The organism is Flavobacterium cupriresistens, assembly GCF_020911925.1.
GTDB lineage: Bacteria > Bacteroidota > Bacteroidia > Flavobacteriales > Flavobacteriaceae > Flavobacterium > Flavobacterium cupriresistens.
Genome location: NZ_CP087134.1, coordinates 460,219 through 575,561, shown reverse-complemented (window position 1 = coordinate 575,561; position 115,343 = coordinate 460,219). Strand labels below are relative to the sequence as shown.

At 35.0% G+C, this 115,343-nt stretch carries 101 protein-coding genes, 4 tRNA genes and 3 rRNA genes (2 of these 108 only partly in view); 67 read left to right on the top strand and 41 right to left on the bottom strand.

The window, feature by feature from the left end:
- The 3 genes in view from LNP23_RS02760 to LNP23_RS02750 are tightly spaced (at most 16 nt apart) and all read left to right on the top strand, a layout consistent with a single transcriptional unit that may run on beyond the window.
- Positions 1–75 carry the end of a deoxycytidylate deaminase gene (locus LNP23_RS02760; RefSeq protein WP_047778989.1) on the top strand. Its footprint begins 357 nt before the window's first position, so 75 of the gene's 432 nt are visible here — the last part of the coding sequence; its start codon lies off the left edge, out of view; its stop codon occupies positions 73–75.
- Entirely contained in the window at positions 76–1,653 is a 1,578-nt protein-coding gene (locus tag LNP23_RS02755) for a S41 family peptidase (RefSeq protein WP_230003605.1), read from the top strand.
- Between the two features lie 16 nt (positions 1,654–1,669).
- Positions 1,670–2,035 (top strand): nuclear transport factor 2 family protein, encoded by a 366-nt coding sequence (locus tag LNP23_RS02750; RefSeq protein WP_230003603.1) that lies wholly within the window; start codon positions 1,670–1,672, stop codon positions 2,033–2,035.
- Positions 2,036–2,291: 256 nt separating this feature from the next.
- Here LNP23_RS02750 and LNP23_RS02745 read toward each other — a convergent pair whose 3' ends face one another.
- The 3 genes from LNP23_RS02745 to LNP23_RS02735 all read right to left on the bottom strand — a co-directional run bounded on the left by LNP23_RS02745 (position 2,292) and on the right by LNP23_RS02735 (position 3,785).
- A complete protein-coding gene (locus LNP23_RS02745) occupies positions 2,292–2,897 on the bottom strand; it encodes an FAD-dependent oxidoreductase (RefSeq protein WP_230005129.1) in 606 nt (201 codons plus the stop codon).
- A 4-nt stretch (positions 2,898–2,901) separates the two neighbouring features.
- Positions 2,902–3,102, bottom strand: a complete 201-nt coding sequence (locus LNP23_RS02740; protein ID WP_047778985.1) for a hypothetical protein — start codon at positions 3,100–3,102, stop codon at positions 2,902–2,904.
- Positions 3,103–3,206: 104 nt separating this feature from the next.
- Positions 3,207–3,785 carry a MarC family protein gene (locus tag LNP23_RS02735; protein WP_047778984.1) on the bottom strand — a complete coding sequence of 193 codons (579 nt, stop codon included), beginning with the start codon at positions 3,783–3,785 and terminating at the stop codon, positions 3,207–3,209.
- Positions 3,786–4,043: 258 nt separating this feature from the next.
- On the opposite strand from LNP23_RS02735, the gene LNP23_RS02730 reads away from it, so the two are divergent.
- The 22 genes from LNP23_RS02730 (at position 4,044) to LNP23_RS02625 (ending at position 34,265) form a co-directional block, all read left to right on the top strand.
- Positions 4,044–4,613, top strand: coding sequence for a DUF3109 family protein (locus LNP23_RS02730; RefSeq protein ID WP_047778983.1), 570 nt, complete (start codon positions 4,044–4,046; stop codon positions 4,611–4,613).
- A gap of 336 nt (positions 4,614–4,949) precedes the next feature.
- Entirely contained in the window at positions 4,950–5,939 is a 990-nt protein-coding gene (locus tag LNP23_RS02725; RefSeq protein WP_047778999.1) for a ribonucleotide-diphosphate reductase subunit beta, read from the top strand.
- 263 nt (positions 5,940–6,202) lie between these two features.
- The gene (locus LNP23_RS02720) at positions 6,203–8,623 is read left to right on the top strand and encodes a ribonucleoside-diphosphate reductase subunit alpha (protein WP_047778982.1); all 2,421 of its coding nucleotides are present in this window, start codon (positions 6,203–6,205) and stop codon (positions 8,621–8,623) included.
- Between the two features lie 105 nt (positions 8,624–8,728).
- Positions 8,729–8,956: a hypothetical protein gene (locus tag LNP23_RS02715; RefSeq protein ID WP_230003601.1), complete on the top strand. Its 228-nt coding sequence runs from the start codon at positions 8,729–8,731 to the stop codon at positions 8,954–8,956.
- Between the two features lie 7 nt (positions 8,957–8,963).
- Positions 8,964–9,233, top strand: coding sequence for a hypothetical protein (locus tag LNP23_RS02710; RefSeq protein ID WP_230003599.1), 270 nt, complete (start codon positions 8,964–8,966; stop codon positions 9,231–9,233).
- 168 nt (positions 9,234–9,401) lie between these two features.
- On the top strand, positions 9,402–10,799 hold the full coding sequence (locus LNP23_RS02705; protein WP_230003597.1) for a DUF1800 domain-containing protein: 1,398 nt from the start codon (positions 9,402–9,404) through the stop codon (positions 10,797–10,799).
- Between the two features lie 11 nt (positions 10,800–10,810).
- A complete protein-coding gene (locus LNP23_RS02700; RefSeq protein WP_230003595.1) occupies positions 10,811–11,977 on the top strand; it encodes a DUF1501 domain-containing protein in 1,167 nt (388 codons plus the stop codon).
- 574 nt (positions 11,978–12,551) lie between these two features.
- Positions 12,552–13,379, top strand: a complete 828-nt coding sequence (locus LNP23_RS02695; protein ID WP_230003593.1) for a prephenate dehydratase — start codon at positions 12,552–12,554, stop codon at positions 13,377–13,379.
- Between the two features lie 95 nt (positions 13,380–13,474).
- Positions 13,475–14,620, top strand: coding sequence for a pyridoxal phosphate-dependent aminotransferase (locus LNP23_RS02690; RefSeq protein ID WP_047778978.1), 1,146 nt, complete (start codon positions 13,475–13,477; stop codon positions 14,618–14,620).
- A 287-nt stretch (positions 14,621–14,907) separates the two neighbouring features.
- Complete coding sequence (locus LNP23_RS02685; RefSeq protein WP_230003591.1) at positions 14,908–15,765, top strand: prephenate dehydrogenase; 858 nt, start codon at positions 14,908–14,910, stop codon at positions 15,763–15,765.
- Between the two features lie 13 nt (positions 15,766–15,778).
- The gene (locus LNP23_RS02680) at positions 15,779–16,861 is read left to right on the top strand and encodes a bifunctional 3-deoxy-7-phosphoheptulonate synthase/chorismate mutase type II (RefSeq protein ID WP_047778976.1); all 1,083 of its coding nucleotides are present in this window, start codon (positions 15,779–15,781) and stop codon (positions 16,859–16,861) included.
- A 661-nt stretch (positions 16,862–17,522) separates the two neighbouring features.
- Entirely contained in the window at positions 17,523–20,840 is a 3,318-nt protein-coding gene (locus tag LNP23_RS02675) for a DUF2135 domain-containing protein (RefSeq protein ID WP_230003589.1), read from the top strand.
- A 139-nt stretch (positions 20,841–20,979) separates the two neighbouring features.
- The gene (gene rsgA / locus LNP23_RS02670) at positions 20,980–21,957 is read left to right on the top strand and encodes a ribosome small subunit-dependent GTPase A (protein ID WP_230003587.1); all 978 of its coding nucleotides are present in this window, start codon (positions 20,980–20,982) and stop codon (positions 21,955–21,957) included.
- A 175-nt stretch (positions 21,958–22,132) separates the two neighbouring features.
- The gene (dtd, locus tag LNP23_RS02665) at positions 22,133–22,585 is read left to right on the top strand and encodes a D-aminoacyl-tRNA deacylase (RefSeq protein ID WP_230005128.1); all 453 of its coding nucleotides are present in this window, start codon (positions 22,133–22,135) and stop codon (positions 22,583–22,585) included.
- A 64-nt stretch (positions 22,586–22,649) separates the two neighbouring features.
- Positions 22,650–24,557, top strand: coding sequence for a DUF3858 domain-containing protein (locus LNP23_RS02660; RefSeq protein WP_230003585.1), 1,908 nt, complete (start codon positions 22,650–22,652; stop codon positions 24,555–24,557).
- A 5-nt stretch (positions 24,558–24,562) separates the two neighbouring features.
- A complete protein-coding gene (locus LNP23_RS02655; protein WP_047778972.1) occupies positions 24,563–26,563 on the top strand; it encodes a DUF3858 domain-containing protein in 2,001 nt (666 codons plus the stop codon).
- A 1-nt stretch (position 26,564) separates the two neighbouring features.
- Positions 26,565–28,556, top strand: coding sequence for a DUF3857 domain-containing protein (locus LNP23_RS02650; RefSeq protein ID WP_230003583.1), 1,992 nt, complete (start codon positions 26,565–26,567; stop codon positions 28,554–28,556).
- Between the two features lie 2 nt (positions 28,557–28,558).
- On the top strand, positions 28,559–28,885 hold the full coding sequence (locus LNP23_RS02645) for a nucleotide pyrophosphohydrolase (RefSeq protein WP_012022600.1): 327 nt from the start codon (positions 28,559–28,561) through the stop codon (positions 28,883–28,885).
- Between the two features lie 80 nt (positions 28,886–28,965).
- A complete protein-coding gene (gene aroA, locus LNP23_RS02640) occupies positions 28,966–30,189 on the top strand; it encodes a 3-phosphoshikimate 1-carboxyvinyltransferase (RefSeq protein WP_230003581.1) in 1,224 nt (407 codons plus the stop codon).
- Positions 30,190–31,182: 993 nt separating this feature from the next.
- On the top strand, positions 31,183–32,232 hold the full coding sequence (gene queA / locus LNP23_RS02635; protein ID WP_047778968.1) for a tRNA preQ1(34) S-adenosylmethionine ribosyltransferase-isomerase QueA: 1,050 nt from the start codon (positions 31,183–31,185) through the stop codon (positions 32,230–32,232).
- A gap of 219 nt (positions 32,233–32,451) precedes the next feature.
- On the top strand, positions 32,452–33,732 hold the full coding sequence (gene kynU / locus LNP23_RS02630; RefSeq protein ID WP_230003579.1) for a kynureninase: 1,281 nt from the start codon (positions 32,452–32,454) through the stop codon (positions 33,730–33,732).
- A gap of 98 nt (positions 33,733–33,830) precedes the next feature.
- Positions 33,831–34,265: a glycine zipper family protein gene (locus LNP23_RS02625; RefSeq protein WP_230003578.1), complete on the top strand. Its 435-nt coding sequence runs from the start codon at positions 33,831–33,833 to the stop codon at positions 34,263–34,265.
- Positions 34,266–34,314: 49 nt separating this feature from the next.
- Here the strand turns inward: LNP23_RS02625 and LNP23_RS02620 are convergent, their stop codons facing one another.
- Both LNP23_RS02620 and LNP23_RS02615 read right to left on the bottom strand, forming a co-directional pair.
- Entirely contained in the window at positions 34,315–36,120 is a 1,806-nt protein-coding gene (locus tag LNP23_RS02620; RefSeq protein WP_230003576.1) for a hypothetical protein, read from the bottom strand.
- A 220-nt stretch (positions 36,121–36,340) separates the two neighbouring features.
- Positions 36,341–37,897 carry a hypothetical protein gene (locus LNP23_RS02615; RefSeq protein ID WP_230003574.1) on the bottom strand — a complete coding sequence of 519 codons (1,557 nt, stop codon included), beginning with the start codon at positions 37,895–37,897 and terminating at the stop codon, positions 36,341–36,343.
- Between the two features lie 118 nt (positions 37,898–38,015).
- Between LNP23_RS02615 and LNP23_RS02610 the strand changes: the two genes are divergently transcribed.
- Entirely contained in the window at positions 38,016–40,400 is a 2,385-nt protein-coding gene (locus LNP23_RS02610; RefSeq protein WP_230003572.1) for a penicillin acylase family protein, read from the top strand.
- A gap of 127 nt (positions 40,401–40,527) precedes the next feature.
- Here the strand turns inward: LNP23_RS02610 and LNP23_RS02605 are convergent, their stop codons facing one another.
- The 9 genes from LNP23_RS02605 to LNP23_RS02565 all read right to left on the bottom strand — a co-directional run bounded on the left by LNP23_RS02605 (position 40,528) and on the right by LNP23_RS02565 (position 48,874).
- Positions 40,528–40,980, bottom strand: a complete 453-nt coding sequence (locus LNP23_RS02605) for a hypothetical protein (protein ID WP_047778962.1) — start codon at positions 40,978–40,980, stop codon at positions 40,528–40,530.
- Between the two features lie 221 nt (positions 40,981–41,201).
- Complete coding sequence (locus LNP23_RS02600) at positions 41,202–41,618, bottom strand: DUF6157 family protein (protein WP_230003570.1); 417 nt, start codon at positions 41,616–41,618, stop codon at positions 41,202–41,204.
- A 116-nt stretch (positions 41,619–41,734) separates the two neighbouring features.
- Positions 41,735–43,201 carry a serine hydrolase gene (locus LNP23_RS02595; RefSeq protein ID WP_319624897.1) on the bottom strand — a complete coding sequence of 489 codons (1,467 nt, stop codon included), beginning with the start codon at positions 43,199–43,201 and terminating at the stop codon, positions 41,735–41,737.
- 99 nt (positions 43,202–43,300) lie between these two features.
- The gene (locus LNP23_RS02590) at positions 43,301–43,816 is read right to left on the bottom strand and encodes a nuclear transport factor 2 family protein (protein WP_230003567.1); all 516 of its coding nucleotides are present in this window, start codon (positions 43,814–43,816) and stop codon (positions 43,301–43,303) included.
- 22 nt (positions 43,817–43,838) lie between these two features.
- Complete coding sequence (locus tag LNP23_RS02585) at positions 43,839–45,353, bottom strand: serine hydrolase domain-containing protein (RefSeq protein WP_230003565.1); 1,515 nt, start codon at positions 45,351–45,353, stop codon at positions 43,839–43,841.
- A gap of 72 nt (positions 45,354–45,425) precedes the next feature.
- Entirely contained in the window at positions 45,426–46,232 is an 807-nt protein-coding gene (locus LNP23_RS02580; protein WP_230003563.1) for a helix-turn-helix domain-containing protein, read from the bottom strand.
- A 551-nt stretch (positions 46,233–46,783) separates the two neighbouring features.
- Positions 46,784–47,254, bottom strand: a complete 471-nt coding sequence (locus LNP23_RS02575) for a nuclear transport factor 2 family protein (protein WP_230003562.1) — start codon at positions 47,252–47,254, stop codon at positions 46,784–46,786.
- Between the two features lie 44 nt (positions 47,255–47,298).
- Positions 47,299–48,129 (bottom strand): alpha/beta fold hydrolase, encoded by an 831-nt coding sequence (locus LNP23_RS02570; RefSeq protein ID WP_230003560.1) that lies wholly within the window; start codon positions 48,127–48,129, stop codon positions 47,299–47,301.
- 55 nt (positions 48,130–48,184) lie between these two features.
- The gene (locus LNP23_RS02565) at positions 48,185–48,874 is read right to left on the bottom strand and encodes a DUF6058 family natural product biosynthesis protein (protein WP_230003558.1); all 690 of its coding nucleotides are present in this window, start codon (positions 48,872–48,874) and stop codon (positions 48,185–48,187) included.
- Positions 48,875–49,178: 304 nt separating this feature from the next.
- Between LNP23_RS02565 and LNP23_RS02560 the strand changes: the two genes are divergently transcribed.
- Complete coding sequence (locus LNP23_RS02560) at positions 49,179–50,519, top strand: FAD-dependent oxidoreductase (RefSeq protein WP_230003556.1); 1,341 nt, start codon at positions 49,179–49,181, stop codon at positions 50,517–50,519.
- A 43-nt stretch (positions 50,520–50,562) separates the two neighbouring features.
- Here the strand turns inward: LNP23_RS02560 and LNP23_RS02555 are convergent, their stop codons facing one another.
- Complete coding sequence (locus LNP23_RS02555) at positions 50,563–52,083, bottom strand: helicase HerA-like domain-containing protein (RefSeq protein WP_230003554.1); 1,521 nt, start codon at positions 52,081–52,083, stop codon at positions 50,563–50,565.
- A 379-nt stretch (positions 52,084–52,462) separates the two neighbouring features.
- Here LNP23_RS02555 and LNP23_RS02550 point away from each other — a divergent pair, with 379 nt between their 5' ends.
- The 8 genes from LNP23_RS02550 (at position 52,463) to LNP23_RS02515 (ending at position 58,963) form a co-directional block, all read left to right on the top strand.
- Positions 52,463–53,287: a MotA/TolQ/ExbB proton channel family protein gene (locus LNP23_RS02550; protein WP_047778952.1), complete on the top strand. Its 825-nt coding sequence runs from the start codon at positions 52,463–52,465 to the stop codon at positions 53,285–53,287.
- 55 nt (positions 53,288–53,342) lie between these two features.
- Positions 53,343–53,969 (top strand): ExbD/TolR family protein, encoded by a 627-nt coding sequence (locus LNP23_RS02545; protein WP_230003552.1) that lies wholly within the window; start codon positions 53,343–53,345, stop codon positions 53,967–53,969.
- A 19-nt stretch (positions 53,970–53,988) separates the two neighbouring features.
- Complete coding sequence (locus LNP23_RS02540; protein ID WP_230003550.1) at positions 53,989–54,552, top strand: ExbD/TolR family protein; 564 nt, start codon at positions 53,989–53,991, stop codon at positions 54,550–54,552.
- 31 nt (positions 54,553–54,583) lie between these two features.
- Positions 54,584–55,384, top strand: a complete 801-nt coding sequence (locus LNP23_RS02535) for an energy transducer TonB (RefSeq protein WP_230003548.1) — start codon at positions 54,584–54,586, stop codon at positions 55,382–55,384.
- Positions 55,384–55,614, top strand: a complete 231-nt coding sequence (locus LNP23_RS02530; RefSeq protein WP_026983456.1) for a hypothetical protein — start codon at positions 55,384–55,386, stop codon at positions 55,612–55,614. Before LNP23_RS02535 ends, LNP23_RS02530 begins: the two co-directional genes overlap by 1 nt.
- Positions 55,615–55,617: 3 nt before the next feature.
- The gene (locus LNP23_RS02525) at positions 55,618–56,541 is read left to right on the top strand and encodes a PstS family phosphate ABC transporter substrate-binding protein (protein WP_230003545.1); all 924 of its coding nucleotides are present in this window, start codon (positions 55,618–55,620) and stop codon (positions 56,539–56,541) included.
- A 16-nt stretch (positions 56,542–56,557) separates the two neighbouring features.
- On the top strand, positions 56,558–58,228 hold the full coding sequence (locus tag LNP23_RS02520; RefSeq protein WP_230003543.1) for a tetratricopeptide repeat protein: 1,671 nt from the start codon (positions 56,558–56,560) through the stop codon (positions 58,226–58,228).
- Between the two features lie 102 nt (positions 58,229–58,330).
- Complete coding sequence (locus tag LNP23_RS02515) at positions 58,331–58,963, top strand: 7-carboxy-7-deazaguanine synthase QueE (RefSeq protein ID WP_230003541.1); 633 nt, start codon at positions 58,331–58,333, stop codon at positions 58,961–58,963.
- Between the two features lie 87 nt (positions 58,964–59,050).
- Here the strand turns inward: LNP23_RS02515 and LNP23_RS02510 are convergent, their stop codons facing one another.
- Entirely contained in the window at positions 59,051–59,596 is a 546-nt protein-coding gene (locus LNP23_RS02510; RefSeq protein WP_230003539.1) for a YfiT family bacillithiol transferase, read from the bottom strand.
- 17 nt (positions 59,597–59,613) lie between these two features.
- On the bottom strand, positions 59,614–60,321 hold the full coding sequence (locus LNP23_RS02505) for a class I SAM-dependent methyltransferase (protein ID WP_230003537.1): 708 nt from the start codon (positions 60,319–60,321) through the stop codon (positions 59,614–59,616).
- 75 nt (positions 60,322–60,396) lie between these two features.
- On the opposite strand from LNP23_RS02505, the gene LNP23_RS02500 reads away from it, so the two are divergent.
- From LNP23_RS02500 to LNP23_RS02455, 10 genes are all read left to right on the top strand, one after another.
- Complete coding sequence (locus LNP23_RS02500; protein ID WP_230003535.1) at positions 60,397–60,891, top strand: YkgJ family cysteine cluster protein; 495 nt, start codon at positions 60,397–60,399, stop codon at positions 60,889–60,891.
- Positions 60,892–61,010: 119 nt separating this feature from the next.
- Complete coding sequence (locus LNP23_RS02495) at positions 61,011–62,246, top strand: ABC transporter permease (RefSeq protein ID WP_230003534.1); 1,236 nt, start codon at positions 61,011–61,013, stop codon at positions 62,244–62,246.
- 681 nt (positions 62,247–62,927) lie between these two features.
- A 16S ribosomal RNA gene (locus tag LNP23_RS02490) occupies positions 62,928–64,441 on the top strand.
- 124 nt (positions 64,442–64,565) lie between these two features.
- A tRNA-Ile gene (locus LNP23_RS02485) sits at positions 64,566–64,639 on the top strand.
- Positions 64,640–64,805: 166 nt separating this feature from the next.
- A tRNA-Ala gene (locus LNP23_RS02480) sits at positions 64,806–64,879 on the top strand.
- 147 nt (positions 64,880–65,026) lie between these two features.
- A 23S ribosomal RNA gene (locus LNP23_RS02475) occupies positions 65,027–67,905 on the top strand.
- Positions 67,906–68,072: 167 nt separating this feature from the next.
- Positions 68,073–68,182, top strand: a 5S ribosomal RNA gene (rrf, locus tag LNP23_RS02470).
- Together the 16S, 23S and 5S rRNA genes with 2 tRNA genes alongside form the textbook arrangement of a ribosomal RNA operon.
- A 179-nt stretch (positions 68,183–68,361) precedes the next feature.
- A complete protein-coding gene (locus LNP23_RS02465; protein ID WP_230003532.1) occupies positions 68,362–68,727 on the top strand; it encodes an ISAon1 family transposase N-terminal region protein in 366 nt (121 codons plus the stop codon).
- A 94-nt stretch (positions 68,728–68,821) separates the two neighbouring features.
- Positions 68,822–69,430: an ISAon1 family transposase gene (locus tag LNP23_RS02460; RefSeq protein ID WP_319624886.1), complete on the top strand. Its 609-nt coding sequence runs from the start codon at positions 68,822–68,824 to the stop codon at positions 69,428–69,430.
- A 352-nt stretch (positions 69,431–69,782) separates the two neighbouring features.
- Positions 69,783–71,120, top strand: coding sequence for a hypothetical protein (locus tag LNP23_RS02455; protein ID WP_230003530.1), 1,338 nt, complete (start codon positions 69,783–69,785; stop codon positions 71,118–71,120).
- 22 nt (positions 71,121–71,142) lie between these two features.
- Here LNP23_RS02455 and LNP23_RS02450 read toward each other — a convergent pair whose 3' ends face one another.
- The 4 genes from LNP23_RS02450 to LNP23_RS02435 form a co-directional block, all read right to left on the bottom strand.
- The gene (locus LNP23_RS02450) at positions 71,143–71,541 is read right to left on the bottom strand and encodes a VOC family protein (RefSeq protein ID WP_230003527.1); all 399 of its coding nucleotides are present in this window, start codon (positions 71,539–71,541) and stop codon (positions 71,143–71,145) included.
- 129 nt (positions 71,542–71,670) lie between these two features.
- The gene (locus tag LNP23_RS02445) at positions 71,671–72,261 is read right to left on the bottom strand and encodes a Zn-dependent protease (RefSeq protein ID WP_230003525.1); all 591 of its coding nucleotides are present in this window, start codon (positions 72,259–72,261) and stop codon (positions 71,671–71,673) included.
- Positions 72,262–72,403: 142 nt separating this feature from the next.
- Positions 72,404–73,111 (bottom strand): LytR/AlgR family response regulator transcription factor, encoded by a 708-nt coding sequence (locus LNP23_RS02440; protein WP_230003523.1) that lies wholly within the window; start codon positions 73,109–73,111, stop codon positions 72,404–72,406.
- On the bottom strand, positions 73,108–74,232 hold the full coding sequence (locus LNP23_RS02435) for a sensor histidine kinase (RefSeq protein WP_230003521.1): 1,125 nt from the start codon (positions 74,230–74,232) through the stop codon (positions 73,108–73,110). The genes LNP23_RS02440 and LNP23_RS02435 overlap by 4 nt, the downstream gene beginning before the upstream one ends.
- 214 nt (positions 74,233–74,446) lie before the next feature.
- Between LNP23_RS02435 and LNP23_RS02430 the strand changes: the two genes are divergently transcribed.
- Complete coding sequence (locus tag LNP23_RS02430) at positions 74,447–75,703, top strand: S41 family peptidase (RefSeq protein ID WP_230003520.1); 1,257 nt, start codon at positions 74,447–74,449, stop codon at positions 75,701–75,703.
- 656 nt (positions 75,704–76,359) lie between these two features.
- Here the strand turns inward: LNP23_RS02430 and LNP23_RS02425 are convergent.
- The 3 genes from LNP23_RS02425 to LNP23_RS02415 form a co-directional block, all read right to left on the bottom strand.
- Entirely contained in the window at positions 76,360–77,511 is a 1,152-nt protein-coding gene (locus LNP23_RS02425; protein WP_230003518.1) for a serine hydrolase domain-containing protein, read from the bottom strand.
- Positions 77,512–77,683: 172 nt separating this feature from the next.
- Entirely contained in the window at positions 77,684–78,706 is a 1,023-nt protein-coding gene (locus LNP23_RS02420; protein ID WP_230003516.1) for an alpha/beta hydrolase family protein, read from the bottom strand.
- Between the two features lie 40 nt (positions 78,707–78,746).
- Positions 78,747–79,364 carry a hypothetical protein gene (locus LNP23_RS02415; RefSeq protein ID WP_230003514.1) on the bottom strand — a complete coding sequence of 206 codons (618 nt, stop codon included), beginning with the start codon at positions 79,362–79,364 and terminating at the stop codon, positions 78,747–78,749.
- A gap of 461 nt (positions 79,365–79,825) precedes the next feature.
- Here LNP23_RS02415 and LNP23_RS02410 point away from each other — a divergent pair, with 461 nt between their 5' ends.
- Positions 79,826–80,974 (top strand): serine hydrolase domain-containing protein, encoded by a 1,149-nt coding sequence (locus tag LNP23_RS02410; RefSeq protein WP_230003512.1) that lies wholly within the window; start codon positions 79,826–79,828, stop codon positions 80,972–80,974.
- 399 nt (positions 80,975–81,373) lie between these two features.
- Entirely contained in the window at positions 81,374–83,032 is a 1,659-nt protein-coding gene (locus LNP23_RS02405; RefSeq protein WP_230003510.1) for a S41 family peptidase, read from the top strand.
- Between the two features lie 105 nt (positions 83,033–83,137).
- Here the strand turns inward: LNP23_RS02405 and LNP23_RS02400 are convergent, their stop codons facing one another.
- Positions 83,138–83,293, bottom strand: a complete 156-nt coding sequence (locus LNP23_RS02400; RefSeq protein ID WP_230003508.1) for a hypothetical protein — start codon at positions 83,291–83,293, stop codon at positions 83,138–83,140.
- An 85-nt stretch (positions 83,294–83,378) separates the two neighbouring features.
- Between LNP23_RS02400 and LNP23_RS22920 the strand changes: the two genes are divergently transcribed.
- The 3 genes from LNP23_RS22920 (at position 83,379) to LNP23_RS02390 (ending at position 84,875) form a co-directional block, all read left to right on the top strand.
- Positions 83,379–83,498 (top strand): LytTR family transcriptional regulator DNA-binding domain-containing protein, encoded by a 120-nt coding sequence (locus LNP23_RS22920; RefSeq protein ID WP_395436233.1) that lies wholly within the window; start codon positions 83,379–83,381, stop codon positions 83,496–83,498.
- A gap of 286 nt (positions 83,499–83,784) precedes the next feature.
- Entirely contained in the window at positions 83,785–84,273 is a 489-nt protein-coding gene (locus LNP23_RS02395; RefSeq protein ID WP_230003506.1) for a hypothetical protein, read from the top strand.
- 80 nt (positions 84,274–84,353) lie between these two features.
- Positions 84,354–84,875 (top strand): GNAT family N-acetyltransferase, encoded by a 522-nt coding sequence (locus LNP23_RS02390; protein WP_230003505.1) that lies wholly within the window; start codon positions 84,354–84,356, stop codon positions 84,873–84,875.
- Between the two features lie 344 nt (positions 84,876–85,219).
- Here LNP23_RS02390 and LNP23_RS02385 read toward each other — a convergent pair whose 3' ends face one another.
- The 3 genes from LNP23_RS02385 to LNP23_RS02375 all read right to left on the bottom strand — a co-directional run bounded on the left by LNP23_RS02385 (position 85,220) and on the right by LNP23_RS02375 (position 88,580).
- A complete protein-coding gene (locus tag LNP23_RS02385; RefSeq protein ID WP_230003503.1) occupies positions 85,220–86,272 on the bottom strand; it encodes a hypothetical protein in 1,053 nt (350 codons plus the stop codon).
- Between the two features lie 379 nt (positions 86,273–86,651).
- The gene (locus LNP23_RS02380; protein WP_230003501.1) at positions 86,652–87,542 is read right to left on the bottom strand and encodes an alpha/beta hydrolase family protein; all 891 of its coding nucleotides are present in this window, start codon (positions 87,540–87,542) and stop codon (positions 86,652–86,654) included.
- A gap of 162 nt (positions 87,543–87,704) precedes the next feature.
- Positions 87,705–88,580, bottom strand: coding sequence for an aldo/keto reductase (locus tag LNP23_RS02375; RefSeq protein WP_230003500.1), 876 nt, complete (start codon positions 88,578–88,580; stop codon positions 87,705–87,707).
- Positions 88,581–88,793: 213 nt separating this feature from the next.
- Between LNP23_RS02375 and LNP23_RS02370 the strand changes: the two genes are divergently transcribed.
- Positions 88,794–89,711 carry a helix-turn-helix domain-containing protein gene (locus tag LNP23_RS02370; RefSeq protein WP_230003498.1) on the top strand — a complete coding sequence of 306 codons (918 nt, stop codon included), beginning with the start codon at positions 88,794–88,796 and terminating at the stop codon, positions 89,709–89,711.
- A 198-nt stretch (positions 89,712–89,909) separates the two neighbouring features.
- Here LNP23_RS02370 and LNP23_RS02365 read toward each other — a convergent pair.
- The 3 genes from LNP23_RS02365 to LNP23_RS02355 all read right to left on the bottom strand — a co-directional run bounded on the left by LNP23_RS02365 (position 89,910) and on the right by LNP23_RS02355 (position 91,525).
- Positions 89,910–89,984 (bottom strand) — tRNA-Val (locus tag LNP23_RS02365).
- Between the two features lie 61 nt (positions 89,985–90,045).
- Positions 90,046–90,120: transfer RNA gene (locus tag LNP23_RS02360), tRNA-Val, on the bottom strand.
- A gap of 178 nt (positions 90,121–90,298) precedes the next feature.
- Positions 90,299–91,525: a bifunctional folylpolyglutamate synthase/dihydrofolate synthase gene (locus LNP23_RS02355; RefSeq protein WP_230003496.1), complete on the bottom strand. Its 1,227-nt coding sequence runs from the start codon at positions 91,523–91,525 to the stop codon at positions 90,299–90,301.
- 131 nt (positions 91,526–91,656) lie between these two features.
- On the opposite strand from LNP23_RS02355, the gene LNP23_RS02350 reads away from it, so the two are divergent.
- Both LNP23_RS02350 and LNP23_RS02345 read left to right on the top strand, forming a co-directional pair.
- A complete protein-coding gene (locus LNP23_RS02350) occupies positions 91,657–92,352 on the top strand; it encodes a MotA/TolQ/ExbB proton channel family protein (protein WP_230003495.1) in 696 nt (231 codons plus the stop codon).
- Between the two features lie 3 nt (positions 92,353–92,355).
- On the top strand, positions 92,356–92,751 hold the full coding sequence (locus LNP23_RS02345) for an ExbD/TolR family protein (RefSeq protein WP_047774417.1): 396 nt from the start codon (positions 92,356–92,358) through the stop codon (positions 92,749–92,751).
- 63 nt (positions 92,752–92,814) lie between these two features.
- Here the strand turns inward: LNP23_RS02345 and LNP23_RS02340 are convergent, their stop codons facing one another.
- The 3 genes from LNP23_RS02340 to LNP23_RS02330 form a co-directional block, all read right to left on the bottom strand.
- Positions 92,815–93,714, bottom strand: coding sequence for an energy transducer TonB (locus LNP23_RS02340; RefSeq protein ID WP_230003493.1), 900 nt, complete (start codon positions 93,712–93,714; stop codon positions 92,815–92,817).
- 791 nt (positions 93,715–94,505) lie between these two features.
- Positions 94,506–95,732: a Glu/Leu/Phe/Val dehydrogenase dimerization domain-containing protein gene (locus tag LNP23_RS02335; protein ID WP_047774415.1), complete on the bottom strand. Its 1,227-nt coding sequence runs from the start codon at positions 95,730–95,732 to the stop codon at positions 94,506–94,508.
- 146 nt (positions 95,733–95,878) lie between these two features.
- Positions 95,879–96,454 carry a chalcone isomerase family protein gene (locus LNP23_RS02330; RefSeq protein WP_047774413.1) on the bottom strand — a complete coding sequence of 192 codons (576 nt, stop codon included), beginning with the start codon at positions 96,452–96,454 and terminating at the stop codon, positions 95,879–95,881.
- Between the two features lie 492 nt (positions 96,455–96,946).
- Here LNP23_RS02330 and LNP23_RS02325 point away from each other — a divergent pair, with 492 nt between their 5' ends.
- The 12 genes from LNP23_RS02325 to LNP23_RS02270 all read left to right on the top strand — a co-directional run bounded on the left by LNP23_RS02325 (position 96,947) and on the right by LNP23_RS02270 (position 105,700).
- The gene (locus LNP23_RS02325) at positions 96,947–98,089 is read left to right on the top strand and encodes an acyl-CoA dehydrogenase (protein ID WP_047774411.1); all 1,143 of its coding nucleotides are present in this window, start codon (positions 96,947–96,949) and stop codon (positions 98,087–98,089) included.
- A 111-nt stretch (positions 98,090–98,200) separates the two neighbouring features.
- On the top strand, positions 98,201–98,878 hold the full coding sequence (locus tag LNP23_RS02320) for a Crp/Fnr family transcriptional regulator (RefSeq protein ID WP_047774409.1): 678 nt from the start codon (positions 98,201–98,203) through the stop codon (positions 98,876–98,878).
- A gap of 94 nt (positions 98,879–98,972) precedes the next feature.
- Positions 98,973–99,569 carry a peroxiredoxin-like family protein gene (locus LNP23_RS02315; RefSeq protein WP_230003491.1) on the top strand — a complete coding sequence of 199 codons (597 nt, stop codon included), beginning with the start codon at positions 98,973–98,975 and terminating at the stop codon, positions 99,567–99,569.
- 6 nt (positions 99,570–99,575) lie between these two features.
- Complete coding sequence (locus tag LNP23_RS02310; RefSeq protein WP_230003489.1) at positions 99,576–100,034, top strand: YHS domain-containing (seleno)protein; 459 nt, start codon at positions 99,576–99,578, stop codon at positions 100,032–100,034.
- A gap of 7 nt (positions 100,035–100,041) precedes the next feature.
- Positions 100,042–100,428 carry a DoxX family protein gene (locus tag LNP23_RS02305; RefSeq protein ID WP_230003487.1) on the top strand — a complete coding sequence of 129 codons (387 nt, stop codon included), beginning with the start codon at positions 100,042–100,044 and terminating at the stop codon, positions 100,426–100,428.
- Positions 100,429–100,430: 2 nt separating this feature from the next.
- Positions 100,431–100,919: a hypothetical protein gene (locus tag LNP23_RS02300; RefSeq protein WP_047774404.1), complete on the top strand. Its 489-nt coding sequence runs from the start codon at positions 100,431–100,433 to the stop codon at positions 100,917–100,919.
- Positions 100,907–101,617 (top strand): NRDE family protein, encoded by a 711-nt coding sequence (locus LNP23_RS02295; RefSeq protein WP_230003480.1) that lies wholly within the window; start codon positions 100,907–100,909, stop codon positions 101,615–101,617. Before LNP23_RS02300 ends, LNP23_RS02295 begins: the two co-directional genes overlap by 13 nt.
- An 11-nt stretch (positions 101,618–101,628) precedes the next feature.
- Positions 101,629–102,663 (top strand): ATP-grasp domain-containing protein, encoded by a 1,035-nt coding sequence (locus LNP23_RS02290; protein ID WP_047774511.1) that lies wholly within the window; start codon positions 101,629–101,631, stop codon positions 102,661–102,663.
- Between the two features lie 2 nt (positions 102,664–102,665).
- On the top strand, positions 102,666–103,325 hold the full coding sequence (locus LNP23_RS02285) for a hypothetical protein (protein WP_230003478.1): 660 nt from the start codon (positions 102,666–102,668) through the stop codon (positions 103,323–103,325).
- A 23-nt stretch (positions 103,326–103,348) separates the two neighbouring features.
- Complete coding sequence (locus tag LNP23_RS02280; protein WP_230003477.1) at positions 103,349–104,317, top strand: M20/M25/M40 family metallo-hydrolase; 969 nt, start codon at positions 103,349–103,351, stop codon at positions 104,315–104,317.
- Positions 104,318–104,352: 35 nt separating this feature from the next.
- Positions 104,353–105,030, top strand: coding sequence for an SDR family NAD(P)-dependent oxidoreductase (locus LNP23_RS02275; protein ID WP_230003475.1), 678 nt, complete (start codon positions 104,353–104,355; stop codon positions 105,028–105,030).
- 64 nt (positions 105,031–105,094) lie between these two features.
- Entirely contained in the window at positions 105,095–105,700 is a 606-nt protein-coding gene (locus LNP23_RS02270) for a SprT-like domain-containing protein (RefSeq protein WP_230003473.1), read from the top strand.
- A gap of 199 nt (positions 105,701–105,899) precedes the next feature.
- Here LNP23_RS02270 and LNP23_RS02265 read toward each other — a convergent pair whose 3' ends face one another.
- The 7 genes from LNP23_RS02265 to gcvP form a co-directional block, all read right to left on the bottom strand.
- Complete coding sequence (locus LNP23_RS02265; RefSeq protein WP_230003472.1) at positions 105,900–106,661, bottom strand: ABC transporter ATP-binding protein; 762 nt, start codon at positions 106,659–106,661, stop codon at positions 105,900–105,902.
- A complete protein-coding gene (locus tag LNP23_RS02260; protein ID WP_047774390.1) occupies positions 106,661–107,407 on the bottom strand; it encodes an MlaE family ABC transporter permease in 747 nt (248 codons plus the stop codon). Before LNP23_RS02260 ends, LNP23_RS02265 begins: the two co-directional genes overlap by 1 nt.
- Positions 107,408–107,484: 77 nt before the next feature.
- Positions 107,485–108,333: a glycosyltransferase family 2 protein gene (locus LNP23_RS02255; protein ID WP_230003470.1), complete on the bottom strand. Its 849-nt coding sequence runs from the start codon at positions 108,331–108,333 to the stop codon at positions 107,485–107,487.
- A 94-nt stretch (positions 108,334–108,427) separates the two neighbouring features.
- Entirely contained in the window at positions 108,428–108,949 is a 522-nt protein-coding gene (locus LNP23_RS02250) for a class I SAM-dependent methyltransferase (protein ID WP_230003468.1), read from the bottom strand.
- A gap of 299 nt (positions 108,950–109,248) precedes the next feature.
- Positions 109,249–109,971, bottom strand: a complete 723-nt coding sequence (locus tag LNP23_RS02245; RefSeq protein WP_230003466.1) for a helix-turn-helix transcriptional regulator — start codon at positions 109,969–109,971, stop codon at positions 109,249–109,251.
- A 734-nt stretch (positions 109,972–110,705) separates the two neighbouring features.
- The gene (locus LNP23_RS02240; RefSeq protein WP_230003464.1) at positions 110,706–111,764 is read right to left on the bottom strand and encodes a 3-oxoacyl-ACP synthase III family protein; all 1,059 of its coding nucleotides are present in this window, start codon (positions 111,762–111,764) and stop codon (positions 110,706–110,708) included.
- A gap of 316 nt (positions 111,765–112,080) precedes the next feature.
- The gene (gene gcvP, locus LNP23_RS02235) at positions 112,081–114,930 is read right to left on the bottom strand and encodes an aminomethyl-transferring glycine dehydrogenase (RefSeq protein WP_047774380.1); all 2,850 of its coding nucleotides are present in this window, start codon (positions 114,928–114,930) and stop codon (positions 112,081–112,083) included.
- A gap of 135 nt (positions 114,931–115,065) precedes the next feature.
- Here gcvP and LNP23_RS02230 point away from each other — a divergent pair, with 135 nt between their 5' ends.
- Positions 115,066–115,343: the 5' portion of a hypothetical protein gene (locus LNP23_RS02230; RefSeq protein ID WP_230003462.1), read on the top strand. 535 nt of this gene lie beyond the right edge of the window; 278 of the gene's 813 nt are visible here — the first part of the coding sequence; the start codon lies at positions 115,066–115,068; the stop codon falls past the right edge of the window.

Below are 115,343 nucleotides of genomic sequence, written 5' to 3'. Positions count from 1 at the left end.
CGTGACGATTCCGGAATTCAATTTTTAATAAAAGCAGGTGTAGAAGTATTACATATTCCCGTTTTAGAAGAATAGATGAAATTTAATTCAAAATACTTACCCATTGTTGTAGGAGCTGTTTTTGCTCTTGGCATAGTTCTAGGAAGCCTGATGAATGCTCCCGTAGAGGATCAGCTGTTGGCTAGAAATTACTCCAAAACAAAACTCAACAAACTTATTGATTTTATCAATAATGAGTATGTTGACAGTGTGAATACCGACTCGATCGTAAACTTGACGGTCGATAATATCCTTTCAAAATTAGATCCGCATTCCGTTTACATTCCGCCAACAGAACAAGCAGAAGTGGCTGAAAGCATGAAAGGTGATTTTGTGGGTATCGGAATTAATTTTTATATGTACAAAGATTCCGTTGCGATCATCAGACCTGTTGAGAACGGACCTTCAGCAAAAGCCGGATTAAAATCGGGCGACCGGATTTTATTTGCCGGTAAAACGAAATTATTTGGCAGAAGACTACCTTCTGACAGTTTGTTTTCGAAACTAAAAGGAATAAAAGGTTCTGAAATTGAATTGACCGTTTTTAGAAAATCGGAGCAAAAGAAACTTAAGTTTAAAATTAAAAGAGATATCATTCCAATAAAAAGTGTCGATGCCTCTATATTGCTTGATAAAAGTACGGGTTATATAAAAATTAACCGTTTTGCGGAAACAACTTATAAAGAATTCAAAACAGGTTTAACCCGTTTACAGCAAAAAGGAATCCAATCCCTGATAATTGATCTTCGTGATAATGGAGGCGGTTATATGGAAGAAGCCGTGGCTATTGGTGATGAGTTTTTAAAAGACAAACAACTGATTGTTTTTACCAAAAGCAAAAATGGATCTACCGAAAAAACATTCGCCAATAAAGGAGGAAGTTTTGAAAACGGTAAAGTGTACGTTCTGATTAACGAAAACAGTGCGTCAGCAAGTGAAATTCTGGCCGGAGCACTTCAGGACAATGATCGTGGAACTATTGTAGGTCGTCGTTCTTTCGGAAAAGGATTGGTGCAACGCGAAATGGATTTCAACGACGGATCAGCCGTAAGGTTGACGGTAGCGAGATATTATACACCAACCGGAAGATCGATTCAGAAGCCTTATAAAAAAGGAAATGAAGAATATTACAAGGAGTCCGAAGATCGTATTAAATCAGGTGAACTTTATGCGAAAGACAGCATAAAAATAGCCGATACCTTAAAATTTAAAACGCCAAAAGGAAAAATTGTATACGGTGGTGGCGGAATCGTTCCGGATGTTTTTGTACCGATGGAAGCAGAGCACGGAAATGAAAACGTAGCTTATCTGCTTCAAACCGGAATCGTAGGGCATTTTGTTTTTGAGGAACTTGATAAAAACAGAAATACTTTTGCTGGACTTCATTTTAATGAGTTTTTGGTAAAAATGAAAGACTCAGATGTGTATTTTAAAAAATTTAAAAATTACATTCTGGCCACAGGTTTAGATCTGAAATTAGATAAAACCAAGGCATTGGTAAATCGTTATATCACGGCGGAGTTTGCCCGTCAATTGTACGGTGAATTGTATTATTATAATGTGATTCTAAAAGATGATGCCATGGTCAAAGCAGTTTTGAACTCAAAAAAGTAACTTAAACTCTTTTTTTATGGAAGATAGCAATGTTGTAAATGCAGAGATTGAACTTTTATTGGCGGTTAAAAATGCAGATGTATCTGCTTTAGAAAGAATGTTGCATGATGACTTGCTTTTTAATTTACCTGGCGGACAGACGATCACTAAAGAGTTTGATTTGAATTCGTATCGTTCCGGTTTAATGAAAATTGAGGTTATTGAAGCGTCGGATCAACTGATTAATGTTATTGAAGATACAGCTGTTGTCAGTGTTTCCGTTTTGCTTAAAGGAGCCTACAATAATCAGCCTTTTGATGGTGTTTTTCGATACATTCGGGTTTGGAAACAATTCGAAGAAGGTTTAAAAGTAATTGCCGGTAGCTGTACAGAACTAAAGTAAGCTCTGAATAAGGATTTTTGTAGCGCTTTATTCTTAGGGAAATAAATCTTAAAAACTTGTGATTAGGTTTTTCTCGCAAATTTTGCAGATTTAGCGGATTATTTTTTTAAGAGAAGAAAGCAAAAAAGGCAGCGTTTCGATTATTCTGAAACAAGTAAATCTGCTAAATCTGTAGAATCAGCGTGCATAAAAAACCTTTGCGAACCTTGCGTAAATCACCGCGACCCTTGCGGTTAAGCATAAGAAAGTTGTATCTCTATCGAATACTATCATGTGCATGAGTCTGCACACCATTATTCCATAAAGTAAGAATATCTGTAGCAACGGCGGCGCCACTTCCGGCTGCTATTGCCAATTGACTTCTCCAGCCTGCTAAAGTTCCGATCACATAAATACCATCTGTTACTTTATGATCGTCATTTTTAAGCTGAATGCGTTGTTTCTCAGGAAGTGCTTTTTTGTGAGGTTCAATGTACTGCAGTAAACCTTCAATGTCAAAAGTATTGGCAGAACCAATTCCAATAACAATGCTTTTGGTTTGGTACGTGCTTTTATTTGTTGTAACCGTAAATTCAGGATAAGCTCCTTCAACTTTGATTACTTTTTCGTTTGGAATCTGTGTAATGTGTGGGTAGCTTTGAGCTAAGTCCTGTGTGCTTTCAAAAAGTAATTCTGAACCTAGTTTACCAGGAGATATACCGTAAGCATTATAGAAGATAGCCTCCTGTAAAGAAGAATTTTTTTGATGTGTGAAAATCCCTATTTTTTTATCGGTAACAAAAGCTTTGTTTTTAGCTGATCCTAAAACGAGAGCGCAAGAGATACCTGAAACGCCTCCGCCGATAATTAAAGTGTCAAACATATTACTATCTGCCATTTGTTTTTTCTTCGATTTTTTTGGAAATTCTAAAAATCAAAAGAATCAAAACGGCGCAAAATGAAGCTGCGATTCCAATAAAAGCTACCGCACTGTCTCCTTGAAAAGGATTCTTAAAGTCCAATAACGTAATATTAAAAACAATTAAAGCTAATGCTAAAAGCACTAAGATTGAAGTGAAAATTTTCATATGGCTGTTTGTTTGTCTAAAATAACAAAATGAAATTTTACTGCAATGCATGCTGTAAAACCACTTGTTTTAAATTTTATGGGGTAAATTTATAAAAATATCTGTTAGACGAACAAACCTTTAACATTAGCGGCGAATAATTTAACAGCAATAGCTAAAAGGATCACTCCAAATGTCTTGCGAACCACTCCAAGTCCATTTTCTCCTAATAAAGTTTCGATTTTTTTAGATGATTTCAAAACAATATATACTAAGATGATATTCAGTACAATGGCTATAATAATGTTGATGGTGTGAAATTGTGAGCGTAAAGAAAGTAAAGTCGTCATCGTTCCGGCTCCTGCAATCAGTGGAAAAGCCAAAGGAACAATAGAAGCTGATCCCGGTTCTTCGTCACGATAAATACGGATTCCTAAAATCATCTCTAAGGCAAGAAAGAATAAGACAAACGAACCTGCAACGGCAAAAGAATGCACATCAATACCTATAATGTTAAGGAAGCCTTCTCCGACGAAAAGGAAAACAATCATGATGATTCCGGCAACAAGAGAAGCTTTTTCAGATTCGATGTGGCCAACCTTTGCTCTTAAATTTACAATGATCGGAATAGATCCCACGATATCAATTACTGCAAAAAGTACCATTCCAACAGTGATAATTTCCTTAAAATCAATTTCTAACATGCCTTATTTGTTTAGAGGTTAAATGTGGTGCAAATGTAAATAATAAAGTTAGGGCTTTTATTGTTTAAAATCTAATCCTGTATTTTTGTTATAAAAACATGTTTTTTAGATTAAAAAAGTGATATTTATAACATTTCACGATTTGTTTTGTTGATTTGTAGGTGAAATGCAGGGATTATTTTTGCTTTGGATTTATCGCACAGACATCAAGATAGTTTGACTATCTTTGCACTTTATAAATTCAGTATTTTTAGTATCATGTTTCAATTAGGAAAAACCATTATTTCAGAAGATATTCTTGAAAAAGAATTTGTGTGCAACTTGTCAGCTTGCAAAGGGGCGTGTTGTGTCGATGGAGATGCGGGGGCACCTTTAAGTGAAGCAGAGACAAAAATTTTAGAAGATATTTACGATAAGGTAAAACCTTTTTTGAGAAAAGAAGGGATTGCAGCCATTGAAGCGCAGGGAACCTGGGTAAAAGGAACTGATGGTGATCTTGAAACACCATTAATCGACAATAAAGATTGTGCTTACGTTATTTTTGACGGAAAAACCGCTCTTTGCGGAATCGAGCAAGCTTATAATCAAGGAATCGTAGATTGGAAAAAACCGGTTTCTTGCCATTTATATCCAATTCGTGTAAAAGATTTTACAGAGTTTGCAGCAGTTAATTATGATAAATGGGAAATTTGTGACGATGCCTGTTCTTTGGGTAAAGAGTTAGAAGTTCCGGTTTATAAATTTGTCAAAGAAGCCTTGATTCGTCGCTTTGGAGAAGACTGGTATATGGAACTTGAAAAAGTAGCACAAGAGCTTAAAAATTCATAAAAATTCGGCAGCCTTTACTATTGCTGAGAAATGCTTCTAAATGGATCGAAAAAAGCAAAAGTAACGATTGAAAAAAGTTTAAAAAACAATCCTAATTTCCTTGTTTTTTTAAATTAAAAGTCTATGTTTTATGGGCGTGCGGGCTCTTGATATGGGTTTTAAAATACTCATTTACAATATTTTAACACTTGTATGAAAAATATCCTACTTTTTGACTGTTGTTAAAAACTACGCCCGATTGTGAATAAGTTTGGCTTTTATTTTTGGCTACAAATGACAATCTTTGTACTCTACTGAATAAGTAAAAAAAGAGTGCAGAAATTAAACATAAAAGCCATGTCACAAGTCGAGCCAATATTGCAAGAAAATAAAAATCGTTTCGTAATTTTTCCTATCAAACACCACGATATTTGGGATTGGTATAAGAAGATGGAAGCTAGTTTTTGGACGGCAGAAGAAATCGATTTACATCAGGATTTAAATGACTGGAATAATAAATTGTCAGATGAGGAACGTTATTTTGTAAAACACATTTTAGCCTTTTTTGCTGCTTCTGACGGAATTGTAAACGAAAACCTTGCAGAGAATTTTGTAAACGAAGTACAATATGCTGAAGCTAAATTCTTTTATGGTTTTCAAATCATGATGGAAAACATTCACAGCGAAACCTATTCTCTTCTAATTGATACTTATGTAAAAGACGAAGCAGAAAAAGCGGAGTTGTTTAATGCCTTAGAAGTTTTCCCTGCTATTGCTAAAAAAGCAGAGTGGGCTTTGAAATGGATCGAATCGGATTCGTTTGCAGAAAGACTTATTGCTTTTGCAGCTGTTGAAGGAATATTTTTCTCAGGTGCTTTTTGCTCTATTTTCTGGTTGAAAAAACGTGGATTAATGCCAGGTTTAACATTTTCTAACGAACTAATCTCTCGTGACGAAGGTGTACATTGTGATTTTGCAGTGCATTTGCACAATCACCATTTGATAAACAAAGTTCCAAAAGACAGAATTAAAGAAATTATAGTAGATGCCTTAAGTATCGAAAGAGAGTTTGTTACAGAATCTCTTCCGGTAAGTTTGATCGGTATGAACGCTACTTTAATGACACAATATTTGGAATTTGTTGCAGACAGACTACTTGTAGAGTTAGGTTGTGAAAGAGTTTATGGATCTGCAAATCCATTTGACTTCATGGACATGATCTCTTTACAAGGTAAAACCAATTTCTTCGAAAAAAGGGTTTCAGAATATCAAAAAGCCGGAGTTATGAATAGTGGTTCAGGCGGAGATAGTGATTCTCAGAAAATTAGCTTTGATGCAGATTTTTAAACAACAAGAATAATTTTAGTGGCACCCCAACACACTAAAAATGATGAAATTTTTATAACGTATTTTTAAGATTGAACTCCTTTTCCAAATCGAGGATTCAATTATTTTAACTCAATTTCAATTTGTTTTTCAAATTGGAATCAGCTAACTATTGAGAATCCTGTAATTCTCAAAATAAAATAATAAAACACACAATGTTTAAGTATTGGAATTCGTTATTCCAATGTCTTTCATTTTTTCAATAACAATAAAAAAGTAAGCTTATGTATGTAATAAAAAGAGATGGACGTAAAGAGCCGGTAATGTTTGATAAAATTACAGACAGAATCAAAAAATTGTGTTACGGTTTGAATGAACTTGTAGATCCTGTAAAAGTAGCCATGCGTGTTATTGAAGGATTGTATGATGGTGTTTCTACTTCGGAATTGGATAATCTTGCTGCTGAAACAGCTGCTTCTATGACGATTACACATCCCGATTATGCGCAATTAGCAGCTCGAATCGCAGTTTCTAATTTACATTCTAATACGACAAAATCGTTTTCAGAAACGATGTCGGATATGTATCATTACGTTAATCCAAGAACAGGAAAAGAAGCTCCTTTATTGGCAGACGATGTTTTCGAAGTAATTAAGAATAATTCTCAGGTTCTGGATTCAACTATAATTTATAACCGTGATTTTAATTACGATTATTTTGGATTTAAAACACTAGAGCGTTCTTATCTATTAAAAATAAACGGTAAAATTGTAGAGCGACCACAACATATGTTGATGCGTGTTTCTATCGGAATTCATAAAGACGATATTGCTTCTGCGATTGAAACATATGAGTTGATGTCTAAGAAATTCTTTACGCACGCTACACCAACTTTGTTTAATTCAGGAACGCCAAAACCTCAAATGTCTTCTTGTTTCTTATTGACAATGAAAGACGATAGTATTGATGGTATTTACGATACTTTGAAACAAACAGCTAAGATTTCGCAATCTGCAGGAGGAATTGGTTTAGCGATTCACAATGTTAGAGCAACAGGTTCTTATATCAGCGGAACTAATGGAACTTCTAACGGAATTGTTCCAATGCTTCGTGTATACGATATGACAGCTCGTTATGTAGATCAAGGTGGAGGAAAGCGTAAAGGAAGTTTTGCTATGTACATTGAACCTTGGCATGCTGACATTTTTGATTTCCTTGATTTAAGAAAAAACCACGGTAAGGAAGAAATGAGAACCCGTGATTTATTCCTTGGAATGTGGATTCCGGATTTATTCATGAAGAGAGTTCAGGAAGATTCAACGTGGACGTTAATGTGTCCAAACGAATGCCCTGGATTATCAGAAGTACACAGTGAAGAATTTGATGCTTTGTACTTAAGTTATGAAGCAGAAGGAAAAGGAAGAAAAACAGTAAAAGCGAGAGAAATTTGGGAGAAAATCCTGGAGTCTCAAGTAGAAACAGGACTTCCGTACATGTTGTATAAAGATGCGGCTAACCGTAAATCGAATCAAAAGAATTTAGGAACAATCCGTTCTTCAAATTTATGTACGGAGATTATTGAGTACACTTCTCCTGATGAAGTTGCTGTTTGTAACCTGGCTTCTATTTCATTGCCAATGTTTGTTGAAAACGGCAAATTTGATCACGATAAATTATTTGATGTTACCAAACGTGTAACTTTGAATTTAAATAAAGTAATTGACAGAAATTACTATCCGGTAAAAGAAGCAGAAAATTCTAATGTACGTCACAGACCAATTGGTTTGGGAGTTCAAGGATTGGCTGATGCTTTTATCATGTTAAGAATGCCTTTTACAAGTGACGAAGCAAAACAGCTGAATCACGAAATTTTCGAAACTTTATACTTTGCTGCCGTTACCGCTTCTATGGAATTGGCAAAAGTGGAAGGGCCGTACTCTACATTTGAAGGATCTCCAATTTCTAAAGGAGAATTCCAATACAATTTGTGGGGAATGAAAGACGAAGAATTGTCAGGACGTTGGGACTGGGCTTCTTTACGTAAAGAAGTTATGGAACATGGAGTTCGTAACTCTTTATTAGTAGCGCCAATGCCAACCGCATCGACTTCTCAGATCTTAGGAAACAACGAAGCTTTTGAGCCTTATACTTCTAATATTTACACCAGAAGAACACTTTCAGGAGAGTTTATCGTGGTAAACAAACATTTATTAGAAGACTTAGTAAAACTGGGAATCTGGAATGAAACGTTGAAACAGGAAATCATGCGTCACAATGGATCTATCCAAAACATTGACGGAATTCCGGCGGATATCAAAGAATTGTATAAAACAGTTTGGGAAATGTCTATGAAAGATATTTTAGACATGTCACGTCAGAGAGGGTACTTTATTGACCAGTCTCAATCGCTAAACTTGTTCATGCAGGATGCTAATTTTTCTAAACTGACTTCTATGCACTTTTACGCATGGCAATCAGGTTTAAAAACAGGAATGTATTACCTAAGAACGAAATCTGCGGTAGATGCGATTAAATTCACCTTAAACAACGATAAAAAAGAAGAAACAGCACCAGCAGCGTCTACAACAGCAGCACCGGTAACTGTAGCTTCGGAAACAGAGCCTATTAGCGTTGAAGAATACAAAGCAATGTTGCTTAAAGCACAAGCAGCAGATCCTGAGGATTGCGAAATGTGTGGGTCTTAATTTTAGATTTTAGATCTGAGATTTTAGATTTTTAATATAGTGTCATCAGACAAAATGAAAAGCAGTTATTGTAATGATAGCTGCTTTTTTGATATCAATAATTTTATGATAAAAGTGATAATGGAAGGTTGGAGAGATGGGTTGGAAAAAGTTTCTTTGACAAAATTACAGAATGAGAAACTTGGGATTTCTTTAATGAATTCAAAAACAAATACAGATCGGCTTTTGGATGATTGTAGTGTGATTTTAGAGATCGAAGATGAAAAGCTGGCTACAGCGTTTTTGGAAGAAGCGAATAAAATTGTAGTTAATTGTAACATTGTACCAAAATAAAATGGACTTGAATGAGCTTATTATTGAAAATAAAAACGAATATTATAATCTGGCAATTGAATATTTAAAGAGAATAGATATTAAAGAGTATGAGCAAGGAGAGTTTAATACGATTGTTCCAGAATCTATTTCGGTTTTAATAGATCATGATTTTATACCGACTCCATGTATCAAAATTAGATTAAATCTTCTCTTGGATGAGAAAGAGGCTGGAAAGTATTTTTTATACATTAATCAGGAAAAAGAATTTATAGACGAGTTTCTTATGTTTGATTAAGAATACTTTTTTCTTCTTTAAAAGAGGAGAATGAAAGGAAATCTAAATTGACAAAAGAAACAGGAATTACATTGACTTAGATATAGCATAGTAATTCAGTATCTCAGAATCTTCAAATTAAACCTTTTTCAAAAACAAAAGTCTTATTTCTAAATAATTCCTGTTGTTATGAAAAAAAGCAATATTTGGTCGTTACGATTAGGTTTTTCAGGAAAAGAAGCCAGCAAAATAGAGCAATTAGGATTAGAAAAATTTCTAAAGAAATCTTATGAAGCAAAGTTTGATAAACAGCTTCCGGTATTTCTCGAAGATGATCCTAAAACACTTGCAGAACTTAAAGAATTAAAACAATCCATAAAAAAGGCTGATTCTGAAGAAAAAAAGAAGATGCTGAAAAAAGCAATCTATTCCGGAATCGAACTGCGAAGATGGTGGATTGACAAAATGCGAACAGAAGAATATCCGCTTCGGGAAAATATGGTTTGTTTCTGGCACAATCATTTTGTATCCACTTCACAAAAAGTAAAAGTCAATTATTGGATTTACCAGCACAACATGATTTTGCGTGAAAATGCTTTTGGAAACTTCAAAGAACTTACCAAGAAAATCGTGAAGTCAAATGCGATGGTCAAATACCTGGATAATGTAGACAACAAAAAGGATAAGATTAACGAAAATCTGAGCCGGGAATTATTAGAATTATTCACTATCGGAATTGGAAATTACACAGAAAGTGATATTAAAAACGGTGCTCGTGCTCTGGCCGGATTAAATCTTGGTGAAGACGGTGCGGTTTACAGAAAATTTATTGAAGATAATACCGAGAAAACCTATTTCGGTAAAACAGGGAATTGGAAAGCAGATGATCTGGTTGATATCATTTTTGAGCAAAAAAGCATTCCTTATCTAATTACCAGAAAAATTTTGAAATGGTTTGTTTATGATAATCCGTCAGAAGAATTGGTGGTTTATTATGGAGATTATTTTCGAAAGAAGAATTTCGAAATCGAACCTTTGTTGACTAAGATTTTTATCGAAGAATATGCCAAAGAAAATCCGGGTACTAAAATCAAAAACCCCTTAGTTTATATTTTGCAGCTGATTGAGGAGTTGGAAGTTAAAGATTTTGATAATGCTATGATTGCTCTTTTTCTGAGGCAACAAGGAATGGATTTATACAATCAGGTTAATGTAAAAGGTTGGGACGGAGGAAATTCATGGCTGACTTCTCAAATATATTTACAACGCAATACTACATCAGATTTACTTTGCAGTGGTAGAAGTGTCTCCAGAAAGACGTTAAATACGATCATCAATACAGGGGATAAAACCAATATAGGATTCGATAAAATCAATGTGAAAATTGATTTTGATTCCAATGGAAATAATAAAACAATCATTTCTGAATTGTCTGACAGATTATTGTTTACCGTAAATGAAGGGGTGCAAAAAGACATGGAGAATTTGCTCAAATATGATTTTGATCCAAAAGAGTCACACGCCAATTTTGCAGTGATCCGATTGTTCAATTATATAACAAAATTGCCGGAATATCAACTAATCTAGAAGTCTTAGCTATGAATAGGAGAAATTTTTTATCGATAACAGGAACATTTACGGGAGGAATGCTTTTGCTTCCTGATTTTTTACATGCGTATGGAGCGCAGTCTAATTTGGTTGTTGGAGCGCAATGTGTGGTCTTTGTTCAGTTAAACGGAGGGAACGACGGGTTGAATACTTTTATTCCTTACGATAATCCATTGTATTACGATTACAGAACCAAAATTGCTTTGAGCAAAGATGTCGTTGTAGGCAAAAATAAGGGAATGGCATTTCATCCGGCATTAAAAGATTTTGCCCAGATGCAGCAAAACGGTGATTTAACAGTAATTCAGAATGTAGGTTATCCGGAACCTATTCGTTCCCATTTTAGAAGTCAGGAAATTTGGCAGACAGCAACAGATTCTAACAAGTATGTAAATGAAGGCTGGTTGGGACGATATTTAGATTTACAATGCAAAGAACACGAGCCAACAGCCGGAATCAATTTAGATGCTATTGATAATTTGGCTTTAAAAGGAATTGAACCCAATTCCATTACAGTAAAAGACCCGAATCGGTTTAAAGTAAAATCAGATAAAGAAGAAAATGTAATACTGTCTGATAATCCACAATTGGATTTTGTTTGTAAAATTGCCAATTCGGTTACCGAAGGTTCTGATGAAATTCAGAAAGCATTAGCAAAATCTAAAACGGAAATCAGTTATCCTAAAACCGGATTGGCGAAAAATTTAGAATGGATTGCGAGATTAATCAAAGGAAATTTGAATTCGAAAATATATTATACGTCCCTTAACGGTTTTGATACACATGATAATCAGCTCGCCATTCACGAGAGAAAACTAACGGAGTTGAATGACGCGTTGTTTCGTTTTTATCAGGATTTAAAACAGTCTGAAATGCTTCAGAATGTTACCGTAGTGGTTTTTTCTGAATTCGGAAGAAGAGTAAAAGACAACGGAAATGGTACAGATCACGGAACTGCGGCGCCAATGTTTATTATTGGAGGAAATAATAAAGCAACCGTTTTAGGAGATAATCCGGATTTGTCTAATCTCGATAATGGGGATTTAAAACACAAGATTGATTTTAGAAGTGTTTATGCTTCTTTATTACAGCAAAAGATGGGTTTTGATTATTCTAAAATCGGAATAAAGAATCAGCCTGTTGTTGGGTTGTTTTGAGGTGGGGAAATGACACCGTTCACTTGTTTTTAAATACAACTTATTTGATGACCAAAGCGGATGGATTATCTCGTGAAGATACTTCGTTCCTTAGTATGACAAAATTGCGAAAAATAGAAACGGAGCACCTTTTGTCGTTTCGAGCGAAGTCGAGAAATGACATAAGAAGTAGAAAGCGTACCGACTTAGATACTTTTAATCTCAGAATCTAGGTAAAATCTTAGCGTCTCAGCAACTCAGCAACTCAGAATCTTCCTCAAAACCAATTAACTATATCTCATTTTAAGACTTATTTTTTACATTATCGTACAAAAGAGGGTAATTTTGTTAAGGAATCCCTTTTTGTTTCATAAAATGTATTAATTTTTTTGGTGCAGTAAAAATAATTTATACATTCGCAGAGTATTTATTGAAAAACACAAACAAAATGACTAATAACCGTTTTTATTTTAGCAACTCTTTTTATTTCTTCTTTAGTAGAAGTGAGGATTGTGCTATGGTTATTTGAGAAAAGTAAAAGACAAATAAAACTAATATACAATCCTGATGAAAATCAGGATTTTTTTTTGAATATATGACAACGAAAATTGCAATACAAGGTATAAAAGGTTCCTTTCATCATCAGGTAGTGAAAGAGTATTTCTCTGAAAATGTGGCTATTGATGAATGTTTGTCTTTTGAGGAATTAATTGATAGTCTGCTTTCCGGAAAATCCGATCAGGCCGTAATGGCGATTGAAAACTCTATTGCAGGGCCAATTATTCCTAATTATGCTTTGATTGATAAGAATAATTTACACATTATTGGAGAGCATTATTTGAGCATTCATCAGAATTTAATGGCTTTGAAAGGGCAGAAAATAGAGGATATAAAAGAAGTTCATTCGCACCCGATGGCCATTTTGCAATGCATGGATTTCTTGAAAAAATATCCCAATATTAAATTGGTTGAAGATAAAGATACAGCAGAAACAGCCAGAAGAATTCAGGAAAAACAACTCACCGGAATTGCAGCAATTGCGAGTAAAACGGCTTCTGAAATGTATGATTTAGCGATTCTGGTACCGGAGATTCAGACGATCAAAAATAATATGACCCGCTTTGTGATCATTAAAAAGCAGAATTCATTTTTGCCAGAGAACGAAATCAACAGAGCGTCAATCAAATTTGAGTTGGATCACAAAAGAGGAAGTTTGGCAGCAGTTTTAAACGTAATGAGCGACTGCCAGTTGAATTTAACAAAAATTCAATCGCTCCCGAAAATTGAAACTCCTTGGAAATATTCGTTTTTCGTAGATGTAACCTTCGAGAAATACGAAGATTTTGCCAAAGCAAAAGCGTTACTGAATATAATGGCAGAGTACTTTAAAGTGCTAGGAGAATATAAGAATACGAAACCATAGGGAGGGGAGGAAATTCCAAATTTTTGAAATTCCAAATTCCAAATCTTAATTAATACGGCTAAGGTCTAAAGCTTAAAGCATAAAGCAAAAAAAACATGATTACAACAGCAAAACGATTAGATACAGTTGAAGAATACTACTTCTCTTCCAAATTGAGAGAAGTGAGACAACTGCAATCTGAAGGAAAGTCTATCATCAATATGGGCATCGGAAGCCCGGATTTGAGTCCGTCGAAAGCAGTTATTGAGGCGGTGCAATTGGCCATTCAGGAAGAGCATGCGCATGGCTATCAAAGTTATCAGGGATTGCCGGAGTTGAGAAAAGGGATGGCAGATTTTTATCAGAATCAGTTTGGTGTTGACGTGAATCCGAATACGGAGATTTTGCCGTTAATGGGGTCAAAAGAAGGAATCATGCATATTTCGCTGGCTTTTTTGAATGAAGGCGATCATGTTTTAATTCCGAATCCAGGTTATCCGACCTATACTTCGGTGACCAATTTGGTTGGAGCTGTTCCGGTATATTATGATTTGAAAGAAGCAAATGCCTGGGAGCCGGATTTCGAAGCTTTGGAAAAATTAGACCTTTCGAAAGTAAAAATCATGTGGTTGGGGTATCCACACATGCCAACAGGAGCAAGAGGAAGTTTAGCGTTATTTGAAAAATTGGTTGCTTTTGCTAAAAAACACAACATTTTATTGGTCAATGACAATCCGTATAGTTTTGTTTTGAATGATAATCCGATGAGTTTATTGCAGGTAGAAGGGGCAAAAGAAGTGGCTTTGGAATTGAATTCACTTAGTAAAACTTTCAACATGGCTGGCTGGAGAGTCGGAATGGTTTTAGGAAACGCAGAAGTTATTGATGCAGTACTGAAAGTCAAAAGTAACATGGACAGTGGTATGTTTTACGGAATTCAAAAAGGAGCGGTTGCTGCTTTAAATTGTGGTAAATCCTGGTTTGAAGAACAAAATAAAATTTACAAACGCCGTCGTGAATTGACAAATCAATTGGCAGAAAAATTAGGCTGTAAAGTGTATGCAGAAGGCGTTGGACTTTTTGTATGGGCAAAATTGCCGGAAGGAATTGCATCTGCAGAAAAGTTCATTGACGAGATATTATACGAGAAACATATTTTCATCACACCCGGAACTATTTTCGGAAGTAATGGTGAGGGATACATTAGATTCTCATTGTGTGTGAAAGAAGAAAAAGTACAAGAAGCGATTGATAGATTTTAGAGAGGAGATTTCTGATTTTAGATTTTAGAATGTAGATTTTAGATTTTTGACTCAGTTTGTCATTTCGAGGAACGAGAAATCACACACGAAACTCGACAAAGAATTGTAGAAATAGCAAAACGGAATTTCTAGTGTGATTTCTCGTTCCTCGAAATGACAAAACACACGAAAAAAGGTCTTGAAAAAACAAAAAGCCCTAGCCTTGATAGAAGCGGCATCCTTTTATGGTGGGGTTCACCATAAAAGATACAGCGGATAGCAGGAGTAAGCTTTAAATAAAAATAAAAATGAAAGTATACGTAATAGGAATAGGGTTAATAGGAGGCTCGATGGTGTTAGACATCAAAGAGAAACATTCGAAGGCAACTATTTTTGGAATTGACAATAACGAAGAACACTTGCAGGAAGCAATTGATTTAGGGGTTATTGATCAGGTAGGGAAGTTGGAAGATCTTTGTGAAGCCGATTTTGTAATCGTTTCGGTTCCGGTAGATGTTGCACTGACGATTTTGCCGAAAGTGCTGGATTTGGTTGGAGAGAAAACGATTGTTTTTGAAGTAGGTTCTACCAAAAAACCAATTTGCGATGCCGTAACAAATCATCCCAAAAGAAGGAACTTTATTGCTACCCACCCGATTGCAGGAACAGAATTTTCGGGACCATCGGCAGCAATAAAAGGACTGTTTCAAGGGAAAACGAATATTATTTGTGAAGTAGAGAAAACTACTTTCAAATTGCAGGAAAAGGCATTGCAACTTTTTGCAGAAATCGGAATGCGGATTCGATATATGGACCCGATTTCGCACGACAAACACATCGCTTACGTTTCGCATTTGTCGCACATTAGTTCGTTTATGCTAGGGAAAACGGTAATGAATAAAGAAAAAGACGAACAGGATATTTTTGATATGGCGGGAAGTGGATTCGAAAGTACCGTTCGTTTGGCCAAAAGTTCACCGGCTATGTGGACACCAATTTTTAAACAAAACAAAGAGTATGTGATTGAAACCTTAGAAGGATATATTGCGAATCTGACTCAGTTTAAAGATTTATTAGCAGATGATAATTATAATGCCATTTTTGAAGAAATGGAAAGTGTAAATAAAATTAAAGAGATATTAAACGGAATTACTATTAAAAAATAAACTAAAAAAAAAGATGGAAAATAAAAAAGAAATGAGAAAGTGGTTAGAAGATTTCAATTTAAATCACCCACTTGTGATAGCTGGACCATGTAGTGCAGAAACGGAAGATCAGGTATTGAAAATTGCGCGTGAATTAAAAGATTCTAAAGTAAGTGTATTCAGAGCCGGAATCTGGAAACCAAGAACGCGTCCGGGAGGATTTGAAGGTGTAGGTGAAATTGGATTGAAATGGTTACAAAAAGCCAAAGCAGAAACTGGTTTACTTATGGGAACTGAGGTAGCAACTGCAGCACACTGTAAATTGGCTTTAGAGCATGATATTGATGTTTTATGGGTTGGAGCCCGTACAACTGCAAATCCTTTTGCAGTTCAGGAAATTGCTGACACTTTAAAAGGTACTGATAAAATTGTTTTGGTGAAAAACCCTGTAAACCCGGATTTAGCTTTATGGTTAGGTGGTGTTGAGCGTTTGCATATGGCCGGAATTGAAAAATTAGGGGTTATTCACAGAGGTTTCTCTACTTACGAAAAAACAAAATACAGAAATATTCCGGAATGGCAGATTGCAATCGAATTGCAAAATAAATTCCCTGATTTACCTTTAATCATCGATCCATCTCACATTACTGGAGATCGTAAAATGATTTTTGAAGTAACACAGGAAGCTTTAGATTTGAACTACGACGGTATGATTATCGAAACGCACTACGATCCGGACAACGCTTGGTCTGATGCTGCGCAACAAGTTACTCCGGACGCTTTGAAACAAATCATTAAAGATTTGACGATCAGAAAAACAGATGATACTACAGATGAGTACAGCCAAAAAATGACTAAATTAAGAGCAAACATCGACGTTTTAGATGCTAACTTATTAGAGTTATTAGGAAAACGTATGAAAGTAGCAGACGAAATTGGTCAGGTGAAAAAAGAAGCGAACGTTGCGATTCTTCAAAACAATCGTTGGAATGAAATTTTAGGGAAAATGATACTGGAAGGAGAGAAAAAAGGACTTACAGAAGAGTTCGTTTTAAGAATGTTTAAAGCGATTCACCAGGAAAGTATTGGTCACCAGGAAAAAGTTTTCAATGCTTAATTTTTTTTAAAACCATATAAGTTCATGTAAGAAAATGTAAGTTTTGTTTATGATGAATTTGTAGCACTTCACAACTAAAATTAAATCTCCATCGCTTTATAAAAGTGTTGGAGATTTTTTGTTTTGCTAATTTTTTTTAACCATATGAGTTCATGTAAGAAAATGTAAGTTTTGTTTACGATGAATTTGTAGCGCTTCACAACTAAAATTAAATCTCCATCCCTTTATAAAAGTGTTGGAGATTTTTTGTTTTGCTAATTTTTTTTAACCATATGAGTTCATGTAAGAAAATGTAAGTTTTGTTTATGATGAATTTGTAGCACTTCACAACTAAAATTAAATCTCCATCGCTTTATAAAAGTGTTGGAGATTTTTTGTTTTGCTAATTTTTTTTAACCATATGAGTTCATGTAAGAAAATGTAAGTTTTGTTTACGATGAATTTGTGGCACTTCACAATTAAAGTTTAATCTGCATCATCTTATGATAAGTATGGGAGATTTTTTGATATAGCTATCTCGCCAATTTTTTTAAATGAACTTACATCACTTATATGGTTTAGAGCATTTATTTACCGTCTTTTTTTAAATAAATTATTTTTCTTCCCAACCTTTTTAATTTTTTTTGCCTCTATAGTGATATACAATCTTAACTTTCGTGTCATGAAATCAAAAATGCACCCATTTAAGCTGGAAAAGATTCAACTAAAATTGAATTTATTGCTTTGTTTTTTATTGTTTTTAGGAGCGAAAACTTTTGCGCAAAGTCCTGAACTAACAGTCAAAGGAGAGGAGGCTCAAAAAGTCAGAATGAGTCAGCTCATCGTTAATGTAAAAGTGGTAGGGAATATCGCTTACACGACTGCCGAAATGCATTTTTTCAATTCAGGCAACCGTCAGATGGAAGCAGAACTTATTTTTCCGTTGCCCGAAAATGTTTCGGTTTCGAGATATGCTATTGATATAAACGGGAAAATGCGCGAAGCAGTTCCGGTAAATAAAAACAAAGGGAAACAAGTTTTCGAAGCTATCGAACACCGTCGCGTTGACCCGGGATTATTGGAGAAAGTAGACGGAAATAACTTCAGAACCAGAATCTATCCTTTGATGCCAAATGGAGAGCGAATCGTAATTATTGGTTACGAAGAAGAGCTTGCGGCTTTTGATAAGAATAATTTAGCCTATCAATTGGTTAGTCGTTATCCGGTTAAACTGGATAAATTTGAGTTGAATGTTTCGGTTTTAGGGGCAGCTGCATCTCCGACAATTGCGGAAAATTCAGGCGAGGAAATTGCTTTTTCAAAATGGAACCAATCGTTTCAAACTTCATTAAAAAAGGAAAATTATCAGCCTTCTGAGAAGTTACTTTTTAAGATTCCCATTCAGCAGAATATTCCGAGTGTGGTAATGCAGACGATACAGGATCAGCATTATTTTTATGGAAGTACTTTTATTGAAGGAAATAAGATTGCCAAAAAAATGCCGGCTTCAATCGGTTTGGTTTGGGATAATTCTTTGAGTTGCCAGAATCGCGATCTGAAAAAGGAATTGGATTTGCTAGACGCTTATTTTCAAAAAATAAAAAATACGACTGTAAGTTTGTATTTCCTGAATTATACTTTTGAAAAGGATAAAGATTATGTGGTATCAAATGGGAATTGGTCTGCCTTAAAAAACGTATTGCAAAGCACAAGATATGATGGAGGTACTCGTTTCTCTAAAATAAATTTCCCAAATCATGATGAATTCTTGTTCTTTTCGGATGGATTATCTTCTTTGAGCGAGAATGTTTTACCAAAAACGAATAAGCCAATTTATACAATTACTTCTTCCGTTTCTGCTGATTTTACTTTTTTGAATTATGCATCGATGAAGACTGGAGGTAATTTTATCAATCTGAATCAATTAAATCCGATTAATGCTTTAGATAAATTGACCAATAATACGTTGAAGTTTTTGGGCATAAAAGAAAATCTTACGGTTACAGATTTGTATCCGATGAAAGGAGCTTCTGTTTCGGGGAATTTTAGTTTTGCTGGAATTTCACTGAATCCGAAAAATGAAATCACGTTGTTGTTTGGATATTTTGGTGAGGCAATTTTAGAACGAAAAATTACGCTGGATGCGGCTGTTCAATATACTACAGACGTTAGTATCGAAAAGTTATGGGCTCAGAAAAAAATTGCTAATCTTGATTTGCAGTACGACAAGAATGCGGAAGAAATTGAGATTTTAGGAAAAAAGTACGGAATTATAACCAAGAATACTTCGCTGATTGTTTTAGAAGAGCTTCGCGATTATATGGCGTATGATATTGTTCCTCCTGCAGAATTGCGTGCCGAATTTGACAGAATTAAAAAACAGGAACAGGATACAAACCTGGCCAAGCAGAAAAATAATTGGGAGAATATTGATGATTATTTTACAGAGCTAGATTCCTGGTGGAAACAAAATATCAAATATACAAGGACAAAACCTTTGCCGAAGCCAAAAAATAAACCCGGAGGAGGATCAAATACGGTTTCGCAAACGACTTTCAGAAGAAATTCGAGTATTACAAACGGCTATGTTTCGGGTATTGTTTTAGATGAACAAAATCAGCCTTTGCCGGGAGCTTCTGTTAGATCAGATATGGAAAGTGTTGCTGCTGATTTTGATGGGAAATTTAGGGTAAAAGCTTCTGAAAACAGTACCATTGTCGTTTCTTATGTCGGATTGGATACCGATTCATTCAATATTGGCAGAAACAATGAGGTTACGGTACGGTTACAAGAGAGTTCACGGGCACTAAATGAAGTTGTAGTCACATCAGCATTAAGTATGCGAAGCGAGGGAGGATCGGTCTCTTATGCGAGAGAACCCGTTTCAGAGGCTGCATATTCAAAAGGTGAAGCTAACGATGTGCCTCCTCCTCCAGCCCCGCAGGTAGATCAGGTGAAGTTTGTTTCCCCTGTTGTGGCCAGAGCAAACGAGATCACTGAAGAAGCAAATGCAAATAAGGAAAAGCGGGAGCAAGCAGAGACCATTAGTGATACTTTGAATTTTAGAGCTGGGGATATAAATTTTGACAAGAACCAAAAGGAATCTAAAACATGGAATCCGGATCGTTTGTACCTAAAAGCATTGGCAGCAGCACCAAAAGAAAAACAATACGAGTTGTATTTTGAATTAAGAAAGGTACAGGAGAGAAATCCGAGTTTTTATTTTGATGTGGCGCACTTTTTCTACAATCAGGGTGATGTGAAAAAAGCATTGCAGGTAATTAGCAACATTGCTGATTTAGGATTAGAGAACCATCAGCTTTACAAAACGCTGACGTATACCTTACGTCAGTGGAAAGCGTACGACGATGCTTTGTTTACAGCAAAACAGATTGCAAAATGGAGAGCACACGAGCCACAAAGTTTGCGTGATTATGCCTTGGCTTTGGAAGATGCAGGGAAATATCAGGAAGCTTTTGATCAATTGATAAAAGCACTTGAAGTAAATTATTATGGAGAAATGAGCGGACAGTATGAAGGAGTTGAAGATATTATTCTGATGGATATTAACCGTTTGATGCTGGAACATAAAGGTTTGAATTCGGAAAAATTAGATAAAAAGTATCTTAAAAAAATGCCGATAGACATTCGGGTTGTTATGAATTGGAACCTGATGGATGTTGATTTAGACTTGCATATTATTGAACCAACAGGTGAAGAATGTTATTATGGTCATACGGTAACAGAAGCCGGAGCAAAATTTTCAAAAGATTTTACTCAAGGTTATGGGCCGGAGCAATATTTAATCAGAAATGCTGTGAAAGGGAAATACCAAATCAAAACGAATTATTTTGGTGAACGTGAATTAACAGAAAGTGGTCCTGCAACCGTAATGATTGAGATTTATACCACTAAAGAAGGAAAAACGACCCGAGTTTTAAAAACCATTCAATTAGGGAAAGTAAAAGAAAATGAGCTTTTAGCAGAAATTGTGTGGTAAGCCTGTCAAATTTAGAAGGTGTTTTCTAATTTTAAAAGGCGAAGTTGCGTTGTTCAATTCTAAAAACGTAATTTTGCCTTTTAATTTTTTAGATTTAAGAGCAATCTAAAATCTAAAACCGGATATCTAAAATAAAAAAATGACAGGACTCGTTTATAAATCTACAGGGAGCTGGTACACTGTGAAATCTGAAAATGGAGATTTTATAGAATGCCGTATGAAAGGGAAGTTTAGGATGAAAGGTATTAAAAGTACCAATCCTATAGCCGTAGGAGATATTGTGGATTATGAACTCGAAGAAACCTCTGATACATTAACAGGAACGATTCACACCATTCACGAAAGAAAAAACTATATCGTTCGTAAATCGGTGAATTTGTCTCATCAAATGCATATTATCGCTTCGAATATTGATCGGGTTTTTTTATTGATAACGATTAATAATCCACCGACAACATTCAACTTTATCGACCGTTTTTTAGTAACGGCTGAAGCCTACAATATCGAAACGATTTTGGTTTTTAATAAAATAGATACTTTTGATGAGCCTACTTTAGAAGATCAGTTGTATATGCAACATGTCTATCAGCAAATTGGTTATAAATGTCTTCGTGTTTCGTCAACAGAAATGAAAGGTATTGAAGAGTTAAAAGAAATGATGATTGGTAAAGTAAGCATGTTTTCAGGGCATTCCGGTGTTGGTAAATCAACTTTGGTAAATGCGATGGAACCTTCTTTACATCTTAAAACCAAAACCATTTCTGAAGCCAGTAAACAAGGACAACATACAACGACTTTTGCAGAAATGTACGATTTGTCTTTTAATGCAAAAATCATCGACACCCCCGGAATCAAAGGTTTTGGGATCGTAGACATGGAAAAAGAAGAAATCAGTGGTTATTTTCCTGAATTTTTCAAATTAAAAGACCAATGTAAGTTCAACAATTGCCTGCACAAGGAAGAACCTCATTGCGCCATAAAAGCGGCTTTAGAAAAAGATGAAATTGCCTGGTCGCGTTACAATAGTTATTTGAAGATTTTAGAAGGAGATGATGAAAATTATCGTACGGATTCTTATGACGAAGACCGAAAAGCAAGTGATGAATTGAGGAAATAAGAGTTTTAAATTCCAAAATTTTTAAATTCCAAATTCCAAACGCGGTGGTTTGTGAATTTAAATATATAAAAACGGTAGAGATGCACTGCTGTGCATCTCTACTGTGCATTTGTACGGATGTGCATCATTGCAAATGACATTTCATCATTCACATTTTACCATTCACCATCATATTATGAAAGTAGTTATTCAAAGAGTTTCAGAAGCATCAGTAACGGTTGACCAGAAAAAGGTTGCGGATATTCAAAAAGGATTGTTGATTTTAGTCGGAATTGAAGAGGCCGATACACAGGATGATATTGAATGGCTGACCGGAAAAATACTTAAAATGAGAATTTTTGCTGATGAAAATGAGGTTATGAATTGCTCCGTTCAGGATATTGACGGTGATATCATCGTGGTAAGTCAGTTTACACTTCATGCTTCTACTAAAAAAGGGAATCGTCCTTCTTATATAAAAGCGGCGAAACCGGAATTTGCTATACCTATGTATGAGACCTTTGTAACATCTTTAGAAAAAGAATTTAACAAAAAAGTGCAAGCGGGTATTTTTGGTGCAGATATGAAAGTCAGTTTGTTAAATGATGGCCCGGTTACCATTTTGATGGACAGTAAAAACAGGGAGTAAAAAAGTCTTAAGGATTTGTTAACAACGTCAGAAAATACTATATATTTGACGAAATTTTTTACTAATGAAATGCTCTTTTTACACGTTATTTTTTTTCCTGTTTTCTCTTGTCTCTTTTGCTCAGAAAAACTTCTACACTTCAGCTTCTATTGCAGATAGTCTCAAAGAAAATGCCAATGCTGTTGTTCGTTTAAATCAAATTGATATTGAAATTGCTTCGCAAAGAGATATGACGATTAAAACACAAAAAGTGGTAACGGTTTTGAATGAAAAAGGATTAAAATTAGTGGAAGCATTTGAACACTATGATAAAACAAGTTCTGTAAATAGTATCGAAGCGATTGTTTACGATGCTTTTGGTGTTGAAATCAAGAAAATTAGACGAAAAGATTTTAAAGATCTAAGCACAGTAAGCGGAAGCACTCTTTTTTCAGATAATCGAATTGTTTATTTAGATTATACACCCGTTTCTTATCCTTTTACGATTGTTTATACTAGTGAAGTGGAGACTTCAAATACGGCTTTTATACCCCAATGGTATCCTTTGGCTAGTTATTATTTGAGCATTGAGAAAAGTGTTCTAAATGTTACCTACCCCAATGATCTCGGATTTAAAAAGAAAGAATTCGCATTTTCGGGTTTTGATATTAAAAAGACCACAGATACCAATACCCAATTGTCTTATGTGACGGGTACGATTCTAGCGCAAAAAACCGAAGACCTTAGTCCGTCTTACAGCGATCTTTTTCCCAGAGTAATGATGGGGGTGGAAAAATTTCACTTAGAAGGTGTTGATGGAACGGCTACTACCTGGGAAGCCTTTGGTAAATGGTATGGAGATAAGATTTTAACAGGAACTACAGTCCTGCCGGAAGAAACTATTGCCAAAATAAAAGCACTTGTTGGTAACGAAAAAGATCCTGTCAAGAAAGCAAGAATCATTTATGATTATGTTCAGAAAAAATCAAGATACGTAAACATCGCTATTGGTATTGGAGGTTGGAAGCCAATGTACGCAACAGACGTAGACCGTTTGGGATATGGAGATTGCAAGGCATTGACAAATTATACCAAAGCACTGCTGCAAACGGTTGATGTTCCTTCCTATAATACAATTTTGTATGGAGACACTTACAAAAGAAATATTCAATCTGACTTTGTTTCCATGCAGGGAAACCATATGATTTTGGCAATTCCAACAGGGGATAGTTATACCTGGTTAGAATGCACAAGTCAGGATGATCCTTTTGGTTATCAGGGAATATTTACGGATGACAGAGACGTTTTAGTGGTGAAGCCTGAAGGAGGGGTCATTGTGAGAACTAAAATATACGATGATAAAGGAAATGCACAAACCGATAAAGGAACCTATACTTTAGATGAAAACGGAAGTTTTACAGGTTCAGTTTCAATTGTGTCAGACGGGTCTCAGTATAATTCGAAGGCAAGAGTAGAACACCTGCCGCCAAATGAAAAAGAAGCACATTATAAAGAATATTGGGATAATATCAATAATTTAAAATTAGAGAAAATAACCTTTACAAACGACAAAGAGAATATCCGTTTTACAGAAAATATTCATGTAAGTGCGGAGAGTTATGCTACTATTTCAGCTAACAAAATGATTTTTGTTGTGGATGCCTTCAATCAGAGTGGTGGTAATGTAAAACGAATCAGAAATAGAAAAAATCCATTTCAAATTCAACGTGGGTATCTGGATTCAGATGAAATCGAAATTAACCTGCCAGCGGGTTTTAGCATTGAATTTTTACCTGCCCCTTACGAGTTGAAAGGGAAATTCGGAGAATACAAAACCGAAATTATTAAAAAAGAGAATAATAAATTGACATACAAACGCTCTATGTTTTTAAATAAAGGAAAATATTCTAATAAAGAATACGACGAATACCGCCTTTTTATGGAGCAAGTAGCAAAAAATGATAACGCCAAAATTGTACTAATAAAGAACTAATCCAAATGAAAATTAATCAACTACCCATTATTGTATTCGCTTTCTTTTTTTCTCTTCTTAAGCTGACGGCTCAGGAGTTTAAATTAGGGAAAGTTTCCATTGCTGAATTAGAACAAAAAGTACACCCTAAAGATACTGCAGCTTCTGCAGCTGTTTTGTATAAAAAAGGGAAAACAAGCATAGAGTATGATCAAACAGATGGTTTTGTTACTTTGACTGAGGTTGAAACCAGAATTAAAATTTATAAAAAAGAGGGTTATGATCTGGCAAACAAGGAAGTTTGGTATTACTCTGCAAGTAACAGTAGAGAAAAAGTGCTGTTTTCAGAGGCTGCTACGTTTAATTTAGTGGCAGGTAAAATAGAGAAAACAAAGCTTAAAAGCGATGGTTCTTTTGATGAAATTATTAATAAGTACAGAAGCAGAAAAAAAATAACAATGCCTAATGTTAAAGAAGGATCTGTAATCGAATTTAAATATACGATCAGAAGTCCTTTCAGGGAAATTAGGGATTGGGATTTTCAAATGGGTATTCCGGTGAATTATTCGGAGTTTACGAGCTATGTTCCCGAGTACTATGTTTTTAATGTAAGACAAAAAGGATATGTGTTTCCTAAAGTGACAACTGATAAAAATACGAAAAGCATCACTTTTTTAAATAAAGGGGGATCAGGGGGTTCCGGATATTCTAATAGTCAGCATAATTATTTCGAAACCAAAACAAATTATATAGCAGAAAATCTTCCGGCTATGAGAGAGGAAGCTTATGTAAATAATATCGATAATTATACTTCAAGTGTTCAATTTGAGTTGTCAATGGTTCAATTTCCAAATGAACCAATGAAGGCCTATTCTACAGATTGGAACTCAGTAGTTAAAACGATCTATAATTATGATGATTTTGGCCCGGAGTTAAATAAGACAGGGTACTTTGAGGATGATTTAAAAGTAGTATTAGACGGTAAAGTTACAAGTGAAGATCGAATAATGGCGATTTTAAATTATGTGAAATCTTCCGTAAAATGGAACGATTACCTGGGGTATAGCTGCGACAGTGGTGTCAAAAAAGCGTACAAAGAAAAAACGGGTAATATTGCAGATATCAATTTAATGTTAACTGCTATGTTGCGTCATTCGGGTTTAAATGCCAATCCGGTTTTGGTAAGTACGCGTTCGAACGGAATTTCTTTATTTCCTAACAGAACCGCATTTAATTATGTGATTGCTGCAGTTGAAACTCCAAACGGGACTATTTTACTAGATGCAACAAGTAAATATGCATCACCTAACATTCTGCCTTTTAGAGTGCTGAACTGGCAAGGTAGATTAATCCGTAAAGACGGAACTTCTGAATCGATTGATTTAGTACCTAAAAAACCATCAGGCGATAATGTTTTTATGAATTATGAGATTGATGCCGAAGGTAAAGTTACAGGAAAAGTAAGAAGACAATGTACCGATTATAATGCCATGTCTTATAGAAATGAGATAGATGGAGTAAAAGAGGATGTCTATCTTGAAAAGTTGGAGAACGAAAATAACAAAATAGAAATCAACGACTACAGCAGAACAAACGAAAAAGAAATTTTGCTTCCGGCTATAGAAACCTATTCTTTTAAAGGAGACAATCTGGCCGAAGTAATTGGAGGTAAAATCTACATTAATCCAATGTTGTTTTACACCAATACAGAAAATTCTTTTAAACAGGAAACACGTGAATACCCGGTTGATTTTGGATTCCCTTTTGCAGATAAATTCAATATCACGATTAAGTTACCTGAAGGATTTGCAGTAGAGACGTTACCGGCTCCTGCGGCGATAGCAATGGAGGATAATTTGGGGACTTTTAAGTTTAACATCGCTGAGAACAGTGGTGTACTTCAATTGTCTATCCTGCATCAAATAAATGAGGCAGTTGTTACGCCTGAAAAGTATGAGATGCTAAAAGAATATTACAAAGCAATGATTGCTAAAGAAACTGAAAAAGTAGTTTTAAAAAGAATATAAAATGTTATTAAGGGTTATCGGTGTTTTGTTTTTTGTGGTTTGGAGTTCGCTTGGAGTAAATGCTCAAAATCAGGAGTTAGGGAAAGTGACAATTTCGGAACTCGAGGAAAAAGTAAATCCAAAAGATACGACTGCAGCAGCAGCAATTTTGTTTAAAAAAGGAAGAACATTCTTTACTTATAATTTAAAAAATGGATTTGTAGCCAATCATGTCTATGAATTTAAAATTAAAATCTATAAAAAGGAAGGTCTTAGTTGGGCAGATCAAAACGCACGTTATTACATTGGTTACGAAAATTTGAATGAAGATCACTTGGAGTTTTCTAATGCGGTTACGTATAATCTCGAAAAAGGCGCGATCGTAAAAACAAAACTCGACAGCGAAGGAGCCTTTAAGAAAAAGATAAACAAATATTGGAACGAGAAAACAATAACATTACCCAATGTAAAAGTAGGTTCCATTATCGAGTATAAGTATATTTTGAAATCTGAAAATTTAGTTCGATTTCCTGATTTTGAGATCCAATATAGTATTCCTGTGAATTATTTTGAATACAAAATGGAGATTCCTGAAGTATACATCTATAAACCGATATTGGTAGGAGGTTTTCCGATCGAAACAGCAGCGAAATTGGTTAAAGGATATCAGGCTTTCGAGGATCAATACAATAAAACAAGTTCGCTTTCTTATCAGCAAATCAATGCTGTTTATAAAGGAAAAGACATACCGGCTTTGGTAAAAGAACCCTATGTTAATAATGTCGATAATTATAGAGGCACTATTCAGCAAGAGCTCGAAAGAATTCGTTCTCCCGATATGCCTGACAAAGATTACACGATTACCTGGGAAGGTGTAGCAAAGAATATTTTTAAAAGTGATAATTTTGGGAAAGAACTTAACGTAAATAATTTTTTATTAGAAGATGTCAAACGATTGTTGACGAACGTTGAATCTCAAAACGAGAGATTAAGTATCATTTTTAATTTCGTTCAAAACAAAATGAATTGGAATGAAGTTAATGATTGTTACACTGATAAAGGGGTAGCCAAAGCATATGCCGATCAAATGGGTAATGTTGCGGAAATTAATTTTATTTTGATAAACATGCTGAAATTGGCAGGCATAGAAGTAAATCCTGTTTTGGTAAGTACAATTGAAAATGGAGTTCCGGTTTATCCGACAAGAACAGGTTTTAACTATGTTATTGCTGCTGCGGAAATTGAGGGTAAACAAATTCTGCTTGATGCTTCTCATAAATTTACTTCTCCGAATATTTTGCCGTTAAGTGTATTAAACTGGAAAGGAAGACTTATCAAGAAAGATGGCACTTCACTGGAAATCGATTTAATGCCGAAAGTAGCGTCTAAAGAATATTCGAATATTTTAGCGAAAATAGATGCTTCTGGAGCAATTGATGGAAAAATAAGGATTCAGAGAACAGATTACGACGCTTATAGTTTTAGAATTAAAAATGCGACTAAAAGCGAAGCTAGTTATCTTGAGAAATTGGAAGAACAATTGGGAAATTTGAAAGTTTCGGATTATAAAATTGAAAATAAAAAAACGACCTTAAATGATCCTATTATAGAAACGTATTCCTTTACGTCCGAAAATCAATTCGAGAGAATAGGAGGAAAGATATTTATTGATCCGCTTTTGTTTTTTACAACGTCAAAAAATCCTTTTAATCAGGAAAACAGACAAATGCCGGTTTATTTTGGTTATCCGACACAAGAGAAAATAAACGTAAACTTGGAGATTCCTGCGGGTTATATAGTAGAGTCATTGCCTGCTCCTGTTAGGATTTCGTTAGAAAATAAAGAAATGGTTTATGTTTTAAGCATTGCCAATATTGATAACAAAATTCAAATTAGTTGTACAAAAGAGATTAACAGTAGTATTTTTGCAGCAGATCAATACAGCGGATTAAAAGATTTTTTCCAGAAGATGATCGGAAGTCAAAATGAAAAAATTGTTCTAAAAAAAGTATAAAAATGGATTTGAAAAACGCACAATTAGACGTAGATACCTGGATCAAAGAACATGGAGTTCGTTATTTTAATGAATTGACTAACATGGCACAACTTACAGAAGAAGTAGGTGAAGTGGCCCGAATCATTGCTCGTCGCTATGGAGAGCAATCCGAAAAGGAAAGCGATAAAAATAAAGATTTAGGCGAAGAACTTGCCGATGTTGTATTTGTGGTTTTATGTCTGGCGAACCAAACCGGTATAGATTTACAAGCCGCTTTTGATAAGAAAATGGATTTGAAATCGGTGAGAGACAAAGACCGTCACAAAAACAACGATAAATTAAAATAATGTGATAAGTCACGGCAAAGTTTTGGTGTGTCCTTTTTTTAAAATAAATTTGCGGAAATGCATAAAACAACACGCCTAAAATGAATTTAGTACTACACACCAATCATAAAAACTTAGAAGGTCAAATAGCAGTTACAGGATCAAAAAGCGAAACCAATCGTTTGTTGTTGCTAAAAGCACTGTTTCCGAATATTACTTTAGCCAATACTTCAAACTCTGATGACAGCGAAGTAATGCAAAAAGCTTTGATTGGAAAGGATGAAATTGTAGACATTCACCATGCCGGAACCGCAATGCGTTTTTTAACAGCCTACTTTGCTGTAAACGAAGGACGCGAAGTGGTAATGACGGGTTCAAGCAGAATGCAAGAGCGTCCGATAAAAATTTTAGTTGAAGCTTTGGCACAATTAGGAGTTGAAATTTCATATGAAAAAGAAGTTGGATATCCGCCAATACGAATCAAAGGAAAAAAAGTTAGCGCTTCAAAAGTAACTTTGGCTGCCAATGTAAGCAGTCAGTATATTTCGGCACTTTTATTAGTAGCTTCAAAATTAGAAAACGGTTTAGAGCTTACTTTAGAAGGAGAAATTACTTCGATTCCATACATTAACATGACGCTCGCTTTGTTAAAAGATTTAGAGATTCAGACCAGTTTTGAAGGGAATGTGATCAAAGTTTATCCAAAAGAGACCGTTGCTTCAAAAGAAATGGTGGTAGAGTCTGATTGGAGTTCTGCCTCTTACTTTTTTAGTTTAGTGGCATTGGCAGATCAGGCATCGATTACATTAAGCAGTTATAAAAAAGACAGTTTACAAGGAGATTCCGCTTTGGTTGGTATTTACGAGAAAATGGGAGTAGAAACGACTTTCGAAGGAAATAAAATGACTTTGAAAAAACAACCCAACTTTAAACATGAAACAGTAAACCTGGAATTAAACAATACCCCCGACATAGCACAAACTATTGTGGTGACTTGTTTAGGTTTAGGAATTGGATGTCATTTAACAGGCCTTCATACTTTAAAAATCAAAGAAACAGACCGATTGGAAGCTTTGCGAATCGAGCTAACAAAATTAGGAGCCACTATTTCGGTTACTAACGACAGTCTGACTTTGGTTGCTTCAGAAAATATCAATCACAATATAAAAATTGCTACTTACAATGATCACCGTATGGCAATGGCATTTGCTCCTTTAGCACTTAAAGTTCCAATTATTATCGAAGATGCCGAAGTAGTTTCAAAATCATATCCGGATTTCTGGAATGACTTAAAAGCACTAAAATTCGAGGTTTCTGAATTGTAATTATTGATTTAACCATATAAGTAATATAAGTTCATTTAAAAAATGCGCTTAATTGGAACAACCTTCGGTTTTAACCCGGAGGTTTTTTTTTGACTTGGTTTGATGTAAATTTTTATCACGCAGATCTACAGATTTATTTGGATTGTTTTTGTTTTAAAAGTAGAATGGAGAACTGTTTTACATTTTACATCTCTCCGATAGGTAAGCGAGCGCCCCAATCATAAAGTTTAGTTTAAATGAACTTACCTCACTTATATGGTTAAAAAAAAACACGCATTTTTGCATCTCCACGATATATAAATGAGCGCCCCAATCATAAAGTTTAGTTTAAATGGACTTACATCACTTATATGGTTAAAAAAAACACGTATTTTTGCATCTCCACGATATATAAGCGTGCGCCCCAATTATAAAGTTTAGTTTAAATGGACTTACATCACTTATATGGTTAAAAAAAACACACGCATTTTGAGATGTCTGAAATATATAAGTGAGCTCACCAATCATAAAGTTTAGTTTAAATGAACTTACATGACTTATATGGTTTAAAAAAAGCACATTTTGAGATGTCTGCAATATATAAGTGAGCGCCCCAATCATAAAGTTTAGTTTAAATGAACTTACATCACTTATATGGTTTAAAAACACACACATTTTGAGATGTCTGCGATATATAAGTGAGCGCCCCAATCATAAAGTTTAGTTTAAATGAACTTACATCACTTATATGGTTTAAAAAAACACACATTTTGAGATATCTGCGATAGATAAGTGAGCACTCCAATCATAAGGTTTAGTTAAAATGAACTGATATCACTTATATGGTTTAAAAAACACCTTTTTAGCAAGGTCAAAGTGGCAGTAAATCAAGGACTTTTGAAAATAAACAGCAAAACACTTGACAACGCCTATCTCACAATCGTATATTTGCACTCGATTTATAATTTTAGATAAAAAATCTAAATTCTACATTCTAAAATCAACAATTCAAATATGAAATTATCACATTTTCAGTTTAATTTACCGAAAGAACTTTTAGCCGAATTTCCAGCAGAAAACAGAGACGAGTCTCGTTTAATGGTAATTGACCGTCAAAAACAAACTATAGAGCACAAAATGTTCAAAGATGTTATCAATTATTTTGATGATGGAGACGTTTTGATTCTTAACAATACTAAAGTTTTCCCGGCACGTTTGTACGGAAACAAAGAAAAAACAGGAGCAAGAATTGAAGTTTTCTTATTGAGAGAATTAAATTCTGAGCAACGTCTTTGGGACGTTTTGGTTGATCCGGCCCGTAAAATCAGAATTGGTAACAAACTTTATTTTGGTGATGACGATTCGTTAGTTGCTGAGGTAATCGACAATACTACTTCTCGTGGTAGAACATTACGTTTTTTATATGATGGTTCTTATGAAGAATTCAGAAATAAATTAACAGAACTTGGAGAAACTCCAATCCCAAAATACATCAACAGAGAGGTAACAGCAGAAGATGCTGAAAGATACCAAACTATTTATGCAAAAGAAGAGGGAGCTGTAGCGGCACCAACTGCAGGTTTGCACTTCTCGAAACACCTTTTGAAAAAATTAGAAATCAAAGGAATAAACTTTGCTGAAGTAACATTACACGTTGGTTTAGGAACTTTCAACCCGGTTGAGGTAGAAGATTTGTCTAAACACAAAATGGACTCGGAAGAATTGATTATCAATCAGGAAGCTTGTGATATTGTAAATGCTGCAAAAGCAAACAGAAAACGTATCTGTGCCGTTGGAACAACTTCAATGCGTGCGATCGAAAGTTCTGTATCTTCTCAAAATACCTTAAATCCTTACGAAGGATGGACGAATAAATTTATTTTTCCTCCTCACGATTTTAGTATTGCGAACTGTATGATTACAAATTTCCACACCCCGAAATCTACTTTATTAATGATGATTTCAGCTTTCTGTGGTCATGATTTAATGAAAAGAGCCTACGAAGAAGCAATCAAAGAAGAATACAAATTCTATTCTTACGGAGATGCCATGCTGATCATCTAATTAGAAATAAGATTAAAATAAGAAAACCCATCGTTAATGATGGGTTTTTTGTTTTTGGGAAGGTTTTGTTTCTTTTGTTTCAGGTTTCAAGTTTCAAGTTCGTAAACCTGAAACTTGAAACCTGAAACCTGAAACTTGAAACTTGAAACTTGAAACTTGAAACCTGAAACCTGAGACAAACAAAAACATTTTCCTATTTTTACAAACAAAACAAAAACAATGACTTTTCTAAATACACGCGAATTCGCGAAACAACTTGACTCACAAGATGCTTTAAACAAGTATCAGGAGCAATTCATTTTTCCAAAAGTAAACGATAGACGGGTGATCTATTTTACCGGAAACTCTTTGGGATTACAGCCAAAACGCACTAAAGCCTATATCGATGAAGTAATGAATGATTGGGCAGAACTTGCTGTTGAAGGTCATTTTTATGCGCAGAAACCTTGGTGGGACTATCAGGAAAGATTTGCAGAACCGCTGAGTAAAATTGTTGGAGCTTTACCTTCAGAAGTGACGGTGATGAATACTTTAACGGTGAATCTGCATTTATTGATGGTTTCTTTCTATCAGCCAACCGCAACGCGTTATAAAATTATCTGCGAAGAAAAAGCCTTTCCTTCCGATCAGTACATGTTTCAAAGTCAGGTGCATTTTCATGGATATAAACCTGAGGACGCGATTGTAGAAATCAAACGTCGTGAAGGAGAACACAATATTCGTCTGGAAGATGTTTTGGCAAAAATAGAAGAAGTGGGTGATGAACTGGCTTTGGTTTTAATAGGTGGAGTAAATTATTACACCGGACAGGTTTTTGACATCAAAACCATTACTGCAGCAGGACATAAGGCAGGAGCTAAAGTAGGTTGGGATCTGGCACACGCTGCCGGAAACATCAAACTGGAACTGCACGACTGGAACGTAGATTTCGCAGCCTGGTGCAGTTATAAATATATGAACTCAGGACCGGGAAATGCTTCGGGTTGTTTTGTGCATGAAAAACACCATACTAATCCTGACTTACCTCGTTTTGCAGGCTGGTGGGGACATAATAAAGAACGTCGTTTTAAAATGGAACCGACTTTTGACCCTGTTAATGGAGCAGGAGGATGGCAAATTAGTAATTTGCCAATACTTTCATTAGCTCCCTATTTGGCTTCCGTAGAAATGTTTGCTGAAGTAGGTATGGAGGCGCTGATTGCTAAAAGAGATCATATTACGGCTTACTTAGAATTTGTTTTGCAAGAGATCGATAAAGAAGTAGAGAGTACTTTCGAAATTATTACACCTTCAAATCCGGAAGAAAGAGCATCACAATTGTCTGTATTTTTACATGGTGAAGGCAGAAGTTTATTTGACTATTTGATGAAAAATGGCGTTATAACAGATTGGCGTGAACCTAATGTAATTCGTTTAGCCCCAGTGCCATTGTATTGTTCTTATGAAGATATGTATGATTTTGGGCAAATTCTTAAAAAAGGGATTTTAGCCAAACAATAAGCAATCGTGTAATTCTGTAATTTTTCGACTGAATCCTATAACATATGGGTTTGCTATTCTGCTTTATTTTGTAGGGTATAAATGTAAAATCCAACAACATGAAAACAGTATGTGTACTAATTGTAACCTTAATGATCATTTCCTGTCAAAATCAGGATAAGATGGATCTCAATAAGGCAAAGCAAGCCAGTATTGATTCGATGAAAGTAGAGATTAGCAAGCAAAGGATTATCGATTCAATGAAGGTTGAAATGGCCAGATTGGAAAGTGAAAAAGAAAAAGCAGAAGCTCAGAAAGTAGTCGTGATGAATGAGCAGCGTGACGAAAGAGCAACGCCACCACCAACTGCCAAAAAGAAAGGCTGGAGTTCTGCGGCAAAAGGCGCTGTAATTGGTGCCGGAGTAGGCGCTATTACCGGAGCAGCAGTGAGTAAGAAAAAAGGACAGGGAGCTGTGATCGGAGGATTGGCCGGAGCCGGAATTAGTGCCGGAACAGGAGCGATTATAGATTCCAAAAAGAATAAAAAAGAGTAAATTTAAATATAAAAGCCCCGAGTTCAGTTGAACCCGGGGCTTTCCGTTTTTAGCAATGTTCAGGAACTTTAATTTCCGTTAGCTCTACTTTATAAGAATTAAATTGCTCCTTAATTTGGTTGAAATCAGCTTTAAAGTATAAGGTTGATTCCAATAAATTTTGATAATATTCAATGCCCTTAAATAGATTGGATTTAAAAGTATTCCATTTTTTTAATTGATTGGAAGTAACTTCCTCTGTTGTATTTTCAATTTCATTTCTAAGGTAATCCAAATACATTTTTAGTTCTTTTACCAATAAATTGGGACGGTTTGAAATTCTTAAAACAGATTTATTTCCATAGATATGTTGCAGCATTTCTTTTAATGAAACTTCCTGATCAAAGTAGGCCATATTGGGACCGGGGCAGATTACAACACCCTGAGCCTGCCCTTTTATTTTAATTTCATTTTCCAGATAACTGGCGTTGGCCAAACCAACACATAAGCAAGATTTCTCGGTGATTTTTGCTTTCTCTTTTTCATAAACAGCAGCTGAAATCGCGCTTTTTGAATTTTCCAGTGCCGCCAGTTTTATGTCTTGGTATTTTTTTGAAGCCGTACAAATTCCTGTTGGATCATATTCCTTGCTTAAAGCCAGAAATCGCTTGGGACAAGAACTCCCTGCTTTGTTTTCCTGAATACGTTTTTGTTTTAGTAGTTCATTTGTCGAATTTTTCAATGAATTGAAAGGAACTCCTAAAGGTGAAATGTGACTTAAATATAAATCCTCTTCTTTGGCATTGATCAATAAGCTCCTGGTTTCCTGATCGACAGAAGTAGCTTCGGGAACCAGTAAAAAAGGAGTACCCCATCCAATCGAATCGATTTGATAGGTTTCTAATAAAAAGTCATGTTCTTCGGCAGTTCCAACCCCGCCCTGAACGGTAATTTTTGTCGCTAAAGCCTGTTCAGGAAAAGTTTTGTTTTTTTGCTGTAATGCCTTAATCATTAATTCGTGGGACGATTGTACTAATTGTTCTTTTTTCTGCCTGAATTCGTCTAAAATTGGCCCTAAGAGCAGTCCATCCGTGGCGAAAGCGTGCCCGCCACAGTTCAAACCCGACTCGATGCGGTATTCAGAAACCCAAAGCCCTTTTTTGGCTAAAAAATTGCCCTGAATCATAGCCGAACGAAAATCACTTACTTTTAGAATGATTTTCTTTTTGAGCGCATTGTTTGGATCGGGATAAAAATCAGGGAAATTTTCAAAATAACTAAAAAGTCTCGGATTCATTCCGGCCGACAATACGATAGAGGAATCGAGATTGCTGTTCGCAAAACCTCTTAAAGCGGCATGAGCATCATTAAATTCAATCGGAAGTTGGGTATTCCTGACAAAATTGTCTTTATCGAGTTTCGTCATAATATTGACATCAATAGCACCCGCCGAAAGATGCGATTCAATGTAATTTTGAATGTTTTCCTTGAAAGAAATTCCATCCTCAAGTAAATTCTGAAAACCTTTTTTGATGATGGAGGTATTCGGTAACATGGCCATGAAATTCTCAAGCACTGTTTTGCTTTCCGCCAATTCTGTTTTGAAATTTTGAAATTTTTGCTTTACAATTTTATCGACTAAATTGAGATAAGAAGTGATGCGTTCCGCACGGTGATCCTGAATTTTTTGACTTATTTCCTGATAAGGCTGATTGAATTTGGTGCTGTAAAAAAGCCTCATTTTTTCGATTAACTCATCATCGGCAATAGAGATTACAGATGAAATACCATATTGCGCAACCCGAATCGGACTGTCTATAGTATAAGCAAGCCCCATTACCGGAATATGAAAAGTGTGTAGATTTTTCTGTGTCATTTACTTTTACGTTAAGAAAGCAAATGTTGGAAAAAAGATTCGCTAAAAAGCTGATAAATATCATCTTTAACCTGAACTCGATTAATATTTAAAATTTTAAAATGTTTTACCTTACACCTGCGAGGTCGAAAAAGACCTTGTAGGAAAAACGTAATGTATAAAAAGCAGTAACTTAATAATCGAATACAGGTCTTTACTAATAAAGCCAAGGTCGATACCTCTAAACCAGAATTTTTTTCAAAGATTCAGCAATAGCACGCCATAAAAAATTGTAAAACGATTTCTCGGGAATGCGATCTAATGCCACAGCAGCTTTTTTGGCCTTCTCATCAGAATCATTTTTCAGAATTATATTGGCTATAGCCGTTTTGAGTTTGGCTTTCTTTTCAGGATTTTTCTTTTGAAAAAGGGTTACTTTTAAATCATCATAAACTAAAGAGGCATTTCCGGTTGCATTGCCATCGTTTCCGTAAAAATTAAATTGATACGTTTTAAAAGTTCCTGTAAAAGAAGTGTTTATATACGGCTTGGTAAATCTAGCCAAAGCCGCCACATCAAAATTGGAGATCCTTCCCTGAATGTGAAAGCTGTCTTTCGGGTCCAAAACATTAAAACTCCAATTAACATGTAAAGCCGAGTTCTTCATGAATTGACAATCCACCGTAATTTTGGTATCATCCGCTTTTTTTAACCCAAAACCACTTTGGATAGCAGTGGTTTGAAGATTGAAATGATCAAAAGTTAAAATGCCCGGACCTTTAGAGAAATCGATCTCTTCTTCATAAACCAATTTTGATTTTCGGATTTGTAAAGAATCAATTTTCATTGGGAATTTAATTTTTCGCAGTAAAGCATTATACAAAGGCTTCTTGCTTAAATCGTCTTTTGGTATTTTACTGCGGTAAATATTCGCATCCAGATGGTTTACAACCAAAGACGAAGCATTAAAAAAGAAACGGTTGTTTTTGAAACCCCACTTCAGGTTGTTCAGATGTGCGGAGTCAAGCTTTAGTGTATAAATGTCTTTTTCTTTTTCCAGTTTTTGCACAAAGACTTTTCTCGAATATTCCGGTAAAACCGAGAATTTATTGATTTTTAAAAAGTTATTTTCGGTACTAATCTTGCCGACTGTAATACGATAAAAGGAGCTGGGTTTGTAATATAAACTGTCACAAACCAAGGTGTATTTTTTGTAGTGCAACGGAATTTTTTCTTGTAATGTAGCGTCGGTAATCAAAATACCTTCGAGTTTTAAAAGAATTTTTTTGATCGTAAAGATCGGTTTGCTTGTTTGTAAGGAAACAACATCTACAGCGCCATCATTAAGGTAAACGTTAGAAACGGCAATTATTTTTCGGAAAGGAGCAATGATTTCTGTCTCGATACTTTTGCTGTTGTTTAAAAGCTTTGTGCCTTTTTTGTATAAAATAATACGGGGTTTGTTGATGATTATACTTTCGGCCTGAATAACATTACGAAAGACCAAATCCCAGATGTTAAAATGTTTAATTGTAATAGATTCAATTTTTGTGAAAAGTCCATTTTTACTGTCCTTAGGTTGGTTTTTTGGATGAACGACTAAGGTGTACGCATGGATATTCCTGGACAGTAATGCCACATCGATTTTCTCATAATTGATATGATAGGCGGTTTTGTTTTTCTCGTGAATAATGACAGGCAGTTGTTTTTTTATCCAATAATTAAGACCGCTATTGGCTAAAAGCACAAAAACAAAGACTAAAATGATACCGATTGTTATTTTTTTATAGATAGACATTATTATTGTGTTAACTTTAATACATAAATTTAAACTTTTATAAAGAATGGTTTTTATATGATTCCGTTTTTAAATTACATGATTACTAAATTGTCTGTCTGTTTATACTTTTTTGCATATGAGAAAAATTAAAAAAATCCTGTTGGTTTTATTGGTCGTAATTGTTGCTCTGGGAATTGGGTTGTGTGGTTATATATTTCACCTGAAACCCAAGTATGAAGGAGAGTTACAACTTAATAATCTGGAAAAAGAAACAACCGTTTATTTTGATGATTTTGGTGTTCCTCATATTTATGCGAGTTCAGAAAAGGATGCGATGACGGCCTTGGGTTATGTGCATGCGCAGGAAAGATTGTGGCAAATGGAGTTGTTGCGTCGTATTGCACCGGGAAAATTGTCTGAGATTTTTGGTTCGGTAGCGCTTAAAAACGATAAATTTTTCTCCGGAATCGGAATCGAAGAGGCGTCGGCCAAAGCCATTTCTAAATTAGACAAAAACAGTCCGAGTTATCAATTGACGATGGCCTATTTAGATGGAATTAATCAGTATCTCGAAGAAGGAGTAACTCCGATTGAGTTTACGCTGGTAGGTGTAAAAAAGGAAAAGTTTACGATAAAAGATGTTTATAATATTTTCGGATATATGTCTTTTAGTTTTGCGATGGCGCAGAAAACGGATCCGTTATTGACTAATATTCGCAATAAATATGGTGTTGAATATGTAAAAGATTTAGGGATCGAAGGAGAGTTTAATACCACACAGCTTAAAAGTTCAAAAGAAAATTTTGAAGAATATACGGCGGTTGCAAAATCGGTTGCTGCCTTGCTGGACAAATCGCCAATTCCACCGTTTATTGGAAGTAACAGTTGGGTTGCCGGTCCACGGAAAACGAAAAGCGGTAAAGTGATTTTTGCTAATGATCCACATATCGGATTTTCTCAGCCTGCAACTTGGTACGAAGCGCATTTGATTGCTCCTGACTTTGAGTTGTACGGATGTTATCTGGCCGGAACACCTTTTCCGTTATTGGCACACAACCGAAATTATGCCTACGGGTTAACCATGTTTGAAAATGATGATATTGATTTCTATCAGGAGAAAAACAAAGCTGATGATGCCAATCAATACCAAACTCCAACAGGTTTTAGTGCTTACGAAACCAGAAAAAAGACGATCAAAGTTAAAGATACATCAGACGTTGTTATGACTATTAAATCCAGTCGACACGGACCAATTATGAATGATATATTAGATCATTTGGATAAAAAAAATCCGATTGCCATGTCGTGGACGTATACGCGAGAGCCAATCCAGATTTTGGATGCTGTTTACGGAATTTCGCACGCTAAAAGCAAAGATGATTTTAGAAAAGCAGTTAAGTTAATTGCAGCACCGGGATTAAATGTAATGTATGGGGATGCCAAAGGAAATGTGGCATGGTGGGCAACAGGAAAATTGTACAAACACAATAAAGGTGTGAACTCCTTTTTTATTTTAGACGGTGCCAGCGGAAAAGATGATATTACAGAACAGTTGGATTTTGAGAAAAATCCGTCTTCCGAAAATCCAAAGTGGGGGTATGTGTATTCAGCAAACAATCAGCCCGAAGCGGTTGACGGTTATTTGTATCCGGGATATTATCTGCCGGAAGATCGTGCTAAAAGAATTTCGCAGTTAATGGATGCCAAATCAGATTGGGATAAAGAAGCGATCAGTAAAATGATTTACGATAATACCTCTCCGGTTGCAGCAGGGACAGTTCAGAATTTAATTTCGAGTTTAGACAACAGTAAGCTTTCAACAGAAGAACAGCAAGCCATTACGGTTTTAAAATCATGGAAAGGAACCAATAATCTCGAAGACGTTGCACCAACGATTTACAGCAAATGGGTTTATCTCTATTTGAAAAATACGTTTGAAGACGAAATGGGCAAGGAGAATTTTGATTTATTCTTAGGGACACATATCGGAAAACAGATTATTGCCAGACAGATTGTCAATGAGAACTCGGTATGGTGGGACAATATCAAAACTCAAAAGGTAAAAGAAACCAGAAATGAGATTGTTTCAAAATCGTTTCATGACGCTATAGGCTCCCTTCAAAAGCAATTGGGAAATCAAGTTTCAGATTGGAAGTGGTCGAAAGTTCATACTGTTGAACACGAACACCCGTTAGGAAAAGTGGCAGCATTGCGAAAATTATTTAATGTTGGCCCTTATGCTTCACCGGGAACCAATGAGGTAATTAATAATTTATTCTTCGGATTAAATACGGAAGGTCAATACCATGTAAAAGGTGGTCCGTCTACAAGAAGAGTGGTCGATTTCTCTGATATAGAAAACAGTTGGAGTATTTTACCAACAGGGCAATCAGGAAACCCGTTCAGCAAACATTACGACGATCAGGCTGAAATGTACAATGCAGGAAAGTTTAGAAAAATGAAATTGAATAAAGAGGAAATTGTAAAGACTTCGACTAAGTTGGTTTTAAAGCCGAGATAGTGAGAAGTGAAATGTAAAATGTGAGAAGTGAAAATTTTCACCTCAAGACTTTTTCTTTGACCCTTTGCACCTCCAAACCTAAAAAAAATTGGGGATAAAAGTTCGAAAACTTTTATCCCCAATTTTTTTATTTAGACACTAAATATTTTCCTTTAACAATATCCCGCGTGTAAATATCAAGATTATTAAGCAGTACCTTGTTTGTTGTCATTGCGTTTGTGGTTTGGTAACCGTTGTCTTTTTCGTAGGTCTTTAGTAAGGTTTCAAGCTCTACTTCATTATAAAAGGCAAACATATTATAAACAGCATCTCTGAAGTTTTTAAAATTGATGGTTTCTGTTATTTCTATGGTTTTTTGATCGTTCCATTTTTCTTTAGAAGCCGTTTCATTTATTTTATTCAAACAATAATCAACAAAATAAGTTTTGTAATTGGTAGCCTCAATAATTCGGTTGATTATGATTGTGTTTTGCTGTGACGGCATTGGTATGGCATTAGAAGAGGTTTGTGACTTACAAATCGCTGGAACAAACAATAAAAATACTAAAACCGAAAGGGAATGCTTTTTTAAATTTTTCATAGGTTATTTTTAAAATTAGATACAACTTTTACAGTTGTAAATAGGGTGATTTGGGATTATAAGATTTTTTTTTGGGCACGCTAAAATAGTATTTTTTGTTTTAAATGTCCAATGAAAAGAACACTTTCAAACGAAAAACTCCGATACGGCAGCTTTAAAAATTGTCGTATCGGAGTTCGTAAGAGAACGATTACCTGTAATCGGATATGGGACTTTTGACTTTATTTTCGGGAGGCTCGCATGGCTTTTACGATTTTTAGATTTTGGTCTTTAGACAGTTTTTGGTATGCTTCGGTCTCCATTCCGTAAAGGGCCACTTTTCCTTTTTCGTTATTGTGTATGCCCCAGCCATAACGTTTGGTCAAAGGAGAGGCACGCAGACAGGCTTGTCCTTTCGAAAAGAATTTCTCACGGGCTTCCTCATATTCTGATTGGGTTAAATCATTTTTATCGGCGAAAACCTGAAACAAAACATCGTCTGAGGAATATTTATAAGGATTAGCATTAATCAGGTCAAACTCGATAGTGGCAATAGTTTTGGCTTCGCCTTTTTGTCTCGGAATTTCACCACCGGTAGCGGGACAATCTTCCGCTACTTCAATAAAAGTGTTTTCGTAGTTTGTGGTATGAACTTTCATCTGGTCTAGTTATTAATAAAGAGTAAGCTAAAATAATGATTTTCAATTAAAAACTCCGATCGTATAGCGGTTAAATCTATGCGATCGGAGTTTACTAACTAACGATTATTGTTTTGTTATTTTTTAGAAATTTCCTCCAAAACCTTTTTTCCGCTTTCATTTGACGGATCAAGTGTTACCGATTTTGTGTAATTTTCGATCGCCAACTTGGTGTTGCCGTCTTTCAAATAAGCCTCTCCTAAACTGTCATAAACATTTCCAACTTTAGGGAAAGTTTCCACATTGATTTTGAACATTTCTATCGCTTCTTTTGTTTTTCCGCTTTGCAATAATTGATACCCCGCGTTATTTATCTCTCCCTCTTTGATGCGGTAGGTCGAGTCTGCTTTTAGTTTTTTATAGCTGTCAATTCCGGCGGTTAGCCCTTTTGTATTAAAAACCTCCGACAATTCAAGTGCCATTGATTTTTTCGCTTGATTATAAGGTTGATTGTATAAAATAGCTCTGATCGCAGTATTCATTTCACCCAAAACAGTACCTCCCGTATTGTTCAATAAAACAACCAGATTTTTATCTGCCGGAACACGGGATATTAGAGTGTTAAATCCGTTGATTCCTCCGCCGTGTTCTACTATTTTTAATTTGCTTTTATCACTGTTTAAAAGTTCATCGATAAACCATCCGTATCCATAAGACTCATCACCGAAGCTGATATAAGGTTTGAATAAGGAATCCATAGAAGCAGCTGATAGTAATTTATTGGTGTACAATGCCTGATCCCAAAGGTATAAATCCTCTACAGTAGAATACAAAGAACCTGCTGCATACGGAATACTCATATCAATATAAGACGAATTAATGAGTTTTTTGCCTTGTTTTTCGTAACCTGCAGCTCGCTTTTTTAGAATAATTTCGTTGTGGTCGTAACCGGTATTTGCCATTTTCAAAGGAGTCAGAATGGTTTCCTGTAAATATTGCTCATAGGTTTTTTGAGTGATTTTTTCAATAAGATAACCCAATAGAAAATAACCCGAATTGCTGTATCTGAATTTTTCGCCTGGTGTAAATTCAAGTGGTAGATTTTCAAAGGTTTTTATAAACTCTTGCGGAGTATAAGGTTCCTTGCTTTTTTCTTCCAGAAATTTAGGAACCGAGGTATAATTTGGAATTCCCGATGTATGCGTAAGTAAATGATGAATTGTTATTTTGTCGCCCGTTGCTTTTGGGTAATCCGATAGATAAGTGGTGATTGGGACATCCAGTTTTATTTTGCCCTCTTCTGCCAGTTTTACAATTAAGAAAGCGGTAAATTGTTTGCTGATCGAACCCAATCTGAATTTGGTGTCAGTCTGATTTGGAATATTCCATTCCATATTAGCCTGTCCGTATCCTTTTTTGAAGATGACTTTTCCGTGTTCTGCAACCAATATAGACCCATTAAATTGACCATATTGGTTGTATAAGCTCATTAGCTGATCTATTTTTTTAGCCTTGTCTTGAGCAAAAGAGAGGTTGAAGGTGAAAAGTGCAATAAAGCAAATTACAAATGATTTAAATAAAGAACGGTTCAATTGTTTTTTCATGATGATTAGTGTCTAAAGTTAATAAATAATTGCATCCCTGCAGACTAATTTGTTAGACGACTGGTTTTACATTTAGTTTCACTATTAATCCGTTTTTTTTTATTTTATAAACGAGGAAGTATTAAAATTTAATGGAGTATTATTTTCGAAAGATTTATGTTCATAACTAACGATTCGTTTCAATTTCCAGTCGTTCTCTTTTCGTTCCCATATATGAATAAATTTTCCTGTTGTTTGCGGAATGTCATTGGCAAAAAAGGTATGTTCGCCCAATTGTAAAGCACCAAAATCTCCTAATTTAGTTATAGTACAGGAGTTTAATTTTCGGATTACTTTTTCGGGTCTTGTATAATTTCCAATTAAAGCTTTTATTTTACCGCCATAAGGAACGTTTAACCCGTATCGATCATCATAAAATTCGATATCATCGCTTATTATTTTTTTGAAAAGAGCAGCATCACATTGATTGAATGCAATATCAAAGAGTAGGCTGTCCATTCGGATGATGTCAGTTTTTAAAAGTTCTGCTTCTAAATCTTCACTTTTTGTCTGGTCTAATGTTTCTCTGCTTAAAAACAGCATAAAGAGAACGAGTAGGTTTATCATCGGCATCATGATTACTGTTTTTTAAATTCAGTTATTTCGTTTCAATAGCAATTATTTTTTTACCATTTTCGCCTAAATAGTGCAAAAGTAGTTTCTTATAAACTTTGTAACCATCATCTACATTGGTAAAAATAAGCAGTCCTTGTTTGGTCTTTGGTAAGAGAAAAACAAGGGTTTGTACGCCTTGATCTGCGCCCCCGTGTGATAAAGCATAGGTGTCATTTTCAAGATCATATATTTCGAAACCCAATCCGAAGTATTTGTTTTTTTTCTCTTTATTAACCTGAGGGGTAATCATGTCATCAAAAACTTTTTTACTCAAACCGTCGCCGTTCATTACACTACATAAAAAGGTTCCATAATCTTTGATGGTGGTTAGCAGATCATCGGCAGCGTTTGCGGTTTTATTTTTGTTTGTTTCATAGGCATTCCCTTTAGTGTCGTAACCAATGGCAAATCTGGATTCATCGGTTTTAGCATTCCAGAAAAATTGAGTGTCGGTCATTTGCAGCGGCTCAAAAATTAATTCTGCCGCTAATTGGTTCAATGGCTTGTGGAATTTTTTTTCCAATGCTTTTCTCAAATATTCAAACCCTTCTCCCGAATATTGATGTTTAGTACCCGGTTTAAATTGAATGTCTAATTTGCCGGATTTGTTCATATACCTCCAATTCGGAAAACCGGTCTGGTGGCTTATAATAAGTCTTGTTGTAATTAATTTGTTGTTGGGATCATTGGCAACATCCGGATCTGTCCAGTATTTGTAGACCGGTTCGTCCAGATTCCATTTTCCTTGACTGACTAATTTCAACGCTACAATTGCAGTGATTGGTTTTGTTAGGGAAGCGACATTCCATATCGTATTGTACGGTGCGCTGACTTCTTTTTTGAGGCTGCCGAAAACTTTTATTTGTTTCAATTTTCCGTCAGCGATAACTCCAATTCCTAAAGCGGGGATATTATTTTCTTTAAGCCATTTTTCGGTTGCTTCCTCTTCATCAAAAAGAGTCGATTGATCAGCTGTTGAGTCAGGCATTTGATGATCGTAACTTAACGATCTGGCTAATTTCCAGTCTTTGTTTTTTAAAAGCCAGAGATGCGTAAATTTGGCATAACTTCCTGCTTGTTCCGGTTTTCCCGGTGAGATTTCATAAAAGCGATGTCTTCCCATTTGTATGGCACCATATACGATTCCGTTTTTGTATAAAGGATAAACCTCAGTACTTCCGGTAACCAATTCTCTGCGATATCTATAAGGTCTTGACTTGTCACATATTCCTTTTTTTAAGTTGATTAAAAATTGGGCTTTGTTTGAGATACTGTCAGTGTCATGATAAAACTCAAAATCATCAGCATATAAATTTTCAAATTGAGAGACGTCACAAGTGTTAAAACCAACATTAAACAGTAGGCTGTCTTTTGACATAATGGTTTTGTATAGTTCAGAGTTTTTTTCTTCCTGTGAAAATCCGGATTGGATCTGGAAGAAAAAAAGACCAGTTAAAATTAGCTTTAACTGGAATAGATTTGATTTATTGAAATTCATTTTTTGATTGGTGTGATTGATTTTACAATAGTAAAGAAATTACTGATCAAGAAATTGTACAAATGCGAAATACTATCTTTTCTTGGATAGAAAGTAAAAATCCGGATTGAACATTTTTGGAGTTGTTTTCGTCACATCTTTAAATTTTTTTATAAAATGCGACTGGTCAAAATATTTATTATAAAGTGCAACATCGGTCAGGCTTAGTTTTTCCTGACTCATATGGACCATTTGATCAACCGATTTTCTAAATTTTAGTAGCTGAATGTATTTTTTGATGGTAAGTCCGGTTGCCGCCTGAAACTTAATTTGTAAGGAGCGCTGTGATAAGTTTATAATTTTTCCAATTTCAGAAATTGAAATTTCTTCCTCATGAAGTCTGATGATTTCGCAGATTTTTTCAATTGTATTTTTAGACGGATGTAAAGCATCTAATTCTTCGAAATAAGTATTGATAACATTCAGTAAATCTGAAATAGAACTGTTTAAACGATAATCAATTTCGTCATCGAAAGGAAGTTCTGTTGGATCTATTTTAAGGATAGCATCTGTAAAATTGCTTAAATCATATTTAGGAAACATCGAAAGTGTCCAGGGGTGCAATTGCGTAATGGTTACTTTAGTTTCAGGTTGGATATTCACTAAAACTTTATTGGTCATTTGTGAACAAAAATAGAGTCCCTCTGTCATGAGATACTTTTTTTTGCTGGTGTGAACTTCTATAGACCTTCCGCTTACAATCGCTAAGTTAAAACAGCCATTAGGCAGAATGAGTTTATTCTCGATTAAAGTTTCGCCAATACTATTGTCAAGACACCAAATCTTATTGACAAAACGTTCACTTTTTTCACTTACATAAAATTCTGAATAGAGGTTCATTTGCTTTATTATGTTGTTGAAAACCGTTAGAATTGACTCGTTTTTAGTGACAAACGAAAATAGTGTTTTTTTAGGTTTGAAGCAAGATGAGGTGCAAAGTTGCAGAGGTACACGGGAGCAAAGGAGTAGAGTTGTTATTTGTGATTTATGTTCACGAAAATTTTCACGCAGATTTTACTGATTTACAGGAGTTATTTTTGCAGTTAAGAAAGACAGAAAGATTTTAAAAGCTCGTTACAGGCAAACAAATCCGCTTAATCTGTAAAATCTGCGTGCAAAAAGAAAGAAAAAACATTACGACTTATTGCCTTCGCAAGATTTTTGCAAAGCAGTAGAGATGTTATTTGAGATTTATGCTCACGGAAATTTTCACACAGATTTTGCTGATTTACAGGAGTTACTTTTGGAGTTAAGAAAGACAGAAAGATTTTAATAGCTCGTTACAGGCAAACAAATCCGCCCAATCTGCAAAATCTGCGTGCAAAAAAACATTGTAACTAAGCTTCTTAGCGAATTTTTCAGGAAGACAACCCTGACAACAAGATATAGTATTATTTTTTAATAGGCCTATGCTCATAACTAACAATACGTTTTAAAATCCATTCGTTGTTTTTTCGTTCCCAGATATGAATAAATTTTGCAGTTCCAACCGGAACACCATCCACTAGAAAAGTGTGATCTCCCAATTGTACCGCACCATAATCCCCTAATTTATCAATAGTAGTGGAGTTTAATTTTCGGGTAACCTTTTCAGATCGGGCACATTTTTCATTAAAAGTTTTTATTTCGTGCTCTTTCGAATTGTTTAATCCCGAACGATCGTCGAAAAACTCAATATCGTCGGCTATAATTTTTTTGAAAAGATCCGTTTTACATTCATTAAAAGCAACCGTGAAAAGCAGACTGTCCATTTTGATGATTTCTGTTTTCAGATTAGCCATTTTCAGAACTTGTTCATTTGTTTGCGCTTTTATCATTCCGCTAATTAGGAAGATAAAAAGAAAGAGGATTGGTTTTTTCATGCCTTGGTCAGATCAAATTAGGTTTATAGGATGGTGCTGAAACATTATTTTTTAACAGTAAACAATTCAACAGTGGACGTTTTCTTAAATGGATCATTAAAGAAACTCAACAATACCAGGTTAAAAAGATCCGGTTTCTCATAAGAACCAAAATGCGTTGCTCCGGGCATCACAAAAAAGTTGGAGTTCTCGATGTTATCGAAAATTTTAATCGAATGTTCCAGTCTGATAGCATCTCTGTCGCCAGACATAACTAGTACAGGGCATTTTATTTTATGTAAATCTTTTTCAGAGATATTAGGCTGGTATTCCAGTAGATTATAAAGATTTCTGACATGCGAATCTTTTGTCGTTTTTAAGGTCTCCTTTACTACTTCATCAATTTCATCATAAACCGCTTTTTTGCCCGGAAATAAATTGGCTCCAAAAGTAGCGACTTTGCTAACTTTCTTAGGATGGTTTATCGCAAGCAATAGCCCTAGAATACCACCATCGCTTTGGCCCCAAACATATGCACTGTCAATTTTTAAAGAATCTAACAATGTGCTGACATCGTTGGCCATTTGTACATATTTTAGCTGTTGGTTGGACGGATCAACTGATTTTCCGTGCCCTCTGCTGTCGATAGCTATAACCTGAAAGTATTTTTTAAAATATTCGATTCGGTGCCCATGACCTTTAATCGACCCGCCATTTCCGTGAAGTAACACCAAAGGCTTTCCACTTCCGTAAACCTCATAATACATTTTGATGCCGTTAATGTCTTTATAGTTCCCGGCTTCTTTATTGTCGCCATAGGGAGTAGTAAGGTTATTTTGAGCAATTAATGTTCCTATAGTAAGGAAACAGATAAGAAATAAGACCGATTTTTTCATGATTTTGGTTTTTTGATTGATTGAAGGATTGGCAATATTAGGAGTGTCAAATGTATTACGAGTACTTTTTCACTAAGTCACTTAGATCATTTTCCTTCAGAATTTTGTCCAGGTATTTCCCTCTGCTACTGGTTGCTCTTTGGTAAGGTGCGAAAAGATTAGTTGATTTGTTAAATTCGGCGTTGAGGCTTTTTAATTCTTCTTTTTCAGAGTCCGTTAGTTTTCGATTTTCCTTTTCCTGATTGAATTTGATTAGTTTCTTTACAATAATCTCTTTGTCGATAATGTCATTTTCTGAAGCATTCAAGGTACATATGCCATAGATGCCATTGTTGTAATGCTTCCATTCCTCTTCAAAAGCCATGTCTAATCTTTCTTCATCTACACGATTGTTTTCATCGAATAGATTTTGATACGCAAATTCTTTGGTGCTGTGATTTAGCAAACGCTGGATAAAGTTTTCTCTAAATTTCTGCTTTACGTCCTCACTGTTGTTTTGGGTTCTTTTTAAATCGTTTAAAAGACTTACCACGTTTTTGCTAAAGTATTTTTTTGCTGTTGAAATCGAGTGTGAGTCATTTAAGGAAGAAGATATTTTTATCTCAGAATGTATCAAATAAGAATAGGATGGAATTAATTTTTCAACGATAAACTTTTCAATTTCAGCTGTTTCAAAATGGGTAAGTGTCGCCAGATTTTCGAGTTCGATGTAGTTGTCTTCGATGTATTTTAGGTTTGATTCCATTTTGGTAAGGTATTGTTTAGTTATAGTTTCTGAGTAGTAAAAATAGATTTTTTCTCCTGTATTTTGCTCTGAAAAATGAAGATTTTCGAAGAAACAGCTGCTACGATGAGCAGAACCAGAACTCTTTTGTAATGTTCCAATAGCGATAACAAACCACAAAGGAGAGGAGAAATCGTGCCAACGGTCTTTTTTTGTGAACAGCTAATAGGTATTTAGGGGGCTTAAATGCTAAATATTTGCTTTATTTTAAAGTTTTGTGCATTTATTACTTATTTTTACGGTCTTATTATTTAGATTTTTCTTGATGCAAACTCCACTTAAAATTGCTGTTGTCGGTTCTGGATTGGTAGGATCGTTATTAGCAATTTACCTTAAAAAAGCAGGTCATACCGTTCATGTTTATGATCGTAGTCCTGATATTCGCCAAATCAATTTTTCGGGACGTTCTATCAATCTGGCAATGTCCAACCGTGGTTGGAAAGCTCTTGATGCAGTTGGTGTTGGTGATGCGGTTCGCGAAATCGCAATCCCAATGGACAAACGTGCCATTCATTTGGTAGACAAACTAAATTTTCAAAATTATGGTCAGGAAGGCGAATCGATTTATTCGATTTCAAGAGGGACTTTAAATAGAAAAATGATTGATCTTGCAGAACAAGCCGGAGCAGAGTTTTTCTTTGAACAAAAAATCTGGGATGTTACGCTCAATGATGCCACGCTGCATATTGGCGATACCGAAAGAGGTGAGTGGGAAGAGAAGAAATTTGATATGGTTTTTGGTGCCGATGGTGCTTTCTCAAGAATCAGACACCGCATGCAACGTCAGAGTATGTTCAATTATTCACAGGAATTTTTGAATATGGGCTATAAAGAATTAAATATTCCGGCAAATTCAGACGCTACACATAAATTAGATAAATATTCTTTTCATATTTGGCCACGTGGTGAGTACATGTTGATTGCACTTCCTAATTTAGACGGAAGTTTTACCTGTACCTTGTTTATGCCATTTGAAGGCGAAAATTCGTTTGCGTCTTTAACAGACCGTAAGAGCGTGGAGGAATTTTTTGAAAAAAACTTCCCGGATTCGATTGAAGTAATTCCAAAACTGGCAGAAGATTTCTTCAAAAACCCAACCAGTACTTTGGTTACCATGAAATGTTTTCCGTGGACATATGAAGATAAAATTGCTCTAATCGGAGATGCCTGCCATGCAATAGTCCCATTTTATGGGCAAGGTATGAATGCCGGTTTTGAAGACATCACAGTTTTAAATGAAATGATCGAAAAGTACGGAGATGATTGGAAAAAAGTTTTCTCTGAGTATCAAATTTCTCGTAAGCCTAATGCAGATGCGATAGCAGAACTTTCGTATCGCAATTTTATGGAAATGAGTACTAAAACTGCAGATGAGAAATTCTTGTTGCAAAAGAAAATTGAAAAAGCATTCTCAGATAAACATCCCGATAGATGGATTCCATTATACAGTCGTGTGACTTTTAGTGATCGTCCCTATACAGAGGCCCTGGCGATTGGCGATTTCCAAAACGCAATCATGGATGAGATTCTAAAATTAGATAATATTGAAAATACGTGGCACACTCCCGAAATCGAAAACAAGATTTTGGAGTTGTTAAATCAATAAAATTAAATCCGACAGGTTTCCAAAACCTGTCGGGTTTAATTTTTTATTTCTTAAATATCTTAGACAAAACGCCAAAAACACCTCTGATAAAAGTAGCACTCGTTACAACTTTTAAAACAGATTTACCAACCACACTTGCTGTACTAGGTTCTGATTTGGATTGTTTTTGAGAAGTTTGAGCCTCTTCCTGTTCCGAACTCGCTTGTTGTGCATCGGTTATTTTTTTGGTTAAAATTTCGTAAGCACTTTCACGGTCAAGTTCTTCGCTGTATTTTTTTACCAGTTTCGATTTACCATTGATCACTTCAATTTCATCGGCAGATAAAACGTCCATTCGGCTCATTGGCGCACGCATCATGGTTGCGACAAGTGGTGTTGGAACTCCTTTTTCATTTAATGCCGTAACCAATGCCTCTCCAATCCCTAAGCTTGTCAATAATTCATCTGTTTTGTAGTAGGCTGAGGTAGGGTAGTTGTCCGCTGTTTTTTTGATTGCCTGTCTGTCATTGGCTGTAAAAGCCCTAAGCGCATGTTGAATTTTTAATCCTAATTGTGCTAAAACGCCACTAGGAACATCCATTGGATTTTGTGTGACAAAATAAACGCCAATACCTTTAGAACGAATTAGTTTTACAATAGTTTCAATTTGTTCTAGTAAAACTTTACTGGCTTCATTAAAAATTAAATGTGCTTCATCAATAAAGATTACCAGTTCAGGCTGATCAGAATCTCCTTTTTCAGGCATCTGCTGGTAAATTTCAGCCAATAAACTCAACATAAAAGTCGAGAATAATTTAGGTTTATCCTGAATGTCCGTCAGACGAATAATGTTTACGTATCCTTTTCCGTTTTCATCAATACGCATCAAATCATCAATTTCGAAAGATAACTCTCCAAAAAACAAATCGCCACCCTGTTGTTCCAATTCGATTATTTTTCTCAGAATAGTTCCGGTTGTTGCGGTTGAAATTTTACCATAAGCCGCTGCAATTTCATCTTTTCCTTCTTCTGTAATATAATTGATTACTTTTTTAATGTCTTTCAAATCCAGTAAAGGCATCTGATTGTCATCACAATATTTGAAGATTACAGAAACAACTCCCGTCTGCGTATCATTTAGGTCTAAAATTCTGGAAAACAGTACAGGGCCAAATTCAGAAACAGTAGCACGCAAACGAACCCCGTTTTGTTTGGATAAGGACATAAGCTCTACAGGAAACGCAGCTACATTATAAGGAATGTTGATTTTAGCATGGCGCTCCGTAATAAAACCTTCTTCTTTCCCTTCTTTTGCAATTCCGCTAAAATCACCTTTAATATCCATCATTAATACAGGGATTCCTGCATTTGATAATTGTTCCGAAAAGACCTGAATTGTTTTGGTCTTTCCCGTACCTGTTGCGCCGGCAATTAGCCCGTGACGGTTTAACGTTTTTAAGGGAATCTTAACATGGGTTTCGGCAAGTGCTTCCCCGTCCAGGATTGCGCCTCCCAAGATAATACTGGCACCTTTTGAAGAATAGCCATTGTTTATATCTTGAATGAAATTGTCTTTTTTATTCATGTTTTTATTCGTAATTTAGATGATTATAAGAGTTTTGCTGTGTTTTTTAACAGTTTGACCTTGTTTTTTTTAGTAGGAAAAAGCTTTTTCAGTATAAAAATAAAACAAAAAATAATTTCGCAACTTTTTAAGAAGATATCAGCGGAATGTTGGAATATTTACTAAAACGTTGTAATTTTCCCAAAAATCATCCTGTTTTTTGTTTTATCTAAAAAGTAACAAAGGCAATTTAATGAGATATTTTTTAAATTGACGTTAAATTTCCTTCAATTAAATTAAAAAAAGTTTTTTTATTTAAACTAAACGTATAAATTTGCTCCTCTACAAGTTAAATATAACTAAAAAATAAAATTATTTAAAACTATTAAAATTAAAAAAAATGGCAAACGTTAAAGTTAAAAAAGAAAGCACTTCAAATGGAGGAGGAATGATTACCGGAATCATTATTGTTGCGTGTATTTTAGTTGGGGTGTTTATTTGGAAAGTAATCATGGGAGATGCTTCTAACTTCGAGGGAGGAAATCCAGAAACTGGACATCCGATCAATACTTTAGGACAAGTATACAAAGGTGGTTTTATCGTACCAGTATTATTAGGTATGTTTTTAATGGTTGTTGTTTTTTCTATTGAAAGATTCATCGTTATCGGTAAAGCAGCTGGAAAAGCTAATTTAGATAAATTCATGAAAAGCGTTCAAGGAAGCATTAAAGAAGGAAACATCGAAGCTGCAATCGCTTCTTGTGACAAACAACAAGGTTCTGTTGCAAATGCAATTAAATCGGCTTTAATTAAATACCAAGACGTTAAAAAAGAGGGATTCAACAGTGAAGAAGCTTCAGAAGTAATCCACAAAGAAATCGAAGAGGCAACTTCATTAGAAATGCCAATGTTAGAAAAAAATATGACTATTATCTCTAGTTTAGTTTCATTAGGAACTTTAGGAGGATTATTAGGAACTGTATCTGGTATGATTAAAGCGTTTGGTGCATTGGCTTCTGCTGGTACTCCGGATCAAGCTGCTCTTGCAACAGGTATCTCTGAAGCACTTATCAACACTGCAACAGGTATCTCTACTTCAATCTTAGCAATTGTATCTTACAACTTCTTTACTTCTAAAATTGATGATTTAACTTACTCTATTGATGAGGCTGGTACTACAATCGTAAATACTTACAGAAGATTCAGAGGAAGTTTGAAACAATAATTAATTTTTGATATTTAATATATAAATTAATTATATCAAAGTAAAATAAAAGAGAATGGCTAAAATAAAAATGAAAAAAAAGTCAACATCGACAGATATGACTGCCATGTGCGATGTTGCGTTCCTTTTGCTTACGTTCTTTATTTTGACAGCTACTGCTAAGGTGCCGGAAGCACTTCCTGTAGATATGCCTTCTTCTGTTGCACAAACTAAATTACCGGATTCAGATTTGGCAATTATTACAATAGGAAAAGGAAAAGACGGGAAAAGCAAAGTGTTTTTCGATATTAAAGGAAGAGAGATTCGTAAAAGAACTCTTGAAGGAATGGGAGCAAAATTAGGCGTAACTTTTTCAGAAGAAGATAAAACTAAATTTGCCTTAATGGATGACTTCGGTGTTCCATTAGCAAATTTAAAGCAGATTATCGATATGAAAGCGTCTGATAGAACTAAAGCGAATCAACCTGGTATTCCAATCGATTCTTTAGACAATCAATTAAAAGAATGGCTTTTGATTTCAAGAAGAGCTGCTATTGACCTTGATGATAAAGAATTGCAAATTGCAATTAAAGGAGATGCTAAAGAACAATATCCACAAATCAAAAAGATAATGGATATTTTGCAAGATCAGAAAATCAATTCCTTTAACTTAGTTACAGGTATGAGAGGAAGAGACTTTTAATTAAAAAATATACACTAAAATGGCTGAATTAAATACCGGCGACGGTGGTGGCGGAAAAGGTGGTAAGGTAAGAAGTAAAAAGCAGAACTCTAAAGTCGATTTAACAGCGATGGTAGATTTGGCATTCTTATTGATCACATTCTTTATGTTAACCACATCGTTGTCAAAACCTCAATCGATGGATTTGTCTCTGCCGGATAAAGACCCGGATACAAAGGCTAAAGATGAGACAAAAGTAGATGAGAATCGTACTATGACGGTTATGCTGGGTGCTGATAATAAAATGATTTATTATATGGGATTATTAGCGAGTCCTATTGCAGGGCCTAAAGATATTACATATGGTAAAGATGGAATTCGTAGAGAATTATTATCTAGAAAAAAATCTGTTTTGGCTTATTCTGCAGCAAAAGGGAAACCAAAAAATGGAATTATAGTTATTATCAAACCAACTAAAAAATCAAATTATCGTAATTTGGTTGATATTTTAGATGAGATGGCTATTACCGGAGTGGAGACTTATGCGATCGTTCCTGAGTTTACACCGGAAGAAACGAAATTGATAGATAAAAAGCAAGAGTAATCTTGGTTCTTCAACCTAAAAATCAAGAAAAATGAAATTAGATATTATAAAAAATCAGTGGCTTGATATCGTATTCGAAGGACGTAATAAGATATATGGTGCATATGAGTTAAGAAAATCGAACGGTAAGACGACTGTAAAAGCGCTTATCATTGGATCAGTTATTTTTAGCTTTGCTGTGGCAGCTCCTCTTATTGCTAGTCTTTTACCGGATTCTAAAGAAGAAGAGGTGAATAACGATATTAAGATTGCTACGGTAAAATTACCTCCAAAGAAAGAGGAAGTTAAACCTAATCAACCACCACCACCACCACCACCACCAAAAGTGGATCAGGTGAAGTTTGTGAAGCCTGTGGTAGCTAAGGCTAATGAGGTTACTGAAGATCCGCCTAAAATTGAAGAACTTAAAGATAAAAAAGTAGGTTCTGAAACAATCAAAGGAGATCCAAACGCAAAACTTGTAGTAGATGAGCCAGTTGGTACTGGTCCTGTATCTCAGGTGGTAGAAGAAGATAACAGTGTATATAGTACAGCTGGTATCGAAGTAAAACCGGATTTCCCTGGAGGAATTGAAAAGTTCTACAAATTTGTAGGAAACAATTATAAGACGCCAGATGAAGAAGGTTTAAAAGGTAAAGTTTACGTTACTTTTGTAGTGGAGAAAGACGGTTCATTAACCGACATTAAAGTTTTAAGGGATATCGGTTACGGTACAGGAGCAGAAGCGATTCGTGTTCTTAAAAAATGTCCAAGATGGACTCCCGGCGAGCAAAATGGTAAAAAAGTTAGGGTACTTTACTCTTTACCTATTACTATTCAATCTGCAGAATAATGTTAAAAGATATGCTTAATAATATTCAGAAGAAATCGCTCAAAGAGCGATTTCTTCTTGTTTTAGGAATACTGTTTTTTTTAATATATCTTGTGCTTGGTTTAATGATTATGTTTTGGAAGAAGCTTCCATTAGATATGGAACCTAAATACAGATATGCTTTTGGTGGTTTATTGATTGTTTATTCAGCCATCCGTTTCCTGAGATTAATTAATTCAAACGCAGAATAGTTTATGTTAAAATATAGTAAAGTTTTTGGTTTAGTAGCTTTTGTCTTTTTGTTTGCCATGTGCAATCAAAAAAGCAAAAACGATGAGAGCAAAGAGACAATCTTAAAAGGATCTTTAGATATTACGGTTGACGAAACTATAAAGCCAATCGTTGAGGATCAGGTTGCGGTTTTTGAAGGAACATATTACGATGCCAAGATTGCAGTTAAAGCGAAATCTGAAGCAGAGCTTATTAATGATTTGTTGAATCAAAAAGCAAAAGTGGTTGTTACAACAAGAACCTTGTCCAAAGAAGAAGAAGAGAGGTTTGCAAAGAGTAAAATAAAGCCAAGAATTACGCCTTTTGCAACAGATGCGATAGCTTTGATTTCAAGTAAAAGCAATAATGATACTTTAATTGCGTTGAAATCTGTAATTGATTTTATGCAAGGGAAAACAGATACCGGTATTAAAGGATTGGTATTCGATAATCCTAATTCCAGTACTGTCCGTTACATGAAAGAATTGGCAAAGGTTAAGGAAATTCCAACTAACGGTGTTTTTTCATTTAAAACAAATGAAGAAGTTATTAAATTCGTTTCGGAAAATGATGGTATGATCGGTGTAGTTGGAGTAAATTGGTTGTCTCAACCCGCTCCGAATATGATCGATTTGATTAAGAAAATAAACGTTTTAAGTGTTAAAGGTTTAAATGATAATACATACTATAGCCCAACGCAAAACGATCTTGCTGAGGTGAAATATCCTTTGGCACGTGATTTGTTTATTATAAATTGCCAGGGATATTCCGGTTTAGGAATGGGGTTTGCTTCATTCATTGCTGGGGACATTGGTCAACGTATAGTTTTAAAATCAGGTTTACTACCAGTGAGAACTCCGGGAAGAAAGCTTAAAATTAGAAGTCAGATTATAAAAGATAAAGAATAAATTAATTACTATAAAGATGAATAAATTTAAAATTTTTAGTTTTGCCTTAGTTGCTTCAGTTTCTGTGGCAAAAGCGCAAGACATCAACCAGGCTAAGAAAGCAATTGACGCGGAACAATTTCAAAAAGCGAAATCATTGCTAAAATCAATAATTAAAGCAAAACCATCTGATGGGGAAGCTAATTTTGTTTTAGGGAATATTTACCTAAATCAATCTGTTATTGATTCTGCTAAAATTTATTACCTAAATGGAATTGAAGCAGCAGATAAGAAAAATCTAAACTATATTGGATTAGGTCAAATCGATCTAAACAATAAAAATACAGCGGCAGCTCAGGCTAATTTTGCTTTAGCGACTAAAGATATTAGACGTAAGGATGTAAATGAGTTTATTTACATTGGTAGAGCTTATATCAATTCGGATAACCCGGATTATAAAAATGCAATCGCAAGTTTGCAAAAAGCATTGGCTATTGAACCACAAAACGCTACAGCTCTTTTGACAATTGGAGATGCTTATTATGGTGCTAATAATCAAAATGACGCTTATAAAGCTTACCGTGATGCATTCACTGCTGATCCAACACTTTTGAGAGCGAAAATGCAATTAGGGGTTTTATTGAAAGGGGCCAAATCTTACGAAGAAGCAATTAAATCTTTTAATGAAGTTATTACTTTAGATGTTAATTACGGACCGGTATACAGAGAGTTGGCTGAGACTTATTACAAATGGGCAAGAAACAAGCCTTCAACTTCTACAGTTAACTTGCAAAAAGCAATTACAAACTACGAGAAATATTTAAGTCTTACGGATTATTCATTAGATTCTAAAATGCGTCACGCTGATTTCTTAATCTTGGTTAAAGATTATAAAAATCTTGAAGTTGTGGCAAATAAAATGATTGCTGAGGATAAAGTTAATCCTAGAATCTTCAGATATTTAGGATATGCAGCTTATGAGAATGGAAATTATGATGTTGCTATTAAATCATTAGAAGATTATATTAAAGTACCAACAAATAAAATTATCGCAAGAGATTATTTATATCTTGGTTATGCTAAAATTAAAAAAGGTACAAATGCAGAAGGTGCAGTTGATGCAGCTGCTTTTGATTCAGGTTTAGCTGAAATTAAAAAAGGAGTTAATTTAGATCCTACTGCTGTTGAAGAGCTTGGAGATTTTGGAAAAGAATTATTTGGTAAAAAACAGTTTGTGCAAGCTGCTGATCTTTTTGAGTTAACAGCTACGAATACAGAGTCAAAAAGTTATTTGACAGATAATGTGTATTATGGTATTGCTCTTTACTATGCAAATGTAAATAAAACGGCTACTGCTCCTGAAGTTATTGCTGCTTTAGGTAAAGCTGATGCTGCTTTTGACAGAGTATTGGTTGCTTCTCCTACTTATGAGGAAGCTTACTTGTACAAAGGAAGAATCAACAACTTACTGGAAAAAGATGATCTAATCATTAAAAACTACGAAGAGTATGTTACTAAAATAACTGCTAAAGGTGCTGAAGAATTGGCAAAACCAGCTACAGTTAAAAAAGTAGTTGAAGCTTACAACAGTATCGGTGCAAGTTATGCTAATACAGATAAAGCAAAAGCAATTGAATATTTCAACAAAAGTTTAGTTTTAGATCCTGCTAATGCTTATGCGGCACAGTCAGTGAAAGCTTTGAAATAATTAAAGTCTTTTATTAAATATAAAACCGGTAGTTCTCATTGAACTACCGGTTTTTTTATGTTCCGTATTTAAATGACTATCTTTGCACTTTAAAATAAAATAATGTTAGCTAAAGAAATACAATTAGAAGTGAATAAAGGTGCTATGTTGCCTTTGATGGAAGAGTTTTATACGATTCAGGGAGAAGGTTTTCATACCGGAACTGCTGCTTACTTTATTCGTATTGGAGGTTGTGATGTGGGCTGCCACTGGTGTGACGTGAAAGAAAGTTGGAACGCAGAATTGCATCCGCCAACAAGTATTGATGTAATTGTAAAAAATGCTTCGACGTATGCGGATACTGTTGTAATTACGGGTGGTGAGCCTTTGACATGGGATATGAGTTTGTTGACGCAACAATTAAAAGATAAAAATTTAAAAGTCCATATCGAAACTTCAGGTGCCTATCCATTGTCCGGAACATGGGATTGGATTTGTCTTTCGCCGAAAAAGAATAAATTGCCAACTCAAACCGTCTATGATAATGCACATGAGTTAAAAGTGATTATCTACAATAAACATGATTTTATTTTTGCCGAAGAACAAGCAGAATTGGTAAATGATAACGCAATTTTATTTCTTCAACCCGAGTGGAGTAAAAAAGAAGAAATGACTCCATTGATTGTAGATTATGTAATGAATAATCCAAAATGGCGTGTTTCACTTCAGACACATAAATATTTGAATATTCCTTAAATGATAAAACAAAAAATCTCTTCAATTGAAGAGATTTTTTGTTTTTAATAATGAAGGCACAGTGTATAAGAAAGATCCAATTGGTGGTTATTTCCAGTTGTTGTGTTTTTTCAATGTAGTTATATGGGCTAAATGATGTTTGCCATGCCAGGCATAAGTGGCTATCATTTGCTTTATCTTAATTGCAGAATTATTTTCCGGATGTATGAAGCTTTTTTCCAGTTCAGTCTCCGATAGATTCTTCATAATAAAAGCTAATCTGAAATGGAGACCTTCCAGTAATGATAAAGTGGGCTCTATTGGCATTTTTAAATTATCGGGTAATTCAGACCATAAAACTTCATCATATGCTTTTATTACAGGATTGTTTTCGGTTAACGCCCATTTTATTCTTATAAAACAATTCATATGGCTTTCGGCACAATGATGAATCACTTGTCTGACGGTCCATCCGCCGGGACGATAGGGAGTGTCAAGTTGTTGCGCTGATAAATGGATCGTTTCCTGTTTTAATTTTTCAGGGAATAATGAAATTTCTTCGATTTGACTAAAAAGATACTCTTTCGAATAGGTTGTAGGTGTAATGAACTTCCCAATCGGATATTTTAATTTTTCTAAATCTAAATTTTCCATAAGCTTAAAAAAGAGTGTTAAATTGAAAGTCTGGCAAGATAATCATAATGTTCACCTTCCAGAATAAGTTCGCATTTTAGTCCGTTAGCTATTGCGGCGTTCTGAAGTGTGTTGTAATCTAGATACAGCCAATTAAAAGGTTCTTCTTTTTCGCCTTTGTAGCTGATATTAAAAACAAGTTCTCCGTAATAATCAGTACTGGACGGAATCCATTTGCCGCCATCTTCATCTTCATCAAACATATAAATAATGTCTGAGCTGTCCAATAAAATTTGCCCGCCTGTATTCAGTAAGGATTTTAATTTTGATAAATACTGATTGCAATTTTCCAGTTTTCCAAAAATACCAACGCCATTCATTAATAATACAATGGTATCGAATTTTTCTCCTTCAAAATCTAGTATGTTTTGGACTTTTACATTTTTAACTCCTCTAAGTTTGCAGGTTTCTATTGCATGAGTAGAAATATCTATAGAAGTAACCTCTAAATTTCTGTCATTTTGTAGGGATAAACTATGGCTGCCTGCTCCGCAGCCTACGTCCAGAATTTTTCCGGTTGCCAGTTGTAATGCTTTTTGTTCTATTTTCGGCATTTCATTATAAGAGCGGAATAAATAGTCAACGCTCATCTCGTCTTCTTCAGAAATCGAAGTTTCGGTAATAATATTTTCAGGTGAATTTTGGGTCTGAAAATCATACATTGCTTTTCCAAAAAGATCTTTCATTGTATTTTTAGTTCAAAGTTTAAGGTTTCAAGTTTAAAGTTGTTTAATTTTGCAGGTCAACTTTAAATTTTAAACTTGAAACAGATTTTAAATAACTTAAATAAGTTAGCCAAAGATAAGCATATCGAAAACAAAAAGTATTTCGATAAGCTTAAAAAGAAACAACCTAAAAACTTAGACTATGTGATGCAGGAATTGCATGATAAAGAGTTTAAGAAAACGGATTGTTTACAATGTGCAAATTGTTGTAAAACAACTGGGCCACTGTTTACTTTGGCTGATATCGAAAGGATTTCAAAATCTTTCAGGCAAAAGCCACAGCAATTTATAGAACAATACCTTCAGATTGATGAGGATAAGGATTATGTGTTGAAAAGTGTGCCTTGTACTTTTTTGGATAATGAAAATTATTGCATGATTTACGATGTCCGCCCGAAAGCTTGCAGAGAGTTTCCGCATACCGATCGAAAAAAGTTTCAGCAGATTACAGATCTTACTTTGAAAAATGTTGCGATTTGTCCAGCCGCGTATAATATCGTCGAGGAGATGAAGAAGCGACTTCCTTTGTAAATTGAACCCGTTTGGCACTTAAATATTATATAATTGTTTTTGGAACAATTTGTTTTTGTTTTTTTAAACGTATTTTTGACTGATGCGAGAGCATACACTAATTTTAAGACAACTGAAAATTGAATCTAGAATACTTCATTGCTAAAAGACTTATTACTGCTAAAAATTTTAAAAGCAGTATTTCGGCTCCGATTATAAAAATTGCCATATCGGCTATTGCTATTGGTATTATTATGATGTTGGTTTCTGTAGCAACAGGAATTGGTCTGCAGCAGAAAATTAGAGAAAAAGTTTCTGCTTTTAATGGTCAGGTGATTATTTCGAATTATGACAATAATAATTCGGAAGTGACTATAGTTCCTATTTCAAAAAAACAGGATTTCTATCCCAATTTCAAATCTGTTCCCGGAGTAAGTCACATACAGGCGATTGCAAGTAAGGCTGGAATTATCAGAACAGAAAGCGCTTTTGAAGGAATTATATTCAAAGGAGTAGGAGTAGATTATGATTGGAATAATATAAAAGAATATCTGGTTGAGGGCAGGTTGCCTGATTTTACTAAAGCCTTAAATGAAGAAGTTATAATTTCCAGATTCCTGGCCGATCGATTAGGGCTTAAAGTTGGAGATCATTTTAATACTTTTTTCATTAAAGAGGAGCAGGGTAAAATGCCGAACAGTCGTCGTTTTGTGATAACAGGAATTTTTAGTTCGGGTTTTCAGGATTTTGATGCTACTTATATAATAGGAGATATACGTCATATTCAACGAATCAATAAGTGGAGTCCGGATCAGGTTGGTGCTTTTGAGGTTTTTGTTAATGACTTTAGTGAAATCAGAGCTACAGGTAATCAAATCTATGAACAAACGTCATCAAGTTTAGATACTAAAACAATAATAGAGAAGTACAGCTATATTTTTGACTGGTTGCAGCTTTTTGATTTTAATATTATCGTTATCCTTGTTATTATGATTTTGGTTGCTACTATTAATATGGTGGTGGCGTTATTGGTTCTTATTTTGGAGCGCACACAGATGATCGGGATATTGAAAGCGTTAGGTGCAAATAACTGGGCGGTTAGAAAGATATTTTTATACAATGCGTTTTACCTTATTATGAGAGGCCTTTTTTGGGGTAATCTGATTGGGATCTCATTATTGCTAATTCAACAGCATTTTGGAATCGTTCAGCTTAATCCGGAAAATTACTATGTTAATCAAGCACCGGTATATATAAATTGGGGTTATGTGATTTTGCTGAATCTGTTAACTGTTACAGTTTGTTTTCTGGTGTTATTGATCCCGTCCTATATAATAACCAAGATCTCCCCGGTAAAAGCCATTCGTTTCGATTAGTTTCTCTCTATATAGTACACCCCAACCCGACAGGTTTTCAAAACCTGTCGGGTTTATTTTTTAAAAAGCCCAGCAAAATCAGCCCTTCCAAAAGAACAACAACAAGACAAAACCACAATATGAAAGAAAACTCCTAAAAATTACAAAAGCCTAAGTTTTGTAAAAACACCATTACCAGTAAGTTAAGAAAAAGATTCAAAAAAAGGCAAAAAAAGGGAAGTAAAAAGCTTGTAAAAGCGAATAAAGGGACTACTTTTGCACCCGCAACGACGCAGACGTTCCCTGATAGACTGACAAGAAAAGAGGATTAATTTTTTAGAAAAGTTTGAGAGAACAAAATAAAAAAAAGATTCAAAAAAGCTTGTGAGATTTGAAAACGCTGCTTACCTTTGCACCCCGCAAAACACGCAAGTTCATTGAGAGATTGGTTAAGAAAAGAAGAAAATTGGAAACGAAAAGTTTCTAAAAAAAAACTTCAAAAAATTCTTGCCAGTTAAAAATAAAGATGTAGTTTTGCAGCCGCTTTGAGAAACAAGCGAAACACAGAAAGACACGTTCGTAGACATATTGAATTGACAGCCGTTTTAACAGAGATGTTAAAACAAAAGAATAAGAGTAATGGAATCGAGAGATTCGAAAAGAAACACTAGAGAACGCATCGCAATATAATATAAAAAATATACGATGAAGAGTTTGATCCTGGCTCAGGATGAACGCTAGCGGCAGGCTTAACACATGCAAGTCGAGGGGTAGAGTTCTTCGGAGCTTGAGACCGGCGCACGGGTGCGTAACGCGTATGCAATCTACCTTTTACAGAGGGATAGCCCAGAGAAATTTGGATTAATACCTCATAGTATAATTGAATGGCATCATTTAATTATTAAAGTCACAACGGTAAAAGATGAGCATGCGTCCCATTAGCTAGTTGGTAAGGTAACGGCTTACCAAGGCTACGATGGGTAGGGGTCCTGAGAGGGAGATCCCCCACACTGGTACTGAGACACGGACCAGACTCCTACGGGAGGCAGCAGTGAGGAATATTGGACAATGGGCGCAAGCCTGATCCAGCCATGCCGCGTGCAGGATGACGGTCCTATGGATTGTAAACTGCTTTTGTACAGGAAGAAACACTGGTTCGTGAACCAGCTTGACGGTACTGTAAGAATAAGGATCGGCTAACTCCGTGCCAGCAGCCGCGGTAATACGGAGGATCCAAGCGTTATCCGGAATCATTGGGTTTAAAGGGTCCGTAGGCGGTTTGGTAAGTCAGTGGTGAAAGCCCATCGCTCAACGGTGGAACGGCCATTGATACTGCTAGACTTGAATTATTAGGAAGTAACTAGAATATGTAGTGTAGCGGTGAAATGCTTAGAGATTACATGGAATACCAATTGCGAAGGCAGGTTACTACTAATATATTGACGCTGATGGACGAAAGCGTGGGTAGCGAACAGGATTAGATACCCTGGTAGTCCACGCCGTAAACGATGGATACTAGCTGTTGGGCGCAAGTTCAGTGGCTAAGCGAAAGTGATAAGTATCCCACCTGGGGAGTACGTTCGCAAGAATGAAACTCAAAGGAATTGACGGGGGCCCGCACAAGCGGTGGAGCATGTGGTTTAATTCGATGATACGCGAGGAACCTTACCAAGGCTTAAATGTAGATTGACCGGTTTGGAAACAGACTTTTCGCAAGACAATTTACAAGGTGCTGCATGGTTGTCGTCAGCTCGTGCCGTGAGGTGTCAGGTTAAGTCCTATAACGAGCGCAACCCCTGTTGTTAGTTGCCAGCGAGTCATGTCGGGAACTCTAACAAGACTGCCAGTGCAAACTGTGAGGAAGGTGGGGATGACGTCAAATCATCACGGCCCTTACGCCTTGGGCTACACACGTGCTACAATGGCCGGTACAGAGAGCAGCCACTGGGCGACCAGGAGCGAATCTACAAAACCGGTCACAGTTCGGATCGGAGTCTGCAACTCGACTCCGTGAAGCTGGAATCGCTAGTAATCGGATATCAGCCATGATCCGGTGAATACGTTCCCGGGCCTTGTACACACCGCCCGTCAAGCCATGGAAGCTGGGGGTGCCTGAAGTCGGTGACCGCAAGGAGCTGCCTAGGGTAAAACTGGTAACTAGGGCTAAGTCGTAACAAGGTAGCCGTACCGGAAGGTGCGGCTGGAACACCTCCTTTCTAGAGCCTAAGTGTTAGCAAGCAATTGCACGGTTAGGAAAAAAGATGCAGATCTAAATGTTTCTGAATCATGAAATTTTATTACTCTTGCTGTTAGTTCAAATAATAAATTTAAGTAAAACAGAGTCTCGTAGCTCAGCTGGTTAGAGTACTACACTGATAATGTAGGGGTCGGCAGTTCGAGTCTGCCCGGGACTACTTTTTAAAGAGAATTAATTAAAAATCAAAAATTTATAATTAAAAGTAACTTAAAAAGACTGAAAAGCTTAAAAAAAGGAAATTCTAGAAGTTGGAATTCACCAAAGAAATTAGAGAAGAATTAAGAAATCTAAAATCTGAATTCTACAATCTAAGATTGCAAAATGGGGGATTAGCTCAGCTGGCTAGAGCGCCTGCCTTGCACGCAGGAGGTCAACGGTTCGACTCCGTTATTCTCCACTGATTTACTATAAAAGTAGTAAATAAAAGTTCATTGACATATTGAGATAAGAAATAATAAAAAGTAGAAAGCGTTTTTTGTTATTGGTAGTAATACGGATAATAAAAGACAAAAAAAAACGGTCATAATTGATTTTATGATTGGTACAATAAGCAAAATAAGGGCGTATGGGGGATGCCTTGGCTCTCAGAGGCGATGAAAGGCGTGATAAGCTGCGAAAAGCTACGGGGACGGGCACACACCGATTGATCCGTAGATACCTGAATGGGGCAACCCACTATGTTGAAGACATAGTACACCGATAGGTGGGCAAACCCGCTGAACTGAAACATCTAAGTAGGCGGAGGAGAAGAAAACAAAAGTGATTCCGTAAGTAGTGGCGAGCGAACGCGGATTAGCCCAAACCAATGTTGTTACGGCAAGATTGGGGTTGTAGGACCACGACATTTTATGCACAAGGAACTAGAAGTGACTGGAAAGTTATGCCATAGAGAGTGATAGCCTCGTATAGGTAACAAGTGTAATAGATAGTGGTATCCTGAGTAGGGCGGGGCACGTGAAACCCTGTCTGAATTTGGCGGGACCATCCGCTAAGGCTAAATACTCCTGAGAGACCGATAGTGAACCAGTACCGTGAGGGAAAGGTGAAAAGAACCGTGAATAACGGAGTGAAATAGATCCTGAAACCATACGCTTACAAGCGGTCGGAGCCCTTTCGTGGGGTGACGGCGTGCCTTTTGCATAATGAGCCTACGAGTTAACGTTGCTGGCAAGGATAAGTGGTTAAGCCACGGATCCGTAGCGAAAGCGAGTCTGAATAGGGCGCTTTAGTCAGTAGTGTTAGACGCGAAACCGTGTGATCTACCCATGGGCAGGATGAAGCGCTGGTAACACAGTGTGGAGGTCCGAACCGGTTGACGTTGAAAAGTCTTCGGATGACCTGTGGGTAGGGGTGAAAGGCCAATCAAACTCGGAAATAGCTCGTACTCCCCGAAATGCATTTAGGTGCAGCGTTATTTTAGTTATATAGAGGTAGAGCTACTGATTGGATGCGGGGGCTTCACCGCCTACCAATTCCTGACAAACTCCGAATGCTATATAATGATTGATAACAGTGAGGGCTTGGGTGCTAAGGTCCAAGTCCGAGAGGGAAAGAACCCAGACCATCAGCTAAGGTCCCCAAATATATGCTAAGTTGAAAGAACGAGGTTTGTCTGCCCAGACAGCTAGGATGTTGGCTTGGAAGCAGCCATTCATTTAAAGAGTGCGTAACAGCTCACTAGTCGAGCGGACGAGCATGGATAATAATCGGGCATAAGCATATTACCGAAGCTATGGATTTACAGTTTACTGTAAGTGGTAGGGGAGCATTCTAACAGGGTTGAAGGTGTATCGTAAGGTATGCTGGACTGGTTAGAAAAGAAAATGTAGGCATAAGTAACGATAATGCGGGCGAGAAACCCGCACACCGAAAAACTAAGGTTTCCACAGCTATGCTAATCAGCTGTGGGTTAGTCTGGTCCTAAGGCGAACCCGAAAGGGACAGTCGATGGCTAACGGGTTAATATTCCCGTACTACTAATTACTGTGATGGGGTGACGGAGTGATGAAAGCGCCGCGAACTGACGGAATAGTTCGTTGAAGTACCTACCTATAAGCTGCGCAGGCAAATCCACGCGGCTTGGGGAAATACGATAGTACTCGGAGTCTTCGGACAAAGAGATAGTGCGCCTAAGGGCTTCCAAGAAAAACCTCTAAACTTCAGGTAATTAGTACCAGTACCGTAAACCGACACAGGTAGTTGAGGAGAGAATCCTAAGGTGCTCGAGAGATTCATGGCTAAGGAATTAGGCAAAATAGACCTGTAACTTCGGGAGAAAGGTCGCCAGCGCAAGCTGGCCGCAGTGAAGAGGTCCAGGCGACTGTTTATCAAAAACACAGGGCTCTGCAAAATCGTAAGATGAAGTATAGGGCCTGACACCTGCCCGGTGCTGGAAGGTTAAGAGGAGATGTTATCTTCGGAGAAGCATTGAATTGAAGCCCCAGTAAACGGCGGCCGTAACTATAACGGTCCTAAGGTAGCGAAATTCCTTGTCGGGTAAGTTCCGACCTGCACGAATGGTGTAACGATCTGGACACTGTCTCAGCCATGAGCTCGGTGAAATTGTAGTAACGGTGAAGATGCCGTTTACCCGCAGTGGGACGAAAAGACCCTGTGCACCTTTACTATAGCTTAGTATTGACCTTGGATAAATGATGTGTAGGATAGGTTGGAGACTGTGAAGTGGCGTCGCTAGGCGTTGTGGAGTCATTGTTGAAATACAACCCTTTGTTTATCTGAGGCCTAACCCCGCGTTGTGGGGGACATTGCTTGGTGGGTAGTTTGACTGGGGTGGTCGCCTCCAAAAGAGTAACGGAGGCTTCTAAAGGTTCCCTCAGTACGCTTGGTAACCGTGCGTAGAGTGCAATGGCATAAGGGAGCTTGACTGAGAGACATACAGGTCGATCAGGTACGAAAGTAGAGCATAGTGATCCGGTGGTTCCGCATGGAAGGGCCATCGCTCAAAGGATAAAAGGTACGCCGGGGATAACAGGCTGATCTCCCCCAAGAGCTCATATCGACGGGGGGGTTTGGCACCTCGATGTCGGCTCGTCACATCCTGGGGCTGGAGAAGGTCCCAAGGGTTGGGCTGTTCGCCCATTAAAGTGGCACGCGAGCTGGGTTCAGAACGTCGTGAGACAGTTCGGTCTCTATCTACTGTGGGCGTTAGAAATTTGAGTGGATCTGATTCTAGTACGAGAGGACCGAATTGGACAAACCTCTAGTGTATCTGTTGTCCCGCCAGGGGCACCGCAGAGTAGCTACGTTTGGAAGGGATAAGCGCTGAAAGCATATAAGCGCGAAACCCACCACAAGATGAGATTTCTTTTAAGGATCGTGGAAGATGACCACGTTGATAGGCTATAGATGTAAAGGCAGTAATGTCATAGTCGAGTAGTACTAATAATCCGTAAGCTTATGTACACCCTTTTCCCCACACTTTGGTGTGGGGAAGAAACTTTCTCCCTTCGACTCATGTCAAGGACTTTTTTATATTCTTTATCTCAGTATGTTAAGATATTGTTGCAATTATTTAATTATTAATTATAAATTTTTAATTAATTGTACGTTACCTCAAGTAACAACGACCTTAAGGTGGTTATTGCGGCGGGGCTCACCTCTTCCCATCCCGAACAGAGTAGTTAAGCCCGCCTGCGCAGATGGTACTGCAGTTATGTGGGAGAGTATGTCGTCGCCTTTCTTTTAAGAACCCTATCCAAATCGGATAGGGTTTTTTGTTTTATATACTTTTTCTTTTTTAAACCATATAAGTGATGTAAGTTCAGTTTAGAATTACTTTGCGATCCTTTACGGGATCAAGACATATTGTTGTGGGGAAATATTAAAAATTAGATATTTGTATTTTGAAATTATATATAAATGCAAGATTCTTTTATCGACATTCTTAAGTTGTTATTGCCTGAGATAATAGTAGACTATTTTGAACTTACTTCTTATAAAAAGGGAGATGAAATACTTCACTTGTATTTAAAAGAGATTAATTCGACACCAAAAGAATACAGAGAGTCAAAATTAAGTTCAAAAGGATTCTTCGAAGAGATAACAGTGCAGGATTTCCCTATCCGTGGACATCAAGTATATCTTCATATAACCCGCAGAAGATGGCTAAATGAAGATAGTGGAAAGATCGTTTTCAGAGATTGGAATTTAGTAGCAGACGGAACTCGTGTAACACAGGAGTTTGCGTCTTTTTTAAAAGAGATCAATAGATTCCAGTCCAAATGATTGTAATACCATTGCTTCTTTTTATGGGGTTTCGGGTAGAAACTTGCAATGTCAATAAAAAGATTTCTTAAGTGATTTCAAAGTTTGGGATCAAATATCACACGCTAAAAAGTGGCTTCTCTTTCCACAAAATATTGGAAAGCGTTTATCCATAGATGAAACCTCTCTCTCCAATGGTGAGCTCTATACTATTTTAACCAACAAATCCGGTAAAGGTAGAAAAGGCACGATAATAGCAATGATTGCAGGAACTAAAGCAGAAACAGTTATTGGTGTTATTGAAAAAATCGCTCTTAAACAGCGAAATGTAGTCAAGGAAATCACTCTGGATATGGCTGGTAATATGGGATTAATTGCTAAAAGATGTTTTCCTAATGCTACTCGCGTTACAGACCGATTCCACGTTCAAAAATTAGCGTCAGAAGCTTTACAAGAAATCAGGATTAAACATCGTTGGGAAGCCATCGATCAGGAAAATGATGCTATTGAAAAAGCCAAAAAGTTAAAAGTAAATTTCGAAGCTACAATACTTTCAAATGGAGATACCCTTAAACAATTACTAGCCAGAAGCCGCTATTTCTTGTACAAAACCAAATCGAAATGGACTCAAAATCAAACAGAACGTGCTGTATTACTATTTGAATTATATCCTCATATTCAAAAAGGATATAGTGGATCAAGTCCGAAAGTTGTGGGGAAGTAAAAATCTCGCAGAGTCGCAAAATCGCAAAGTTTTAATGAAAAAACAGAAAAAAAGTTTGAGACTCTATACTATTTTTAGAAATCCAAAGCGAGAAAGTAGAAAACAGAAAGGTGGAGCTTAAAAACGGGAAAAAACTTAGCGGCTTGGCGTCTTTGCGAGATCGTCAAAGCGAGAAGTTAGAAAATTAGGTACTTAAAAAGCTCTGGCCAAAAAGTATATGATCTGCTACTTCTAACAAAAGAAATTTCTAAAAATTATTTCACAACTTTTTAACTTGATTAGAAATTACAGAACTACAAGATATTTGTTCCTCCACAACAATATGTCTTGATCCATACTTTGGGAGAAAGTTTTGGAATTTGACTTTGATCATCCAACTGGTCAATATGGGTTTTCGACACGATTAGCGCTTGAGAATCATTGGACGTTATATTTTACACAGAGTGCTATACTGGAGTACAAAAAGTTTATGTTCCTGGCGGCAACCAATAATGAAATGGTTTCACCTTCGGAAATTGTGGATATTGTTTGGCATCAACACTTGATTTTTACTAATTCTTATTCGGATTTGTGTAAATTGCTTGATAAAAGGATTGAACATATTCCGTCTACTCATAACCGAATTGATTTTGAAAAATTTAAAATCGCAAAAGAGAGAACTAAAAAATTGTATGAAAATCTTTTTGGAACCCAGCCTAGGGAGATTTGGTATTATGAAAATGAATTAGATTCTTTAAACTTCGACAAAAGCAAATATGAGATTTCGAAGCTCAGGAAAATGTTTTTGTGGTATTCTATATTTCTTGCTTTCCCAATTTGCTGGATTATTTTTCCAGTTTTAATACAAATCCAGAACCCCGATTTTTTACTATTTTATATTTTGTCTTTCGGATTGATTATTCTCTTTTTGGAATTTTATATCAGAAGGAGCTTAATTTCGTTGTACGAGAATATTAAATCAAATTCAATTTTAAGAAACCTCACTGCTTTTGAGTTGGTCTTTTTTAAAGAAAACAAATTGGAAGTTGTAGTTCATGGTGTGGTAAACAATTTAATAAAGAATAAAAAAGTTATAATTTTAACGAATGGTAAATTACAATTAATCGATGAAGATGTTGTTGATAATGCATACGAGAATTGTATTATCGAAATCATGAAAGAGTATGATACCATGTCCTATAAGTTTTTATGTATAGCAGCCATGCAAAAGCCAATTTTTGAGCAATTACGAAAAGGTGTCTATAGAATCAGGGAAAGAATTAGCAGCTCAAAAGAATTTATATCAGTGATGATTTTATCGATGATTGTTTTAGGATCATTATTAAGTATTCTTTTTAGTAGATTCATTGCGGGAATCTGGAGAGATAAACCTGTAGTTTTTTTATTGTTAGCAATTATTGCCATAGTTGTGATCACTTCTTACTACTTAGACAGGATACTAAATTTAATGTTTACTAAAATTATACCTTCGTATTTTATAGCAGAAGTGCGGGAAAGCAATAAAAATGAAACTAGTTGGGAGTGGAATTATTTCCTTTATGGAAATGTGATTCTGGCAAGCTCATTTGTACCTATAACAAATTATGATTCGAATGTTTCTTGGGCTAATAATTCGAGTAGTTCGGGATCATGCAGTTCTTCTTGCGGAAGTTCCTGTGGAAGCTCTTGCGGTGGTTGTGGAGGGGATTAAGAGAACTGGATGGCATTTGGTATTACATGCCCGGCCAATATAAAACATTAAACTTATGACCATCCGGATCTGAAAAGCAGAAGGTATAACCTTGTTCGTAGTTTTGTGGTTCTGAGAAAATTGTTCCGCCGGCTTTTCGAACTTTTTCAGCCCATTGGTCTACTTCTTCTTTGGTGTTAGCAGAAAGCGAAAATATAACTTCACTTTGGGTTTTCCAATTTCCGATTGCTCCATTTATATCCGTTTCTAGTTTTGATTTTTTGAAGAAATTAATGATGAATTTGTTTTTGCCGAAGTTGAAACTTGCATTTTCATCGGAACTATGTTTATTGTTTGATTCAAATCCTAGTTTGATATAGAACTCATATGTTACTTTTAAATTGTCTGAGGCTAAATTTGCCCATATCATTTTAGTTTCCATTTTTAAAGTTTTAGATTAATTAGAAAAGTAAAGTTATGCAATTTAATGTTTTGAGTTGTAGTATCTAAGTTTTAGTGGTGTTTTGCTTTTATAAGCCTCAATGGTACTATTTTGACTGAAATTGTTGCTTTATCGCAAATCCCAGTTTTTAGCTTTTAGAAAAGCACGGCAGTTTTTACAAAAGTCTTTTTCCTGATCGATTGGATTTCCTCCCTCGGCGTCTCTCATGAGGCAAGTTTTGGTTTTACAATGTGGTAAACCTTCAGTATGACCTAACTCGTGCAAAACTACTTTATAGAATTGTTCTTTTTTATTTTTATCCGATAATCTGAAATCGGAAACAACGCAAGCACTTCCGGGATGATAACCTAATCCCATAACACCCCAATCCTGATGGTTGTCTTTTGTTGTACTGATGTCTTTATGTGAGAGTCCGACAATAACGGAATCTTTGCCAACTTTTGTCTTTAAATTTTTAATAATACTGTCGGCACGAAATCTGTTTCTGGGCTGGTAATAAGAACCTGAAGGAAAGTCTATCGATTTTCTAAGTACCACGTTTGGATTGATTTTTCTGATTTTTTCTAGTACCTCATTGGCCGAACCTACTTGGAAGTTTCCTAAAGGCTGTAAAACAATAATTTTTGGATGTTTTTCTGTCTTTGTCTTTTCACACGAAAGGAGAGAAAAAAAGCAAAATAATAACACTATTTTATTCATGGTTTGCATTTTGTGTGGTGGCTTTTTTTAGATATTTTATGTACTTGAAATGCTTTGAAAAGTGGGGTTGCTAATTGTTGTAAGATAGATGAAATCGTACTATTCTGAATCAAATTGATTTAAAGCAGGATGTAATTCCTGTTTAGAAAAACGTATTGATAGTTGCCTTGTAAGTTTGTCCAATGGGGATTTTGTATTGATTAATTAAAATTCGGTTTCCTTCAATTTGTTTGATTTTGTTTTTAGCAACAATAAAAGATTTATGGGTTCGAATAAAGTTGAATCCGACAAGAAGTTCTTCCAGAGTGGATATTTTTTGAGGACTTATAATCATCTCTTCCTTTAGATAGATTTTAGAATAATGTCCGTACGCTTCAATAAATAGTATATCTTCAAAATGAATTTGGTGATGTTTTTTATTGCCTTTTATGAAAAAACCGGATACAGTATCGGACTTCGTTTCGGGTACGGATAGTGCGGATTTAGTATTCTTGTCTTCTATAGTATTAATTGTTTTATTAATAGCTTTTACGAAACGTTCAAAGCTAAATGGCTTTAATAAATAATCAGAAATGTTAAGTTCGTAACCTTCTAGAGCAAATTCTTTGTAAGCAGTGGTAACTATTATTTTTGGTGGATTAACCAGTGTTTTCAAAAAATCAAAACCGGATAATTTGGGCATGTTTATATCCAAAAAGAGTAAGTCGACCGTATTTTGATTTAAAAACGGCATGGCTTCAAAGGTATTATAACAATTCCCTACTTTTTCCAAATGCGGTAAATTGTTGCAAAAGTTTTCAATAATACGATGCGCTATAGGTTCGTCATCTATAATTAAATAATGAATCATGTCGTTTTTATTATTAGAGATAGTTTGTAAATCGTGCCTTTAACTTCAATTTGCATTTTGTGTTTGTACGGATACAACAATTCTAAACGTTGTTTTAAATTTTCTAATCCAATGCCCCTATTTTTATTAGATTCTATTCTTTCAAAATTATTTTCGATGTCAAAATAAATAGTACCGTTGGTCATTTTTAAATCAACATGAATATAGGCATTTTCTGTTAAGCTTTCTACACCATGTTTAAATGCATTTTCCAAAGGAATGATCAACAGTAATGGAGCAACTTGACCCTTTTTTTCTTGCAAACAATTAAATTGAATGTCAACTTTTTTTTGATATCGTATTTTATGTAAATCAATATAACTTTTTAAATATTCCATTTCGTCCTGTAGTGGCACAAAATCTTCCTTCCCCATATAAATGGTATAGCGCATTATGTCGGATAATTTTAAAACAACATCTGGCGCATCATCTGATTTTTCGACAACTAAACCATATAAATTATTTAAAGTATTGAAAAAGAAGTGTGGATTAATCTGGCTTTTTAATAGCGATAATTCGGCTTTAGATTTCTTTGATTCCAAGGTTTTTAGCCATTTCCATTGCTGATAGAACCAATTTAAAGTCAACACAAAAAAGGGAATGGTTAAGATAATTTTAATTTCTTTTTCTTGTTGCAGGTAGCTGCTTGTGTCCTCGGCATAAATTCTTATATAATAGAAATAACCTAAAGCCAAAATATAGAATACGATGGTAAGTAGGGCATGTTTTTTAAAATATAGCGGCGCCAGTATCGAAAAAAAACTCAGCCCTATGATTACGAATCCAACAAAAGTAATTGGGTTATCGGCTATTTTGGAATTCAGGTCATTGATTATGATAATGAAAAAAAGAAGAAGCAATGCGAACAGCTTTAAACAGGTTGTTCTATTTTGTTTTAGAAACGAAAAATAATAAATAGGCAGTGAGATTAACAACCAACTAAAAATGAAACTCAATGTGTTTGTCAATACTTCTGAATTCTCAATATGGATAAGTTTAAAATACAACAAAGCAACAACGATAATTCGATGAATTAACAATCCATAAAGGAATGCTTTATATTTTTTTAGAAATTTTATCATGTTTCAAAAGTAAGTATTATTGCTTTTTTTCTGGTACAATTTGCATGAACACATTAAAAAACAGCATAAACAGTGTTTTTTTCGACTTCAAGCCGATTTAAGTGTATAAAACAGTTGTATGTGGCGAGTACTGATGTGTTGGTGAAAAATGTTTTATAAGCTTTTGGTTCCCTCTTATGTTTGCGGGAAATTATATCAATTAAACAAAAGTATTATGAAAAATTATTCTAAAATCGTGTTATTAATTCTATCATTTGCAATGACGCAAAATAGCATTGCACAAGACCTTAAAAATGGGCTAAACACAAAACAGAAAGATGCTATTCTATCAGGGATAAAAACCAATATAAAGGAATCCTATGTTGATTTAGAATTATCAAAAAAAATGATAATTGAATTGGATAAAAATTCAAAATCTAACAAGTACAAGGAGATTACAAGTCCTGCTGAATTTTCTAAAGTAGTTACAAGAGATTTGCAAAGTGTCAGTAATGATTTGCATCTTCTGGTTCGGTTTGAACCACAGCGTAGTGCTCAGAATAAGCCGGAGATTACAGAGGAAGAGCAACAAAAAAGAGAAAAAATGATAGCCCAGAAAATGGCAGAAACTAATTATGGTTTTAAGGATGCCAAAATACTCGAAGGAAATATTGGTTATTTAAATTTACTTCAGTTTGCAGATATAAAATACGCAGAAGAAACGGCTACTGCGACAATGAATTTTTTAAGTAATACCAATGCGATTATTATTGATTTGAGAAATAACGGCGGTGGTGTTCCCAGTATGATGCAATTGTTAGCGAGTTATTTTTTTGACGAAACTCCGGTTTTATTGAGCGATTTCTACGAACGCAAGACCAATACCAAAACGCAATTGTATACGTTTGCAACCGTTAAAGGAAAACGAAGTGTAAACAAACCGGTTTATATTCTAACAAGCGTACATACATTTTCTGCTGCCGAGGCCTTTACTTATACGCTAAAACATTTAGGTAAAGCCACTGTTGTTGGTGAAATCACAGAAGGCGGTGCCAATCGTGCCAAAAGAATTAACTTAAGTGATGGGTTTACGATTTCTGTTCCCTACATCAAAGCAATTCACCCGGTAACAAAAACGAACTGGGAGGGGAAAGGTGTGCAACCCGATATTAAAACAATGGAAAAAGATGCTTTTGTATATGCTTACATCGATGCGGTCAATAAAACTGTTGCAGGAAGTAAAAATGGTATTTTAAATAAAATTGGTTATGCTCTTTTAAGCGAAAAATCTTTTGATGATGCTATAATTGTATTTCAGGAAAACACAAAGTTATTTCCAACAAATGAAAATACCTGGGACAGCTTAGGCGAAGCGTATTCTATAAATAAGGATAAAGAAAATGCGTTAAAATCGTATAAAAAAGCGCTGGAATTAAACCCAAATTTAGAATCGGCAAAAGAAATGGTTCAAAAATTAGAAGCTATTAAGTAAAACTGAAAAAAGAGTTCTATTTATTGGGTTTAGATATTGTGCTACGAAATAGTACTTTTGATAAAGAACCAAAAAACTCCTCAAGAAATTAAGGAGTTTTTGGTGTTTAATTTATGAAAAAGTCCGAAACTTGACTTTTAGACTTTTGAATTATGTAAATGAATGTGTTTTTTTTCTAGTAATGCTAATGCTTCACTAGCTATTTCGTCTGTTAATCCAACAGTAGCGCTTGTTTGAATTAAATTCATTTTTAAAAATTCACTTAGACTGTTCTTGTTAGTATTCTATTTTTTTGCATTTAGGTTGAAATAGGTTCTATCGTTAATACTGTTAATGAATGCTAGTTTAGTATTTCTTCGAAACGTAAATAGTTAAATTACTGAACTATCATTCTTAATTTCTTGTAGTTCTGTCCTTTCGACGAAGGAGAAATCGCATCCAATATTCGACAAAGATTGGCACTTTTCTTTGCGGAATTTCTTGTGTGATTTCTCCTTCGTCGAAAGGACAAGCCGAGAGGTGGTTTTTAGATAAACTAAATTTTTAAATTCAATTTTTATTGTTCTACAGGTTTTAGACTTGATCCAGAAAAATAAAAGCGTAAAAAAAACTCCTCAAGAAATTAAGGAGTTTTTGATAATCTTACGAGTCATTGTCTATAGGAGATTCTTATTCTGTATTTTTTCAAATATGGTGTTTAATACTTCTTTCATGTCTTTTGGTGTATTTTCGCCACTTTGGTTGGTTACAATAAATACACCCATATTGTATTTTGGGAGTATGTAAATGAAACATTGTGATCGTGGAACTCCTCCGTGATGCATGTAGATTTCTCCCATTTTTTCGTCTTTTAGCACTCTCCAGCAGTAGCCTGCGCTAAATTTTTCATTGACTTTTACCAATCCTCTGTGAGATTCTGCTACATCGGCATTGTTTTTTAATTGGTATTTAATGTATTTTATCATTTCGGGAACTGTTATTTTTACGTTTGCAGCAGCACCCCATGGTAATTTCTGATTCGGAAGGGTTATAGAAGGATAATCACAATGGTAACCAACGGCAAGGTTTTTTTCTTCTTTTTTCGACAGAACGAGTTGGACAGGTTTCATTTGAGCATTTTCAGAATAGTATTCTTTTAACAGTACCTCAAATTTTTTATTGTATGTTTTTTCAAGAATAAGAGCCAAAAGCTCAATTCCTGCACTTGAATAAGAAAAGTTAAATCCCGGAATCGTGTCAATTTTAATGGTATGTAAGTCTCTCAAAAAATCTTTTTGAGTATAGTTTACCAGTATATCATTCATCTTTTTCGGTGTGTCTTTATTGGCAAAATCTTTTATGATTGCGGTCAATTCCAATGGGATCATATTGGGTAAACCACTTGTGTGCGTTAATAAATCCTTTACGCGAACAGGAGAACCGTTAAAACTTAAATTTGGATAGTCTTCTGTTAAGTATTTCTGAACAGGATCTTCAAGGTTTATTTTTTTATCTAAAACCGCTTTTGCTACTAATGTTCCTGTGAAGGTTTTACTCAAAGAGCCAATTTCATAAATAGTTTGATTAGTGGGTGCATTTGATTTGCCTTTTTCTAGCTCACCGTAATGTCCGATAAATTCTTGGCCTTGGTATACCATTCCGATTGATACCGCATTAATGAGTGGTTTTTCGACCATTTTATTTGCTGTACTATCAATCAGGGATTTTAGAGGAAAGGTTGTCTCTTTTTCGTTTTTTATTTTCAATGAAGTTTGTGCTAAACAGAATAAAGGTAGTAGTAAAAAAATAAGGAGGTTTCTTTTTTTCATGATTTCTAAATTTTTGTGTTGTTAGTAACTGAAGGCAAAGATGCTTTAGAAATATTCGTTAGACGACCGAAAGAAAATACTCGTACCAATTTCTGTTAGTGAAATTGGTACGAGTATTTAATGAAAACGTACGAGTAGTTACAAACGGCTCATAATTAGTGGTTTTAGATACTTATTTTAAAGTCCATTTTACAAAATTAGTCATAACCTCTGGCCAATGTTCTTTATCGTAATCGGGTTGTCCGTTTTCTTTTCTTTCATAAAAATTATGGTCTAAGCCTAAATATCTTTTATAGGTTAAGTTGTTTTTTGAATTTTGAATGTAAAACAAAGGAACCAAATCACATAAATCAGCTGTGGTATCATTTGTTCCGTAAGCCAGATAAGTAGGGATTTTTATTTTTAACCAATCGTTTACCAAGGGTCTTGAGAAAGATTTCCAAGCCAGCAAATAGGGTTTTACCTTCACGCTATCCGGTGTGTATGCATCCCGATACATCTGGTAGGTTTCTTCCATGTTTTTATCTGCTGTTTCCCAGGTGATTGCTTTACTTTCGGCTGCTTTTCTTTCTTCTCGCAGGAGCTGGTCAATTCTGCCAAATGGATTTGTGCTGAACAAACCTAAGTGGGTAACCTTTTTATTGTTTAAGGCAATTAGTGTTGCCACTTTAGAACCTTGGGAATGCCCTGCAACGATAAGTTTTGAATGGTCTACCCATTTCTGTTGCTGCAAAAAATGAATCACTTTATTGGCTCTGCTTTCGTAATTTTCTAAATAGTCCGCTTGTTCATAGGCGAGGGAGAGGGCTCGCGGCTCACTTGGATCCGGAACATAACTAAAAGAGGAATTGAGGTCTTTTTCGTTAGCAATTACCGGAGTCTCCGGCATTGAAATTACGATAAGATGGTAGTGTTTTTTTATTTCAGCAAAGTCAAAATTAGTTATACCGCCACCGTACATCCACATCTCTTCTTTTTCAGGTTTAATAAACAGAGGGATTGGTAAAGAACCCTGACAGAATAAAAAGATTGGTTTTTTCTCTTCCAATTTTGTGTCAATTACAATAAAATTAATCGTGTCTTTTTTCTCCTTTAAAGAAAATAAAATAGCCTGATTGTTTATGATCTCTAATTTTTGTGCAAAATTTAATTGAGTGAAAATAAACAGAATTAATGTGATTTGTAGTTTTTGCATAATAGCGTTTTCTATGGTTGTTTTAGATTAGTTAATTTTTTTATTTATTTCTATGCAGTAGATCCGAATTGTCGCGTATTATTTTTTCGCAGGTTTTGTATAATTTAGTGATCTGAAGTTTGCTGTTTTTAGTGTTATTTGAGTTTCTCTTTTCGGGTTCAGACAAATAAAAAGCGGGAAACTCCTTTGAATTTCCATTGCTAAAATAAAATTGGGTCTGAAAATGATTTGGGATATCCAGATAGGTCTTTGCTCCATTTTCTAGGATTACAATCGGAAGCACTTCTTCTTTTGAGATTTGATCGATAGTTTTAGCATCCAGTTTTAAGAAACCGCATTGATCAAGTAGCAAAGGCTGATAGGTAAAATTCATATCTGTTAGTTGTAGATAACACTTAGAATTTTCCTTCCAAAAGAGGTAAGCCTCAAACATATTGGTCAAGTAAGTCTCTTCCTTTTCTCTCTTTCCTTCAGAATCTTCATAATAAGTCGTAACGTTAGCATAGTGACTATTGGTCAATATTACATAATCAGTAATCTGTTTTTCATGCATGATCTCGCGTGCTTTAGTGACAGAAGCTTCCAAGCCGTTTACTGTTTTTTGACTTTGTACAGTAATTGAAACCAGAAATAGAAATAACAATAAAGCTCGATTCATTTTATAAGGTCTGCGTTGTAGTTAGTTTTTCGTTTCAATCTTTTAAAGGCTTAAGAGTTTTTTTCAAAACCGGTAATGCTCTTTTTAAGTTGCATTAATGATGGTGATTGGATTGTTAGTGTTTAGGAAAGACTAAAGTAGTATTTTTTTTACTTCGGATTTGTCTTTTGTTTTTTAAAGAATTTTGCCGTTGACATACTTTATGGTTACTAATCATTATTGGTATAAAACACAAAATGACGGAATTATCGATGACTTAGTTATTTGGTCGAAAAGTAGAGTTTTAAAAATGAAGAAGCTATGTTTCTTTAGTTGAGGAAAGGAAAACAGAAAGTAGGATCAAAGTAGATTCTGGTAAAATTATCCTAATTAACATAAATATTAAGAAATAGCTTACGTTCAATAATTATCTTGGTTCAGTTGTAATTCTAAATAAGCTATTAAACTAATCAAGTAAAAAGATGAATTCAAAAACAGAAGAATCAGTTTCCAAAATTTCAAGAAAGGAATTAGATGTTAAATTAAAGAAGATATACAAAAAGTCCAGTTTGCCGGGTTTTGCAGTCGGTATTATAAAAAAGGATACTGTTTATTTTTCTGAGGGTTATGGTTGGGCAAATGTCAAAGACAAAGTGCCTTTTACCAAGAAAACAATTATGCCGATTGCTTCTGTCAGTAAAACCTTTATTGGCTTTGCGGTAGTAAAAGCAATAGAATTAGGCTATTTTACACCGGAAACTCCTATTAATGAAATTTTGCCTTATGCTGTAATTAATCCGAATTTTCCGGAGGATAATATTAGAGTAAAACACTTATTTACACATACTTCCGGTATTGTAGATGTGCAGGAGGTTTATGCTAAAACCTATCAAATTAATAAAATACCGGATATAGCATTAGCAGTTTTTCTTAACGATTATTTAACGACTTCAGGTAAATTCTATTCAAAGAACAATTTTGACGTTTTTAAGGCAGGAGGAAAATACAATTACTCCAATATAACCTCTGCGCTGATGGCACATTTAATCGAAATCAAGTCTGGACTTTCTTTTGATGAATTTACTCAGCAATATTTATTTCAACCTTTGGAACTTAAGAATACACATTGGTTTTACAATAAGAAGAAATCCAAAAAATATGCAGCTTTGTACGAGGTATATCCGGAGGACGATCATGACTTTAAAGATTTTATTAATCCGGATAAGACACTAAAAACATATTGTTGTGTTACTTATCCTGATGGTAGTTTGCGTTCGACGGTAAAAGACTTGTCGTTGTACGTTATAGAAATGTTGAAAGGCTTGGAGCATAATTCAGATATATTAAGTAGTGAATACTATGATTTGCTTTTTCAGAAACAATTTGATGAAGGAGCATTGCCTGTAGCGTTTGATGAAGCAGTGAATCAAGCTGTTTTTTGGGGGTATGATCAGAAGAATATTGTAAGTCATGGCGGAGCTGATCCCGGGGTTGCCACGCTTGTTTCAATTGATTTAGAAAACAAGATTGGACGAATCATTTTTGTAAACTGTGCTATTATGAATAAATGTAGACCGAATCTTATAGAGGATTTTGGGAAAATTTTCGAAATTCTCAGTAAAGTTAAGTAAAAGGTTTGAGGTATACAGGGCTTATTATTTGAGTGTCGCCCTGAATAACCGAAAAAAATCAAATCATTTGTTGTTTCTGGAAAAAGTATAAAAATTGTGGGAAAGTAAAAATCTCGTTCATTTCCAGGGGCAAAGATTAAAAAAATAATCTCGCAAAGCCGCAGAGTCGCAAAGTTTTTTTGGTCTTTGCGCTTTGAGAGTCTTATTCTTGGAGCCAAAGGTATGGAAGAACAGGGGTTGGAAAAAACAGAAAAAACTTTGCGATTTCGCGGCTTTGCGAGAGACATTTCCAAGGTAAAAGGAGGAACTTTCGTAAAACTCTTAACTTTTAGACTTGATCTGTGGAAACAGAGTTTTGCAGATAATACGATCAAAAATATTACATAATAACATAAAAAAATGACAAAAAAAATACTACTGCTTTTTATAATTTCTATTCAAATAGGTTACTCTAGCGAAATAAACAAAACCGAGAAACTATCCAGTTTATGTAAGGTTTGGGGATTTCTAAAATATTATCATCCCAATGTCGCCAAGGGAAAATACAATTGGGACGATCAATTACTACTGATTTTACCAAAAGTTGAAAAAGCGAACACCAAAGAAGAATTGTCTAAAGTCTATCTGGACTGGATTGAAAATTTAGGCGCCGTTAAAGTCTGTAAATCTTGCAGTGCTGTGAGCAAAAAAAAGCGTTTTGATAAGAATTTTGATCTTTCGTGGACTCAGGACGCTAATTTATTTACAGCAGATCTCTCAAAAAAGTTAAAGTATATTGAAGAGAATAGATTTCAGGGCACAAATTATTATGTTACAACTACGAGTACTAAAAATATAAAAATTCGGAATGAAGTCAAGTATGATCATTTTGAGTTTCCGGACCCGAATTACAGATTAGTTGGATTGTTTAAATATTGGAATACCGTTGAGTATTTCTTTCCATACAAATACCTTACGGATCAGAATTGGAACGATGTTTTAACAGAAATGATTCCCAAATTCCAAGAGGCAGAAAATGCTTTTGAGTATAATTTGGCAATGTTGGAAACGAGTGTCAAAGTTGATGACAGTCATAGTGCATTTAGAACAATACAAACGGTAGAATATTTTGGTTCTAATTTAATTCCTTATGAATTATCCATTGTAGAAAACAAGGCGATTGTTACAGGTTTTTTGAATGATTCTTTAGCGGCACTGAATGATTTGAGAATTGGAGATATAATAGAGAAAATTGATGGTAAAACGCCAGATGAGATTTTAGAAACAAGAAATAAATATATCCCAGGTTCTAATAAAAAAGCCAAAGAGGATAATGTTTATTATACGCTGACTAGTGGAAATACAAGTTCTGTAAATTTTGAAATAAACCGAGATGGAGCTGTTAGCACCAGAACTATAAGCAGATATAAAATTGATGAAATTTATAAATGGGAAAAGAAAAAAACTGAAAAGTATAAGATTATCAAAAATAATATCGGATATGTAAATATGGACGCTTTAAAAGGAAATGATGTAGATGTTATGATGGATAAATTAGCAGGAACAAAAGGAATTATTTTTGATATCAGAAACTATCCGAATCATATTTTGTATCTTATTGCAAGACGTTTAAACCCGGAAGAACGGGATTTCCTTAAGACAACAATACCTGATTTGTCTTATCCCGGAAAGTTTATTTGGGAAGACCCAAAAAAAGGTGGTAGAACAAATAAAGACTTTTATAAAGGAAAAATTGTACTGCTTGTAAACCAAGAAACGGGAAGTAGGGGAGAATACGTAACGATGTGTTTGCAGGCAGCAAATAATGTAACAACTGTAGGAAGTCAGACCTGGGGTGCAGACGGGCAAATGACTCCTATTGAATTTATAGGAGGTTATGCAGCTGGAATTTCCGGGACCGGTATATACTATCCTGATGGGGCTGAAACCCAAAGAATTGGTGTTAAGGTAGATGTTAAAGTAGAACCAAGCATAAAAGGAATTAAAGAGGGCAGGGATGAAGTTTTGGAAAAAGCTATTGAGATAATAGAAAACGAAAAAATGATTAGTCCTAAATAATTGGTATAGAGTATTGGTCAAGTATATTTAATTAGACACCTGTAAATGTTTTATTTACAGGTGTTTTTTTATGGAGTATTAAGGTTTCTAATCGAGCCTATGTCCTCAAAAGTATAGACCTAAGGATTGCAAACAATCGCTGCGAACAATTTGATTTACTTCGTCTAAATTTGTTTTGTAATTCATCAAATGCGGATCTATACCGTCTTTAGGAATTGTAACTACTGCTCTTAATGAATTTGCTTTGGAAGTTGAAAACATACTTTATATTGAAGCAACAGAAAATTATATCAAAATTGTAATTACCACCGAAATAATTACAATTCGCTAGAGGTTATCTGCCTTTTTGGATCAGTTGCCAAAAGATGAATTTATACAAGTTCACAAATCTTTTGCAGTTACTCCGAAACATATCAAAAGTATCGAAGGCAACCAAATAGGTATTACAAATTACCAAGATATCTAATTGGCAAAATCTATAAACTCAATATTGTGCAATTGCTTAAGTAGTGTTCATTTGCATCGTAGGTTTTGCGTTAGTAAATCAACTCACAAAAGTTTATATAACGGTTGATTTTAAAGTTATAGAAAAATTAACATTCAATACCATTATATTTTTGTGATCCTTATGAGTCTGTTTACGAATCATTTTTTGCAAGGTTTGAAGAGATTATCTATATTTAGTTGATTTATTTATCGACAGATTTTTTTATTTGCGATATATATTATTAGCTAAATAAACCATTAGTAAGATGAAATATTTAATTGTAATATTCTTGTCATTTAGTATAACAGGATATGGATTGGAGTCAAATAAACTAGGAATTAAAATATATTGTGTAAAAGAAGGTTTTAAAAACTCATCTAAAAACTGCAACTATTGTTTTGATGTAAACACCGTTGAATTAGATGAAAACCCGATTTTAGATGAAAATGATTTCGAAAATTTTTATTGGAAAAATCAACAAATCGTACTTAACTATTCAGGAAAACAAAAATTAAAGAAAATCAAAATTGAGCTTAGTGGACTTCCTGTTGTAATGGTTTTAAATAATAAAAGAGTTTACGGATTTTGGTTTTGGAACATGTTTTCTTCTTTTGGCTGTGATAGAGTCTATACTTATCCACAAAATGATTTTAAGATTAGATTTGGATTACCAACAAACAATGCTTTTGGAGAAGATCCGAGATTTAATAAAATTCTGGAGAAATACGTAAGGAATAAATATAAACAAGATTAATAATAAGCTCTTATATTGATGTCATTTTGTGGTAAGTATAACCTAGTTAGTTGTCAGGTGTAAAACTATATTTAAAAAAAATGAACAGGAATTTGCGAACTTTTCCAATATTGATTACCGAGAGGTTTACACTTCGGGAACTTTCAAAAAAGGATTCCGAAGAAATACTGCTATTGCGTTCGGATGCAGAAATAAATAAATTTCTTGATAGGAAACTAAGCAAAACATTAGATGATGCCTTAAGTTTTATCAATAGTATAATTTCAAATGAAAGTGATGAGCTTTTTTATTGGGCAATTACAAAGACTGGCGAGGATAAATTAATTGGTACAATTTGTCTATTTGACTTTTTAGTCGATTTAAAGAAATGTGAAATTGGATATGAACTCCTTACTGAATTTCACGGTCAAGGATTTATGATTGAAGCGATCAGAAAGGTTTTAGAATACACAATTAATACGCATGGATTAAAAATGATAGACGCACATACACATAAAGATAATCAAAGCTCTACTAAACTTCTTCAAAAATTAAATTTTAAAAAAATGGAAGATATAATCGAAAACAATCCAAATGTTATTTTATTAAGATTGACAACTTAAATAGATGTAACTTCTTGCGGGTCAAAGAGTTTTTTCTGGAATAACTGTTGTGTAAGCGAGAGATCTTGCTTACACCATTAGACAGACCTGATTTATTTTTTTACCAAAACTCCAACTTTTACATCTGATCCATTTTAATTAGCTAAGCACTATTAAAAATATAAGCATAAAAAAATTCCTTAATTTCTTAAGGAGTTTTTTGGTAGTCAATACAAAAAAAAAAATACGAATCATTTTCTGCAAGGTTTAAGGAAAATTGGTTTTTTGAAGAATATTTTTGTGGGATTCTAAAATGTAAAACTGTTGAATTTGAGCTTGAATATTCCCTGATAAATAGAAAATATCTAGTATATTTCTTCAATGGTATATTCCGAATCATTACCTTTTACTAAGAAATTGATTTTTTTGTTTTTTTTATCAATACATTTTAATACAAATTGAAAAGGTTGATTTGCTTTATAACCAGTTCCATATAACTCAAAAATACTTTTTAAATCATTTAGATCATTTGTCATACAACCTGCAGGAATAGCAAAAGGGAATGTTATTTTCCAGTTTAATTTAGTTGATTTGTTATTTTCGATTCCTATTAAAGTTCCTGAGTCTAATTGATTAATAAATGAAAACATAAAATTTCCTTCTGTATCTCTACTTCTACGATTACCTATTATCAATAAAGGTTTGTCATGTTCTTTTACATCAGTTATTGAATAGTTTTTCCCCTTTATTAAAATACCGGAAATAGAGGTATTGTATTTTTCATTATTTTTCAGTGGAATAGATTTCAATAGGGTTTGTTTAGTAATTGAAATTGTATCAAAATTGTCTTTGCTATTATTATACAAAGAATCTATATAAAGCGGTGCAGGTTCATAAGTATTAATAGGTTCTATTATCGAGCAAATAATCTTTTGATTTTTTATCTTTTCAATTTTTAAAAAAAGGGTAGAAACTGTAATTCCGTCACTTCTGTTTTCCAAACCAATATAAAAATGCTCATTTAGATGATTTATTTGTTTTGTTAACTTGTCTTTAGTTATTTCTAAATCACGTTCATCAGAATTATGTTGACTGATCTTGTTTGTTATATCATAAATTGAGAAACTAATTCCAATTAATAGTAATAATAAAATTCCCGAAAAAGCATACCATGGCGCAAATTGATGCTTATATTCTGGTGCTATATGAGCTTCTTGTTCAGGATGTAATTTTAGCCAGTAACCATTAGAGTTATAATTCCAAATTTTACCAGTTGAAAAAAAGGGAATAAAGAATAAATGAAAATATTTTTGTATTAATTGAATCTCTGTTTTTGGTAACACAGATTCTTTAATACCAATTTCAACGCTTGTGTATTTTTTTATTTTAAACTCACTCCAACCAAAAATGATACGCATTTCTTTTGCTTCTAATGTTTATTACTATTTAAATTTGTTTGATATTTTTAGCGTTAGTTAAACCTAAAAATATCTTGGATCTATATCATACCTCAATAAGAGTATGATATTATTTAATGCGAATATAGAAACAATCCTTTATAATTTATGAAGTAGAGCTTGAATTTGTTCTTTGACTCCGCTGTCGCAATTTGTTTTTTTAAGTGAGGTATAGACATAAAAAAACTCCTTAATTTCTTAAGGAGTTTTTTGGTGGGATGTCAGGGATCACAACTGAACACTTAATTCCAATTTTGACTTTTTTTGGTGACTTAAAGTAGCTTATATGATGTTTTAAACCCTATTGAGCCCCCTATTAATTGGTATATTATTGATTTAATTAAAAATGTTTGTTATTTTCTTTTTGTGATTGTAATAAATTATCTAATCGTGTGACCACATCTGTCCAAAGTTTGTCTTTCATCGTTTTTCTAAAATATCCAAAATGGTCAATCTTTTTCAGTCCAAACTCACCGGGCGTTAGTTCAGTAAAACTTATTTCTTTTTCACTCTTTACATTCCTCCAAAATGCATTTGTATTTTTTGCATTCGAAATCGTATCGTCTGTTGCATAATAAACGTGTATAGGAAACTTGAAATTCTTGAAATTTCCTGTTGGAACTGTTTTACCGTAAAAGTTTTTGTCGAAGAAATAATCTTGCTTTTCTAGCCAATCACGCCATTCAGACACTACTTTTTTAGGGAGATTTTCCATTAATCCATATGGTTTAGCCTTTACAAAACCAGTAAGTAAAGCACTGATTGGCGAAAAAATATAGAAGAAAAAATACGCTTTCATCCTGTACCCAAAAGGCATATTGGGATAATAACCTGATGAAACAGCAATATTAATGTTTCCTATTACATTAGCCAAATCATTAACGAAACCAATTTGCTGTCCGCCAGCACTGTGTCCAATAAAGAGGAAGGGCAAATTTGGAAATCTATTGTCTAAATATGCTTTTATGGCAGGCATATCTTTTGTTCCATAATCTGAAAATTTAATATTGCTGTTTTTGAGATTATCCGTTTTTTTGGTTCCTCGATAATTCCAAAGGCAGCACAAATAGCCGTTTTCAGCTAAGTAAGTCAAAAATGACAGATAAATTTTTTCTGAAGTACCAGTTCCGCAATTAAACTGCACTACCGCTTTAGTATTATCTGGTATGAATAAAGTACCATTGAGTTGTGTTCCGTCTTTACAAATGGTTTCAAAATTTTCTGTTTTCATAGTGTTACTTTTATTGCTAACAGTTTATGGTTTGACGATTCTTTAGTTTTTTTGCACAACTAACGAATCGACAAGCCAATGGTTTAAATATATCAAAATATTCGATACTAGAGGTTAAGTCCCGGTATTATAAACTGATCGTTATCTTTTTTTTTCTTTTAACTATGCTAAAAAAGCCATATCCTCTTCTGTTATTTGAATGTCAAGGGCAGCTATGTTTTCTTCAAAATGTTTCAATTGGGAAGTACCCGGAATTGGCAGAATCAAATCGTTAAAATGCAACAGCCATGCAATATTTAACTGAGCAGTACTTACCTTATATTTTTTGGCAATTACAGCTATTTTATCATCGTTTTTTGACAAAGAGTTTAGCAGAGACCAAAACGGAACCATCGTAATATTATTGGCAATACACAAAGGCATCACTTCCTGCAGTCCTCTGGTTTGCGTGCCGTGCAACTCGAAACTTGTCCTTTGCCCGTAACCAAAAGCATTTTCCACACTTACAATATTTCCCATAGATAATCCAATTTCCAATTCTTCAGGGCTCACATTACTTAATCCAATATGCAGAATTTCCCCTTCTTTTTGCATATCAAACATGGCTTGTAAAGACTCTTTAAAAGGGGTTTCAGAATTAGGCATTACTCTAAAATGAACTAATGAAAGCTGTTCTAACTTCAATGTTTTTAAATTTCTTTCGATGCTTGTTCTTAAATTTTCCGGAGTATTAAATACGCACCAGCCTTTATCCGGAGTTCTTCCAGCCCCCACTTTAGTACAAATCAATAAATCATCATTGTACGGATAAAGTGTTTCTGCAATGAGTTTGTTTGTGATGTCATCACCATAAAAATCTGCAGTGTCCAAAAAGTTAATGCCTTTGCGACTTGCAGTTCTTAATATTTCTGAAGCTTCGTCTTTGTTTTTTGGTTCTCCCCAAACAAAGTCGCCAGGTAGTCGCATCGTACCATAACCCAATCGATTAATAGTAATAGGATTGTTGGTGTTTGCTCCGATTGTTATTGTCTTTTTCATCTTATTATCTAATTTTTAATTTTGCAAAATTCAGAGAAAAACAAAATGAATATGTATCTAAATCTATTTTTGTTGTAACCAAATCTTTAGAACTAAGTACTCCATCGGTTTCCAAGAAATTGAAGATTGAAATCTAACTACAACAAAAGTCGATTGGGCTAAATTCAAACTGCTGTTTATCCGTATTTTTGAAATAGAAATAAAGAGATAAAAATGGAAAGTAAACCACCTATCCGATTAAAAAATATTAGTGAGTTCCATAAGTTTTGGGCACTCCCAAAACCGGAGCATCCTTTGATTAGTGTTGTCGATTATAAACACATCAACCATTCGTTGGTTGATCCTGATCAGGCTATCATTATGGATTATTATTCCATCGCAATCAAACGTGATTTGGGTGTGAAGATGATTTACGGACAGGAATCTTTTGATTTTGATGAAGGTTTGATGTTTTTTATGGCACCAAATCAGGTATTTAAAATTGAGAAAGAAATCAGAAATACGACTAATCACGCTGGTTGGATTTTATTGATACATCCGGATTTTCTTTGGAATTCACCTTTGGCTAAAACCATTAAAAAGTACGAGTTCTTTAATTATTCAATGCATGAAGCTTTATTTCTTTCGGAAAAAGAAGAAGGAATGATTATCAATATCATTCAAAATATTCAGCTCGAATACCATTCGAATATCGATACTTTCAGTCAGAACATCATTATTTCCCAGTTAGAAACTTTGTTGAATTATTCTGAGCGGTTTTATCAAAGACAATTTATTACCCGAAAAATAGCGAATCACAAGATATTAGAACGAATAGAAGATTTACTCGATACTTACTTTAACGATGATTTATCGAACAAAGGTTTGCCAACGGTAAAATTTATTGCCGAAAGTCTGAATATTTCACCCAATTATATGAGCGGTTTATTAAAATTACTGACTGGTCAAAGTACACAACAGCACATTCAAAACAAAATTTTAGAAAAAGCAAAGGAAAAACTCTCTACTACGAACTTATCTGTTAGCGAGATTGCTTATGAATTAGGCTTTGAACATTCACAATCATTCAACAAATTTTTTAAGAATAAAACAAAACTCTCTCCAATAGAATTTAGGACTTCTTTCAATTAATTAAAATTTAAAAATATACTGTACAATTTTGGTTGTTTAAAAAAAGAGATGTCTATATGTAATGTATCGTAAAGTTTTAGAATACTATCCAAAAAAAAACTATAATCGACGTTTTGGTAAAAATTTAGCTAAGCAGTTTATGAAGTATTTTAACAAAAACAACGCCATTGGAATCCAATGGCGTTGTTTGTCTTTGTGTGGGCGATGAGGGGTTCGAACCCCCGACCCCCTCGGTGTAAACGAGGTGCTCTGAACCAGCTGAGCTAATCGCCCTTTTTATAGGGTGTAATCTATTTTGATAAAAAAACTCCTTATTTTTTAAGGAGTTTCTTTGTGGGCGATGAGGGGTTCGAACCCCCGACCCCCTCGGTGTAAACGAGGTGCTCTGAACCAGCTGAGCTAATCGCCCTATTTTACTAGGTTGCTATCATTTGTGATTGCGAGTGCAAATATACTCTTGTTTTTGAGTTCTGCAAAGAAAATCCCGTAAAATTTTAAAGTTTTTTCTTGAAATTTTATATACCGCTGGTGTTGAATTTATTATAGAACGTGAAAATTTTGAATTTTTACCAGCATTTCAGTTTTTCTTAATTTAAAGGCAATTCGGCAACGACAAAAGTGCTTCCTCCAACATAAATAAAATCATTTTGGGAGGCATTTTGCTTTGCTTTAGAAAAAGCGGCTGCAACTGTGTCGTATTTTTCGCCCTGTAAATCGTATTTTTTTGCTTCATTTTGTAAAATCTCCGTACTTAAACCTCTCGACGAATCCGGTCGACAGAAATAATACTGTGCTTTTTTGGGGAAAAGAGGTAAAATAGAGTCGAGATCTTTGTCGTTTACAACACCCAAAACAATATGAAGCGTATCAAAAGACTCCTTTTGAATCTGATTCATGACAACTGCCAGTCCGTGTTTGTTGTGCGCCGTATCGCAAATTATTTTTGGATTTTCGCCCAACTGCTGCCATCTTCCTTGAAGTCCGGTATTTTTACTGACGTTTAATAGTCCGTTTTTTAAATTTTCAACCGTAACTTTAAATTCGTTTTGATTGTTTAAAACCGCTATCGTTTGCTGTACTGTCTTTTTATTGTGAAATTGATAATCACCAATTAAATCAGATGGAAAAACATCCTGAATCAAATCTGAAGCAAAGTATATCGGAGCGTTTTTTTCTTTGGCTTTGGCTAAAAAAACAGGTTGAGTTTCCGAAGTGTATTCCCCGATAACAACAGGAACGTTTGGTTTTATGATTCCTGCTTTTTCACCGGCAATTGCAGCCGGAGTATTTCCTAAAAACTGTGTGTGATCTAAGTCTATATTGGTAATTACAGAAACTAGTGGCGTGATAATATTGGTAGCATCTAAACGTCCGCCTAGGCCGACTTCAATGATGGCGATATCTGTTTTTTCAGATGCAAAATAATCAAATGCCAATCCAACCGACATTTCAAAGAAGCTCATATCGTTAGATTCAAAGAAACTTTTGTGTTTGGCGATAAAAGCACAAACAAAATCTTCCGAAATTTCGATGCCGTTTATTCTGATCCTTTCTCTGAAATCTTTTAGATGTGGTGAAGTGTACAATCCAACCTTGTATCCGGCTTCCTGTAGTACCGAAGCCAGCATATGTGATGTAGAGCCTTTGCCGTTCGTTCCGGCAACATGAATGCATTTTAATTGACGTTCCGGATTGCCAAGATGTTCCGCAAGTAACTTGATATTAGTTAAATCTTCTTTGTATGCCGATGCGCCCTGAAGCTGATACATGGGCAATTGGTTAAACATCCAATTTGTAGTCTCTTGATAGTTCATTTTGTTTGGATAAAATGGTGTTGAATTGAAATAATTTCCCTTTTTTTTAGTTTAATACTACAATGAAAATTATCTTTAGTGCAAAATTGAAATATTTTTTAGAATTAATTATTAAAAACAAGAATTAAAATATGTTTAGCCTCATTCAATTACAAACTGATACTATTGCAAATGCCGCATCTGGTTTAGTTGTCGAAAAAATTGCTCCAAATACGGAAATCTCTGTTTTAGGATTTATCTTAAAAGGAGGTTTTTTTCTGATCCCAATTGCCCTTTTATTGTTTTATACTTTTTATGTTATTATAGAGCGCTATTTGTATATCAGTAAGGCTTCTAAGATCGACAATCGATTGATGCAGGATGTGGGCGATAAACTGAATGCGGGAAATATTGAATTGGCCAGAACAATTGTGGAAAGAAGTAATACCGCTGCCGGAAATATCCTGAAAGAAGGTGTAATGGTAATCGGAAGACCTATTGCCGAGATCGAATCGAATATGGATCGTGCTGCCGATATTGAAATTGGTGAGATGGAAAGACGTTTAGGTCACTTAGGACTTATCGCCGGTATTGCGCCAACCTTAGGTTTTATTGGAACTATTTCGGGAGTTATTAAGATTTTCTATAGCATTTCGGTTACGGAAAATATTAGTATCGGTAATATTTCCGGAGGTTTGTACGAAAAAATGATCAGTAGTGGATCCGGATTAATCGTGGGTATTATTGCCTATAGTGCTTACCATTTATTGAACGGAAAAATTGATGATTTTGCTTTAAAAATTCAAAAACAGATATTAGAATTTGTCAATATAATTCAAAGAGCATAAGCTATGTCTATTAAAAGAAAAAGAAGATTTCATGCTGAGGTGGCAACATCGTCATTAAGTGATATTATGTTTTTCCTGCTGTTGTTTTTCCTGATTATCTCAACACTTGCAAATCCGAATGTTATTAAAATGACGCTGCCTAAAGCGAAAGCCAATGAAAAAACAAACAAACAACTGATTAGTTTGTCGGTTACAGAAGATAAAAAGTTTTATATAGACAAAGAACCAGTAGATTTTGAAAATCTGGAAACTTCTTTAATGTCAAAAATAGGAGCAGACAAACAACAAACGGTCGTAGTTCGTATTCCGTTTAATTTACAAGTACAGGATTTAGTTGATGTGTTGCAGATAGGAGTCAAGAATAATTTGAAGTTTGTGATTGCTACAAGTCCTAAATAACTGAGGTGACGTATAGAAAAAACAAACCCGACAGGTTTCAAAAACCTGTCGGGTTTGTTTCTTTTAGTTTAAACTGAAATTGTAAATAATCTTACCAACTTGTTTTGCCGGAGCGTTACTGTCAGCATCCCATTTGGTGTTCATGGCGGCAATTTTGGCTTGATCTAATAAACATCTCGCTAAATTGGTTGTTCCTTTTATCCCTGCAGTTGCGCTGATTGTTTTTCCGGTTTGATCTACGGTAACTTCAACGACCACTTTTCCAGCTTCATCACAAGTGTATTTTGGAGCAGGTTTAGATAATGCTTTTCGGTTTCCAAGAGAATAGCCCGATCCGCCACCAGAGCCTCCGCCGCTTCCAGCTCCGTAGCCACTTCCAGTACCGATACCAGTTCCGGTTCCGTGACCACCTCCGGTTCCTCCACCCGAACCTCCATCGCCGTAATAGCCGTTGGAGCCTAAACTTCCTGTGGTTTTTCCTTTGTTTCCGGCTGTTTTATCATTTCCGTCACCACCTTTGTTTGATCCTTTTAAGATGCTGGATAAAGCATCATTGGTCGAATTGGAAACTTTTGGTTTTTCCGGTACGGGTTTTACTGTTGGTTTTTCAACAGGAGTATTTTTTTTAGGTTTTTCTTTTGTTGGAATTACGACACTTTCGTCTGTTGAGGTATTTTCCTGTGTGATAATAGCTTCTTCCGGAGTTGCTTTTGCAGGAGTTTGTTTGGCTTCGTTTTTGACTTCGAGAACCTCGCTTTTATAATTTGCACCCGAGCCTAAATCACTGTCTCCAAAATTGACAGTTACGCCACCACCTCCGCCACCGGCAGCAAGTGCAACATTGTTTTCCGGATTATAGGGAGGCCAAAAACGGATGAAAAACAGCAATAGCAATAACGCCGCATATATAGCAGTCGAGAGGAGTAGTGATTTCTTTTTATCTGAAGAATCCGTAGAAGTCATTTTGATTCTGAATTTTGTAATTGTATTAATTAAAAACGCTTAAAAGTACTAAAAATTGTTTGTAATTAAAGGGAGTACAGAATTTAAACGTAAAGTTCATCAAAGTGTTAAACAGTGGTCTTTGATTAAGTTTAGAACCAAAGTTTACATGGTTTATAAAATCTTTTTAATCTTTAAAATCTGTGGGAAAAAGCAAACCAACCAGATTTAAGGAAGTTTGATTTGTTTATGATTAAAGAATAGGAGTGGCTGTTTTAGCACGCAGATTTGGCAGATGGAGCAGATTTTATTTGATTTCGGATTGAAAAAGATAAAAATTGTCCGCTCCATCTGCCGATTCTGCGTGAGCCAAAAGAACATAAAAAAGCGAACCAAACAGATTTGAAGACGTTTGATTCGTTTTGGATTAAAAGGTAGAACAGGTGATTTTCGTATAATGTTTTAGCACGCAGATTTGACAGATTGAGCAGATTTTATTTGATTTCGGATTGAAAGGATAAAAATAATCCGCTTAATCTGCTCAATCTGCGTGAGCCAAAAAATGCGAGCCAACCGGATCCGGAAAAGTTTGATTTGTTTAGAATTAAATAATAAGAAAGGAAGTTCTAGCATAATGTTTTAGCACGCAGATTTGGCAGATGGAGCAGATTTTATTTGATTTTGGATTGAGGAAAGAGAAAAAGAATCCGCTTAATCTGCCAAATCTGTGTGAGCCAAAAGAACATAAAAAAAAACGAATCAAACAGATTAGAAAATCTCGTTTGATTCGTTTAGAATGAAGTATAGAAAAATTATACTAATTGTTTCAATGCAATTTCAAAAGCAGTTGCGCTGATATTTGTTTTAGATTGACTTAAAGCATGCGCTTTTACAATCGCATTTTTTATAATATCTGAAGTATCATTGAAGATCGCCTCATCTGTCATTTGAACTTTTTTCTCCATGAAGTAAGCAAAAACTCTTGCCATTCCACAGTTTGAAATAAAATCAGGAATCAAACTTACTTTGCTGTCTACTTGCTCCATAATTGAACCGAAGAAAATTTCTTTGTCAGCAAAAGGTACATTCGCTCCACAAGAAATAACTTCTAATCCATTTGCAATTAAACCGTCAATCTGAGCTTGAGTTACCAATCTCGAAGCAGCACAAGGAGTGAAGATTTCCGCACCAATGGTCCATATCTTAGAGTTGATTTCTTCAAATGGAATCATATTTTCGGCTACCAGTTTGTTTCCGTCTTTGTTTAAGAACAAACTTCTGATTTCTTCAAAAGAAAAACCTTCTTCTTTGATTAATCCTCCGTCGCGATCAATAATTCCGATTACTTTAGCTCCCATTTCTGCTAGGTAAAAAGCAGCTGCAGAACCTACATTTCCAAATCCTTGAACGATTGCTTTTTTGCCTTTTACATCACCACCGTATGTAGTGTAAAAATGACGAACTGCTTCAGCAACACCATAACCGGTGATCATATCAGCAACAGTATATTTACGAGTAACATCAGGTGAGAATTTAGGATTCTCAATTACTTTGATAACTCCTTGACGTAATTGACCAATTCTGTTAATTTTATCAGCTTCGGTTGGTTTGAAGTGTCCGTTGAAAACACCTTCCTGCGGATGCCATACACCACATTCTTCTGTCATTGGGATTACTTCATGGATTTCATCAACATTTAAATCTCCACCAGTACCGTAGTAACTTTTTAATAAAGGCGAAACGGCTTTGTACCAACGTTGTAAAACTCCTTTTTTGCGAGGATCGTTAGGATCAAAGTTAATTCCGGATTTAGCACCACCAATTGCAGGGCCCGAAACGGAGAATTTAACTTCCATGGTTTTGGCTAATGATAAAACTTCATTCATGTCTAAGCCCTTTCTCATTCTTGTTCCTCCACCTGCGGCTCCTCCACGAAGTGAATTAATTACTGTCCAACCTTCTGCCTCTGTTTCAGAATCTTTCCAGTTAAAAACAATTTCAGGTTCTTTATTTTCAAATTGTTGTAATAAATCTTTCATTTTGTTGTCGTATGTTTATTTTGCGTAAAAGTATAAAATAGAATAATGCGAATAATGTATTTGGAGGCAATTTTATTTAAACAAAACAAGAAAGCCGAAAACGATGTAGTTTCCGGCTTTAAAATGGTATAAAAACTTAGAAATTTTTATTTCCCAAGTAAGTTGTTCTTTAAGGTTTCATCAACTGGTTTGTCAGAAAGCCAGATTCCGAAGAATGCTTTTTTGAAATCAAATCCAGGGATTTTTCCTTTCAATACTTCATTTTTGTATACATTTATCGTTTGGTCAAATGGATTGTAAGCCAATATAAAAACATCTTTTTCAGTGATAACATCACTTAAAAGTTTTTTGAAATCCTCAATTCTTGGTCGTAATTCTTCGAAATTGTTCCCTGCTGATTTTTCAAAACCGGCATTCATTGCTTTAGTAAGTTTGTTGGAAGAAACCAATGAAGAAGTAATTTCTATTCGGATCGCCATTTCGGTATCACTGTCAATAATGAATTTTGGATCTTGACTCAATTGAGATAAATATAAGGCTTGTACGTAAACTTCCGTCCACATTTTTGATCTTCCGCCTGCACCATTAAGTTGCAAAGATTTATTTTGAAAGTCTATTTTTCTCGGTACTGTAACACCATTAACATCTAACTGAGACTGGGCAGAAACAGTAGAAAATTGTAAACTTAAAAGTAATGTTAATGCTAGTAAAATCTTTTTCATACGCTATCAATAATTTAATTTTTGAGGGCAAAAATAACGTAATTTATAATTTTTGGCTATTTATGACGAATATTTTTTTTAAGGAAATTTATTTTACTGTATTTGTAGGGGATTCAAAATCAAAATAGTAAGACTTGTTTTACGTTGAGATAGGCGTTTTTACTGGGTTTGTGTTTTTGAGATTATAATAATTTAAGATTTTTGGAAAATGCCTTTTTTGATCCATACTTTAATTCTTAAATTTTGAAGAAAATGTTGAAAAAATGGGATAAGGAGGTTTAAAATTTAATATTTTTACGAAATCGTTATCGTGAATTGCGATAATATCTTAAAAAGATATGCATGCATTGTTAATTCGTATTTAAAAATTATCTTTGGAAGCCTTTCTTTGAGAAAAAAGCAATTAAATAAAAACACAAACAATACCACCTAAACTGATGATTTGAATTTGGTTTAGTAAAAAGAATAAGAAAAAAACAAAAAAACAAGACTATGGATTTTAATCTTACCGAAGAACACTTAATGATTCAACAAGCTGCAAGAGATTTTGCTCAGAACGAATTGTTGCCGGGTGTTATCGAACGTGACGAAAAACAAATTTTTCCGACAGAGCAAATAAAAAAAATGGGACAATTGGGTTTCATGGGGATGATGGTTGATCCGAAATACGGAGGAAGTGGTTTAGATGCTATTTCTTATGTAATCGCGATGGAAGAGATTTCTAAAGTTGATGCATCCGCTTCTGTAGTAATGTCAGTAAACAATTCATTAGTTTGCTGGGGATTGCAGGAGTTTGGTACGGAAGAGCAAAAACAAAAATATTTACCGGGTTTAGCCTCAGGTGAAATTCACGGTGCTTTTTGTTTAAGTGAGCCGGAAGCCGGTAGTGATGCAACTTCACAAAAAACTACAGCTATTGATATGGGAGACCATTATCTGGTAAACGGAACAAAAAACTGGATCACAAACGGAAATACTGCTTCTGTATATTTGGTAATTGCTCAGACAAATACTGAGTTGAAACACAAAGGAATCAATGCTTTGATTATGACCAAAGACATGCCTGGGTTTTCTATCGGACCAAAAGAGCAAAAAATGGGAATCCGTGGTTCTGATACACACTCATTAATGTTTAGTGATGTAAAAGTTCCTAAAGAGAATAGAATTGGTGAAGATGGTTTCGGATTTAAATTTGCTATGAAAACGTTAGCCGGTGGTCGTATCGGTATCGCTTCTCAGGCTTTGGGTATTGCTTCAGGTGCTTACGAACTGGCTTTGAAATATTCAAAAGAACGTAAAGCTTTTGGAACAGAAATTTGTAACCATCAGGCAATTGCTTTTAAATTGGCAGATATGGCGGTGAATATTGAAGCGGCTCGTCATCTGTGTATGAAAGCAGCTTGGGACAAAGATCAGCATAAAAACTATGATGTAAGTGGTGCAATGGCTAAACTTTTTGCTTCGCAAGTGGCAATGGATACCGCTGTTGAAGCCGTTCAGATTCATGGTGGAAACGGTTATGTGAAAGAATATCACGTAGAACGTTTTATGCGTGATGCTAAGATTACTCAGATCTATGAAGGAACTTCAGAAATTCAGAAAATAGTAATTTCGAGAGCCGTTATCGCAGGATAATTTTTCGTAAATTAATTCATATAAAAAACCCTTTTGAAGTTCAGGCTTCAAAAGGGTTTTGTTTTTGAGGAAAAAATTTAACTACATTTACAATACTAGAATTTGTTGATTATGTATGAAGAATTAAAATATTGGTATTTGCGCGATCATAAATTGTTCCGAACTTTGAGCTTTGGACAGATCAAACAATTGTGTATTATCACCGGTTTTAAAAAAGCTTCCAAGGGAGAAATTATTTATTTCTCTTCATCAGAAGTACCCCGTATTTTTTTACTTAAAAAAGGAACTATCAAAATTGTTGCGGTTGATGAAGAAGGAAACGAAACGATAAAAGACATTATCCAGAAAGGAGATTTGTTTGGTGAGTTGACTTTAGAAACAGATGATAAAGACAACGAATATGCAAAAGTACTTTCTGATGATGTTGCCATTTGCAGTTTCCTGCTTTCGGATTTCGAAGATTTATTATTGAGAAATCCAAACTTAGCACTTTCCTACACTAAGTTTGTTGGTTTAAAAATGAAACGCATCAAAAACAGTTATGCCAATTTAATTTCAAAAGATGCGAAAACAAGACTGTATCAGTTTTTAAAAGACTGGGCAGAAAAAGAAGGCGTTGTTGACGGTAAATCGGTCGCGATCGAAAATTATCTGACCCAAAGTGATATTGCTCAGATTATCTGTACTTCCAGACAAACTGCCACGCAATTACTCAATGAGATGGAAACTAATCATCTTTTAAGTTATACCCGAAAAGAGATTATTATACAGGATATTACACAATTATAGATTATTTTACCTCAAGTGTAAATTAGCTGACATTTTGCTTTTTCATTCTTAAGTAGTTTTACAACATCAAAAAAGATGAAAAACTATGGAACTAATGAAGAAAACACTTTTTATTCTATTCGTAACGTTTAGTACTATCGCTAATGCACAAAATACAGTTGCAAACACAGCAACCGATATTTCGCCCTTATTGATTGGAGAGAAAATTCCAAACCAAACTTTAAAATCAGCAGAAAACAAAGACGTTCGTCTTTCTGATTTAGTTGGAAAAAAGAAAACCGTTTTGGTTTTTTACCGTGGAGGCTGGTGCCCTTACTGTAATCTGCATTTAGCTAATCTGGCTCAGATAGAAGATCAGGTTTTAGCCGAAGGATATCAGGTTATTGCAGTAAGTCCTGATTCTGCCGAAAATCTGAAAATTACCGAAGGAAAAGATAAAGTAAAATATACTTTGCTGTCCGACTCAAAAGGAGAATTAAGTAGTGCATTTGGAATTTCTTACAAAGCTCCGCAAAACTATAAATCAGTTATTAACGTACATTCTAATGGGGTGAACAAAGACTTTTTGCCTGTTCCATCTGTTTTTGTTGTAGATACTGAAGGTGTTATTTTATTCGAATACATCTCTCCGGACTACAAAAACAGGATATCATCGGAATTATTACTTTCAGTTTTAAAAAACCTAAAATAAAATAAGATGAAAAAGTTAATTGTATTACTATTAGTTTTTACTTCGATTTCCTCTTTTTCACAAGAAGAAGCAAAACGAGTTTCTCAGTATAATTTAGAAAAAAAAGTAGCGATTCAAGGCTATGATCCTGTAGCTTATTTTGTGCAAAAAAAAGCGTTAAAGGGTAACAATGATTTCGTAACTTCATATATGGGAGTTGTGTATAAGTTTATCTCGGCAGCGAATAAAGATCTTTTTATAAAAAATCCTGTTGTTTATGAGCCTCAGTTTGGCGGTTGGTGTGCTTATGCAATGGGAAGTGATGGAGATAAAGTGGATATAAATCCTGAAACTTTTAAAATCTCAAACGGAAAATTGTATTTGTTTTACAATGCTTATTTTAACAATACACTAAAAAGTTGGAACAAAGACGAGGTCAATTTGAAAGCTAAGGCTGAAGTTAACTGGAAAAAAGTATATAAATAGAAAGCTCATGAAAACGGAACAAATTGCCTGGATTTTACGAATAATTGCTTCGGCTATTTTATTGCAAACCTTATATTTTAAGTTTACTGCTGCGCCCGAAAGTGTGTATATTTTTTCGACTTTGGGAATTGAACCTTACGGAAGAATCGGATCCGGAATTGCCGAACTGATCGTTGCAATCTTAATTTTAATTCCTAAAACAACGTGGCTTGGAGCTTTAGGCGGATGTGGCGTTATGACAGGTGCTGTTTTTTCGCATTTATTTGTTTTAGGAATTGAAGTAAAAGGAGATGGAGGTTTTCTTTTTTCTCTTGCTCTGATTACATTAGTATGTTGCCTGATATTGCTTTATCAAAATAGAAATATAATTATTAACCTTTTAAAAACGAAATAATTATGCTACTAAAATCAATCAACCACAGTTTAGAAGAGTTGACAAATTTGTTGACTCAATTATCAGATCAGTCCTACTCCAAACCTTGCGAAGCGTTAAGCAACTCGAGTATAGGTGAGCATACCCGTCATATCCTCGAAATGTTTCAATGTCTTGAAAACAGCTACGATTCCGGGATTTTGAATTATGATAATCGAGAACGAAATAAAAGAATCCAAACCGAAATAGAATTTGCAAAACAGTCTATTTTGGATGTTAAATCCGGTTTGAGAAAAGAGAACAAAATACTCTACTTAGAGCAAATGATTGATGGATTGGTGTTCCGAATTCAAAGTAATTATTACAGAGAATTGCTCTACAATTTAGAACATTGTATTCACCATCAGGCTTTGATTAAAGTGGCCGTTTTACCAATTGAGGATATTTTACTGGATGAAAATTTTGGTGTAGCGCGTTCTACCATAGCTTATAGAAATCAATGTGTACAGTAAGTTTTGTATCTCATAACGGAACGGTTATTATAACATCTAATCGGGATGAGCAAGTGATTCGGCCAAGTGCAATTCCACCCAGAACTTATACCTGTAACGGCAAAAATGTGATGTACCCGAAAGACCCAAAAGCCGGTGGAACTTGGTTTGTAGTAGATGCCAAAGGAACTGTTTTAGTACTTTTAAACGGAGGAATCACCAAGCATAAAAATCAGTTTTTGTATCGAAAGAGCCGAGGGTTAATTGCATTGGATGTTATTTGCAGTGATTCTCCCAAGGATTTTTGGCAAGAGATCAATCTGGAGGATATAGAGCCCTTTACCTTGGTGTTGTATCAGGAAAAAAAGCTATACGAATTGATCTGGGATGGGGTGACCAAAAGAAGGACTCAATTAGATGAAAATCAAAACCACATATGGTCGTCCGTAACCTTGTATTCTGATTCGATCCGACAGAAACGATCGGGTTGGTTTTTTGATTTTTTAAGAGGAAGAGAAGAAATTTCAACCGCAGATATGCTCGAATTTCACTGGAATACAGAAGATGATGATTCTGAAAATGGTTTGGTGATAAATAGAGAGAATACTTTAAAAACATTAAGTATTACTCAGGTTCTCATAGAGCAGAACAAAGGCGTTATAGCGTATCATGACTTAGTCGACGATAAGCAATTTTCTAACACATTTATTAGTATTTAAAGATGTCTAATATGAAATTATTCTATCATAAAATCACAAATTGGGAGTATTGGCCATTTCAGGTGATATACATCCCCATTTATTTTCTTTGGGGCTTCTATGCAATCAAGGCACGATCTGTTTTTTTCTTTAGTGCATCAAATCCAAATATTAGAAATGGGGGATTTATCATGGATAGTAAAAAACAGATTTACGATTTGCTTCCCAATAGGTATTATCCTAAAACGATGCTGGTAAAAGAGAATACCGATTTGGAGAAAATTGTTGCTGAGGTTGTCGAAAAAGGAATTTACTTTCCCTTCATAGCGAAGCCGGATATTGGTTTACGTGGTTCAGGAGTAAAAAAAATATACACTGTTTCGGAGTTGAAAAAGTATGTAGAAAAAGCCAATTTCGACTTTTTACTGCAAGATTTGATTTTGTTTGAAAATGAAGTAGGAATCTTTTATGTTCGTCATCCGGATGAAAAAGAAGGTAAAATTACCGGAATTGTTTCTAAAGAATTTTTAATTGTAATTGGAGATGGAGTTTCAACCATCGAAGATTTAATTCGCCAAACGCCAAGGTTTGAATTGCAATTGGAAGCTTTGCAGGAAGAATATGGCGATTTGTTGCAACATACTTTAGCAAATGGTGAATCCTTAAATTTAGTTCCATTTGGGAATCATGCCCGCGGAGCCAAATTTTTGGATGGCAGTCATTGGATTACACCCCAATTAACAGAAACCATGAATAAAATCTGTGCGGAGATTCCCGAGTTTTATTTTGGAAGATTTGATATTATGTACAACACTTTTGAAGAGCTGGAACGAGGAGAAAATTTTCAGATTGTCGAATTAAATGGTGCGGCAAGTGAGCCAACCCATATTTATGACCCGAAACATTCTATTTGGTTTGCCTGGAAAGAACTCGCACGTCACATTACCTATATGTATGAGATAAGTGCTGCTAATCATAAAAGAGGTTTTGATTATTTACCCCATAAAGACGGTATGGAACAATACCGTTTGCATCAGGTTCAAAACAGTAAAATTCTAAATTTTTAAGGATGTTAAAGAGGGCGCAAAATATGGCTGTCGGATTTCTGGTAAGTTTTATCGGGTCAATTCCATTGGGCTACCTCAATTTGGCTGGTTTGGAAATCTATTCCAAATCAGGGCTTGATAATCTAATTTTGTTTTTGTTCGGTGTCGTTTTTGTAGAAACTTTTGTGATTTATTTTACACTGCTTTTCGCAAAACGATTGGTAGAAAACAGAAAACTGATGAAAATTATTGATTTTTTTGCAGTTGGTTTTATGTTTGTACTGGCTTATTTGTTTTACGCCAATTCAAAACAAACTTCCGGAGTGAATGACAATTTGAATCAATATTTAATGTACTCCCCATTTGTAATTGGAGTTATCTTAAATTGCTTTAATTTTTTGCAGTTACCCTTCTGGACCAGTTGGAATTTGTATTTAGTAAATGCAAAATTTATCACTACGGAAAAGAAGTTAAAATATTATTATATTGCAGGAACTTTGGTAGGTGTGTTTTTAGGAATGTTAAGTTTGATTTTAATTTTACAGACTGTTTTTCAAAAAGCAAATCCATTTTCAAAGTATGTAATGCCTGTTTTTATTCCGTTGTTTTTTATTATTCTGGGAGGTATTCAGGTATTTAAAGTGTATAAAAAATATTTTAAATCAACCGCTTTGGAATTCTAGCTTCTAAAGCTAAAATTCTATTCATGAAAAAACTGTATTTTCTTCTTCTTCCATTTGTTTTGCTTTCTTGTAAATCGACTAATACAACTGTAGCCAATACAGCTTCAAAATCAACTGAGACTGCTTATAAAGTAAATCAGACCGATGTTTCGGATTTCCTGAAATATCTTTCTTCTGACGAATTAGAAGGCCGTGATACCGGAACAGAAGGAATCAACAAAGCAGCTGTTTTTCTGGAAGACTTTTTAAAGAAAAACAATGTAAAGCCCTATTTTAAAACCTATCGCGATACATTGACGAATTTTGATTCGCCGGCTTTTAATATTGTTGGAGTTCTGGAAGGTACTGACCCTGAACTTAAAAAAGAATTTGTGGTTTTGAGTGCTCATTATGATCACATCGGTATCGATAAAAGCAAACAAGGAGACAATATAAACAATGGAGCAAACGATGATGCTTCGGGAGTAACCGCTGTGGCCGAAATGGCAAAATATTTCAGTAAAACGAAATCTAATAAACGCAGTATTCTTATCGTGTTTTTTGCCGGAGAAGAAAAAGGATTGTTAGGCTCTAAAAGTTTGGTGCAAAAACTAAAAGTGCAAAACTTCAATTTGTATGCCCAGTTAAATATCGAGATGATCGGGGTACCAATGAAAAGAGATTATTTGGCTTACATCACCGGTTTTGATAAATCGAATATGGCACAAAAAATAAATGAGTATACAGGTAAAAAAACAATTGGTTTCCTTCCGAAAGAAGCAGAATATGAATTGTTTTACAGATCTGATAACTATTCGTTTTATGACGTTTTCAAGAAGCCTTGTCAGTCCATAAGTACTTTTGATTTTGAGAATTTTGAGTTCTATCATCACCCTTCAGATGAATTCAAAGCGATGGATATTGCACACATGACTGCCTTCATACAAGAATTTCTTCCTGCTGTAACTAAAATTACCGATTCTAAAACACAAGAAATTACCATGACTAAATAACCCTTCTTTTTAAGGGTTTTGCTTATTTTTGCTTCATGAAAAATATTATTATAACAGGAACGAGTAGAGGTATCGGTTATGAATTGGCTTTGCAGTTTGCAAATGCCGGTAACAAGGTATTGGCTATTTCCAGAAAAGTACCCAAGGCACTTCTGGAGCATGAAAATGTAACGTGTTTATCAGTCGATTTATCAAACGAGTCAGAATTATATAAAGTGGAAGATTTTCTTTCATCAACCTGGAAGAAAGTGGATGCTTTAGTACATAACGCAGGTGCTTTATTGCTAAAGCCTTTCGCAGAAACCACGCAGGCAGATTTTGAAAGTATCTATAAGGTGAATGTTTTTGCTGTGGCAAATCTTACCCGAATCTGTTTGCCTTTTCTGGAGAAGGGAAGCCACGTCGTAACCATTAGTTCGATTGGTGGTGTTCGTGGTAGTTTGAAATTCGCAGGTTTAGCTGCTTATAGTTCCAGTAAAGGTGCGGTAATTACGTTGACAGAGTTATTGGCGGAAGAATATAAAGAACAAGGGATTTCATTTAATGTATTGGCGTTAGGCTCTGTTCAGACCGAAATGTTACAAGAAGCTTTCCCGGGATATCAGGCACCAATTTCAGCAGAAGGAATGGCCACTTATATTTATGATTTTACCCTAAACGGAAATAAATACTTTAACGGAAAAGTTTTAGAAGTTTCTTCAACGAATCCTTAGATTTAATAAACAAAATTCAAATTCCAAATTTTAGTGTAGCCGGAATTTATAACTTATTATAGCCTTGAACGAAACTTTAGCCAGATATATACCGGAACATGCTGTAAAGCCTGTTTTTGAATTGATTGTTGCCAATCAGGTTCATCTGAAAATCGTAAATGAGCGTCAAACGCGTCATGGAGATTACAGACGAGGACTGAGTGGTAAACATGAAATCACGGTAAATGCAAGTCTGAATAAGTATCGTTTTTTGATTACGCTGGTTCATGAAATTGCGCATTTGGTCGCCTTTGAAAAGTTTGGACGAAATATAAAACCTCATGGGAATGAATGGAAATATTCGTTTCAACGTTTGATGGTGCCGTTTATTCGTCCCGAAATATTCCCCGGTCATTTGTTGCCGCTGTTAGCAAGGCATTTTAAGAACCCTAGCGCCAGTAGCGATACCGATACTACTTTGTCACTGGCTTTGAAGCAATACGATGCCAAAGATGATAAAAACTATGTTTTTGAGATCCCATACGGAAGTGTTTTCAGAATTAAAAACGGAAAGGTGTTTAAAAAACTTGCCGTACGAACCAAACGTTTTGAATGCATCGAATTAAGTTCCGGAAAAACGTATCTGTTTAATCCAAACGCTGAGGTAGAGTTACTGCCGAGTGGCAATTAAATCCCAATAATTTAAATCCCAAATTCCAACTTTTAAGATTGGAATTTGGGATTTTTGTATTGTTATTTTGTTAATATGATTTAACCTTTAATAAAAGATTGTGGTAAAAAAAATACTAGAAGTATTAAATTCCAATATAAAAAATCCCAAATTCCAACCGTAAAATTTGGAATTTATATTTTTTGGAATTTAAAAAGGTTTACCCTTTTAAATAAGCCTCTCTTACTTTTTTGAACAGATTAGACGAGTAAACAAATTTTACGATGTCTTTATTGTCTGTTCTGAAGATTTCTTCTTTTGTTCCCTGCCAAGCTTTTAGTCCTTTTTTGAGGAAAACGATGTTCTCTCCAATTTCCATTACCGAGTTCATATCGTGCGTATTGATTACGGTTGTGATATTGTATTCTTCGGTAATTTCTTTAATCAGGTTGTCAATCAAAGTTGAGGTGTTCGGATCCAAACCGGAGTTTGGTTCGTCACAAAACAAGTATTTAGGATTGTTTACAATCGCACGGGCAATAGCCACACGCTTCTGCATTCCACCCGAAATTTCAGAAGGAAGTTTTTGATGCGCATCAACTAAGTTTACTCTTTCCAGAACAAAATCAACACGTTCTTTAATTTTTATTTTATTGTCATTGGTGAACATTCTCAAAGGGAACGCTACATTTTCTGCAACAGTCATCGAATCGAATAAAGCACTTCCTTGAAAAACCATTCCAATTTCAGTTCTTAGTTCTCTTTTTTCATCCGGATCTAATGCCGAATAAACACGTCCGTCAAATTCGATAGTTCCCGAGTCAGGAGTATGAATTCCTAATAATGTTTTTAATAAAACCGTTTTTCCGGATCCACTTTGTCCAATGATTAAGTTGGTCTTTCCGGTTTCAAAAACGGTCGAAACCCCTTTTAAAACTTTGCTGTCTCCAAATGATTTTTCTATGTTTTTTACTTCTATCATTATCCTAATAATAATTGAGTTAATATGTAATTAAAAAGAATAATACAAACCGATGTCCATACAAACGATACCGTACTAGCTTTACCAACTTCAAGTGCACCACCTTTCATATAGTAACCATGAAAAGAAGGGATTGTAGCTAATAACATGGCAAAAATCAAAGTTTTGATAAAAGCATAAGTAATATGAAAGGGAATAAATTCCATTTGAGCACCCTGAATAAAATCCTGACTGGTTGAGAATCCTCCATAAGCACAAGCAAGCCATCCTCCAAAAACACCCAAAAACATACTAATTCCGATTACGAAAGGATACATTAATAAGGCTACTATTTTAGGGAAAACAAGATAGTTTAAGGAATTAACCCCCATAACTTCCAACGCATCGATTTGCTCTGTAACACGCATTGTACCAATACTGGAAGTGATATAAGACCCCATTTTTCCTGCCATAATAACAGAAATAAAAGTAGGAGCAAACTCCAGAATTACGGATTGACGTGTAGCAAAACCAATTAAATATTTTGGAATTAACGGATTAGTTAAATTTAATGCGGTCTGAATGGCAACAACCCCTCCAATAAAGAAAGAGATAAAACATACAATTCCGAGAGAGTCAATAATTAGATCGTCTATTTCTTTGAAGATTAATTTTTTCATTACAGGCCATTTGGTCTGTTTGTTGAAAATTTCTTTCAGCATTAAAAAATATTTTCCTATTTGGGATAAATAACGAATGAGCATCATAGTTTTTACAAATATTGGCTAAATTAAGGATTAGTTTACAGTTTAGAGTTTCAGTTTAGAGTTTTTTAAGGTTTGGCTTAAAAAAGCTTTTCTTTCATTTTCTGTAAACGATAATTTCTAATAAATTTAGCTTGTTCGGGAGTGACTAATAAAGGTGTTTTGGCAGTTTTAGCTTTCCAATACCCTTTAATATAATCAAAAAATAAAAGTGGTTTTTTCTTCATCATCGACAGTTTAGCCGATGCAATTGCGGTGATCCAAAAACCGTATCCAAGGGTAAAAAAAGCTTCGCCTTGTTTGTAGCGCGCTGTTTTGTTATAATTTGCCCCGGTTGGTTTAAGGTGTTTTACGTGTAGGGACGCATCTGTTACAACTTTCCAATTATAGAATTTACATAACAACTCGTCTACAGTGTCCCAGCCCATGGCAGGTTTTAATCCACCTATTTGCTGGAAAGTTTCTTTTCGATACGCTTTCAAGGCACCACGAATATGATCTTTGTCGGTTAGGTTTTCAAGTACCCAATCGCCATTTTTTTCGATGTAACAAAATCCTCCGGCCATTCCGATTCTTGCATCCGATTGAAAGTGTGTTATAACAGTTTCAAAATAATTAGGAGGAAAAATCAAATCACCATCTATTTTTACAATAATATCGTAATCGGAATCTAAAGTCTCAAAACCCTTTTGAAATGCCTGAATTACTTTACTTCCGGGCATGTGTATGGCATCTGAAGTTTTATTCACAACAGAAATAAATGGGTTTTCTTTCGAAAATTCTAAAACAATTTCTTCTGTTTTATCGGTAGAATTGTCATTTACAACCACCACCTTTTTAGGTAAAACGGTTTGCGAAATCAAAGACTGCAAAGTCAGACCAATAAGTTCTTGTTCGTTATGCGCGGGAATGACGATGTAATAATTCATATACTTTTTATAAAATTTCAAATTCTAAATTCCAAATTCCAACTGAAGTTGCGAAAATTGGAATTTAGAATTTTAAAAATTTGGAATTTATTATCTATGCTCTTTCAGCATAAACAATATAATATCTATTGGTAAAACTGCGAAGTAGTGGTCGTATACCAAATTTCTTTACAGGATTAGTCCATTTTTGTCTGTCGATAATTTTCCAGCCTGCTTTTTCCAGTAACCAGTCCAGCTGCCAGTCTTCGAACTCGTGGTAGTGTCTGTCCCACATATCGGTTTTGCTACGGTATGCCGGGGAAAACCACAAACGCATTGGAATAGAAATTAGCAGTTTATCTGATTTTATTTCGTTTAAAATAGTAAACGGATTCAATAAATGTTCGAAGATTTCGAATGCCGTTACAACATCCGTTTTTTCGTTTTTTAAAACAGTTTGGTCTAAATCTAAATCTTCTCCGGTAGTGTTTTTGACTGCAAATCCAGCCTCTTTCATGATTTTAGAAAAAGGATTTTCTACTCCTAAATCCAAAATTGTTTCAGCTGTAGTAATGTGTTTTTGTAAAAATTCTAAAGTAAGTTTGAATCTTTTATTTGGAAACGTTTTTTCGTACATTTTTTATTTTTTATCGGCAAAGGTGCAAATATACAAAGATATCTTCTTCTTTTGCGTTTTTAGCTGATACGAAAATGAAATGCCCGCATCTAAAAAGGAGGGCATGTAGTGTTTTTTGATTTGCTGTTTTTATTCTTTTACCGATATAAAAGTTTCTACCTCGGCAGCATCACCGTCATACTATTTTTTTCCGTGAATGGTAAAATCAGTTTTAACTATGTTTCTATGTGTTAAAATCAATTGCACCCAAGGGGCTACAGTTAATAACAAGGTAAATTTAGAATGTGGTTGTGACAACCTTATGTCAAGGGTGTGGGAATGCTTTTTCTGCACGATTGAATATATTCTTCAAAGGTGATTTTATGAGGTTCAAATGTTTGATTCGTCACAAACAAACTTTCGATTCGGTCTAGGCGAAAGGATCTGAATTCCTTTCTTAATCTGCAAAATGCAATGAGTAACCAATTTTCCTGAGTCGAATAAATAGCAAAAGGCTCAATGATTCTTTGAGTGGTTTGGTTATTGTCGGGGGAAAAATAGCTTATGTTGACCAGGTTAAAATTGGTCAATGTCAATTGAAGGGTCGATAGATAATTGCTCGTGCGGTCGTTGCCAATATTTTGCCTGAACAGTACCCGGTTTGAAAGTAAATTAGCTTTGTCTTTGGTGTCGTTTCGTAAAACAGCTTTTATCTTATTGATGGCTCCGGAGTATTCTTTGACAAAAGAAGCGTCTTTGTTTTTCAGAATCAATTGTTCGGCTGTGATTAAAGCGTTGGCCTCGCTTTCGGTAAACATTACGGGCGGAATTCTGTACCCTTCCATTAAAGTATACCCTTTTCCTTCTTCTGTCACTATGGGAACACCGGCCTGTTCTAATGCTTTTATGTCCCGATAAATGGTTCTGATGCTTACTGAGAATTTTACAGCCAATTCTGATGCTGTGATAAGTCGTTTCGTTTGCAGTTGTAAGAGAATTGCAGTGAGTCTTGAAAGTCTTTTAATATCATTTGAATTGTCCATTTTTTCTAATGGTTACTGTTTGTAAATTCTCTTGACCACATTTTAACTAATTAAGATCGTAATTAGCTGTATTTCTTTTTTCAAATATAGCAAAAACCTCGTAGTGCATTTTGAAAACCGGTCAATAAAAATTAGTTCAACTTTTTGTAAATTAATGATATTGAAATTTACACCCAGCATTTTATATACAAAACATGCGACAAGTCTCAAGAATTTATACTTTAAATACGATTTATCAAGGGTAAAATTAGTCCTTTCCATTGATAATAATCAATTTGAATTTGAGTTGCCGTTGGTTTTGACCCAATGTCATTAAGTTAAGGATTGTTTAAAAAAAGTCTTCCGCAGATTTTAGCGGATTCAAAAAAAATCCGCCCAATCCGCTAAATCTGCGTGAAAAAATCTCTTTACTTAATACCATTGGGCTTTAGCCAAAAAACTTAAGAGTAAAGTTTTGGCTAAAGCCTGCCTCAATGCTTATTTAAATCCGTTGGTTGAAACCAACGGCTATTCAAAAAAAAACAGAGATTAGATAATTTAAAAAAGGACCTATTGCCTATAATGTTGCAGGTAGCAAAAGTATTAGTGCGTTTTAAGAAAAGCTTCCTGTTCAAAAATGGGATCAGTTGTACTACTTACTTCCCAAATCAAAAAGGCTGCTTCATTAGTAAGAAGCAGCCTTTTTTGTATGATTAAAGAAAAATATTAAACTCGTTTGAATGGGATCAAAAAAATTAATAGCGATACACAAATGCATTAACGTTCATTCCTGCTCCAACTGAAGCAAAGATTACCACGTCGCCTTTGTTTATTTCGTGATTTTCTATTTTTCCTTGTATCAAAAGATCATAGAGTGTAGGTACCGTTGCCACACTGCTGTTTCCAAGATCATGTATGCTCATTGGCATGATGTCTTTGGGAGCTGTTTTATCGTATAATTTGTAAAAACGATCTATAATCGCTTCGTCCATTTTTTCGTTTGCTTGGTGAATCAGGATTTTTTTGACATCATCAATTGCAATACCGCTTTTATCTAAACAGCTTTTCATGGCACAAGGTACCTGACTTAGAGCAAATTCATAAATTTTACGGCCGTACATTTTAATGTATTTAATGTCCGGATCTAAATCAGCATTGTATGATTTTCCAAAGTATAAAAAATTGGCTTCATCGTTAGCAAAAGTAGCGCTTTCGTACGATAGCAATCCCGTTTCATCGTCAGAAGCTTCCAGGATTGAAACTCCTGCACCGTCAGAATAAATCATTGAGTCACGGTCATGATCGTCAACCACTCTTGATAAAGTTTCTGCACCAATCACCATTACGCGTTTTGCCATACCGGATTTGATAAAAGCATTGGCTTGAAGTACGCCTTCAATCCAGCCTGGACATCCAAAAAGAATATCGTAGGCAACACATTTTGGGTTTTTAATCCCTAATTTATTTTTTACGCGTGTCGCTAAACTTGGTAAAATATCCGTTTGGTGTGTTCCGGATTTTACGTCACCAAAATTATGCGCAAAGATGATATAGTCTAAAGTTTCAGGATCGATCTTAGCATTTTCAATGGCTCTTTCAGCAGCAAAAAACGCTAAATCTGATGAGGTATGTTGATCTTCAGCATAACGACGATTTTCGATTCCCGTTATTCCTTTAAATTTTTTAATTACTACTTCATTTGGATAAGCAAAAGGAGTTCCGTCTTCATTCAAAAAAACATGTTTGTCAAAGTCTGTATTGCTTACTTCTTTATTCGGAATGTAACTTCCGATACCTATTATTTTAATTTTCATTATTCCTTTATTAGCCGGTAAATTTATTGCTAAATTATAAATAAAATGATGATAACTATCATAAAACATACTATGCGTGCATATAATTATGAAATAAGAATTTTTAGCTCTAGTTATTGGTTATTTTATAATGAATTTTAGCTTTATATGAGATTTCAAACGTTTGCGATTGTTTTTTGGGCGTATTTTTATTTTGTAAAAACATTCTTATTTGTGTAGTAAAATAACAAGTTCTTTGCATAATGTTATAAAAATAATAAACCCGATAATTTTGAAGTTATCGGGTTTATTGATAATGCCGAAAAATTATTTTTTTTTAATTTTCCATATATGCTTCAATAGGAGCGCAGCTACAGATTAGGTTTCTGTCTCCGAAGGCATCATCTGCTCTTCGAACAGAAGGCCAGAATTTGTTTTCAGCGATGTATTCTAATGGGAAAGCAGCTTGTTCTCTTGTATAAGGAAAATCCCAAGTCTCTGTTGTTAGCATAGCCAAAGTGTGAGGAGAATTTTTCAATACATTATTACTGTCTTCGATTGTTGCTGCTTCAATTTCTTTTCTGATAGAAATCATAGCTTCACAAAAACGATCTAATTCTTCTAAGTTTTCACTTTCAGTTGGTTCGATCATTAAAGTTCCTGCAACTGGGAAAGATACTGTTGGTGCGTGGAAACCATAATCCATTAAACGTTTTGCGATATCGGTAACTTCGATTCCTTTTTGTTTGAATGGACGACATTCTAAGATCATTTCGTGCGCTGCACGACCCATTTCTCCTGAATATAAAGTATCGTAATGTCCGTTTAATTTTTCTTTGATATAGTTGGCATTTAAAATCGCATGCTCTGTAGCGCTTTTTAAACCTTCAGCTCCTAACATCGAAATGTATCCGTAAGAAATCAAACAAACTAATGCAGATCCCCATGGTGCAGCAGAAATAGCTGTAATAGCCGTTTCTCCTCCTGTTGGGATTACCGGGTTTCCAGGTAAGAAAGGAACCAATTGTGGTGCTACACAAATAGGACCAACACCAGGACCTCCACCTCCGTGAGGGATAGCGAAAGTTTTGTGTAAATTTAAGTGACAAACGTCAGCTCCAATTGTAGCAGGATTTGTTAATCCAACCTGAGCATTCATGTTCGCACCGTCCATATAAACTTGTCCGCCGTTATCGTGAATGATTTTTGTAATTTCCTGAATAGCACTTTCAAACACACCATGTGTAGATGGGTAAGTTACCATTAAACAAGATAAATTGTCTTTATGAAGAATGGCTTTCTCACGTAAATCTTCTACGTCGATATTTCCGTTTTCTAATGTTTTAGTAACCACTACTTTCATTCCGGCCATCGCTGCAGAAGCAGGATTTGTTCCGTGAGCAGAGGAAGGGATCAAAGCGATATTTCTGTGATCGTCTCCACGTGATTGGTGGTACGCACGAATTACCATAAGTCCTGCATATTCTCCTTGTGCACCAGAGTTTGGTTGTAAAGTAGTACCGGCAAAACCTGTAATAACGTTTAATTGTTGCTCCAGTTTTTTCAACATTTCCTGGTATCCTTGTGCTTGGTCAAGTGGCGCAAAAGGGTGAACATTATTCCAGTTTGGATTACTTAATGGCAACATTTCAGCAGCAGCATTCAATTTCATCGTACAAGAACCTAACGAAATCATCGAATGATTTAACGCTAAATCTTTACGCTCTAACATTTTGATGTAACGCATCAAAGCGGTTTCTGAATGGTATTTGTTGAAAACATCATGCTCTAAGAAAGCAGAAGTTCTGTTTACTGAATCCGGGAAATGATTGATTTCTGTTAATTCAGAAATAGTGGTAGCTTGTAAAGAAAGCGCTTCTGCAAAAATGGCAATGATGTCATTTACATCAGAAATACTTGTCGTTTCGTTTAATGAAATCGAAATTGTATTTTCATCAGCGTAGTAGAAGTTTACTTCTTTAGCTTCAGCAACCGCTTTTACTTTTTTAGCATCTGCTTGTACTAAGATAGTATCAAAGAAAGCAGAGTTCAGTTGTTGTACGCCTATTTTTTGTAATTCGTTTGCCAAAGTAGCTGCCGCAGCATGTACTTTGTCAGCGATATATTGTAATCCTTTTGGTCCGTGGTAAACGGCATACATTCCAGCCATAACTGACAATAATACTTGTGCAGTACAGATGTTAGAAGTTGCTTTATCACGTTTGATGTGTTGCTCACGAGTTTGCAAAGCCATACGTAATGCACGATTTCCGTTTGTGTCAATGGTTACCCCAATGATACGACCTGGCATACTGCGTTTGTATTCTTCTTTAGTTGCAAAATAAGCAGCGTGTGGTCCTCCGTATCCTAACGGAATTCCGAAACGTTGTGTAGTACCAACTACAACAGCAGCTCCCATTTCTCCCGGAGGAGTTAATTTTACTAAGCTTAAAATGTCAGCAGCAACGGCAACCTTAATTTCGCTTGCAGCAGCTTTTTCAATAAAAGCAGTATAATCATTTACTTGTCCGTATTTTCCAGGGTATTGTAAAATAGCTCCGAAGAATTCAGTAGAAAAGTCAAAAGTTTCATGGTTTCCAATTACTAGTTCAACACCAATTGGAGTTGCACGAGTTTCTAAAACAGAAAGTGTTTGAGGTAAAATTTCTTCTGAAACGAAAAATTTATTTACATTGTTTTTCTTTTGGTCACGTGAACGAACATCTAACAACAGTGCCATAGCTTCTGCTGCTGCTGTTGCTTCATCTAACAAAGAAGCATTAGCGATTTCCATTCCGGTCAATTCGATAACAGTAGTTTGAAAGTTTAAAATGGCTTCTAAACGACCTTGTGCGATTTCAGCCTGGTACGGTGTGTAAGCCGTATACCATCCCGGGTTTTCAAAAACATTTCTTTGGATTACAGCAGGAACAATCGCCTGATTATATCCTAAACCAATATAAGTTTTAAAGATTTTATTTTTGTTACCTAATTGTTGAATATGGTTAGAGAACTCATATTCAGTCATCGCAGGGTCTAAGTCTAAAGGTGCTTTTAAACGAATGTCATCTGGAAGGGTTTCGTAAACAAGTTGTTCGATCGATTCAACTCCAATTGTCTGTAACATGTGTTGAAGATCTGTTTCTCTTGGACCAATGTGTCTTAAAGCAAAAGCATCTGTTTTCATATAGTTGTAAAAGTGTTGTTTTTTTGTGGTGCAAAATTAAGTATTAATAATAATTTATTCGGTATTTTTAACTTCAAATTTTGTGAAATTTATAACTAATGGGTTGATTTCTTAATAATTGATTAGATTTGAGTCATGAAACTTATCAAACAGATATTAGATTTTTATTTAAACAGCAGCATTCATGTAGCTTTATCGTGTTTTGCATTGGTGCATATTACATTCCATGTCTTTCATATTCAGTACGATGAGCCAATGGCTTTGTTTGTTTTTTTCGGAACAATAGTGGGGTATAATTTTGTTAAATACGATGCTTTGGTTCGGGTAAAAAAAAATCCGATAGGAAGTCAGTTGAAAATTATCGCACTTTTGAGTCTTGTTTCGGTGGTTTTGGTTGGTTATTATTTTTTTCA

What these genes read in the sequence shown, in the direction of transcription:
- LNP23_RS02515 (WP_230003541.1), top strand. Translation starts at nt 58,331, where the DNA reads ATGTTAGCTAAAGAAATACAATTAGAAGTGAATAAAGGTGCTATGTTG.
- LNP23_RS02520 (WP_230003543.1), top strand. Translation starts at nt 56,558, where the DNA reads ATGAATAAATTTAAAATTTTTAGTTTTGCCTTAGTTGCTTCAGTTTCT.
- LNP23_RS02565 (WP_230003558.1), bottom strand. Translation starts at nt 48,874, where the DNA reads ATGGAATCAAACCTAAAATACATCGAAGACAACTACATCGAACTCGAA.
- LNP23_RS02265 (WP_230003472.1), bottom strand. Translation starts at nt 106,661, where the DNA reads ATGATAGAAGTAAAAAACATAGAAAAATCATTTGGAGACAGCAAAGTT.
- queA (WP_047778968.1), top strand. Translation starts at nt 31,183, where the DNA reads ATGAAATTATCACATTTTCAGTTTAATTTACCGAAAGAACTTTTAGCC.
- LNP23_RS02425 (WP_230003518.1), bottom strand. Translation starts at nt 77,511, where the DNA reads ATGAAAAAAAGAAACCTCCTTATTTTTTTACTACTACCTTTATTCTGT.
- LNP23_RS02385 (WP_230003503.1), bottom strand. Translation starts at nt 86,272, where the DNA reads ATGCGTATCATTTTTGGTTGGAGTGAGTTTAAAATAAAAAAATACACA.
- LNP23_RS02680 (WP_047778976.1), top strand. Translation starts at nt 15,779, where the DNA reads ATGGAAAATAAAAAAGAAATGAGAAAGTGGTTAGAAGATTTCAATTTA.
- LNP23_RS02570 (WP_230003560.1), bottom strand. Translation starts at nt 48,129, where the DNA reads ATGAAAAAATCGGTCTTATTTCTTATCTGTTTCCTTACTATAGGAACA.
- LNP23_RS02620 (WP_230003576.1), bottom strand. Translation starts at nt 36,120, where the DNA reads ATGACACAGAAAAATCTACACACTTTTCATATTCCGGTAATGGGGCTT.
- LNP23_RS02295 (WP_230003480.1), top strand. Translation starts at nt 100,907, where the DNA reads ATGTGTACAGTAAGTTTTGTATCTCATAACGGAACGGTTATTATAACA.
- LNP23_RS02650 (WP_230003583.1), top strand. Translation starts at nt 26,565, where the DNA reads ATGTTATTAAGGGTTATCGGTGTTTTGTTTTTTGTGGTTTGGAGTTCG.
- LNP23_RS02315 (WP_230003491.1), top strand. Translation starts at nt 98,973, where the DNA reads ATGAAGAAAACACTTTTTATTCTATTCGTAACGTTTAGTACTATCGCT.
- LNP23_RS02375 (WP_230003500.1), bottom strand. Translation starts at nt 88,580, where the DNA reads ATGAAAAAGACAATAACAATCGGAGCAAACACCAACAATCCTATTACT.
- LNP23_RS02255 (WP_230003470.1), bottom strand. Translation starts at nt 108,333, where the DNA reads ATGAATTATTACATCGTCATTCCCGCGCATAACGAACAAGAACTTATT.
- LNP23_RS02405 (WP_230003510.1), top strand. Translation starts at nt 81,374, where the DNA reads ATGACAAAAAAAATACTACTGCTTTTTATAATTTCTATTCAAATAGGT.
- LNP23_RS02655 (WP_047778972.1), top strand. Translation starts at nt 24,563, where the DNA reads ATGAAAATTAATCAACTACCCATTATTGTATTCGCTTTCTTTTTTTCT.
- LNP23_RS02320 (WP_047774409.1), top strand. Translation starts at nt 98,201, where the DNA reads ATGTATGAAGAATTAAAATATTGGTATTTGCGCGATCATAAATTGTTC.
- LNP23_RS02740 (WP_047778985.1), bottom strand. Translation starts at nt 3,102, where the DNA reads ATGAAAATTTTCACTTCAATCTTAGTGCTTTTAGCATTAGCTTTAATT.
- LNP23_RS02345 (WP_047774417.1), top strand. Translation starts at nt 92,356, where the DNA reads ATGTCTATTAAAAGAAAAAGAAGATTTCATGCTGAGGTGGCAACATCG.
- LNP23_RS02575 (WP_230003562.1), bottom strand. Translation starts at nt 47,254, where the DNA reads ATGAAAAAACCAATCCTCTTTCTTTTTATCTTCCTAATTAGCGGAATG.
- LNP23_RS02625 (WP_230003578.1), top strand. Translation starts at nt 33,831, where the DNA reads ATGAAAACAGTATGTGTACTAATTGTAACCTTAATGATCATTTCCTGT.
- LNP23_RS02725 (WP_047778999.1), top strand. Translation starts at nt 4,950, where the DNA reads ATGTCACAAGTCGAGCCAATATTGCAAGAAAATAAAAATCGTTTCGTA.
- LNP23_RS02290 (WP_047774511.1), top strand. Translation starts at nt 101,629, where the DNA reads ATGAAATTATTCTATCATAAAATCACAAATTGGGAGTATTGGCCATTT.
- LNP23_RS02260 (WP_047774390.1), bottom strand. Translation starts at nt 107,407, where the DNA reads ATGATGCTCATTCGTTATTTATCCCAAATAGGAAAATATTTTTTAATG.
- LNP23_RS02300 (WP_047774404.1), top strand. Translation starts at nt 100,431, where the DNA reads ATGCTACTAAAATCAATCAACCACAGTTTAGAAGAGTTGACAAATTTG.
- LNP23_RS02595 (WP_319624897.1), bottom strand. Translation starts at nt 43,201, where the DNA reads ATGAAAAAACAATTGAACCGTTCTTTATTTAAATCATTTGTAATTTGC.
- kynU (WP_230003579.1), top strand. Translation starts at nt 32,452, where the DNA reads ATGACTTTTCTAAATACACGCGAATTCGCGAAACAACTTGACTCACAA.
- LNP23_RS02660 (WP_230003585.1), top strand. Translation starts at nt 22,650, where the DNA reads ATGAAATGCTCTTTTTACACGTTATTTTTTTTCCTGTTTTCTCTTGTC.
- LNP23_RS02250 (WP_230003468.1), bottom strand. Translation starts at nt 108,949, where the DNA reads ATGTACGAAAAAACGTTTCCAAATAAAAGATTCAAACTTACTTTAGAA.
- LNP23_RS02370 (WP_230003498.1), top strand. Translation starts at nt 88,794, where the DNA reads ATGGAAAGTAAACCACCTATCCGATTAAAAAATATTAGTGAGTTCCAT.
- LNP23_RS02505 (WP_230003537.1), bottom strand. Translation starts at nt 60,321, where the DNA reads ATGAAAGATCTTTTTGGAAAAGCAATGTATGATTTTCAGACCCAAAAT.
- LNP23_RS02610 (WP_230003572.1), top strand. Translation starts at nt 38,016, where the DNA reads ATGAGAAAAATTAAAAAAATCCTGTTGGTTTTATTGGTCGTAATTGTT.
- LNP23_RS02435 (WP_230003521.1), bottom strand. Translation starts at nt 74,232, where the DNA reads ATGATAAAATTTCTAAAAAAATATAAAGCATTCCTTTATGGATTGTTA.
- LNP23_RS02330 (WP_047774413.1), bottom strand. Translation starts at nt 96,454, where the DNA reads ATGAAAAAGATTTTACTAGCATTAACATTACTTTTAAGTTTACAATTT.
- LNP23_RS02325 (WP_047774411.1), top strand. Translation starts at nt 96,947, where the DNA reads ATGGATTTTAATCTTACCGAAGAACACTTAATGATTCAACAAGCTGCA.
- LNP23_RS02730 (WP_047778983.1), top strand. Translation starts at nt 4,044, where the DNA reads ATGTTTCAATTAGGAAAAACCATTATTTCAGAAGATATTCTTGAAAAA.
- LNP23_RS02415 (WP_230003514.1), bottom strand. Translation starts at nt 79,364, where the DNA reads ATGAATCGAGCTTTATTGTTATTTCTATTTCTGGTTTCAATTACTGTA.
- LNP23_RS02390 (WP_230003505.1), top strand. Translation starts at nt 84,354, where the DNA reads ATGAACAGGAATTTGCGAACTTTTCCAATATTGATTACCGAGAGGTTT.
- LNP23_RS02380 (WP_230003501.1), bottom strand. Translation starts at nt 87,542, where the DNA reads ATGAAAACAGAAAATTTTGAAACCATTTGTAAAGACGGAACACAACTC.
- LNP23_RS02530 (WP_026983456.1), top strand. Translation starts at nt 55,384, where the DNA reads ATGTTAAAAGATATGCTTAATAATATTCAGAAGAAATCGCTCAAAGAG.
- LNP23_RS02350 (WP_230003495.1), top strand. Translation starts at nt 91,657, where the DNA reads ATGTTTAGCCTCATTCAATTACAAACTGATACTATTGCAAATGCCGCA.
- LNP23_RS02450 (WP_230003527.1), bottom strand. Translation starts at nt 71,541, where the DNA reads ATGGAAACTAAAATGATATGGGCAAATTTAGCCTCAGACAATTTAAAA.
- dtd (WP_230005128.1), top strand. Translation starts at nt 22,133, where the DNA reads ATGAAAGTAGTTATTCAAAGAGTTTCAGAAGCATCAGTAACGGTTGAC.
- LNP23_RS02585 (WP_230003565.1), bottom strand. Translation starts at nt 45,353, where the DNA reads ATGAATTTCAATAAATCAAATCTATTCCAGTTAAAGCTAATTTTAACT.
- LNP23_RS02750 (WP_230003603.1), top strand. Translation starts at nt 1,670, where the DNA reads ATGGAAGATAGCAATGTTGTAAATGCAGAGATTGAACTTTTATTGGCG.
- LNP23_RS02240 (WP_230003464.1), bottom strand. Translation starts at nt 111,764, where the DNA reads ATGAAAATTAAAATAATAGGTATCGGAAGTTACATTCCGAATAAAGAA.
- LNP23_RS02445 (WP_230003525.1), bottom strand. Translation starts at nt 72,261, where the DNA reads ATGAATAAAATAGTGTTATTATTTTGCTTTTTTTCTCTCCTTTCGTGT.
- LNP23_RS02705 (WP_230003597.1), top strand. Translation starts at nt 9,402, where the DNA reads ATGAAAAAAAGCAATATTTGGTCGTTACGATTAGGTTTTTCAGGAAAA.
- LNP23_RS02645 (WP_012022600.1), top strand. Translation starts at nt 28,559, where the DNA reads ATGGATTTGAAAAACGCACAATTAGACGTAGATACCTGGATCAAAGAA.
- LNP23_RS02355 (WP_230003496.1), bottom strand. Translation starts at nt 91,525, where the DNA reads ATGAACTATCAAGAGACTACAAATTGGATGTTTAACCAATTGCCCATG.
- LNP23_RS02285 (WP_230003478.1), top strand. Translation starts at nt 102,666, where the DNA reads ATGTTAAAGAGGGCGCAAAATATGGCTGTCGGATTTCTGGTAAGTTTT.
- LNP23_RS02400 (WP_230003508.1), bottom strand. Translation starts at nt 83,293, where the DNA reads ATGTTTTCAACTTCCAAAGCAAATTCATTAAGAGCAGTAGTTACAATT.
- LNP23_RS02310 (WP_230003489.1), top strand. Translation starts at nt 99,576, where the DNA reads ATGAAAAAGTTAATTGTATTACTATTAGTTTTTACTTCGATTTCCTCT.
- LNP23_RS02275 (WP_230003475.1), top strand. Translation starts at nt 104,353, where the DNA reads ATGAAAAATATTATTATAACAGGAACGAGTAGAGGTATCGGTTATGAA.
- LNP23_RS02700 (WP_230003595.1), top strand. Translation starts at nt 10,811, where the DNA reads ATGAATAGGAGAAATTTTTTATCGATAACAGGAACATTTACGGGAGGA.
- LNP23_RS02410 (WP_230003512.1), top strand. Translation starts at nt 79,826, where the DNA reads ATGAATTCAAAAACAGAAGAATCAGTTTCCAAAATTTCAAGAAAGGAA.
- rsgA (WP_230003587.1), top strand. Translation starts at nt 20,980, where the DNA reads ATGACAGGACTCGTTTATAAATCTACAGGGAGCTGGTACACTGTGAAA.
- LNP23_RS02395 (WP_230003506.1), top strand. Translation starts at nt 83,785, where the DNA reads ATGAAATATTTAATTGTAATATTCTTGTCATTTAGTATAACAGGATAT.
- LNP23_RS02715 (WP_230003601.1), top strand. Translation starts at nt 8,729, where the DNA reads ATGATAAAAGTGATAATGGAAGGTTGGAGAGATGGGTTGGAAAAAGTT.
- LNP23_RS02335 (WP_047774415.1), bottom strand. Translation starts at nt 95,732, where the DNA reads ATGAAAGATTTATTACAACAATTTGAAAATAAAGAACCTGAAATTGTT.
- LNP23_RS02695 (WP_230003593.1), top strand. Translation starts at nt 12,552, where the DNA reads ATGACAACGAAAATTGCAATACAAGGTATAAAAGGTTCCTTTCATCAT.
- LNP23_RS02305 (WP_230003487.1), top strand. Translation starts at nt 100,042, where the DNA reads ATGAAAACGGAACAAATTGCCTGGATTTTACGAATAATTGCTTCGGCT.
- LNP23_RS02745 (WP_230005129.1), bottom strand. Translation starts at nt 2,897, where the DNA reads ATGTTTGACACTTTAATTATCGGCGGAGGCGTTTCAGGTATCTCTTGC.
- LNP23_RS02605 (WP_047778962.1), bottom strand. Translation starts at nt 40,980, where the DNA reads ATGAAAAATTTAAAAAAGCATTCCCTTTCGGTTTTAGTATTTTTATTG.
- LNP23_RS02685 (WP_230003591.1), top strand. Translation starts at nt 14,908, where the DNA reads ATGAAAGTATACGTAATAGGAATAGGGTTAATAGGAGGCTCGATGGTG.
- LNP23_RS02510 (WP_230003539.1), bottom strand. Translation starts at nt 59,596, where the DNA reads ATGGAAAATTTAGATTTAGAAAAATTAAAATATCCGATTGGGAAGTTC.
- aroA (WP_230003581.1), top strand. Translation starts at nt 28,966, where the DNA reads ATGAATTTAGTACTACACACCAATCATAAAAACTTAGAAGGTCAAATA.
- LNP23_RS02245 (WP_230003466.1), bottom strand. Translation starts at nt 109,971, where the DNA reads ATGGACAATTCAAATGATATTAAAAGACTTTCAAGACTCACTGCAATT.
- LNP23_RS02555 (WP_230003554.1), bottom strand. Translation starts at nt 52,083, where the DNA reads ATGAATAAAAAAGACAATTTCATTCAAGATATAAACAATGGCTATTCT.
- LNP23_RS02590 (WP_230003567.1), bottom strand. Translation starts at nt 43,816, where the DNA reads ATGATGCCGATGATAAACCTACTCGTTCTCTTTATGCTGTTTTTAAGC.
- LNP23_RS02420 (WP_230003516.1), bottom strand. Translation starts at nt 78,706, where the DNA reads ATGCAAAAACTACAAATCACATTAATTCTGTTTATTTTCACTCAATTA.
- LNP23_RS02580 (WP_230003563.1), bottom strand. Translation starts at nt 46,232, where the DNA reads ATGAACCTCTATTCAGAATTTTATGTAAGTGAAAAAAGTGAACGTTTT.
- LNP23_RS02550 (WP_047778952.1), top strand. Translation starts at nt 52,463, where the DNA reads ATGGCAAACGTTAAAGTTAAAAAAGAAAGCACTTCAAATGGAGGAGGA.
- LNP23_RS02690 (WP_047778978.1), top strand. Translation starts at nt 13,475, where the DNA reads ATGATTACAACAGCAAAACGATTAGATACAGTTGAAGAATACTACTTC.
- LNP23_RS02535 (WP_230003548.1), top strand. Translation starts at nt 54,584, where the DNA reads ATGAAATTAGATATTATAAAAAATCAGTGGCTTGATATCGTATTCGAA.
- LNP23_RS02600 (WP_230003570.1), bottom strand. Translation starts at nt 41,618, where the DNA reads ATGAAAGTTCATACCACAAACTACGAAAACACTTTTATTGAAGTAGCG.
- LNP23_RS02755 (WP_230003605.1), top strand. Translation starts at nt 76, where the DNA reads ATGAAATTTAATTCAAAATACTTACCCATTGTTGTAGGAGCTGTTTTT.
- LNP23_RS02430 (WP_230003520.1), top strand. Translation starts at nt 74,447, where the DNA reads ATGAAAAATTATTCTAAAATCGTGTTATTAATTCTATCATTTGCAATG.
- gcvP (WP_047774380.1), bottom strand. Translation starts at nt 114,930, where the DNA reads ATGAAAACAGATGCTTTTGCTTTAAGACACATTGGTCCAAGAGAAACA.
- LNP23_RS02675 (WP_230003589.1), top strand. Translation starts at nt 17,523, where the DNA reads ATGAAATCAAAAATGCACCCATTTAAGCTGGAAAAGATTCAACTAAAA.
- LNP23_RS02280 (WP_230003477.1), top strand. Translation starts at nt 103,349, where the DNA reads ATGAAAAAACTGTATTTTCTTCTTCTTCCATTTGTTTTGCTTTCTTGT.
- LNP23_RS02340 (WP_230003493.1), bottom strand. Translation starts at nt 93,714, where the DNA reads ATGACTTCTACGGATTCTTCAGATAAAAAGAAATCACTACTCCTCTCG.
- LNP23_RS02735 (WP_047778984.1), bottom strand. Translation starts at nt 3,785, where the DNA reads ATGTTAGAAATTGATTTTAAGGAAATTATCACTGTTGGAATGGTACTT.
- LNP23_RS02615 (WP_230003574.1), bottom strand. Translation starts at nt 37,897, where the DNA reads ATGTCTATCTATAAAAAAATAACAATCGGTATCATTTTAGTCTTTGTT.
- LNP23_RS02525 (WP_230003545.1), top strand. Translation starts at nt 55,618, where the DNA reads ATGTTAAAATATAGTAAAGTTTTTGGTTTAGTAGCTTTTGTCTTTTTG.
- LNP23_RS02720 (WP_047778982.1), top strand. Translation starts at nt 6,203, where the DNA reads ATGTATGTAATAAAAAGAGATGGACGTAAAGAGCCGGTAATGTTTGAT.
- LNP23_RS02545 (WP_230003552.1), top strand. Translation starts at nt 53,343, where the DNA reads ATGGCTAAAATAAAAATGAAAAAAAAGTCAACATCGACAGATATGACT.
- LNP23_RS02440 (WP_230003523.1), bottom strand. Translation starts at nt 73,111, where the DNA reads ATGATTCATTATTTAATTATAGATGACGAACCTATAGCGCATCGTATT.
- LNP23_RS02540 (WP_230003550.1), top strand. Translation starts at nt 53,989, where the DNA reads ATGGCTGAATTAAATACCGGCGACGGTGGTGGCGGAAAAGGTGGTAAG.
- LNP23_RS02465 (WP_230003532.1), top strand. Translation starts at nt 68,362, where the DNA reads ATGCAAGATTCTTTTATCGACATTCTTAAGTTGTTATTGCCTGAGATA.
- LNP23_RS02560 (WP_230003556.1), top strand. Translation starts at nt 49,179, where the DNA reads ATGCAAACTCCACTTAAAATTGCTGTTGTCGGTTCTGGATTGGTAGGA.